Source organism: Flavobacterium agrisoli (assembly GCF_016522065.1).
In the GTDB taxonomy this organism is placed as follows: Bacteria; Bacteroidota; Bacteroidia; order Flavobacteriales; family Flavobacteriaceae; genus Flavobacterium; species Flavobacterium agrisoli.
Genome location: NZ_JAEHFV010000001.1, coordinates 1,095,755 through 1,200,220, shown reverse-complemented (window position 1 = coordinate 1,200,220; position 104,466 = coordinate 1,095,755). Strand labels below are relative to the sequence as shown.

The 104,466-nt window shown below is 34.3% G+C and carries 96 protein-coding genes (1 of these 96 running past the window's edge); 43 read left to right on the top strand and 53 right to left on the bottom strand.

Annotated elements, in window-relative coordinates; translation table 11 throughout:
* The first annotated feature begins 60 nt into the window (after nucleotides 1–60).
* Nucleotides 61–189, top strand: coding sequence for a hypothetical protein (locus I5M07_RS16045; RefSeq protein WP_262894769.1), 129 nt, complete (start codon nucleotides 61–63; stop codon nucleotides 187–189).
* A 116-nt stretch (nucleotides 190–305) separates the two neighbouring features.
* Here I5M07_RS16045 and I5M07_RS05150 read toward each other — a convergent pair whose 3' ends face one another.
* Both I5M07_RS05150 and I5M07_RS05145 read right to left on the bottom strand, forming a co-directional pair.
* Nucleotides 306–713, bottom strand: coding sequence for a response regulator (locus tag I5M07_RS05150; RefSeq protein ID WP_200105121.1), 408 nt, complete (start codon nucleotides 711–713; stop codon nucleotides 306–308).
* A 17-nt stretch (nucleotides 714–730) separates the two neighbouring features.
* Complete coding sequence (locus tag I5M07_RS05145; RefSeq protein ID WP_200105120.1) at nucleotides 731–2,434, bottom strand: PAS domain-containing sensor histidine kinase; 1,704 nt, start codon at nucleotides 2,432–2,434, stop codon at nucleotides 731–733.
* Nucleotides 2,435–2,604: 170 nt separating this feature from the next.
* Here I5M07_RS05145 and typA point away from each other — a divergent pair, with 170 nt between their 5' ends.
* Complete coding sequence (gene typA / locus I5M07_RS05140) at nucleotides 2,605–4,401, top strand: translational GTPase TypA (RefSeq protein ID WP_200105119.1); 1,797 nt, start codon at nucleotides 2,605–2,607, stop codon at nucleotides 4,399–4,401.
* 79 nt (nucleotides 4,402–4,480) lie between these two features.
* Here typA and I5M07_RS05135 read toward each other — a convergent pair whose 3' ends face one another.
* Entirely contained in the window at nucleotides 4,481–8,971 is a 4,491-nt protein-coding gene (locus tag I5M07_RS05135; RefSeq protein ID WP_200105118.1) for a T9SS type B sorting domain-containing protein, read from the bottom strand.
* 220 nt (nucleotides 8,972–9,191) lie between these two features.
* Between I5M07_RS05135 and I5M07_RS05130 the strand changes: the two genes are divergently transcribed.
* The gene (locus I5M07_RS05130) at nucleotides 9,192–10,244 is read left to right on the top strand and encodes a hypothetical protein (RefSeq protein ID WP_200105117.1); all 1,053 of its coding nucleotides are present in this window, start codon (nucleotides 9,192–9,194) and stop codon (nucleotides 10,242–10,244) included.
* An 8-nt stretch (nucleotides 10,245–10,252) separates the two neighbouring features.
* The gene (locus I5M07_RS05125) at nucleotides 10,253–11,110 is read left to right on the top strand and encodes an SdiA-regulated domain-containing protein (RefSeq protein ID WP_200105116.1); all 858 of its coding nucleotides are present in this window, start codon (nucleotides 10,253–10,255) and stop codon (nucleotides 11,108–11,110) included.
* Between the two features lie 41 nt (nucleotides 11,111–11,151).
* On the opposite strand, the gene I5M07_RS05120 is transcribed toward I5M07_RS05125, so the two are convergent.
* Nucleotides 11,152–14,880, bottom strand: a complete 3,729-nt coding sequence (locus tag I5M07_RS05120) for a metallophosphoesterase (protein WP_200105115.1) — start codon at nucleotides 14,878–14,880, stop codon at nucleotides 11,152–11,154.
* A 23-nt stretch (nucleotides 14,881–14,903) separates the two neighbouring features.
* Between I5M07_RS05120 and I5M07_RS05115 the strand changes: the two genes are divergently transcribed.
* From I5M07_RS05115 to I5M07_RS05100, 4 genes are all read left to right on the top strand, one after another.
* Entirely contained in the window at nucleotides 14,904–16,091 is a 1,188-nt protein-coding gene (locus I5M07_RS05115; RefSeq protein WP_200105114.1) for a Pycsar system effector family protein, read from the top strand.
* Nucleotides 16,092–16,165: 74 nt separating this feature from the next.
* Nucleotides 16,166–16,741 carry a hypothetical protein gene (locus I5M07_RS05110; RefSeq protein ID WP_200105113.1) on the top strand — a complete coding sequence of 192 codons (576 nt, stop codon included), beginning with the start codon at nucleotides 16,166–16,168 and terminating at the stop codon, nucleotides 16,739–16,741.
* Between the two features lie 190 nt (nucleotides 16,742–16,931).
* Nucleotides 16,932–17,180: a DUF6364 family protein gene (locus tag I5M07_RS05105; protein ID WP_200105112.1), complete on the top strand. Its 249-nt coding sequence runs from the start codon at nucleotides 16,932–16,934 to the stop codon at nucleotides 17,178–17,180.
* Nucleotides 17,177–17,590, top strand: coding sequence for a type II toxin-antitoxin system VapC family toxin (locus I5M07_RS05100; protein WP_200105111.1), 414 nt, complete (start codon nucleotides 17,177–17,179; stop codon nucleotides 17,588–17,590). Before I5M07_RS05105 ends, I5M07_RS05100 begins: the two co-directional genes overlap by 4 nt.
* Before the next feature lie 110 nt (nucleotides 17,591–17,700).
* Here I5M07_RS05100 and I5M07_RS05095 read toward each other — a convergent pair whose 3' ends face one another.
* The 10 genes from I5M07_RS05095 to I5M07_RS05050 all read right to left on the bottom strand — a co-directional run bounded on the left by I5M07_RS05095 (nucleotide 17,701) and on the right by I5M07_RS05050 (nucleotide 26,124).
* Nucleotides 17,701–20,067 (bottom strand): GAF domain-containing protein, encoded by a 2,367-nt coding sequence (locus tag I5M07_RS05095; RefSeq protein WP_200105110.1) that lies wholly within the window; start codon nucleotides 20,065–20,067, stop codon nucleotides 17,701–17,703.
* Between the two features lie 161 nt (nucleotides 20,068–20,228).
* Nucleotides 20,229–21,287, bottom strand: a complete 1,059-nt coding sequence (locus I5M07_RS05090; RefSeq protein ID WP_200105109.1) for a nucleoid-associated protein — start codon at nucleotides 21,285–21,287, stop codon at nucleotides 20,229–20,231.
* A gap of 45 nt (nucleotides 21,288–21,332) precedes the next feature.
* A complete protein-coding gene (locus I5M07_RS05085; RefSeq protein WP_200105108.1) occupies nucleotides 21,333–21,692 on the bottom strand; it encodes a four helix bundle protein in 360 nt (119 codons plus the stop codon).
* Between the two features lie 110 nt (nucleotides 21,693–21,802).
* Nucleotides 21,803–22,345 (bottom strand): IS1096 element passenger TnpR family protein, encoded by a 543-nt coding sequence (locus tag I5M07_RS05080; RefSeq protein ID WP_200105107.1) that lies wholly within the window; start codon nucleotides 22,343–22,345, stop codon nucleotides 21,803–21,805.
* Between the two features lie 105 nt (nucleotides 22,346–22,450).
* Nucleotides 22,451–23,050, bottom strand: a complete 600-nt coding sequence (locus I5M07_RS05075; RefSeq protein ID WP_200105106.1) for an HPP family protein — start codon at nucleotides 23,048–23,050, stop codon at nucleotides 22,451–22,453.
* A 6-nt stretch (nucleotides 23,051–23,056) separates the two neighbouring features.
* Complete coding sequence (locus I5M07_RS05070) at nucleotides 23,057–24,337, bottom strand: chloride channel protein (protein ID WP_200105155.1); 1,281 nt, start codon at nucleotides 24,335–24,337, stop codon at nucleotides 23,057–23,059.
* Between the two features lie 112 nt (nucleotides 24,338–24,449).
* Nucleotides 24,450–24,839: an SMU1112c/YaeR family gloxylase I-like metalloprotein gene (gloA2, locus tag I5M07_RS05065; protein ID WP_200105105.1), complete on the bottom strand. Its 390-nt coding sequence runs from the start codon at nucleotides 24,837–24,839 to the stop codon at nucleotides 24,450–24,452.
* Nucleotide 24,840: 1 nt separating this feature from the next.
* Nucleotides 24,841–25,101 (bottom strand): hypothetical protein, encoded by a 261-nt coding sequence (locus tag I5M07_RS05060; RefSeq protein WP_200105104.1) that lies wholly within the window; start codon nucleotides 25,099–25,101, stop codon nucleotides 24,841–24,843.
* Between the two features lie 3 nt (nucleotides 25,102–25,104).
* Entirely contained in the window at nucleotides 25,105–25,662 is a 558-nt protein-coding gene (locus I5M07_RS05055) for a sugar O-acetyltransferase (protein WP_200105103.1), read from the bottom strand.
* Between the two features lie 3 nt (nucleotides 25,663–25,665).
* On the bottom strand, nucleotides 25,666–26,124 hold the full coding sequence (locus tag I5M07_RS05050) for a YciI family protein (protein WP_200105102.1): 459 nt from the start codon (nucleotides 26,122–26,124) through the stop codon (nucleotides 25,666–25,668).
* Between the two features lie 125 nt (nucleotides 26,125–26,249).
* Between I5M07_RS05050 and I5M07_RS05045 the strand changes: the two genes are divergently transcribed.
* The 13 genes from I5M07_RS05045 to I5M07_RS04985 all read left to right on the top strand — a co-directional run bounded on the left by I5M07_RS05045 (nucleotide 26,250) and on the right by I5M07_RS04985 (nucleotide 42,390).
* A complete protein-coding gene (locus tag I5M07_RS05045) occupies nucleotides 26,250–28,409 on the top strand; it encodes a TonB-dependent receptor (RefSeq protein ID WP_200105154.1) in 2,160 nt (719 codons plus the stop codon).
* A gap of 343 nt (nucleotides 28,410–28,752) precedes the next feature.
* Nucleotides 28,753–29,376, top strand: coding sequence for a hypothetical protein (locus I5M07_RS05040; protein ID WP_200105101.1), 624 nt, complete (start codon nucleotides 28,753–28,755; stop codon nucleotides 29,374–29,376).
* A 19-nt stretch (nucleotides 29,377–29,395) separates the two neighbouring features.
* Nucleotides 29,396–30,757 carry a histidine kinase gene (locus tag I5M07_RS05035; protein ID WP_200105100.1) on the top strand — a complete coding sequence of 454 codons (1,362 nt, stop codon included), beginning with the start codon at nucleotides 29,396–29,398 and terminating at the stop codon, nucleotides 30,755–30,757.
* Nucleotide 30,758: 1 nt separating this feature from the next.
* On the top strand, nucleotides 30,759–31,061 hold the full coding sequence (locus I5M07_RS05030) for a 2TM domain-containing protein (RefSeq protein WP_200105099.1): 303 nt from the start codon (nucleotides 30,759–30,761) through the stop codon (nucleotides 31,059–31,061).
* A gap of 4 nt (nucleotides 31,062–31,065) precedes the next feature.
* Nucleotides 31,066–31,830 (top strand): LytR/AlgR family response regulator transcription factor, encoded by a 765-nt coding sequence (locus tag I5M07_RS05025; protein ID WP_200105153.1) that lies wholly within the window; start codon nucleotides 31,066–31,068, stop codon nucleotides 31,828–31,830.
* A 226-nt stretch (nucleotides 31,831–32,056) separates the two neighbouring features.
* Nucleotides 32,057–32,536 (top strand): TlpA family protein disulfide reductase, encoded by a 480-nt coding sequence (locus I5M07_RS05020; protein ID WP_200105098.1) that lies wholly within the window; start codon nucleotides 32,057–32,059, stop codon nucleotides 32,534–32,536.
* A 13-nt stretch (nucleotides 32,537–32,549) separates the two neighbouring features.
* Nucleotides 32,550–33,155 (top strand): thioredoxin family protein, encoded by a 606-nt coding sequence (locus I5M07_RS05015; protein ID WP_200105097.1) that lies wholly within the window; start codon nucleotides 32,550–32,552, stop codon nucleotides 33,153–33,155.
* Nucleotides 33,156–33,316: 161 nt separating this feature from the next.
* Nucleotides 33,317–33,901: an RNA polymerase sigma-70 factor gene (locus tag I5M07_RS05010; protein WP_200105096.1), complete on the top strand. Its 585-nt coding sequence runs from the start codon at nucleotides 33,317–33,319 to the stop codon at nucleotides 33,899–33,901.
* A gap of 93 nt (nucleotides 33,902–33,994) precedes the next feature.
* Nucleotides 33,995–34,930, top strand: a complete 936-nt coding sequence (locus I5M07_RS05005) for a FecR family protein (protein ID WP_200105095.1) — start codon at nucleotides 33,995–33,997, stop codon at nucleotides 34,928–34,930.
* Between the two features lie 81 nt (nucleotides 34,931–35,011).
* Entirely contained in the window at nucleotides 35,012–38,455 is a 3,444-nt protein-coding gene (locus I5M07_RS05000; RefSeq protein ID WP_200105094.1) for a SusC/RagA family TonB-linked outer membrane protein, read from the top strand.
* A gap of 12 nt (nucleotides 38,456–38,467) precedes the next feature.
* Nucleotides 38,468–39,904: a SusD/RagB family nutrient-binding outer membrane lipoprotein gene (locus I5M07_RS04995; protein WP_200105093.1), complete on the top strand. Its 1,437-nt coding sequence runs from the start codon at nucleotides 38,468–38,470 to the stop codon at nucleotides 39,902–39,904.
* A 15-nt stretch (nucleotides 39,905–39,919) separates the two neighbouring features.
* Nucleotides 39,920–41,488, top strand: a complete 1,569-nt coding sequence (locus I5M07_RS04990) for a calcineurin-like phosphoesterase C-terminal domain-containing protein (protein ID WP_394369038.1) — start codon at nucleotides 39,920–39,922, stop codon at nucleotides 41,486–41,488.
* 2 nt (nucleotides 41,489–41,490) lie between these two features.
* On the top strand, nucleotides 41,491–42,390 hold the full coding sequence (locus I5M07_RS04985) for a glycerophosphodiester phosphodiesterase family protein (RefSeq protein ID WP_200105092.1): 900 nt from the start codon (nucleotides 41,491–41,493) through the stop codon (nucleotides 42,388–42,390).
* A gap of 152 nt (nucleotides 42,391–42,542) precedes the next feature.
* On the opposite strand, the gene I5M07_RS04980 is transcribed toward I5M07_RS04985, so the two are convergent.
* Nucleotides 42,543–42,959, bottom strand: a complete 417-nt coding sequence (locus I5M07_RS04980) for a T9SS type A sorting domain-containing protein (protein ID WP_200105091.1) — start codon at nucleotides 42,957–42,959, stop codon at nucleotides 42,543–42,545.
* Nucleotides 42,960–43,261: 302 nt separating this feature from the next.
* Entirely contained in the window at nucleotides 43,262–43,672 is a 411-nt protein-coding gene (locus I5M07_RS04975; protein WP_200105090.1) for a DUF3244 domain-containing protein, read from the bottom strand.
* Between the two features lie 441 nt (nucleotides 43,673–44,113).
* Here I5M07_RS04975 and I5M07_RS04970 point away from each other — a divergent pair, with 441 nt between their 5' ends.
* The gene (locus I5M07_RS04970; protein ID WP_200105089.1) at nucleotides 44,114–44,983 is read left to right on the top strand and encodes an AraC family transcriptional regulator; all 870 of its coding nucleotides are present in this window, start codon (nucleotides 44,114–44,116) and stop codon (nucleotides 44,981–44,983) included.
* A 72-nt stretch (nucleotides 44,984–45,055) separates the two neighbouring features.
* Nucleotides 45,056–45,580 carry a hypothetical protein gene (locus I5M07_RS04965; RefSeq protein ID WP_200105088.1) on the top strand — a complete coding sequence of 175 codons (525 nt, stop codon included), beginning with the start codon at nucleotides 45,056–45,058 and terminating at the stop codon, nucleotides 45,578–45,580.
* A gap of 39 nt (nucleotides 45,581–45,619) precedes the next feature.
* On the opposite strand, the gene I5M07_RS04960 is transcribed toward I5M07_RS04965, so the two are convergent.
* The 19 genes from I5M07_RS04960 to I5M07_RS04870 all read right to left on the bottom strand — a co-directional run bounded on the left by I5M07_RS04960 (nucleotide 45,620) and on the right by I5M07_RS04870 (nucleotide 61,712).
* Nucleotides 45,620–46,063, bottom strand: coding sequence for a hypothetical protein (locus tag I5M07_RS04960; RefSeq protein WP_200105087.1), 444 nt, complete (start codon nucleotides 46,061–46,063; stop codon nucleotides 45,620–45,622).
* A gap of 166 nt (nucleotides 46,064–46,229) precedes the next feature.
* On the bottom strand, nucleotides 46,230–46,835 hold the full coding sequence (locus tag I5M07_RS04955) for a GNAT family N-acetyltransferase (RefSeq protein ID WP_200105086.1): 606 nt from the start codon (nucleotides 46,833–46,835) through the stop codon (nucleotides 46,230–46,232).
* 18 nt (nucleotides 46,836–46,853) lie between these two features.
* A complete protein-coding gene (locus I5M07_RS04950; RefSeq protein ID WP_200105085.1) occupies nucleotides 46,854–47,219 on the bottom strand; it encodes a hypothetical protein in 366 nt (121 codons plus the stop codon).
* Nucleotides 47,220–47,316: 97 nt separating this feature from the next.
* Complete coding sequence (locus I5M07_RS04945; RefSeq protein ID WP_200105084.1) at nucleotides 47,317–48,495, bottom strand: AIR synthase related protein; 1,179 nt, start codon at nucleotides 48,493–48,495, stop codon at nucleotides 47,317–47,319.
* A gap of 148 nt (nucleotides 48,496–48,643) precedes the next feature.
* Entirely contained in the window at nucleotides 48,644–50,137 is a 1,494-nt protein-coding gene (locus I5M07_RS04940) for a carboxypeptidase regulatory-like domain-containing protein (protein WP_200105083.1), read from the bottom strand.
* A 31-nt stretch (nucleotides 50,138–50,168) separates the two neighbouring features.
* Nucleotides 50,169–51,539, bottom strand: a complete 1,371-nt coding sequence (locus I5M07_RS04935; RefSeq protein WP_200105082.1) for a CsgG/HfaB family protein — start codon at nucleotides 51,537–51,539, stop codon at nucleotides 50,169–50,171.
* Between the two features lies 1 nt (nucleotide 51,540).
* Nucleotides 51,541–51,948, bottom strand: a complete 408-nt coding sequence (locus I5M07_RS04930) for a curli production assembly/transport component CsgF (protein WP_200105081.1) — start codon at nucleotides 51,946–51,948, stop codon at nucleotides 51,541–51,543.
* A gap of 15 nt (nucleotides 51,949–51,963) precedes the next feature.
* Nucleotides 51,964–52,263, bottom strand: coding sequence for a CsgE family curli-type amyloid fiber assembly protein (locus I5M07_RS04925; RefSeq protein ID WP_200105080.1), 300 nt, complete (start codon nucleotides 52,261–52,263; stop codon nucleotides 51,964–51,966).
* 29 nt (nucleotides 52,264–52,292) lie between these two features.
* Complete coding sequence (gene csgH, locus I5M07_RS04920; RefSeq protein WP_200105079.1) at nucleotides 52,293–52,709, bottom strand: curli-like amyloid fiber formation chaperone CsgH; 417 nt, start codon at nucleotides 52,707–52,709, stop codon at nucleotides 52,293–52,295.
* 12 nt (nucleotides 52,710–52,721) lie between these two features.
* On the bottom strand, nucleotides 52,722–53,252 hold the full coding sequence (locus tag I5M07_RS04915; RefSeq protein ID WP_200105078.1) for a hypothetical protein: 531 nt from the start codon (nucleotides 53,250–53,252) through the stop codon (nucleotides 52,722–52,724).
* Nucleotides 53,253–53,331: 79 nt separating this feature from the next.
* A complete protein-coding gene (locus I5M07_RS04910; protein WP_200105077.1) occupies nucleotides 53,332–54,237 on the bottom strand; it encodes a hypothetical protein in 906 nt (301 codons plus the stop codon).
* 398 nt (nucleotides 54,238–54,635) lie between these two features.
* Entirely contained in the window at nucleotides 54,636–55,805 is a 1,170-nt protein-coding gene (locus tag I5M07_RS04905; protein ID WP_200105076.1) for a peptidylprolyl isomerase, read from the bottom strand.
* A gap of 28 nt (nucleotides 55,806–55,833) precedes the next feature.
* Nucleotides 55,834–56,964 (bottom strand): peptidylprolyl isomerase, encoded by a 1,131-nt coding sequence (locus I5M07_RS04900; protein ID WP_200105075.1) that lies wholly within the window; start codon nucleotides 56,962–56,964, stop codon nucleotides 55,834–55,836.
* A gap of 17 nt (nucleotides 56,965–56,981) precedes the next feature.
* The gene (gene gldI / locus I5M07_RS04895) at nucleotides 56,982–57,629 is read right to left on the bottom strand and encodes a gliding motility-associated peptidyl-prolyl isomerase GldI (RefSeq protein ID WP_200105074.1); all 648 of its coding nucleotides are present in this window, start codon (nucleotides 57,627–57,629) and stop codon (nucleotides 56,982–56,984) included.
* On the bottom strand, nucleotides 57,630–58,637 hold the full coding sequence (locus I5M07_RS04890) for a DHH family phosphoesterase (protein WP_200105073.1): 1,008 nt from the start codon (nucleotides 58,635–58,637) through the stop codon (nucleotides 57,630–57,632). It abuts the gene before it with no gap.
* Nucleotides 58,638–58,704: 67 nt separating this feature from the next.
* A complete protein-coding gene (locus tag I5M07_RS04885; protein ID WP_200105151.1) occupies nucleotides 58,705–59,958 on the bottom strand; it encodes a voltage-gated chloride channel family protein in 1,254 nt (417 codons plus the stop codon).
* Between the two features lie 31 nt (nucleotides 59,959–59,989).
* On the bottom strand, nucleotides 59,990–60,373 hold the full coding sequence (locus I5M07_RS04880; RefSeq protein WP_200105072.1) for a RidA family protein: 384 nt from the start codon (nucleotides 60,371–60,373) through the stop codon (nucleotides 59,990–59,992).
* A gap of 138 nt (nucleotides 60,374–60,511) precedes the next feature.
* Nucleotides 60,512–60,814, bottom strand: coding sequence for a chaperone modulator CbpM (locus I5M07_RS04875; protein WP_200105071.1), 303 nt, complete (start codon nucleotides 60,812–60,814; stop codon nucleotides 60,512–60,514).
* Nucleotides 60,807–61,712 (bottom strand): DnaJ C-terminal domain-containing protein, encoded by a 906-nt coding sequence (locus tag I5M07_RS04870; protein ID WP_200105070.1) that lies wholly within the window; start codon nucleotides 61,710–61,712, stop codon nucleotides 60,807–60,809. The genes I5M07_RS04875 and I5M07_RS04870 overlap by 8 nt, the downstream gene beginning before the upstream one ends.
* Nucleotides 61,713–62,021: 309 nt before the next feature.
* Between I5M07_RS04870 and I5M07_RS04865 the strand changes: the two genes are divergently transcribed.
* The 13 genes from I5M07_RS04865 (at nucleotide 62,022) to I5M07_RS04805 (ending at nucleotide 77,976) form a co-directional block, all read left to right on the top strand.
* Complete coding sequence (locus tag I5M07_RS04865) at nucleotides 62,022–62,756, top strand: hypothetical protein (RefSeq protein ID WP_200105069.1); 735 nt, start codon at nucleotides 62,022–62,024, stop codon at nucleotides 62,754–62,756.
* A gap of 115 nt (nucleotides 62,757–62,871) precedes the next feature.
* Nucleotides 62,872–64,401 carry a glutamine-hydrolyzing GMP synthase gene (guaA, locus tag I5M07_RS04860; protein WP_200105068.1) on the top strand — a complete coding sequence of 510 codons (1,530 nt, stop codon included), beginning with the start codon at nucleotides 62,872–62,874 and terminating at the stop codon, nucleotides 64,399–64,401.
* 62 nt (nucleotides 64,402–64,463) lie between these two features.
* Nucleotides 64,464–66,368, top strand: coding sequence for a LysM peptidoglycan-binding domain-containing protein (locus I5M07_RS04855; protein ID WP_200105067.1), 1,905 nt, complete (start codon nucleotides 64,464–64,466; stop codon nucleotides 66,366–66,368).
* Between the two features lie 92 nt (nucleotides 66,369–66,460).
* The gene (locus I5M07_RS04850) at nucleotides 66,461–68,419 is read left to right on the top strand and encodes a LysM peptidoglycan-binding domain-containing protein (protein WP_200105066.1); all 1,959 of its coding nucleotides are present in this window, start codon (nucleotides 66,461–66,463) and stop codon (nucleotides 68,417–68,419) included.
* Nucleotides 68,419–68,820, top strand: a complete 402-nt coding sequence (locus I5M07_RS04845) for an OsmC family protein (protein WP_200105065.1) — start codon at nucleotides 68,419–68,421, stop codon at nucleotides 68,818–68,820. Before I5M07_RS04850 ends, I5M07_RS04845 begins: the two co-directional genes overlap by 1 nt.
* A 15-nt stretch (nucleotides 68,821–68,835) precedes the next feature.
* On the top strand, nucleotides 68,836–69,078 hold the full coding sequence (locus I5M07_RS04840; protein WP_262894771.1) for a DUF3820 family protein: 243 nt from the start codon (nucleotides 68,836–68,838) through the stop codon (nucleotides 69,076–69,078).
* Between the two features lie 171 nt (nucleotides 69,079–69,249).
* The gene (locus I5M07_RS04835; RefSeq protein WP_200105063.1) at nucleotides 69,250–70,863 is read left to right on the top strand and encodes a CTP synthase; all 1,614 of its coding nucleotides are present in this window, start codon (nucleotides 69,250–69,252) and stop codon (nucleotides 70,861–70,863) included.
* A 53-nt stretch (nucleotides 70,864–70,916) separates the two neighbouring features.
* Nucleotides 70,917–72,821, top strand: a complete 1,905-nt coding sequence (gene yidC / locus I5M07_RS04830) for a membrane protein insertase YidC (protein ID WP_200105062.1) — start codon at nucleotides 70,917–70,919, stop codon at nucleotides 72,819–72,821.
* A gap of 91 nt (nucleotides 72,822–72,912) precedes the next feature.
* Nucleotides 72,913–73,659, top strand: coding sequence for a toxin-antitoxin system YwqK family antitoxin (locus tag I5M07_RS04825; RefSeq protein WP_200105061.1), 747 nt, complete (start codon nucleotides 72,913–72,915; stop codon nucleotides 73,657–73,659).
* A gap of 68 nt (nucleotides 73,660–73,727) precedes the next feature.
* Nucleotides 73,728–74,915, top strand: a complete 1,188-nt coding sequence (mnmA, locus tag I5M07_RS04820) for a tRNA 2-thiouridine(34) synthase MnmA (protein WP_200105060.1) — start codon at nucleotides 73,728–73,730, stop codon at nucleotides 74,913–74,915.
* A gap of 78 nt (nucleotides 74,916–74,993) precedes the next feature.
* Complete coding sequence (locus I5M07_RS04815) at nucleotides 74,994–76,610, top strand: S8 family serine peptidase (RefSeq protein WP_200105059.1); 1,617 nt, start codon at nucleotides 74,994–74,996, stop codon at nucleotides 76,608–76,610.
* A gap of 6 nt (nucleotides 76,611–76,616) precedes the next feature.
* Entirely contained in the window at nucleotides 76,617–77,561 is a 945-nt protein-coding gene (locus tag I5M07_RS04810; RefSeq protein WP_200105058.1) for an NAD(P)H-dependent flavin oxidoreductase, read from the top strand.
* 4 nt (nucleotides 77,562–77,565) lie between these two features.
* The gene (locus tag I5M07_RS04805; RefSeq protein WP_200105057.1) at nucleotides 77,566–77,976 is read left to right on the top strand and encodes a hypothetical protein; all 411 of its coding nucleotides are present in this window, start codon (nucleotides 77,566–77,568) and stop codon (nucleotides 77,974–77,976) included.
* Nucleotides 77,977–77,989: 13 nt separating this feature from the next.
* Here I5M07_RS04805 and I5M07_RS04800 read toward each other — a convergent pair whose 3' ends face one another.
* Both I5M07_RS04800 and I5M07_RS04795 read right to left on the bottom strand, forming a co-directional pair.
* A complete protein-coding gene (locus I5M07_RS04800; RefSeq protein ID WP_200105056.1) occupies nucleotides 77,990–78,928 on the bottom strand; it encodes an endonuclease/exonuclease/phosphatase family protein in 939 nt (312 codons plus the stop codon).
* Nucleotides 78,929–78,964: 36 nt separating this feature from the next.
* Nucleotides 78,965–79,399 (bottom strand): DUF4268 domain-containing protein, encoded by a 435-nt coding sequence (locus tag I5M07_RS04795; RefSeq protein WP_200105055.1) that lies wholly within the window; start codon nucleotides 79,397–79,399, stop codon nucleotides 78,965–78,967.
* A gap of 89 nt (nucleotides 79,400–79,488) precedes the next feature.
* Between I5M07_RS04795 and I5M07_RS04790 the strand changes: the two genes are divergently transcribed.
* Nucleotides 79,489–80,136, top strand: a complete 648-nt coding sequence (locus I5M07_RS04790; protein ID WP_200105054.1) for an NUDIX hydrolase — start codon at nucleotides 79,489–79,491, stop codon at nucleotides 80,134–80,136.
* A gap of 93 nt (nucleotides 80,137–80,229) precedes the next feature.
* Nucleotides 80,230–81,048, top strand: coding sequence for a lysophospholipid acyltransferase family protein (locus I5M07_RS04785; protein WP_200105053.1), 819 nt, complete (start codon nucleotides 80,230–80,232; stop codon nucleotides 81,046–81,048).
* Here I5M07_RS04785 and I5M07_RS04780 read toward each other — a convergent pair.
* The 3 genes from I5M07_RS04780 to I5M07_RS04770 all read right to left on the bottom strand — a co-directional run bounded on the left by I5M07_RS04780 (nucleotide 81,045) and on the right by I5M07_RS04770 (nucleotide 83,307).
* Nucleotides 81,045–81,677, bottom strand: a complete 633-nt coding sequence (locus I5M07_RS04780) for a hypothetical protein (protein WP_200105052.1) — start codon at nucleotides 81,675–81,677, stop codon at nucleotides 81,045–81,047. The genes I5M07_RS04785 and I5M07_RS04780 overlap by 4 nt on opposite strands.
* Nucleotides 81,678–81,683: 6 nt before the next feature.
* Nucleotides 81,684–82,178 (bottom strand): RNA polymerase sigma factor, encoded by a 495-nt coding sequence (locus tag I5M07_RS04775; RefSeq protein ID WP_200105051.1) that lies wholly within the window; start codon nucleotides 82,176–82,178, stop codon nucleotides 81,684–81,686.
* Nucleotides 82,179–82,245: 67 nt separating this feature from the next.
* On the bottom strand, nucleotides 82,246–83,307 hold the full coding sequence (locus I5M07_RS04770) for a DUF3810 domain-containing protein (protein ID WP_200105050.1): 1,062 nt from the start codon (nucleotides 83,305–83,307) through the stop codon (nucleotides 82,246–82,248).
* Nucleotides 83,308–83,415: 108 nt separating this feature from the next.
* Here I5M07_RS04770 and I5M07_RS04765 point away from each other — a divergent pair, with 108 nt between their 5' ends.
* Nucleotides 83,416–84,876, top strand: coding sequence for an aminoacyl-histidine dipeptidase (locus tag I5M07_RS04765; RefSeq protein ID WP_200105049.1), 1,461 nt, complete (start codon nucleotides 83,416–83,418; stop codon nucleotides 84,874–84,876).
* A gap of 36 nt (nucleotides 84,877–84,912) precedes the next feature.
* On the opposite strand, the gene I5M07_RS04760 is transcribed toward I5M07_RS04765, so the two are convergent.
* The 5 genes from I5M07_RS04760 to I5M07_RS04740 all read right to left on the bottom strand — a co-directional run bounded on the left by I5M07_RS04760 (nucleotide 84,913) and on the right by I5M07_RS04740 (nucleotide 91,312).
* Entirely contained in the window at nucleotides 84,913–86,187 is a 1,275-nt protein-coding gene (locus I5M07_RS04760; RefSeq protein WP_200105048.1) for a porin, read from the bottom strand.
* A gap of 136 nt (nucleotides 86,188–86,323) precedes the next feature.
* Entirely contained in the window at nucleotides 86,324–87,670 is a 1,347-nt protein-coding gene (locus tag I5M07_RS04755) for a DUF389 domain-containing protein (RefSeq protein ID WP_200105047.1), read from the bottom strand.
* Between the two features lie 165 nt (nucleotides 87,671–87,835).
* Nucleotides 87,836–88,603, bottom strand: coding sequence for a carboxypeptidase-like regulatory domain-containing protein (locus tag I5M07_RS04750; RefSeq protein WP_200105046.1), 768 nt, complete (start codon nucleotides 88,601–88,603; stop codon nucleotides 87,836–87,838).
* Between the two features lie 88 nt (nucleotides 88,604–88,691).
* On the bottom strand, nucleotides 88,692–90,539 hold the full coding sequence (locus I5M07_RS04745) for a DEAD/DEAH box helicase (RefSeq protein WP_200105045.1): 1,848 nt from the start codon (nucleotides 90,537–90,539) through the stop codon (nucleotides 88,692–88,694).
* A 194-nt stretch (nucleotides 90,540–90,733) separates the two neighbouring features.
* Nucleotides 90,734–91,312, bottom strand: coding sequence for a non-canonical purine NTP diphosphatase (locus I5M07_RS04740; RefSeq protein ID WP_200105044.1), 579 nt, complete (start codon nucleotides 91,310–91,312; stop codon nucleotides 90,734–90,736).
* An 84-nt stretch (nucleotides 91,313–91,396) separates the two neighbouring features.
* On the opposite strand from I5M07_RS04740, the gene I5M07_RS04735 reads away from it, so the two are divergent.
* Complete coding sequence (locus I5M07_RS04735; RefSeq protein WP_200105043.1) at nucleotides 91,397–93,175, top strand: ABC transporter ATP-binding protein; 1,779 nt, start codon at nucleotides 91,397–91,399, stop codon at nucleotides 93,173–93,175.
* A gap of 79 nt (nucleotides 93,176–93,254) precedes the next feature.
* Nucleotides 93,255–93,701 carry a YhcH/YjgK/YiaL family protein gene (locus I5M07_RS04730; protein ID WP_200105042.1) on the top strand — a complete coding sequence of 149 codons (447 nt, stop codon included), beginning with the start codon at nucleotides 93,255–93,257 and terminating at the stop codon, nucleotides 93,699–93,701.
* Between the two features lie 65 nt (nucleotides 93,702–93,766).
* Here I5M07_RS04730 and I5M07_RS04725 read toward each other — a convergent pair whose 3' ends face one another.
* Together I5M07_RS04725 and I5M07_RS04720 are read right to left on the bottom strand one after the other, a co-directional pair.
* Nucleotides 93,767–95,278, bottom strand: coding sequence for an FMN-binding glutamate synthase family protein (locus I5M07_RS04725; protein WP_200105041.1), 1,512 nt, complete (start codon nucleotides 95,276–95,278; stop codon nucleotides 93,767–93,769).
* Between the two features lie 27 nt (nucleotides 95,279–95,305).
* Complete coding sequence (locus I5M07_RS04720) at nucleotides 95,306–96,094, bottom strand: NYN domain-containing protein (RefSeq protein ID WP_200105040.1); 789 nt, start codon at nucleotides 96,092–96,094, stop codon at nucleotides 95,306–95,308.
* Between the two features lie 259 nt (nucleotides 96,095–96,353).
* On the opposite strand from I5M07_RS04720, the gene I5M07_RS04715 reads away from it, so the two are divergent.
* Together I5M07_RS04715 and I5M07_RS04710 are read left to right on the top strand one after the other, a co-directional pair.
* Nucleotides 96,354–97,613 carry an aminotransferase class I/II-fold pyridoxal phosphate-dependent enzyme gene (locus I5M07_RS04715; RefSeq protein ID WP_200105039.1) on the top strand — a complete coding sequence of 420 codons (1,260 nt, stop codon included), beginning with the start codon at nucleotides 96,354–96,356 and terminating at the stop codon, nucleotides 97,611–97,613.
* A 122-nt stretch (nucleotides 97,614–97,735) separates the two neighbouring features.
* Nucleotides 97,736–98,212, top strand: a complete 477-nt coding sequence (locus I5M07_RS04710; protein WP_200105038.1) for a hypothetical protein — start codon at nucleotides 97,736–97,738, stop codon at nucleotides 98,210–98,212.
* A gap of 73 nt (nucleotides 98,213–98,285) precedes the next feature.
* Here the strand turns inward: I5M07_RS04710 and I5M07_RS04705 are convergent, their stop codons facing one another.
* From I5M07_RS04705 to I5M07_RS04680, 6 genes are all read right to left on the bottom strand, one after another.
* Complete coding sequence (locus I5M07_RS04705) at nucleotides 98,286–98,705, bottom strand: nucleoside-diphosphate kinase (protein ID WP_200105037.1); 420 nt, start codon at nucleotides 98,703–98,705, stop codon at nucleotides 98,286–98,288.
* 100 nt (nucleotides 98,706–98,805) lie between these two features.
* On the bottom strand, nucleotides 98,806–100,077 hold the full coding sequence (locus I5M07_RS04700) for an acyltransferase family protein (RefSeq protein WP_200105036.1): 1,272 nt from the start codon (nucleotides 100,075–100,077) through the stop codon (nucleotides 98,806–98,808).
* A 105-nt stretch (nucleotides 100,078–100,182) separates the two neighbouring features.
* Nucleotides 100,183–101,772 (bottom strand): bacillithiol biosynthesis cysteine-adding enzyme BshC, encoded by a 1,590-nt coding sequence (gene bshC, locus I5M07_RS04695; protein ID WP_200105035.1) that lies wholly within the window; start codon nucleotides 101,770–101,772, stop codon nucleotides 100,183–100,185.
* 106 nt (nucleotides 101,773–101,878) lie between these two features.
* Nucleotides 101,879–103,216: a DUF4302 domain-containing protein gene (locus tag I5M07_RS04690; protein ID WP_200105034.1), complete on the bottom strand. Its 1,338-nt coding sequence runs from the start codon at nucleotides 103,214–103,216 to the stop codon at nucleotides 101,879–101,881.
* A 15-nt stretch (nucleotides 103,217–103,231) separates the two neighbouring features.
* A complete protein-coding gene (locus tag I5M07_RS04685) occupies nucleotides 103,232–104,092 on the bottom strand; it encodes a substrate import-associated zinc metallohydrolase lipoprotein (protein ID WP_200105033.1) in 861 nt (286 codons plus the stop codon).
* Between the two features lie 20 nt (nucleotides 104,093–104,112).
* Nucleotides 104,113–104,466, bottom strand: the final stretch of a protein-coding gene (locus I5M07_RS04680) for a RagB/SusD family nutrient uptake outer membrane protein (protein WP_200105032.1). 1,125 nt of this gene lie beyond the right edge of the window; 354 of the gene's 1,479 nt are visible here — the last part of the coding sequence; its start codon lies off the right edge, out of view; its stop codon occupies nucleotides 104,113–104,115.

The following is a 104,466-nucleotide window of genomic DNA, read 5'->3' as shown; positions in this document are numbered from 1 at the left end:
TATGTCGTCGCCTTTCTTTAATCTGAAATCATTTCAGATTCTTCTAAAACCCTGTTTCGTATGAAACAGGGTTTTTTATTGGTCTCAGATTCGGGTTTAAAACCTGCAATTTATTGCAGCACTTTAGTAATGCGAAAAAAGGGGATCAATCCTAAAAGTTGGGGAGGAATAGAAGATTTCCTAACTTAGCCATCAAATAAATACTCTTTGGAAAATTACATAGAACTCTTAAAACTTATCCTTCCTGAATTAATCGTAGAATATTTGGATCAAGAACAAAACTTGGGAATTATTTCAGGAACTTGTTACAATGTTTTGAGTTTTGTGTCTAAGTAGCTTAAAATTTCTGTTGTAATGGGTTTTGATAGAAATTCAATTACGTTAGGGTATTTTTTTGACTTGCTGATGTCTTCAGGGTCAATTGTTGAGGAAAGTACTATTATTGGGATTGTACTAAAAACCTTGTAATTGACTAGGCTAAATTGCTCTAGGAATTCCCAGCCATTCATAACAGGCATATTCAAATCTAAGAAAATTAGGTTTGGCATTTTATTATGAGTTGAATCAGTTAGGTAATTATCAAAAAGTGACAATGCTTCTTGCCCATTTTGAGCGGTAATAACCGTGTTAGAAAAATTAAATTTTGCAATAACTTTTTTGCATAACATTAACGCTATGGGATCATCATCAATGCATAATATGGTTTCAAACATCTTAATTTAAAATTGTTTTATAGCGTAATTGTAAATTCGGTACCAACATTTACTTCGCTGTTAATTGTAATTGTCCCACCCATTGTCTCTACTTGTGATTTTACAAGATATAAACCAAGTCCTTTGCTGTCAGGAAAATTATGAAATCTTTGGTATAAACCAAATATTTTATCTTGGTTGGTGCTTAAATCAATTCCTATTCCGTTATCTTTAAAATGAATAATTGTCTTATCGTTTTCTCTTATGGCTGTAATTTCAATTTCCAATGGTGTTTCTTCCTTTTTGTATTTAATGGAATTGGTGACTAAATTTAGTATAATGCTCTCTAAATACGATTTATTGGTTTTAAGAGTTAAATAGGAATCAAACTCAAGGTTGATTAAAGTTTTACTTTTTTGAATTTGAAAATTTAATTGGGATAAAACATTTGAAAAGGCATCTTTTAAAACAATTGTTTCTTTTTGAACTGAAGGGTTGTCTTTAATGACAATTACCTTGACCAAATCATTAATGGTTTCGCTTAAAAGCTGTGTTGACTTTTTAAATCCGTCTAAAATTTCCGAAAGTTCATTATCTGTAATTTCAATATCATCGATTAAATTTAATAAACCGGTTAAATTGGATAATGGTGCTCTTAAATTATGCGAAGTGATATAAGAAAATTGCTTTAAATCTTTGTTGTTTTGAGTCAATTCACGGATAAGTTGTTCTTTTTCTTTTTCGGCTTTTTTAACTTCTGTAATATCACGTTGTATAGAAACCCAGTGCGATAATTTCTTTTCGTTATCAAAAATTGGAATCATTGAAAATTGTACCCAATAAATATCACCATTTTTTTTGTAACTAAGCAACTCAGTAAAACATTCTCTTTGGTTTTTTATTTCACCGATTAACCTTTTAACCTCTTTTTCATCTGTTTGTGGTCCTTTAAAAAGAATTGGAGATTTTCCTAAAATATCCTTAGCTTCATAACCCGTCATGGTGGTAAATGCCGGATTAATGTAAATGATGGTCAAAAAAGGATTGTTTTTATCTCCCGGTTTGGTGATAACTACGGCATCTTTGGCTTGTGTGATGACGGTTTCTAACAATTTTAAACGCTGCTCTTCCTCTTTTTGATTGGTAATGTCTTGTAAAGCACCAATCATTCGTATGGCTTTTCCGTTTTTATCTTTTAATAAAAAACCTCTGTCCAATACATATTTGTAGGTTCCATCAGCACATCTAAAACGGTATTGATCCTGCCATTTTTCTGTTTTTTGCTCTAAAAATGCATATAATTTGACAGACATTTTAATACTATCTTCGGGATGGATATTATTAAACCACCATTTGGACGAGTTGCCTACGTCTGTTTTTTTATATCCAAAAACGTTATGAATACCTTTATTCCAAATAATTGTATCTTCTTGTATTTTCCAATCCCAAATAGTATCGCTGGTTGCTTTTGCTACTATATTGTATTTTTCGTTCGATTCGTTAATTTGCTGATTGATTTTTTTTAAATCATTAAGATTATTTTTATTGATTTGTTCGTTTTTAACCAAGATGTATTTGAACAAAAAACCAATTAAAACAATAAACGTAAGGTCTTTTAAAAAGCTAAAATGAAGGTAATCTAAATCAGAATAATTAGATACTAGGAATTTGTGGCAAACAATGGCCAAGAACAATGAAATAACTAGATATACTAAAATAATTTGAGTAGTTTTATTTTTCATTACCCAAATATAAATAATTAACTTAATAATTTAATATTTAAATTTTTCCTATTTCAAGCCCAACATTGTCCTAAGTTTTTATATTGAAATAGTTACCTGATTGTAAACTATTTTAGAATCGTTTTTTTTATCAAAATAAAGTGTACCTTTGCAGCCATTAAAAAGAACAGATGGAATCTATTAGAAACATTGCTATTATTGCTCACGTCGATCACGGTAAAACCACTTTGGTTGATAAAATTATGTATCACTGTCAGTTATTTCGTGAAAACGAAAACACAGGTGATTTGATCCTTGATAATAACGACTTAGAACGTGAAAGAGGTATTACCATTACTTCAAAAAATGTATCCGTATCATACAAAGGAACAAAAATCAATATTATTGATACTCCTGGACACGCCGATTTTGGTGGAGAAGTAGAACGTGTTTTGAACATGGCTGATGGTGTTTGTCTTTTAGTAGATGCCTTTGAAGGTCCGATGCCACAAACGCGTTTTGTATTGCAAAAAGCAATTGATTTGGGGTTAAAGCCTTGTGTGGTTATTAATAAAGTAGACAAAGAGAACTGTACTCCTGAGGAAGTTCATGAAAAAGTATTCGATTTAATGTTCGAATTAGGTGCTACTGAAGAACAATTGGATTTCCCAACGGTTTACGGTTCAGCTAAAAATAACTGGATGTCTGATGATTGGAAAAATCAAACCGAAAACATCGAGCCATTATTGGACATGGTTATTGCTAATGTTCCAGCACCTAAAGTTTCGGAAGGTACTCCACAAATGTTGATTACCTCTTTAGATTTTTCCTCTTTTACAGGACGTATCGCTATCGGTCGTTTAGAAAGAGGTGTTTTAAAAGAAGGAATGCCAATTTCTTTAGTAAAAAGAGATGGAAAAGTAATCAAATCTAGAATAAAAGAATTACATACTTTTGAAGGTTTAGGTCGTAGAAAAGTTGAAGAAGTTGTTGCGGGAGATATTTGTGCTATTGTAGGAGTTGAAGGTTTCGAAATTGGAGATACTATTGCTGATTTTGAAAATCCTGAGGCTTTACAAACCATTGCAATTGATGAGCCAACAATGAGTATGTTGTTTACCATTAACGATTCGCCATTCTTTGGTAAAGAAGGTAAATTTGTAACTTCCCGCCATATTAGAGATAGATTGACAAAAGAGCTTGAAAAAAACTTAGCCATGAAAGTGGGCGAAACGGATTCTGCTGATAAATTTATGGTTTTTGGACGTGGTGTATTACACTTGTCTGTTCTTATTGAAACCATGAGAAGAGAAGGGTACGAACTTCAAATTGGTCAGCCACAAGTTATCATCAAAGAAGTTGATGGTGTTAAATGTGAGCCAATTGAAGAATTAACGATTGACTTGCCAGAAAATTTATCTGGACGTGCTGTAGAATTTGTTTCTGTTCGTAAGGGAGAAATGCTTTCTATGGAAGGTAAAGGAGATCGTATGATTGTTAAATTTAATATTCCGTCTCGTGGAATTATTGGTTTACGAAATCAATTGTTAACAGCAACAGCGGGTGAAGCGATTATGTCGCACCGTTTTATTGGATATGAGCCTTATAAAGGTGAAATTCCAGGACGTAACAACGGTTCTTTGATTTCTATGGAAAACGGTAAAGCAATTCCATATTCTATCGATAAATTACAAGATCGTGGTAAATTCTTTGTAGATCCGAACGAAGATATTTACGAAGGTCAAGTTATTGGAGAAAATACACGTAGTGATGATATGACAGTTAACGTTACGAAAACCAAAAAACTTTCTAACGTTCGTTCATCAGGAGCTGATGATAAAGCACGAATTATTCCTGCTATCAAATTTTCTTTAGAAGAAGCTTTAGAGTACATTCAAAAAGATGAATATGTTGAAGTTACTCCGAAATCACTTCGTTTGAGAAAAATCTATTTGTCTGAAACAGACAGAAAAAGATATAAAATTTAATAGTACGATTTCAATATCAAAAATCCCAAATTTCTCCCGAAAGTTTCGTGAGGAGTTTGGGATTCTTTTTTGGAATTGCTTATCGCTTTAAGCTAAAATGACCTTTCAAATTGCGTCCATCTTCTAGCGTGATGGTGTACCAATAGTCATCAGCAGGCATTGGGTTTCCTAAAAAGGTACCATCCCAACCTTGGTTAGAGGCTAAAATTTGTTTCAGTAATTTGCCATAACGATCGTAAATGAAAATTTTCGTAGCATTGCTTTTATTTTCGATTATTCCTTTAATGTTCCAATAATCATTAAATCCATCATTGTTTGGAGTGAAATATTTTGGAATTCCGAGAACCGCAATGGTTTGATGAATAGCTCCACAGCCATTTTTATCATTTACATACAATTCATGAATACCTGGCGGGACATTTTCAAACGTATTTGAGTCTTGAAACGGACCGTTTGGTAAATCAATGCTATATTGGTAATCACCTTGTCCAGAAACATTCGCAGTTACGGAATTCGAATCGGATAAATCGGATATTGTAACCGAATTTAAAAGGGCAATGTCAGAAGCCGTTACAATAATATTTCTAGTTCTATCGCAACCTTTTGCCGTAGTAACTACAACCGAATAAACACCTTCTTCGTTTACTTCTAAAGTGTAATTATTTTCATTTGGTAAAATGTGGCCATCTTTTGACCAGATAAAGGTATAATTTTCAATAGGAGAATTGTCGATAATACCGGCATTTAGGGTTTTAAAAAACTCAGGCAGATTCGAACAAACTAATTCGTCGTTACTCGAATCATCATTGGTATTAATGTTGGGTTTTGGATTTACTTGTAGTTTTAAATACGTTCCTAATCCAAAGCAAGAATTATCTAAATTACTATCAATTCGAACCCAGATAAGCTGTTGATTGGGTATTGTATTTCTGTAATTTGTAGGGTTTGCAATGTAGTTTGTTTCGGCTAAAGCATCTGTTTCGTTTGTGTAAAATGTAATCGAATAGTTAGAAGAAGCAGAAGGTAAAAGATTAAAAATGTCATTTGAAATTTCGGTTAGGTCAAATGAGGCAATTCCGTCGTAATCATTTTCATTAGCATTCACGAAATCATCGCAATTTTCTAGTGTTTTTTGAAATGAGGAGGGGATTTGAGTAGTAGAGACAATTAATTGTAATTCGGCAATGCTGATACACCCATTCGTGTTTTCGACTCTTGACCAAACGCTAGTGTTGCCCGTTGTAAATGCAATCGGATTGGTGATTTTTTGGTTATTATCGTTTGAAATAGCTCCTGCTCCGGAAGTAAAATAAGTGAAAACTTCATCTGTATAATGAGCAGAGATGGCATTGTTTTTTTCGGTTAAATTAAAAGTAGTAATACCATCTGTATCATCGTCGCATTGTATAATGGTAATTGGAGAAGTTAAAATGGGTAAGGTTAAGATATTTAGTGTTGCTGTGCTGGAAACAACCTCACAAATAGTATTATTTTTATGTATAATAACTCGGTATTGATAGGTTATGGAGGCTGTATTGGCTTTTATTTGAAGTGATTTAGTTTGTGCGCCCGAATAGACGTCACCATCCAAAAGATTGGTCCAAAATACGCCTCCATCTGTTGAAAATTGCCATTGAAAAGTATCCGCATTAGAGTCGATTGTTAGAACAGCCGTTTGCAATTCGCATACTGTTTGGCTTTGAGGTTGGAGTGTTATAATAACAGGATTAGCACTTTTGTAATTGATGTTTGGCGTTGTATAACCATCTGCTCTACTCGTTACGAGTCCGTATGCATTTACGGTTGTAGGGATTGGGCCTACAATTCCGTCAGAATCAGAATCGGTAAAACCCGCCTCGATAACATCATTGCAACCATCATTATCACTGTCTAATTCGGTAAAATTCAATTTTCCATCCGAATCAGATTCTAAAATAACATAATGTAAAATTCCACTGTCAGGATTGTTTTCTAAAATATCTGCTAAACCATTCAAACCAACGACTAATCCTTCGATAATTCCGTTATTGTTACTATCAGGTCCATTACTACCCGATTCTTCCAAATCGTAAATTCCGTCATTATCACTATCCAAATCCAAATAATTAGGAATTCCATCTAAATCGGTATCCAGTAAATTGGTTGTAGTTTCAAAAACATCATCAAGTCCGTTTTTGTTAGCATCTTGATTAGATAAGGCAATCGGAGTGGACTGATTTTCGATTACATCAGGAATTCCATCGTTGTCCGAATCCAAATCCAATTGATCCGGAACACCATCGCCATCGCTATCTTTAGGAATACAAGTGGCTATCAGTTTAAAAGATGCGTTATTGCCGAGCTCATCCAGTAAATTTTTATGGGTAATTTTGAAAGATTTGGTTTGATAAGATTGAAATGAAAATGTTCCAGTTCCAGCAGGAAGGGGTACATTTCCGTTAAGTCGAAATCTGATTTCAAAAGAAGAAAATTCGGTTACACCGCTTTCATAAATTCCATCATAATTGGTATCAATTAGTAGTTGCCCTGTAGGATTTAAAACCGTCACGGTCTTGTCAATATCGGAATTAATACGATATTCTGAGTTGGGATTTAATAAATCGGTTGTGTTTGCAGAACTTACATATTCTAGTTTCAGATTTATAGGATGTCTAAAAAGGGTTTCATACGAAACAAAAGCTCCCTTTCCGGCTTCAATTTGGGTAACAAAACTGCCGTCTGAATTTCCAACAAATGGGGTCGGAGTGGGAGCAGTAGAAGTCGAAATTATTCCGCTAAAATCATTCGTATAATTTCCCGATGAGATTGAACCATTATTTGGATTTGAAGTATTAACCGCTTTATCTCCATACGATTCGGTGCAATTGGGAATTCCGTCGTTATCATAATCGATATCGATGTTGTCATTTGCTGCATCATTATCGTTGTTAATTGGACAGTCGCAAACCGGAATTTTATCTGAATATTGATCGCTCAAGCAGCCCGAAATACTTCCAATTACGTGATAAAATCCAGGCACAGTTGGACTGTAATTGTTGTTGGTTGCTCCTACAATTAACTGATCATCTTTGTACCATTGAAAAGTGTCATACGAAGATAAAGTGTTGATTTTTAAATTGACATTCGGAATACAAGCCGAATTTGTTAGCGTAATTTTACTGGTTACAATTTCTGGTTTCAAGTCAAAACCCGAATAATAACCGCCATAAGTTGCCGCTCCATTGGTTCCAAAATACGAAACATACACTTGTTTGGTAGAGTTTACGGCTATATTACCATACAAGTTTGAGATCGTGTAGCGCACAAAAGCATCATTTCCAATAATCGGAATGGGAGTTGTGGTAATCAAATTATCATTAAGCGAAACAGTTGCTCCTTTTTCGGTTACAATATTTAAAACACCCGAAAACGAAGTGTAGCCGATAGATTGTATTTCGGGAATATTGTCAACCGTATTAGGTGTTGAACAATTGAGCGGCGGTACAAAAAACATGTTTTGATTGGCAGGTCTTTGTGTACTTGTTTCGTCGGAACCTCCTATACTTTGGTAGGCAAAAACATTTTGACTTGCTTTAACGTATAAATTACCATTATTAAATTGACTTCCATCTAGCGCTATATGTTCCCCTGCATTAAGTGTGGTTATAGGGGTTGTATTTTCATTTATAAAAATTTCAGTTTGGTTGGTGTGAGCGACTAACAAAACGCGTTCTAATTCGTCGGTGCCAACTCCTTTAACAAAGATGTATTCTTTTCCAGTTTTTTCTAATGGAACAATTTGATCAAAACCAACGTCTCTTCCTATTGGGCCACTTGTTCCGTTTTGATTTCCAATTTCGGTGCTGTTGCTTCCCCCAAAAGAACCCGAATTCACCACGATAGGTTTATCCGAAGTTACCAATGCTCCAATCATTTTAGAACTATTCGAGATACCATTATCAGTTAAATAATTTTGCAGGGCCATTACGTAACTTTCATTTTTATTCAGGGTAATCACAATATCTCCTGTTACGGGTTGTCTGTTTAAAATTTGGGTTCCTGAAGGTAAATTAGAAATGGTAACTTTAGTTGCATTTTCGGTAGCTAAAATCGATGCGAAATTTAGTAAAGTCTGGTCGTACAACGGATTTAACATTGCTCCCAATCTAAAAGTGGTTCCAAGCGCGCTATTTCCTTTCGAAACCAATCCTCCAGCATGATTGTATGTTCTAATACCTAACCCCGCATTTACTCGAACACTTACATAAATCAAATCTTCCGATTCAATTACATATCCTTTGTTTGCAATAATTCCGGTATTATTGTCAGGAGTAAACAATTGCGTGTTTTCACCATTTCCAATTTCATAAGAATAGGGCGAAGTCCTGCTTACGGTGCCATTAATTACTGCACCTCCGTTGGCAATAATTTTAAAATTTACATTCTCGGGACTGGGTGTCGAAATGTATAAATAATGATCGCCAGCAATTATATTTCCCGAAACCAAAGGTGGAATATAATGGGTTTTACTAAACTGAGCAAGGCAGCTAATTGAAAGGAAAAATATAAAGAAGTGTACTTTTTTTATCATTTTATACAAATGTGTTGCCGTTACCAATCTCTTTTTACTCTGTAAAGCATTTAAATTGCGTTCCTTTTGTTTTAAAAATAATTTTTAGCATTCAAAAAACCTAAATTTTTGTTTTATAAAAGATTACACGCCTAACAAATATACTATAAAACTTTGTTGGCTGGTAATGTTGCTTTTATTAAAGCGTAAAGCCGTAAATTTGTGGCAAATTATATGCAGAATGAGTGAAAATTTAATGTTTTATAAAAAACCGTCGTATCCTATAAATGATGCTTTGGCCGAATATCTAGACCGTTACGAACGAACTTCGAAAGTTTCGATGTTTTACGATGATTTGTTGCGCTTTTCGGGCTCTATCAATGTGTATGATAAAAACAACAAAGACACACTTTGGATTAGGGTTTATTATAGTGAATTTGACAGAAATGAAATCGACTTAAATTTGAAGAAAATTTATTCACTTTTGCATTCGGATGGAAATAGCGAAATTATTCAATACCTCAATGTAGATGCTATCGACTACTGTACTTTTGGTAACTCGAAGCCGTTTCGGGTAAAAGTGAGAAATATTTTAAACGATAACTACGTGCATTTTTACATCAAAAAGGCCGATGCTTCACGTATTTATGGACTCGAATTTGAAGAAATTTTGTCGCCAGATAAAATTAACTTTTTGGTTTATAAAGATACTTTAATTGAGGAACACATTATCGGAATTCCGGGTGATGTTTTCATGGAAACACTTTTGCAAAATTGTACCGAAATGGAAAAATCGCAAATAGCCAAAGAGTTTGTTAAGTTTAACGAACGTTGTATGATTCGGCTTTTGGGCGATATGCGCGCTTATAATTACGTTATTGTCCCGATACACGATTTTGATCAAGTGGTGTATAAAATTAGAGCGATCGACTTTGATCAGCAATGTTACGAAGGAAATTTTAAAGTATATCGGCCGCAGTTTTTTAAAGAAAATGCGCCCATGATTAATTTAATTAAAGAGAAATTAGAAGAACGTTCTATTTTTCAATATAAAGATGAAGAACGTGCCATTATGGCCAAACGAATTCATTCGGCCGAAAACCGAATTCGTAAATTACTTCAAATTATGAGGCACGATACGATTTCATCTCAAGAAAACCTGAACCAGTTGAAAATGGAATTGTATCGCTATACCAACGATGTAAATTTTAAAAATGCCCAATCAATGGGAAATATTATGGGAGCTGCTTTTGCATTTATTACCCGTAATTTTAAAAATACAAATGTGTTATAAAAATTGCTATGAAAAATATTTTGTACCTATTGGCTGCATTGGTCCTGTTATCTTGCCAAAAAGATTCGTCTGAGTTAAAAACGAAATTTTCGTTGCCTAAAAAACTCAAAGAAGTTTCTGGAATTACGTATGATGCGCAAAATAAATTGCTTTGGACTTTGGAAGATAGCGGCAATGCGAATGCTATTTATGCGTTAACTTCGGAGGGAAAAATGCTGCAAAAGTTGCCTGTTGAAAATGCAAAAAATGTAGATTGGGAAGATATTACACAAGACCAAAACGGGAATATTTATATAGGCGATTTTGGAAATAACGACAATACCCGAACCGATTTGTGTATTTATAAAATTGATAAAAATGAATTGAATAAAGAAAAAGCAACTTCTGTTTATAAAATTTCATTTTCGTATGCTGATCAAACCGAATTTCCTCCTAAAAAAACAAAAATGGTATACGATGTAGAGGGGTTTTTCGAATTTCAAAATTACTTTTATTTGTTTACCAAAAACCGAAGCAAAAATTTTGATGGCACATCGTTAGTATACAAAATTACGAATAAAGCGGGGCATCAAAAAGCAAAATTGATGGGCAGTTTTAAAACCTGTTCTAATTACAATCATTGCGCCATAACCAGCGCAGCCATTAGCCCGAATCAAAAAAAAGTGGCGTTGTTATGTCATGATAAAATTATTCTTTTTCAGGATTTTATCCAAGATTCTTTTTTAGATGGAAATCGAAAAGACATTGATTTAAAACATTTTTCCCAAAAAGAAGCAATCGTTTTCAAAGACAACCAAACCGTTTTAATTGCCGATGAAAAAACCAATAAAATAGGAGGTAAGGTTTATGAATTTAGTTTGAAGTAGCTTATAAAACCTTTGCAACTTTGCATCTTAGCAACCTTCTCCTAAAAACTAAAACCAACTCCAAAAGAAAACCGTCCTCTTTCATGAGGCGCCTGAAAATAAGTAGCTCGAGCCGTTAAAAAATTAATAGCATTCAGCCACAATCCGCCACCATAATCATGATGCCAAGTGTTGGATGCTACGCCATCAAGCCAAACTTTTCCGTAATCAAAACCTCCTAAAAGTCCATACGAAAGCGGAATTATACTTTTGCGTATTTTGCCGATATTCCAACGTAAATCGGTACTTTGAGCGTAATAACTGTTTCCTAAAAAGCGTTCGTTTCGGTATCCTCTCAAATCAAAATCACCACCTAAAGTGGCACCTTGGTAAAACTCATAATTGTCGTTAAAAATAGTTTTGGCTTTAAAATTGGTAGCAAAAACTAATTTTCCGTTCGCATCCAATTTGTGCGCAAAACCTAAATTACCTTCTAAAGCAGGAAAATTACGTTTGTTATCATCGAGATTACTTATCCAACTTCCCGCAATCGAAAAATTAATTCCCATAGTTGGCATGGTTAAAATATCGGCATTTATAAAACTGTATTTTACTTTAACGCCTCCAAATAACTGATTTAAAAACACGGCTGGGTTTACAATTCCGGGAAGGTTTACATATCTATTTTCGGTGTGTTCTACTTCGTATTGTTCAAATTTTGGCTGAATACTAATTTCGCTTCCAAAACGGCCAATTTTTTTAAATGCGGGCGCAATTTTTATTTTTTGAATTCGCACTCGATTATAATTCATTCCAAATTGGTCATCGTTATTTTGCGTATCATTTCCGTATCCAAAAAAGTTAATGGTAAAATTCGGGGTTGTAAATTGCGCTTCTACATCAATTCCCCATTTTCCGAGTACTTCTGGGAAATAACCGTTGTAATTTAATTCGACTCCTTCGGTTGCAAAATAATAATGTCCTTTTAAAACATGTTTTTGAGTAAACGGATTTTGTTTGTATTGGTTAACGGTGTAACTCGAAGTGAAACCAAGTTTAAAGCCATCATCGGGATTATAACCCATTGTTGGAACTCCGGAAACCACATTGTATTTTGGTTTTTCGTAATTGTACCAATTCAATGTATAATCGTCACTGAGTTTGGTAGTGGTTTTAGAATCAACATCAAAAGTATTTTTCTTCGATTTAAAATCGTAAATTTTTACTTTTTTACCATTCGAAACCAAATACGAATCGTTGTTTTGTCCACCAATCAAACGAATTTTAATATTCGATTTTTCTTTTCCCATAACTTCATAAACATCATCATCATCCAAACCATAAACCCACAAATTTTTGGTTGCAGGATTTCGGTATTCTTTGGCGTATAAAAATTCCTCTCCCTCTTTTTTCAATCGATAAACACGCACTTCAAGCGTATTTTTGGATTTGTGATGGATTACAAACTTGTCTTTTTTATTAGTACCCACCACCAAAACAGTATGTTGTAAAACAGCATAATATTCGGCAGCATATTTTTCTAAATCATCTCTGCGTTGTTTTAAATTTTGTTTGATTGTTTGCAAGGTTTTGTCCTGAACTTCTTTAGGTATATTGGCAAATGCCGTTTCTATATCTTGATCCGATAAATGGGTTTTTATGTAAGCGGCTTGTTTAATCCAATCTTCTTTTGTAGCTGTTTTTAAAAAGGCCAAATCAAGCGGATATGGTTCGCGATTGAGCCATTTGATGTTGTCAATTTCCTTATCAAAACTGCGCATGTGTCTAATGGCCGGAATATTCATGATGATTAAAAAAGCAGCGCCGTCAAATTTAGGAAAGGCTTGGTCGCGGTCTCTCGGAATTGGAGTATAAACCACTTTGTCCTCTTTTTTATATTCTGCCCAACGCCATTGGTCGTCGTGCCTATCCCAATCGCCAATAAGCATGTCAAACAAACGCGCCTTGATGTATTCGGTTTGGTCAACACTGTATTTTTCGTCTTTTTGAAGGTTTTTCATCATGTCGATTGTACTAATAATATCGCTAGGAGGTGTTTTACCAAATGTTTTAACTTCCTTCTGATTATCGGCTACACGTTCTTCAACCAAATACAATTCATCCCCAAAATTAGAATTGTATTGCCCCAATTTATTTTGTTTCGGAATGTAGTATAAAAACGGATTGGTATGCGCTACTCCAATTTTTTCGGCCATATCTCCAATGGCAAATGGCGCATAAGGATAGGCGGTGGTGTAAAAATCGAACAAAAAACCTTCGGTGTAGGTATCAGCAAAATCGTCTACGATGTATTGGTCTTTGAATGCGACCGATTGCAAAAATTGAGTTGCACTTTTTTTCATGGCACGCATCACAAATTCGCGGCCTTGTTGGTCTTCTATTCGAAGTGATTTGGATTGATGTCCTCCGCCTTCGCGAGTTGGAGTTACCCCTCCAAAAAGTGTATCCAAAGTGGCTGTCTTGGCTTCAACCGGAACACTGTAATAAGTACGGTAATGTTTTCCAAATAAAAATTTATGAAGGAAACTTTTTTTCGTCATTTTAGTCGAATAAATCGAAGCTGTTGTGTTTGGCGGAAAGTTAGAGTTGTATTTTGTGGTAGTAATAGTGTCTTGGGGTTGAATAATTGTTTTTTCAAAAAGCAATTTTTCGGAATTGTTTTCATTTCCATAAAAAGACACTTTTACCACTCCATTTTCATAGATATTTAGGGCAGCATAACCATTTCTACCATACGAAAAATCGTGTTTTCCAACTGCTTTTGCGGCTTCGGATTTAGAACCGGCACCACTAATAATTTGGGTGATGTTTTCTTTTTGAATAAATTGTAAATTGTGATCGTGTCCCGAAACCACAATGATGTTTTTTTGTCCTTCAATAAGCGTTTTGATGCGTTTAGAAAAAATAGTGTATTGTTTGTTTTGCAAATCTTGCGGACTGGCGCCACTTGTAGCACGAAGAAAATTAATTAGTGAGCCAATAACCGGTAACGGAAATTTATTTTCAAAAGGAAATAACTGTTTTTCTGCCGAAAATTGTCCGCCGTGCGTACCGTTTGTCATCAAAGGATGGTGGATGGCCAAAACAACGGTTTTGTCTTGGTTTTTATTTAAAAGACTTTCAAATTCTGCAAAAAAATCTTCTCGCGTTTTTATTTCGCAATCGTCATTTATTGTAGGATGTTTGTCCCAATCTTCTAAAAACCATTCGCTATCAATGGTTATTAAAGTTAGGTTATCATTGAGTTTTTGATCGTCGATAGCGCACCCTTTTAGAGGTGAAAATGATTTTTTATCATCTAAATAATTCGTTACAAAATCCGATTGCAATTCCAAACCTTTCAAACCACTGTACCAATCGTGATTACCCGGAATAAAAACGGTATTTCCTTTAAAACCTTTGGTAAGTAGTAATTGATTGGTGAGTTTTACTTGCGATAAGGAATCTTTTTTATGAGTAAATCCAAGGGGATAAATATTATCGCCTAAAAAAAGTAAAGTCGAGTTTTTAGAAGCTTTCTCTAAACGTTCGAGCAAAAGCGAAAGTGTTTTTTGAGATTGCGGTTCGTCAGCATTTCCAGCGTCTCCTACTAAATAAAAGGTATGCGCAATTTTTGCAGAATCAACATTGTTTATATTGGTGGTTTCTTTTGCTTTTTTGCCAAATTGTTCCTGATGTGTAGCGCAAGAAGTCAGTAAGAGGCTAAAAAGCAGTAAATAGAGATTTGCTTTAATTTTAGTTTCAAAATGTATATCCGAAAACAATTTCATAATTTAGTAGAATAAAATAGTTTATGAGTCTAGTAGAAAAATCCCGAGATTTCGTTAGTTGTTTACTCAAAGATAAACTTTCCAATTCATATTCGTATCATAATTTTCAGCATACAGCTGCGGTTGTAGAAGCTGTTGCAGAAATTAGCGAGCACGAAAAAGTGAGCGCGGCCGATAAAGAAATTCTTTTGGTTGCGGCTTGGTTTCACGACACGGGTTACACCGTAAATTTTGAAAATCACGAAAACGAAAGTGTAAAAATTGCCACTGATTTTTTAAAAGATAATAAGCAAAATGAGAATTTCATCGGGCAAGTTTCGAAACTGATTTTGGCTACAGACAAATTTTACAAACCTCAAAATCAGCTTGAAAAAATTATTCGCGATGCCGATTACATCCATTTAATTTCGGACAAGTATTTTTCGAGTTGCGAATCGCTGCGAAAAGAATGGGAAAATATCGAAAACCTTTCGTTTTCTAATCTAGATTGGAATAAAGAAAACATCGATTTTTTGGCCAACAAACACCAATTTTATACCGATTATGCACAAAAAGTTTGGCAGCCTTTAAAAGAAAAAAACATGGAAAAGGTAAAGGAGAAAATAAAAAAATTGGCACAAGAAAGCGAATTGGAAACTCCCACAAAGCCCAAAAAGAAAAAGAAAAAGGTTGAAAAACCCGATCGAGGCGTTGATACCGTTTTTCGGGTTACATTGGGCAATCACACTCGTTTAAGCGGAATTGCCGATAGCAAAGCCAATATTTTACTGTCGGTAAATGCTATTATCATTTCGATTGCGCTATCAACGATTATTCCAAAATTAGACAGTCCGAAAAATGCGCATTTGGTTATTCCGACTTTTATCATGTTGATTTCGAGTGTGATTACCATTATTTTTGCGATTTTGTCTACGCGACCTAAAGTTACCAAAGGTTTTTTTAGCCGAGAGGATATTGATGACAAAAAAGTAAACTTGCTTTTTTTTGGAAATTTCTACAAAATGCCCATCGAAGAATACGAATGGGCGATGAATGAAATGCTCAGAGACCGCGATTACCTATACGGAAATATGATTAAAGACCTTTATTATCTGGGCATCGTCCTCGAAAAAAAATACCGTTTGCTCCGCATTGCCTACAATCTTTTTATGATAGGGATTATCATTTCGGTTATTGCCTTTGTTTTTGCTTTTGTGTCGGTTAGTGTTTAGATAGCGGTAATTATCAGCATGAAAGGAGAAAATTCAATAATGCGACAAAAAAAAATAACTTACAAAATTAACGAATGCAGAATCTAAAAAAATATATAAAAATCATAATTATAGTTGCATTTATTATAATCATTAGTAAAATAGATTTTGGAATTATAAACGGATATTTTAAATCGGATATTGAATTTTATCAAACTAATCTAAATTATTATAACAAGTATATTGCTTCTATTTTTGTTTTCTTATCTTTTCTCTTTCTATATTTTAAAAACAGAAATAAGCCTAAGTCAAAAGATCTAAATTTAATTTCGCCAGAATATTTAAAATTTTCACCCATAATAATATTTATCGCATTAGTTATTTATTCGGATTTTGACAAAACAGCAACAAATTGTTCTCTAATTATTAATAAACTAAAACAATTAAGCTCAGCCACAAGAGAATTCAAAATTGATTCTTATGATGAAAAGAATAAGCAATTGAGATTAGCTGTAGAAAAAGAACTAGAATCTGGAGTATTTACAGAAGAATTGGAATTCTATAAAATGGAGGAAGTTGTTTATAAAAATTTGGTAGACAAAGAAAATATTAAATTGAAATTTAAAATCGGATTATTAAAAATACCTTTTGAACCAGAATATGAAAAATAACTACTGCCAACAGCCGGTTACAATAGATTTGCTGATTTAGTGGAATTATCAGTTTTTAGCATATTTTCATTTAGCAGTAACAATTCAGTTTCAAAACCCGTAAACCGCATGAGATTGTGTATTAAAATTAATTGTTTATGAATCATTACGTTCTAATTTTATATATTTGTACGTATAAATAATTAAGGATATGGATACTAAACTCACATTAAAGCTTGATCAAGAAATAATAGAAAAAGCGAAACAGTATGCGTCTGAAAAAAAAATAAGTTTGTCTCGACTTATAGAAAATTATCTTAATTCATTGACTTCTGAAAACAGAGCAGACGACTTACAAATTTCGCCATTTGTAAAAAGCCTTTCATCAGGAATTAAAATTCCAGCTGATTATGATTATAAAAAAGATCGTGCCGATTATTTAGAACAAAAATACAAATGAGCAGAATTTTTTTAGACACCAACGTACTATTAGATTTATTAGGAGAAAGAGTTCCTTTTTTTGAAGCTATTGCTAAAGTGGCTACCTTGGCAGATCAAAAAAAACTAACGCTAATTGTTTCTCCTCTTTCCTTTACAACAATAGATTACGTTTTGAATAAATATGAATCTTCTGAAACGGTTTTGAATAAATTTCGAAAGTTTAAAATAATCTGTGAGATTTGTAACGTTAACGAAGAAATAATAGACAAAGCATTGAATTCGAATTTCAAAGATTTTGAAGATGCAGTTCAATATTTTACTGCTTTACTCGCTAACTGTTCCCTGATTATTACCAGAAATGGAAAAGATTTTAAGAATGCTACAATTCCGATTATGACTGCAGAAGAGTTTTTAAGTAGCATTTCGTAAAGTAATAACTTGAACTAAACGGTTAAAACTATTCACGAACTACCAAATGTAGTGCTTAAGTTCGCAACATAACTTCTCTGAAAAACACTCCTTTTGGTTAGTCAAAAAATTTAATTCAATTCATTAAGTAAATCTTGATAACTGATTTTTTCTCTTGACTTTTTTTGAGTGTTTTTAACTTTTACTCGAATTCCTTTAAGTCCAGAAACACCCTGTAAGTCTTCAATTTCAAATTGCTCAATTTCGGGTTCTAAGATATTTTTAAACTGCAGGTATTTGATGTATTTTAAATACTCGCTTTCTTCTTGTGAGTGCGAATAAACAATGGTTATTTTTTCTTTTTCGGTAATGCGCTCTAACGTGCCTTTGATGTGGGCTTTGTCGATGCGTTTTTTTACAATTTCATATCTTGCATTGTAAGTTCCATCGACGTCAAATCGTTTTTCATCCATTCGAAAACGAATCGAAATAGGCGAACTAAAAGCCAAAATCAACGAGGTAACATCCAATTCATAAGGCAAAGAAGTTTTTAAATAATGGTGTTCCAATTCCATTTCGCACAGTGTTTGTAATTGCCATAATCGCAAATTGTGCAAATACAAAATATCAAAAGGCTTACTAGGCGTGATAGAAGCGCCAATGTATAAATTATGTTCTACGCCGTCTGTTTTAAAACGTTCGTAATAGTGCGGATAAATTTGTTGGGCTTCTACTTGCTTTTGGTCTAAAATATTGGCTAATTTTTTATTGATAATTGCCATTGCATTGTCAAACTTTTTGCGCTCGTGGTAAAACATGCCCGATTTTTCATCTAAATTTTCAAAATACAATGCCTCGCGTTTTTTGGTTTCGGGACTGCTTTTAGGATTTTTTAATAGCGGATGAATTTCGGTTTCAATGTAGCGCTGAATTTGTTGCTCGGTGTCCGCTCTTAAGGGTTCGTTAAGTTGCTCAAGCTGCGATTGCAATTCGAATTTTCGCTGTTCTAAAAGCATTAATTTGCTGATTTCATTTTCGGTAGAAACAATATCCAATAACATCGACAGTTGTTTTTTTAAATCTTCTTTTACCGTTTTATTTCTGAAATTAGAAGAGCTTTTTACATCAATTTGACCGTAAAGAGGATAGACTTCTTTAAAAATAATTTCTTTTAAAATGTAATCTTTGGTGTGGTTTAAGGTATCAAAATATTTCTCAGATTCTTGTTTGAATTTCCAATACACACTCGGGTGAATCGTGGTATACTCGCGTTGTATAATGGCTTCAATTTGGTGCTGTTTGTCGGTATTGTAACGTTCTATAGTATCTACCAAATAAGGTAAAATCAAATCTAATTTGGTAGCGTTAACCGAATTTAATTCACGAGCTTTTTCCGAAACCAATTCAATGATTCCAAGTAATTTATCGTCTTTTAAAATTGGGGCAAAAACACAACTTTTAATATTTTGATGCAGTAAATGTTGTCCCATTATTTCAGATCCTGGCAAAAGTGCAAATTGCTCCACATTTGAAATAACAAAAGGTTCGCTGTTTTCGAGTAAGTTGTTAAACGAGCAACCAAAAAAAGGATTTCCACAATCGATTTGCTCGGTATCCGACATTATAAAACTCTTAATATCATTTTTATATTGTTTAGGACGAATGAATTTTTTTTCTTCTGAATTGTAAATGACAAAGCCAAAATGCAGGTTTTCAATTTTGAATATCGATTTAAAAATATTCTCAATTTCTACAGTCGAACTGATTTTTTTTATATCCGATTTAATCAAGTTTGTTTTTAAAATCGAAATGGCATTTTCGGTCGTGGCATCAAATAAAGTGATAATGCCAAAACCTTTCAAAATCCAACTTCCTTCCGGAAATTTTTCTTTCCATAAATCAATGGCATTATAATTATCAATCAACAAATCAATGTCTTCTTGTGTTAAGGAAACGGCTTTTTCGGTCGGAATAATTTCCATGAAATCGGCATTGTACAAAATGCGATAATGATAAATGACACCGTTTTTATCAGGAATATCATAAAAAAAAGGCTTGTTGAAATCGATGTTTTGTTTGTAATAGGCTTTTAAAATCAAACAACAATTGTTGATGTAAAATTGATGCGCATCGAAATTCCGAATGGACATATCAAAGTCGGATCCGGCATTGGCCAGAATATTTTTAAATCGTTCGGTATAATTGAACGTAAAATTTTGAAAGGGAATGGTAACGGCTTTTATCTCGTTATGCGTTAAAGCAGTCGGAAATAAATCGGCTAATAAATGCTGAATGATGAGTTCGTATTTTTTAATGTCAGCATAATCGGTTATACCGTTTTTTAACTGCGGAATGGCCTCGATTTCTTTTAAAATTGCCTTTGCATAATCGGCACGATACATAGTGTCGGTTGTTGCAATTTGCTCTAAAATTTCGATTAATTTATGAAAAGAAATAATCGTTTGAAACGGACTTTCTTTGTAGATATGATAATTCATAAGCCGAAGAATTAAAGTGTAAAATTACTCATAAACCGCGTTTAATTGTGTTTTTTTAATGAAAATCTGCTTGGAATGTGTATTTAAATAAAAAATCCTCAACAGCTTGTTGAGGATTTTTAGTGTAAAAGTAAATTGAAAATATAACTAATACGGTATTGTTAGCTTTTTTGTTCTTTATTAAAGTAAACCAAATAGTAATACATTTGTTTTTCTTCGTCCCAGCCTTTTTCAACAAATTTTTCGGCACTTTCCGGGTTGATGAAATCCATTTTAATTTGAATGTTAGTATCCAAATTGATTACATTTTTAATGGATTTTCGAGCATCCGAAACAGCGGCATTGGCAATAGGAAATGAGGTAATGTCTTCGATGCTGTATTTTTCGCCTTTGTCTACTTTATAATTTTTAAACTCCGGAATCAAATCGGGGTTGTCTAAGACTTCGTTCAAAAAGGCGGTTTCTTCAAACTCATCGTTTTTGGCAAAATAATTTACCGAGCGGTTCATAAACATTACTTCTTCCTTTTTATCTTCGGCCGGAAGTACTACATCTTTGGCAAAATTCTGGCAGAATTTCAAGTATTTTTTAGTGATGAAATTTTCGTCTTCAAAAGCATCAACACTCAAAAAATGTTCCAACCAATAACGGGCATCGTAACGGTTACTATCAACCGTTAAAATTTTGTAACCTTCTTCTTTTTTATAGTTGAAAATCAAACAGCCTTTATCCAATTTGCTCAAGTTGATTCCTTGTTGCAAAATCATTTCTAAATTGCTGCCTTTTTCTTCAAATTGTAAAAAATCCGCTTGTAATTCACTTTTAAAAATCCCAATTGCATCTACCACATTATTATCAATGCTTAAATTGGTCAAATAAGTCACATAAACCTCTCCATTTTTAATGTGCGGATGATTGGATTGCTCGTATAAATGTTTGGTTATTTTTTTAGAAACTTCGTGCAAATTGCTTGGATTTTCAAAAACTTCCGATGCAAATTTGTACATGTCGTTGTAATCCAAATCAACCTCATGCGCAAACTGATAATAGTTTTCTTCTTTTTCTCTAAAAGGCTTAAAAAAATACTCTTTAATTAAAGGTGCAATTTCGTCGTTTAAATTAAAAGTTTGTTCCGATAAAAAAATCGCTTCGTTGCGACTTTTGTTTCCCACCCTGTGAATAGCTAGGGTTTCGATGTGCGTGTTGAAAAGGTTGATCATTTTTTTGAGTTGCTGAGTTTCTAAGTTGCTAAGCTTCTAAGTTTTCTAGTTTTCTTCTTTTATTTTTTTAGTGAAGGAAACTATCATTCTTTCGACCTCTCGACTATCCTCATATAAGTTGTTAAATTGTTCGTTGTTTATGTATGAAATGTTTTTGGCAATTTCGAGTTGGGTTTGCATTTCAAACAAAGAACCAATTGAAATATTCAAAAAACGTAAAAAATCTTTATTTGTTTCTCTACCAAAACCTTCGGCAATGTTACTCGGAATTGAAATGGAGCTTCTTCTAAGTTGTGAAGTTAATCCAAATATTTCTTCTTTCGGAAAATGTTTTGTCTCTTGATAAATTTTGGTGACTAAAGTCATTGACTTTTGCCAAATTAAAAGTTTCCTAAATGTGCTCATTTAAAGTTTAATTAGAATTTGAATATTCCTCAAAAGTAAGATAAAACTTAATTAAAATAAATCTAAAAAAACTTAGCAACTTAGTAACTCAAAATCTTAGTAGCTTCTTCTTAATTCCAATTCTCCTCAAATCCGTAATCTTCGAAGCTATCGTCTCCGGTAAACATGTCGAGGTCGTCTTCGTCTAAATCGTCCTCAAATTCGCCATAAATATCATTGTGCATGTCATCGGCTTCGAAGTTTTTTTCGGTGGCTTCGGCAGGCATTTCTCCGTGCGAAAATAAAGTTTCTGGATACGTATTTCCAACAATTTGATCTTCTATAGCGGCTAATTCCACCAAAAAAGTCCACATGTTTATAAAATCGTAAACATAAATGATTTTGGTGTTATCCTCGTGCAAAATATCTTCAAGAGTATAATCGCTCATAATGCGTTGTTCTCCGGGAATATCGCCTGTGTCAAAAAGCGGGATTTCGTCTTCTTGATTCCACGTATCATCGCAAGTGTAAAACGAAGCTACGTCCATTCCATCAAACCCAAATGCATTAAAAATAGCATTGTGTAAATCTTCTAAAGTATCTTCTTTTAATATTGCAATATCTCTGAAAATATCTTCTTCGGCGTCTAAGATTACTCTGAATTTGTAAACCATAATCGTTGTTTTTATAATGTTCAAAGGTACATTTAATCCGTTTTAATACCAATTACATTAAATTTTTTTATTCAAAAAAAACGTTTTTGTTTGATAGTGAGTTTACTACTGTTTGGTTAATCGTTTTCTAATTTTATGGTAGTATTTGTGGTAAGTACTGTGGCTTGGATATTGTCGGCTCGGCGTCATGTTGTTAAAAATTAATGCCGTTACAAACAAGATAAAAACGCCAACCAAAGTAGGCGATACGAGGTACCAATATCCCAACGATTTGATTTTTTCGCTTCCGATAATAGCAATTAAAGCCGTGGCACCACCAGGAGGGTGTAGTGTTTTGGTGATTTGCATGAACACGATGGATAAAGAAACCGCAAGTGGAGCCGCAATCCAAACCGTATTCGGAATTAGATAATTTACGCTAACACCAATAAAGGCCGAAATTAAATGACCACCAATTAAATTTCGGGGTTGCGAGAAAGGACTCTGAATAATGCCGTAAACCAACACACTCGAAGCGCCGAACGAACCAATTAAGTACACGGCATCATTGCCCGAAAAATGTTTGGTTTGGATGTAGGATAAAATGCCAATTCCGACAAACGAGCCTAAAAACGACCAAAATTGTTCTTTAAAATCAATTAAAGTTTCTTTATACAAAATGTAGCGGGTTTTACGATACCCGCGCTTTATTTTTTGTGTCGCCATTGCTTTTTAATTGGAAAGATTTGGACTAAAAGTATAAACCGTTTTAGGGTAAATGCGTTTGGCGGTGTACTTGGATATCAAACAAACCACCAAAATCGGAACAAATAAGGTGTAGTTATTTGTTAATCCGCAAACTAAAAATATAGCCGTAAAAGGAGCGTGGATACTGGCACTTAAAACAGCAGCCATGCCAATAACCATAAAGTTTAAAGGAATGATGTTGGCATGAAAAAAGGTGTTTAAAAACAAGGACAGCAACAATCCTAAAAAGGCTCCAATAAACAAACTAGGGGCAAAAACACCTCCATCGCCACCTGAGGCTAAAGTGATGGAGGTCACAATTGGTTTCAGAATTAAAATGCCGATAAAAGTGATGGCCAAAGTTAGCGTAAGAGTACTATTGGCTTGAGTGTTTACAATAGATTGAATGGCGTGATAGCCTTCGCCGTATAATTGCGGAAATACAAAAAGCGAAATGCTCAAAACCAAAGAACCTAATAAAATTTTATAATAATGAACTTCGATTTTAGCAAATCTGGATTTGAAAAACAGCACGCAACGCGTTAAATAAACCGAGTTGATTCCGGCTAAAATTCCCAAAAGAATAAAATACGGAATGGCTCTTAGATGCCAAGTAGTGATAGACACAGCAAATAAAGGCTCTTCGTTCAAAATGGCCAACAAGCCATAAGCAAGGCTCACCGCAACCAGATTAGAAATGATAAAAGCGCGTGTTACTTTATTTGAAATTACTTCGTAGGCAAATAATAATCCCGCTATAGGACTGCTAAACAAAGCGGTTATACCGGCAGCAACGCCAGCACAAATTAATTCGGTTTTGTATTGGCGAAAAACATTTTCTTTTTCATGTGCTACCGAGCCAATAGTGGCTGTTGCTACAACTGTAGAAACTTCAATGCCGGTTGAACCACCAAAAATAACAGTCAATAAACCATTAATAGTGTGCGACGGAATTTTATAAGAAGGTAAGTTTTTTGATTTGGATTGTGTGCTTTCAAAGACTTCTTTGATGCCTTTGTTTTCTTTTTTCTTAAACATATAAAGGCGTAAGAAATAAATCACAGATAATCCGAAAACCGGAAAAAGTACGTATAACCAAGGATTTACAGTTGCCTGATGGAAAAAGATTTCTTCGTAATATTCGGTTGCTTTTTTTAGTGTTAATCCTAATAAAGCAGATAAAAATCCAATTAAAATAGAAACAATTACTAGTTTTTTGAATTTGATTAATTGATGATTTTTTTTGATTTGCGCCGTTTTATTCATCATGTAGTTATTTATTTGCACCTCTCACAATGCGGATGCAAATTTACGTATTAGAATTCGGATAACGGGTTTTAAAAACAGTATTTTAACTTTTTACAAAAAAATCAATATTTTACTTTTCGTAAAATTCAATAGGTAGATCATCAGGATCGGCGATGAAGGTAAATCGTTTTTGAGTAAATTCATCTATACGAATGGGTTCGGAATTGATGTTGTTTTCTTTTAAAAACGAAACGGTTACATCTAAATTATCAACCTCAAAAGCCAAATGGCGCAATCCCATTGCTTCGGGTCGAGAAACTCGTTTGGGAGGATTTGTGAATGAAAATAATTCGATGATATAATTGTCATTTAAAGCCAAATCTAATTTATATGAATCACGTTCTTCGCGATACACTTCTCGAATGATTTTTAGACCTAAAACGGAAGTGTAAAACTCTTTCGATTTATCGTAATCACTGCAAATAATAGCAATATGGTGAACTTTATTTAGTGATAGCATTTTATTGTAGATAAGTCATATCGGGCAAATTAGCGTCTGGATTTTGAGCCAAAGTTTCCGAATGTAATTGAGTAATTAACTGCTTGGTTTGTTGAAGATCGTTTACTTCAAAAAGAAATACTACTTCATTTTCATTGTCGGCATTTTGCCATAATTGTTTTAAAAACATGCCTTTACTGGCGTGAAATTCTTTGTCGTTTTCTAAAACTTCTTTGATGGAGAGCAATGGTACATTTTTAAGTTTTGCTAAAAGATGTGGCATATTTTATTGATTTAATTTTCGAATTACTTTTGCCGGATTTCCAACCGCCAATGAATTATCCGGAATGTCTTTAGTTACTACAGAACCAGCACCAATCACACAACCTTTTCCAATGGTAACACCCGGACAAAGAACGGTATTTCCGCCAATCCAACAATCGTCCCCAACGGTTACTGGCAGTGCATTTTCGAGTGTCTTTCGCAATTCGGCATCGAGTGGGTGCGAAGCGGTGTAAATTTGAACATTGGGTGCTATAAAAACATTGTTCCCTAGCGTAACAGGAGCACAATCGAGTACGACACAATTAACGTTAAAATACACGTTTTCGCCGCAAAAAATATTATAGCCATAATCGCAATGAAAAGGGGGTTCTATGTACAGGTTTTTGCCCGCATTCGGAATCAATTCGGACACGATTTCTTTTGCTTTTTTGGTTACTCGGTATTCGGTTATATTCAGGCTATGTAAAAGGTTTTTTGCTCTCCTCCGACCTTTTACCAATTCGGGATCAAAAGCATTGTAATACTCGCCCGAAATCATTTTTTCTTTTTCGGTTTTCATAATTTAAAATTTAGTTTTAGCAATTTTAGGGTGAATTTTGGTTACCTCTTGTAATGCCGCACTCGAGACCCATGGGATTAATTCAATATCTATTAAATGTGCTTTTATTGCGGGGTCGTTGACAACAAGAGCTTCGGCTTCTGCAATGGTTTCCACATTAAAAATGAAAATTCCCATATAATTTTTTTCATTTGGCATAAAAGAACCCGTGATAATCAATTTTTTATCTTGGGCTAATTTGTAGATAGTTGCCATATGTCCTTTAAATAATTTTTGTGATTCATCTTTAGAAGCAGCGGTGTAGTTTCCAGCTTTTAAAAGACAAAATACGTAATTTTTCATTCCGTCCTCATCGGCATGTAAGGATTTTGCTAACGCTTCATCGTAGCTGTTTTTTTGTTCTTGTGAATAAATAGGTACTGTAAAAATCAAAAGCAGAGCAAGCAAAATGGAATTTTTCATTGAGATAAAAGTTAGTAATGAAAACTAAAATTACGCAATTCATCCTAAAAATTCGGCAGTTCGGTAGCTTATTATTTGTAATGATTTTGATTGGAAATACTTTTGAATCATTAAAATCAAAAACCATGAAAGCCAGCATTATATTTTGTTTATTCTTAGTCTGTGCCGTTACTATTGCGCAAAATACTATTTCCGGAAAAGTGACCAATACCAAAGGGAATCCTATTCAAGGCGCTAATGTTTTTATTGAAGGCACTTACGATGGGGCAACAAGCGACGAAAATGGTCAGTTTTTGTTTGAAACTGATAAAACGGACTCGGTTATTTTGGTTGTCAGTTTTTTAGAATTGGAAACCTTAAAAACCGAAATTGATCCGAAGAATTGCAAAAACCAAGTTTTCAAACTCCGGGATAATATCAATTCGTTAGATGCTGTCGTGATAACCGCTGGCGTTTTAGAATCGGGCGATAAAGCACGGGTTTCGGTTTTAAAACCTTTGGATATTGTTACTACAGCTGGTTCTGCCGGAAATATAGTGGCCGCTCTGCAAACTTTGCCCGGAACACAAACCGTTGGCGAAGACGGGCGTTTGTTTGTTCGTGGTGGTGAGGCTAGCGAAACCCAAACTTTTGTAGATGGTATTCGGGTGGCGCAACCGTACGGCGCAACCACGAACAATGTGCCGACTCGCAGTCGATTTTCGCCTTTTTTATTTAGCGGAATTGCTTTCTCGACTGGCGGTTATTCGGCCGAATACGGCGAGGCTTTATCGAGCGTTTTGCTCTTGAATACGCAAGATGAGGAAGATCATGAAAAAACGGATATTTCGTTCATGACAGTAGGTTTAGGTGTGGGAAACACGCAAAAATGGGGAAAAAGTTCGTTGAGTATGAATCTTTCCTATATCAATTTAGCGCCCTATCAAGCGGTGGTTCCGCAAAATGTAGTATGGAATAATCCGTATCAATCTTTGGGAGGAGAAGCAGTTTACCGATATAAATTCAATAATGGAATTTTTAAATTATATGCTGCTTTTGATTCGGAGCAATTCGATTTAAATCAGCAAAATATCAATTTCGAAAATCCAATCCGTACCGATATGAATAATAATAATTTTTATTTGAATTCGTCTTACAAAGGAAGTTTCGGAACTGGTTGGCAGCTCACTTCTGGATTGAGTTACGGATTAAGTAAAAACAAATTAAAATACGATGTTGCCGATTTGAATACCGACGAAAATGCAGCACAATTGAAGTTAAAGTTGCGAAAGAATTTTTCTAATTATTTCAAATTGTCTTTTGGAACTGATTATTTTATTACAGAATTTGATGAGAATTATTATGACAATAGGGCAATTGACGTCACTAATGGCTATAATTCCAATATTTTTGCGGCCTATACAGAAGCCGAGTTGTTGTTTTCAAAAAAATTAGCTTTTAAGACAGGTTTACGCTATTCGAATACTAGTTTGCTTCATGAAAACAGAATTGCTCCAAGAGCTTCTATTGCTTATAAAGTTTCAAAAAACAGTCAGTTTTCTTTTGCTTATGGCGATTTTTCGCAAACTCCGATTTCCAATTATATTAAATATTCCAAATTTCATCAGTTTGAAAGCGAGAAAGCCAAGCATTACATTTTGAATTATCAGTTTACCAAACCGGGGCAAATTTTAAGAGCTGATTTGTATTATAAAGATTATCGAAATTTGGTACAATACGATACTCCGGAAATTCAGTATAATTCGGTTTTTAATAATAATGGTTCGGGTTATGCCAAAGGATTTGAATTGTATTGGAGAGATAGTAATTTGTACAAAAATTTAGAATATTGGGTTTCCTATTCTTATATCGATTCGGAACGGCAGTACAAGAATTTTCCAACAAGGGCAACGCCTAGTTTTATTGCAAATCATTCGTTATCTGTAGTAGCTAAATATTTTATCACCGACTGGAAATCGCAAATTGGGTTTACCAATAGTTTTAGTTCCGGGCGACCTTTTAACGATCCTAACCAATCACAATTTATGAACGGAAAAACCAAATCATACAATAGTTTGAGTTTTAATTGGGCCTATTTGCTCACTACACAAAAGATTTTGTACTTCTCGGTTTCTAATATTTTGGGAACGCAAAATGTGTTTGGATACGATTATGCTAGAAACGCAGACTCAAATGGTGTGTATCAACGTCAAGCTATTATTCCCACTGCAGATCGTTTCTTTTTTGTAGGCTTCTTTTGGACAATTAGTGATAATAAAAAGGAGAATCAGTTGAAGAATTTGTAGCGAAAGCCGCTAAGTTTCTAAGTCGCTAAGTATCTAAGCGGAAAAAAACTCAGAAACTTTGCATCTTAGTTCCTTAGAAACTCAAAAAAACACTTCATCCTCATTATTCAACAATTCAGTAGGATTAAATTTTATAACCCCGGGAACAGCAATACTTTTGGAGGGTAATTAAGAAGAAGGTGCAAAGTACCAGAGATGCAAAGGGACAAAGGCTAAAAGAAATGAAAAGCTACTTCTTTGAGATATTCCTAAAACCTCTGAACCTTTGTCACTTTGTTCCTTTGAACCTTAAAATAAAAAGTTTCATTTATCAAATCAATTAACAAATAAAAAACTAAAAATCATGACAAAAATTATCACTTCATTAGCCTTTTTTATTTGCAGTTTGTTAACTGCTCAAAGTCAGTACGAAAACGGAATGCAAAAAGCACTGGGACTTTGGAAAGACGGAAAAACAACTGAAGCTTCGGCTCTTTTTGAACGAATTGCTTCGGCCGAGCCCAATCATTGGCAGCCCAATTATTATGTGGCTTTTATCAATACTATTTCGGCTTTTAGTGTCAAAGACAAAACGCAAATTGAATTGCTTTTGACCAAATCACAAAATGCTTTGGATGCCGAGTTTCTTAAAAATGATAAAAATGCCGAGTTGTATGCACTTCAAGCACTAATTTATACGGCATGGGTAGTGGCTGACCCGATGACCAACGGAATGAAATATTCGGCAAAAGTCATGGAGGCTTATGCAAAAGGAAAGGCAATCGACCCGAATAATCCGCGAATTGTGTTTGGCGAAGCCGATTATCAACTGGGAGGAGCTAAATGGACAGGAGTTGATACCAAGCCACTTTGTGCTCAAGTGGACAAAGCAATTGAACTTTTTGCTACTTTTAAACCTCAAACGGCTTTTGATCCTAATTGGGGATTGGATAGGGCTTTGGAAGCACAAAAAAATTGTAAAAAATAAACCGAATTAGTTAAAAATAATGAAAGAATATAAAAGTTCATTTGCCGATTTAAAAAGTGGAACAGTCGTTTGTTTTAAAATTTCGATGGTTTTTGCTGTATTGTTTTCGGCCTTTTTAGGCGAAGATTTAACAGTCAGAAATGTGTTGGTTACTTTTTTTATCAGCTGTATGTATTCTTTCGGATTGGGATTTGGAAATGGTTTTATCAATGTTTTTCTGGATCGAAAATGGGATTGGCTCGAACAAACTAATTTACGGGTGTATTTTGGGATCATTTGCACGATTTTATATACTGTTCCGGTTGTTTTAGGTATCAATTATTTGGTTTTTGTGGTGTTGCAAGACGTGACTTTGGCTGTGTTTTTTGGGGCTAGAATGATTTGGGTGCATTTGTTTTATATTATTTTGTCGTTAGGTGTTTCGACTTTTTTGCAAGCCCGAAGTTTTATGATTAAATGGAAACAAGCTTCTAAAATCGAAATTACCCAACAAAAAATCATTGCCGGAACTGCCAATGCCAAATTTGAAAGTTTAAAGAACCAAATCGATCCGCATTTTCTTTTCAATAGTTTAAATGTATTGAGTTCTTTAATCGAGGAAAATCCTGATAATGCACAACGTTTTACCACTTCTTTATCTAAAATTTACCGCTATGTTTTAGAGCAAAAAGACAAAGAGTTGGTTTCGGTAGAAGAGGAGCTAAAGTTTGCCAAAACGTATATGAATTTGCTCAAAATGCGATTCGAAAACAGCTTGTCTTTTTCGCTTCCTGATTTTGAAAATAGTAATGCTGAAGCGAAAGTAGTGCCGCTGTCGTTGCAACTTTTACTCGAAAACACGATTAAGCACAATGTAGTGAGCGAGCAAAAACCCTTACATATTCGCATTTTTGAGCAAGATAATTATTTAATTGTTGAGAATGATTTGCAAAAGAAGAAGGTTTTGCAGGAACGACAAGGCGTTGGTTTGCAAAATATAGCCAATCGATATGCTTTAATTACCAATCGCAAAGTGATTATCGATGAAAACGAACAAAAATTTAGTGTCAAAATTCCCATTTTAACCAAACAAGTTTCTGTTATGGATACTTTTTCAAGATATGCCGAAGACGCAACCTATTTTCGAGCCAAAAAACGAGTGAAAGAATTAAAGGAGTTTTATACCCATTTAACCGTGTATTGTTGTTGCATTCCGATTGTAATTGTAACCAATTTGTTGGTAGTGCCAAGCTTTCATTGGTTTTGGTTTACTGTATTTGGTTGGGGATTTGGTTTGTCGATGCATGCTTTTAAAACATTTGGATACGGCAGTACTTGGGAAGAACGAAAAATAAAAGAATTGATGAATAAAGAGGATGAACAATTTACAAATTGGAAATAAAATGGAAAATAGTTTTGAAAATGAAAAATACGACAGAGCCAAAAAAAAGGTAGAAGAAATCAAAGGGTTTTATGGTAATTTGATTTCTTATGTGGCCGTCAATGGTTTTTTGGTTTTTTTAAACCTACGCACTTCGCCCGAATATTTATGGTCATTGTGGCCTATAATGGGGTGGGGAGTTGGTTTGTTGATTCACGGATTGAAGGTTTTTGATGTGATGCCTTTTTTTGGAAAAGAATGGGAAGAGAAAAAAATCAACGAATTGATGCAGAAAGAAAAAGAAAATCAAAATAAATGGCAATAGCATGATGAACGTACTCATTATTGAAGATGAAAAACCCGCTGCGAGATTATTGCAACGCAAACTCGAAAAGTTAAATGTATCAGTCACTCAGTTATTGCATTCGGTTGAAGAATCGGTTACATGGTTTTCTCAGAATCCACAACCTGATTTGATTTTTTTAGATATCCAATTGTCGGATGGTCTTTCGTTTGAAATTTTTGAGAAAGTCAGTATCCAGAGCGCCATCATTTTTACAACCGCTTATGACGAATATGCTTTGAAGGCTTTCAAATTAAATTCGATTGATTATTTGTTAAAACCCATTGATGAGGAAGAGTTGGAAGAGGCTATTTTGAAATATAAAAAATGGCAACCTATAACCCCTATTTCCCATTCGTACGCAGCCGATTTTGAAGTGATAAAAAAGTTGCTTTTTAATCCGTTTGAGAAACCATTTAAAGAACGCTTTACCATCAAAATTGGATCGCAATTAAAGGTGATTTCCATTTCCGAAATTGAATGTTTTTTTAGTGAAAACAAAGGAACCTATATTCATACTTTTGACAATCGAAATTACCTGCTGGATGCCACTTTGGAAATGGTAGAACAAGAACTCAATCCGAAGGAATTTTTCAGAATTAGTCGTAAGTTTATCGTATCCTTAAAAGCCATAAAAGAGATCACAATGTACAGTAATTCAAGGCTCAAAATTTTGCTTCCAACCTACAAAGCAGAGGAGGTGATTGTAAGTAGGGAGAAAGTTTCTGATTTTAAAACTTGGATTGGATGATCTTAAATTATAAGTTCAAGTTTTGGCTTTTAAAATACTGGAAATTAATTTTTTAATAAATCAATATAGATTTTATTTATAATGCTTTTTTTGATAAATTGATCTGTTTTTTCAAACTTTTTTCCTGAAAAAAGGTACTTTTGTTTTTGTACTAATGTTTTGTTAATGCTAATTTTTAAACGGGATAATCATTGTAAATTACAACGAAATTATAAATAAAAATCAGATGATGAAACCCTTATTTTTAGTTGTTTTTTTGACCTTGTTTTCTTCAAAGATTATGGCGCAAGAAGTAGCTGTTTTTGATAATTATGCCAATCTTGAAAAAGCAATTTTGAGCGAAAAAAACACCACTTATGTCGTTAATTTTTGGGCTACTTGGTGTGCGCCTTGCGTAAAAGAATTGCCTTATTTTGAACAGCTAAATTTGGAGAATAAAAAGGTAAAAGTGGTACTTGTAAGTTTGGATTTTAAAGACCAATATGAAGCGAAATTAATACCATTTGTTAAGCGCAAAAACTTGCAATCTCAAGTAGTTTTGTTAACCGATAAAGATTATAATAATTGGTTGCCAATGGTCAATAACGAATGGAGTGGGGCAATTCCGGCGACCTTAATTTTGCATCAAAATCAGAAAATTTTTGTAGAAAAAAGTTTTGAAAATTTTTCCGATCTAAACGAATTTGTAACAAAGAATATTAATTAAACCATCATATAAAATGAAAAAAGTATCCTTATTTATAGCGGTGATCGCTGTTTTTTTCTTCTCTTCTTTTGCGGTAAATGTTCCTGTACCGTATAAAATTGGAGACAAAGCCACCGATTTTAAATTGAAATCAGTTGACGGGAAAATGTATTCTATGGCCGATTACAAGAATGCCAAAGGTTTTATTATCGTTTTTACCTGTAATCACTGTCCGTTTGCCAAGAAATACGAAGACCGTATTAATGATTTGGCTAAAAAATACAAACCACAAGGCTATATTCTTTTAGCAATTAACCCAAACGACCCAATTGCTCAACCTGATGACAATTACGAAGCAATGCAAGTGAGAGCGAAAGAAAAAGCATTTGCTTTTCCTTATTTAGTAGATGAAGGTCAAAAAATATATCCACAATACGGAGCTACCAAAACACCACACGTTTTCTTGCTGGATAAAAATCGAATTGTAAAATACATTGGCGCTATTGATGATAATGTAGATAGTGCAGCAGATGTAAAAGAAAAATACCTTGAAAATGCCATTGCAGCCTTAGAAAACGGTAAAAACCCTTCGCCCGAAACAACAAAAGCTATTGGTTGTTCTATAAAAACGAAGAAATAAAATAAATAACGAATTTTAAATTTAGAAAAGGGATGAAACAAATTGTTTTATTCCTTTTTTTTGTTTTAAGTATGTACAGTATTAAATGCTTAACAGAAACTTAAACTCCTTTTCTAGGCATTCAGCGCTACATTTTTTTCATTTGTCAATACTACTTGATTATGAAAAAACGATTGATAGGATATAGCGATAAGGAGTTACAAGCACTTGCAGGAAATGGCAACCAAATGGCTTTTGAGGTTATATTTGACCGTTATTGGAAACCTCTGTATCGCTATGCTTACTCCATTTATCAGGATGAAGAAGTTTGTGAGGATATTGTGCAAGAACTTTTTATTGATTTGTGGAACAAAATGCCTTCGGCTACCATATTACATTTGGAATCGTATTTATTAAAAGCGATAAAATACAAGGTAATTAACCATATTCGTAGTTTAAAATTTACTCAAGAGCATCTTGATATTTTAGAAACCATCTCCATTCCTTCCAAAACTATGGATGATATTGAATATAAAGATTTTGAAAAAACAGTAATAAATCATATTAACAAACTTTCGCCCAAGTGCAAAGAAGTCTTTATATTAAGTCGATTTGAATACTATTCTAATACCGAAATAGCAATCAAATTAAATATATCATTATTAACTGTCGAAAAGCACATTAGTAATGCCTTGAAATACCTTCGAAATAATTTCGATGACTATCAACTTTCGGCTTTTGTTATCGGAATGTTTTTTTATTGTTAGCTACCCTTGGTTTCTTTTAAGGAACCGTTAAATCAATAAAACAGACTACTTGTTACCCTGAAAAAATGTGACTTACAGGTAAAAGCAAGTATTTTGAAAAAAGAACAATTTTTAGATTTAGCAAATAAGTATGCTGAAGGAACCGCTACTGCAGAAGAAATTTTAGCTGTTGAAAACTATTTGAATTCACTCCAACAATCCGAAAAAACAATTCCAAATTCGTTTTTGCAGAAAAAAAGAAATCGTATTTGGAAAAAAATACAGAAGTCGACCCACAAAACTTCCACTTCCAAACAAAAAATTTGGTCTAGTCTTTATAAAGCGGCCGCTCTTTTGGTTGTAATGTTGGGTATAACCTATGTGTATCAAACTCATTTTTTAAAAGAAAACTTCATTACCCATGCTACAGTAAGAGGTGAAAAAAAGCAAATTATACTTACCGATGGTAGTATCGTAGTTTTAAATTCGAATAGTTCGGTTGTAGTTCCTGAAAAATTTGGCAATCAAAGAATGGTTCGATTAAAAGGAGAAGCTTATTTTAAAGTTACCCGAAACCCTAGTAAGCCTTTTATAATCAATACAAAGGATGTAAAAGTACAAGTGCTAGGAACTTCGTTTAATATTAACGCTTATAATCATAATCATACAAAAGTGAGTGTTTTAACGGGTAAAGTAAAAGTAAGTGCTCCGAATGGTGAAAATGTGGTGTTGATTAAAAACAATCAAGTTGATTTTATACCTGCTAATGGCTTTGTTTTAACAAAAGAAAATAGTAAAGAAGGGATTGCCTGGACAACGAATTGTATAGTACTAAAGAAAAATTCCTTAGCGCAAACCGCTCGAATTTTAGAAAATTGGTATGATGTGACCATTCAATTTCAGGATAAAACCATTGAAGAGCTTACTATATCTGGAAAATTTAAAGAACCCAAGCTGGATAACATCCTTCAAAGTATAGCCTTGCTAAAAGAATTACAAATAGAATACATAACCCCAAAACAGATTATTATAAGAAGAAAACCAAATTAATTTAATTAAAACAAAACCGCTTCTGCTGGAACAGAAGCGGAGAAAAACAGACTACAAAAACAAATTTATAGCCTTACTGTAATGAATACTAAACTACAATTTTTTTTAAATCAATACGTATCTAATTACGTTTTTTTGCTGCTTGCTTTTCTGTTCATAAGCAATGTATTTGCAAAGCCTATAAGCGATCAAGTATTAAATGAAAAGCAAATTTCGCTAAATCTGAATAATGCTTCTATAACAGAAGTACTTAGCGCAATCGAACAAAAAACGCAATTTACTTTTATTTTTGATGATAAAATATCAGGATTTTCGAAGCGTTTTTCAATTCATACTGTCAACGAATCGGTTGAAAGCATATTAAATAAAATAAGCCAACAATCGGGTTTTGAGTTTAAAAGAATTAATTCAACTATTACGGTTATCAAACCCGATCAAAAACCCCAGCTGGTAAAAGGTAAAGTTTTGGATGCTGGCGGTATGTCTTTGCCAGGTGCCTCAGTGACCGAAAAAGGTACTTCTAATACGGTTACAACCGATTTCGACGGTAATTTTACTATTACGGTTTCTAATTCGGCCAGATTGGTAATCTCATTTATCGGATTTGAAGATCAAGAAGTAGCTTTATCCAAATCACCAATAGTCATTCAATTAAAAGAACAAACTAATATGTTGAATGATGTAGTGGTTACGGCGTTAGGAATAAAAAGAGAAGAAAAACGTTTGGGTTTTGCGCAACAAACCATAAAAGCTGATGAGCTCGAAAAAACGACTCCTAATAATTGGTCATCGGCTTTAAAAGGAAAAGTTGCGGGTTTAAATATTACTTCTTCCGGTTCAGGACCCATTAATTCGCAATCTATTATTTTAAGGGGAAATCGTTCTATCGATATTAATGATAACCAAGCATTGATTGTGGTAGATGGTGTTCCGATGCAATCTCAAATGACTACGTCGGGCTCCTCTACGGCTTATATGGGAGACGATTCTCCGATCGATTACGGTAACGGAATATCTGATTTGAATGTAGACGATATCCAGAGTGTAACAGTGCTGAAAGGAGCTGGAGCAACGGCTTTGTATGGTAGCCGCGCTGCTAATGGTGCTTTAATTATTACAACAAAATCAGGTAAAAAAAGCAAAGGGCTTGGTGTTACGGTAACTTCTGGTGCAACTTTTGACGTGATACAACGTTGGCCAGATTATCAATATCAATACGGACAAGGAACTGGAAAAGGATTCAATAAAGAAGGTGAATTGTACTATTCGTATGGTGCTTCTGAAGATGGTGCTAGTACTAGCGGTACAAGTAGTGCTTATGGGCCTGCATTTAACAATCAATATTATTACCAATATGACCCTATTTTACAAGGACAAGGAGCAGAACGAACTTTATGGCAACCCTATAAAGACAATCGCAAAGATTTTTGGAATACGGGTGTAACACTTAATAATAACATATCACTTCAAGGTGGAGATAAAAACGGGTCAATTAGAGCTTCTTTCGGTAATCAAAAAAACAATTGGATTATGCCGAATACTGGTTTTGACAGGTATACGGCGGCCGTAAATGCTAATTATCAAATTTCGAATCGCATAAAAGTTGGAACATCAATCAATTATAATAACAGAGCTAGTGATAACTTGCCTTCTACCGGATACAACAATGGTTCGATAGCTTATTTTATGATATTCCAAAATCCGAATGTTGATTTAAATTGGTATAAGCCTATTTGGATGAACGGTTTAGAAAACATAGATCAAATTAACCCCTATAGTTCTTATATCGATAATCCGTACTTAATTGCATACGAGGCGACTAATCCGCTAGAAAGTAGTCAAGTGGTAGGAAATCTTTTTGCGAATATTGATTTGGGAAATCATTTGGATTTGATGGTTCGAACTTCTTTAAATACCTACAATCAAAACAGGCAACAGCGTCGACCATATAGTATCAATAGATACGCAAAAGGTTTTTTTAAAACGCAAGACGTATACATGCAAGAAATCAATAATGATTTTTTGCTCTCCTATAAAAATGATTTTAGCCAAAGTTTCAGTTTTTCGGGTTCCTTAGGAGGAAACAGCAGATCTCAAAAATACCGAAAAATGGAAGCAGAAGTGGAAGGTTTAGTCGTTCCCGATGTTTATAAACTTACCAATGGAGTAACTACTCCTTTGGTTCGGAAAGATGATAGTAATAAAGAGGTAAACAGTTTGTATGGTTTGATTTCGTTAGCGTACAAGGATTATATTTTTGTTGATGTGACAGGACGAAACGATTGGTCGAGTACCTTACCACTAGAAAATAATTCATTTTTCTATCCATCGGTAAATACCAGTATTGTTTTTTCCGAAATGTTCAATATGCCCGAAACTATTGATTATTTAAAATACCGTTTTTCTTTTGCTAAAGTGGGTAATGATACCGATCCGTACAGAACTAGTAAATACTACGGTCAATCTGATTTTCCTAGTTCGGCAGTAACAGATAATACACTTTTTAACGATAGTTTTCAGCCCGAAATTACAACAAGTTTTGAAACTGGTTTTGAACTTTATATGTTCAACAAACGATTAACACTTGATGCTACGGTATACGAAAGTAATACTAAAAACCAAATTATTACAGTGCCCTTAGATTATAGTACAGGTTATTCTAGCAGAATTACAAATGCTGGTAATGTTCGAAATAGAGGAGTAGAAATTATATTAGGGGCCACCATAATTGATAACCCTGGTTTTAAATGGAAATCAACTTTAAATTGGTCTCGTAATTGGAATAAAATTTTAGAACTAGCCGATGGAGCCGATGATCAATTTGTAATTGGAGAAGGTGGTACAGCATCCTTAATTGGTAAAGTAGGCGGTACAACCACTGCTATGTATGGTTACGGATTTGTGCGCGATCCCCAAGGAAATATTGTTTATGATGAAGCGGGATTACCAGCTTATCCAGATGATATTCAGTATATAGGTGATGCTAGTCCCGACTGGAAAGCTGGTTTTACAAACTCTTTTTCTATAGGTAATTTTACTGCCAGTGTAACCCTTGACGGACAATATGGAGGTGTGATTTATTCGCAAACGCATCATAAAATGATGGAGCAAGGTAAACTAGAAGGTACATTAATGGGGCGTGAAGAAGGTTATATTATAGGCGATGGTGTGGTTTTAAATGCTGATGGTAGCTATTCGGAAAATACTACAAAAGTTACACTTCCAGATTATTATACCCGATATTATAGAAGGGCTAATATTGAATCCAATTCTTTCGATGCTTCTTACTTAAAACTCCGTGAGCTAAGTTTTGCTTATGAATTTCCTAAAAAGTGGCTTCGAAATACAGGTTTGCAAGCAGTACAATTTGCTGTTTTTGGAAGAGATTTAGCCGTTATATCTGATTTTCCTATTTATGATCCTGAAACAGCTGCTCTGAATGGTAATACCATTTTGCCTGGAATAGAAATGGGACAAATGCCCTCTCCAGCCAATTATGGATTTAATTTAAAATTCAACTTTTAAAGTAATACAACAATGAAAAAACTACAAATTATAGTAATCCTTTTAACTCTTGTATTATTGAATACGAATTGTACAGGGGATTTTGAAGAATTAAACGAGAATCCTAATTTGATTGCAGAAATTAGTCCCGGTACGTTACTAAATCCTATTTTGTATGGTATGGCAAGTCATCATGCGCAACGTAGTACCGATGTAACTTTTAATTTGATGCAGGTTTCGTTGCCTTTTCCTAGTATTTCTGGGGGTTTACACCGATACGATGTTAGTCCGAATATCGGTAATTCTACATGGAATACGTCCTATAAATGGCTGGCCGGTGTTCGCGAAATGCGTATTGCAGCCGAAAAAGCACAAGACACCAATTACGAAGCCGTTGCGCTAACATTAAATGCATGGATATATGCCAATTTAACTGATGTATTTGGGCCGGTTCCGATGACCAATGCTGTAAAAGGAGAAGAAGGTTTGTTGTATCCTTCATACGATTCGCAAGAGTTTATTTACGAAACTATTTTAGCTGATTTAGAAAGAGCCAATAGTTTGTACAATACCCAAACAGGTATGATTTATGCTAGCGATATCCTTTTTCAAAATGATGTAACAAAATGGAGAAAATTTACCAATTCGCTACACATGCGTTTGTTATTGCGCATTTCTAACAGAACAGAAACCAATGCTTTACAAAAATTGGTGGCAATGGTGCAAAATCCGACACTTTACCCAGTTTTTGCCTCAACTGCCGAATCAGCAATCTTGCAAGTAACCGGAATTGGAGCCAATGTTTCGCCTTGGGGGAGACCACAAGATTTTAATAATGGTATTAGAATGGCTTCTTTTTTTATTGATAATTTAAATGCATTAAATGATCCGAGGAGGGCTATAATAGCCACTACAGCAACCGATTTTAACGGGGTTAATTTGGGTTATAAAGGAATTCCGAGTGCTTATACGGGTTCCGATTCGCAATTTCAATACAATGCTTCCAGTTTAAATCGAAATCAAGCAGTAGCACCCATGAAAATTATGATTTTAACGTATGCTGAGGTAGAATTTATAAAAGCAGAATTAGCCCAAAGAGGTTTTATTGCTGATGCTGAAACGCATTATAAAAACGGTATTAATGCGGCAATGGATCAACTAGGCGTTGTACTACCAACAGATTATTTTTCGAATTCAGCTGTTGCTTATGATGGTAGTTTAGAGAAGATTATGTTGCAAAAATACTATGCATTGTATTTTACCGATTACCAACAATGGTTTGAATACCGCAGAACAGGTTTACCCAAATTACCTACAACAACTGCTATGTTAAATAATGCCCAAATGCCAGCTCGTTTTACCTATCCTACCGACCAGCAATTGTACAATCCAGTAAATTATAAAGAGGCTGTTCAATTACTTGGAAGCGATGATATTAATACCAAAGTTTGGTGGGACACTATTGATTAATAATTAAATAAAAAAATGATGTTTAAAAAATATTATATTGTAAGTATGTTGTTTCTTTCAACTTACTTATCCGCACAAACGGTTTCGGGCTATGTTTATGACGATGTTAATCGCAACGGTAAAAAAGAAAGTAAAGAAAAACCAATTGCTAACGTAGCCGTAACCAATGGTGCCGAAGTGGTGCTTACCGATAAAAACGGAAAATATTCATTACCCATCTCTAATGATGCTATCATTGCTGTTATTAAACCATCGGGTTATGCTATTCCTTTAAATTCAGATAATTTACCGCAATTTTTTTACAATTATAAACCAGAAGGTTCTCCGAAATTTAAATTTTCAGGAGTTGCTCCCACAGGAAAATTGCCGAAATTGTTGAATTTTGGATTGTATCAAACCAATGAACCAGATGAGTTTACGGCTTTGGTTTTTGGAGACCCACAGCCTTATACGTTAGAGGAGGTTGACTATTTTTACAGAGGTGTGGTTGCTGAGGTTGAAGGAATTAAAAATGTTCCATTTGGCTTAAGTTTGGGCGATTTAGTAGGTAATGATTTAAGTTTATTTAATCCGTACATACAAGCAGTAAAGAAAACTGGAATTCCTTGGTATAATTTATTAGGAAACCACGATCTTAATTTTGATGCTACCGAAGATAAATTGGCCGACGAAACTTATGAAGCGCATTTTGGACCAGCTAATTATGCTTTTAATTTTGGCAAGGTACATTTTATAGTTTTAGATGATGTTTTGTATCCCGACCCACGAGATCAAAAAGGATATTGGGGTGGTTTTCGGGAAGACCAACTGCAATTTATAGAAAACGATTTAAAATTTGTACCTAAAGACCACTTGATTGTTTTAGCTTTTCATATTCCATTAAGCGAGCCAGATGAGGATGCTTTTAGAGATGAGGATCGTAATAAATTGTTTAAAATTTTACAAGATTTTCCTAATACGTTGTCTCTGTCTGCTCATACGCACATACAACGTCAAGATTTTTTTGGTAAAAAAGAAGGTTGGTTACAAGAAAAACCACATCACCATTATAATGTAGGAACCACATCGGGTGATTGGTATTCGGGTAAATTAGATGAAAAAGGCATTCCAATTTCGGTAATGAGAGATGGAACTCAAAAAGGGTATGCATTTATTCATTTTAATGGAAATCAATATAATGTATCCTATAAAGTAGCAGGTAAGCCCAAAGAACATCAGATGGAACTATTTGCGCCCAAAGTGGTAGCCAAAGTCAAACGTACCAAAGCGGGTGTCTTTGCTAATTTTTTTATGGGGAAAGAAGGTGATCAAGTTCAATACCGAATTGATGGTGGAGTTTGGAAAGACATGGAATTTGTAAAAGAACAAGATCCTTCGTATGTAGCTTTGGTATACGAGTGGGATACTACAGAACAACTAATGCCAGGAAGAAGATCATCAGATCCTATTATCAGCACGCATGTATGGAGAGGAAACCTTCCGGCTAATTTGGACTTAGGGGTACATACAATAGAAATTCAGGCTACAGATATGTTTGGTAACCAGCATAAAGCGACTAAAACCTACAAAATTGATTCGCTTTAATTATGAAACATTTTCAAATATATTTAATTGTTTTGGGAGTTGTTTTAACTGCTTGTAAATCAAATAAAAGCCTGAATACGGTTTCTGGAATTGAAGTACAAGGTCATAGAGGCGATCGCGGTAATTTTCCAGAAAACAGCATCCCTGCTTTTATAAGTGCTGTTGAAAAAGGAGTCGATGTAATTGAATTAGATGTGGTAATAAGTGCCGATAAAAAAGTGGTTGTTTCGCATGAGCCCTATATGTCTTCGGTATATGTAACTGCTCCAAATGGAAAACCAATATCAAAAAAACAGGAACATTTGTTTAATTTACATACCATGAATTACGATAGCATTTCTAAATTTGATATTGGTTCAAGAGGAAATCCTAATTTTTTAAAGCAAAGCAGAATTAAAACATACAAACCTTTGTTGGCTGAAGTAATAGATACTGTCGAAAAGTATATTAAAAACAATCACCATAAACCTGTTCGGTATAATATCGAAATAAAATCCGATAAGAAAGAATATGGTATTAGTCAGCCACAACCAGAAGAATTCGTTGATTTAGTTATGGCTCTTTTAAAAGCTAAAGACGTTTTGCATAAAATTAATATTCAGTCTTTTGATCCCATGCCATTAAACATTCTTCGGAAAAAATATCCGTCCGTTACAATAGCCTTATTAACTAGTAAACCCAATATTGAAAAAAATTTAGCACAATTGGATTTTACCCCCGAAATTTATAGTCCGCACTATAAATTAGTTACTAATGCTTTTTGTGATTCATTAAGATTAAAAAAAATAAAAATCATTCCTTGGACCATTAATGATGACATTGATATTCAAGATATGATAGAAAAACATGTTGACGGTATCATAACCGACTATCCGGAACGTGTTATTAGTAAAATGAAATAAAAAAGAGTTGCTTTTAGATAATAAAAGCAACTCTTTTTTTTAACTAAATTTAATTTTAGAATTCAATCCATAAAAAAAGCAGCCCTAACCACAGGCTGCTTTTTCAAATCAAACTTTACTAACTATTTAACCAAAACCTCAATTAAATAACACTATCGTGAGGCAACTGTAGTGATATTTGAATTGAAATTATCTTTATATACTTCCGAAATAGCTGCTTGTGACAAGTATGTTGCGTTATCTGCCACAGTAATTTCGTGAATTACTTTTTTGTTTTCGTTTTCAATTTCTAAAACATAACCTCCAGCAGGAAATTCTTTAAAATTGAATGTTCTTAATATACCTTCTTCAGTACCTTTTGCATTTTCGCTGTAAATTAAATTACCTTCTTTGTCATAAATAGAAAGTTTGGCTTGTTTCACTCTGTTTAATGAAAAAGTTACCTGACTTCCTTCTTTTTTAATTACATGAAGTTTAAAATCAATACTACCATTCCCATCTACTGCATACGAATTTACTCCTGTAAATAATAATGCGCATACTAAACTTAATTTTAAAATCGTTTTCATAGCTTTTCTTTTTAAATTAATTTCTTAGTTCTAATTCGCTGAGGTAAAATTACCTCAAGGGAGGTTAAAATAGTACAACGATTTTTTCTTATTTATATGCTAAATTCTCAATAAAGAAAACGTTTTAGTTGATTTCTTGAATTATTGTCGGTGTATTTTAAAATACCATGAAAATAATTTAATGTTTTGTTAATGTAGCTTAAGTTGGTTTTTATCAATTATATAAAAAAAGCGACTCTAAAATGAGCCGCTTCCATCGTATAAATGCTACTAACTATATTAGTATAAAAAATGCTTTTTGTTTATCTAGAAGCAACGTTTGAATTACTTTCGTTAATATTGTTTTTGTAAATTTCAGTTACAGCATTACGAGATAAAGAAGCCGAAGATGAAGTTACCGTAATTTCATGAATTACTTTTTTATCATTGTTTTCAATTTCTAAAAAGTATTTTCCTGCTGGAAATTCTTCTAAACTAAAAGTTTTTAAAATTCCTTCGCTAGATCCTACTGAATTTTCAGAATAAACTAAAGTACCGTCTTTTTCATAAATAGATACTTTCGCTTTTTTTACATGATTAAGACAAAAGCTAATTTTGTTTTTATCGTTTTTAATAACATGAAGTTTAAAATCTCCATTTCCACCCTCTGCATAAGTAGTTACTCCTGTAAATAATAATGCACACACTAAACTTAATTTTAAAATCGTTTTCATAGCCTTAGTTTTTTTTATAATTATTTGTTCTAATTCGCTGAGGTAAAATTAGAACAAACTACTCGCTAAGAATGTTTCGTATTTTTCTAATTTGTGTGCTAAATTCTCAATAAAGAAAACGATGTAGTTGAAATAATGCACAATTGTATGCTGTTTTGATAAAAATATTAAAGATTGTTTAATGCTGAATTAAGGTTGAGCTTACGTTTTTTTAACGTTTATAAGCTAAAATTAAAGCTTTTTTTTAAATGTTCCTTTTTGAAACTTTTTTAAAAATAGCATTCTTTTTTTTATTCCTATAAAAAATACAGTAATATGTTTTTTTAGGCCTATTTTTTTAATTATTTGATAAATTCTTAAAATTGAAAACGTTATAGGTTAAAATGAATGACAATTGTAGCTGATTTTGTTAATTTTGTAAAGAATTTTAAAAGAATTGTCATGAGGACAACAGCTCCTACTTTAGAAATTATCAATCACTCTTTTGGAAACTCATTTTCGTATTCGAAACAAGAAGGTAACGCTAATTTGAAACCTAATAATTGGCATTATCACCCCGAAATTGAATTGCTCTATATTAATGAAGGTTCTGGAAAAAGACAAATTGGTAGCCATGTTTCCGATTTTGAAAATGGCGATTTAGTCTTAATAGGAAGCAATTTGCCGCATTGTGGACTCGGAAATGTGGATTCTTCAAAAGTAGCATCTTCTACCATTCATATCAAACATGATTTTTTAGGCAATGAGTTTTTTGACAAACCCGAAATGAAAAATTGCCACAATCTTTTTAAACAAGCCAAATCTGGATTGGTGTTTACCGGAGAAACCAAAATAAGTGTTGGAAAAAAAATTGAAGCTATGGAAAATCAATCGCCTTTTCAAAGATTGATTTCATTATTGACTATTTTAAATGAATTGGAATTTTCGAATGAATTTGAATTGTTAAACGCCGATAGTTTTTCGTTACAAATGCAAGTGCAAGACAACGATCGAATTGATGTGGTTTTCAATTTTATTAAAGATAACTTTCAAGAACCCATTTCTTTAGAAGAAATTTCTGGAATGGTAAGCATGACGGAGCCATCTTTTTGCCGCTTTTTTAAAAAAATCACTAACAAAACCTTTACCAATTTTGTAAACGAATACCGTTTGGCCCATGCTTCTAAATTATTGGCCGAAAAGTCAATAAGTATAAACGAAGTTTGTTATGAAAGTGGTTTCAATAATTTTAGTCATTTTAGCAAACTTTTTAAAGCCTATACAGGTAAAAGCGCCATGCAATACCGTCAAGAATTGAAAATGGTGATTTAATTTTAGTCGATTTTCTTTTTTTGGTTCAGTTTTTGAAATACCTTTATATATGAACCATAAAAATGTAATACGATGAAAAAGATACTTACTCTTTTAGCAATAGTTGGATTTATTGCTTTTACAAGTTGCGAAGGTCCAGAAGGACCTCCAGGAATGCCTGGACAAGACGGACTTATTGCCGAAGTTTTTGAAGTTAACGGGGTAACTTTTGACAATGCAAATTCCTACAGTGTTTTCGCCGATTTGAATCCTGCCATTTATTCGGGCGATGTTATTTTAATTTATAGATTAAAAGGTGTAGAAAATGGCCGAGATGTATGGTCGCCAATACCCGAATCCTATTACTACGATGATGGTACGCTCTATTTTAGTTATAAATTAGATTTTACACAAACCGATATTAACCTATTTTTAGAAGGTTTTAATCTAAATACAGTTCCAAATGATTTAAGAGTAAACCAAACGTTCCGAATTGTAATTGTTCCAGGAGATGATGGAATTAACGCTAAAAAGGTTTCGAAACCCGATTATTCGGATTATTACCAGGTCATTCAAAAATACAATATTGATGACAGTAAGGTTAAAAAATTAAATTAAGCTATAAAAAAAGGAAATCGTGAGATTTCCTTTTTTTTATTATTTCTTCGGATTGAATTTCCAATCAAACTCATCTTTGTTGTTGATGATGGCTCCTAATTCAAATTTTACAACTTCATTAAATTCGGTTTGCAAAATAAACCAGTTTTCTTCGTTAAAATAATTTTCAAATGTGTCAAATTCTTCTTGTGTAAACTTGGTAATTTGTTTTGTAGCCAAATCTTTTTTTACATCGGTAATATTTCGACCAATTAATTTAAAACCAAAAACGTCCAAAGCCTCACTTGAAGCCACAATATATCCCAATTTTAAATCTTCTTCTTGGTAAAATGTCAAACGCATTTTGTGTTTATTGTATACAAAAATAACGTTGTCGTCCTCGTCTTTATAATTTTTATCGGGTTTTCCTAAAACATTCGAAACATCGTTTTGTTTCATGCCAAACACCAACGGATCAATTCCAAATTTTAAATTTATTTTCATATACCTGTTTTTAAATGTAAATTTCGTAAAGTTTTTAAACTTATATCAGTTTTTACGAAGTAGTTTTTGTGCGTGACCACAAGGGTCGGGCTTTACGCTACAATCTTTTTGTTTAAAAAAAACAAAAAGGATTTTCGCTGCAATCCCTCACGCATTTTGCAATGTTCTATTTAGTTTGTAATTTCTGTTTAAGATTTTCTTTTACAGTACCCAACCATTCCTCACGCAAAATACTTAATACAATCGAGTCACGTCTTGAGGTGCCTTCTCCTGTAGGCATGTTGCTTCGCAAGACGCCTTCAACCGTGCAACCAATACTTTTCATGGCAGCAATACTGCGTTCGTTGTTGTTATCGGCACGAAATTCCACTCGTTCCATGTTTAGGATTTCAAATGCAAACTGTAATAACAAAAATTTACAATGTTTATTTAGGCCTGTACCTCGAAAGTCTTTTCCATACCAAGTATAACCCAATTGCAAAGTTTGATTATGAAATTGAATATCATAAAAACGCGTGCTTCCTGCATATTTTTGTTGTTTTTTGTCAAAAACAATAAATGGAAATTGTGTTTGCAATTGTTTGGCATGCAAAGCCAATTTGATATAATGGATTAGATTTTCTTTACCATCGGCTTTAATCTGCGAATATTTCCAAGTTTCGGGTTCATTTTCAGAAATGGATAATAAATGTGCTACATCGGTTTCAAGTAGCGGACGTAATTGTACAAACTCATCTTCCAAGATGATATTTTGCTCAAAAAAAGTGTTCATTCGAGTTATAAAACCATTTTAATTTTCGTCTTCGTACATTTCGTCATATCGGGCTGGAATTTGCGGGTCGTACAATGCACATTTAAATTCTTCCAATGTATTCACTAAAGTATCCATCGTTTTCCCTTCTGTTCCGTAACAATCAATTTTGATGCTTTGCGGAGTAGCAATTACCTGAAAAGCGCCTTTTCCGTTGGGATTTTGCCAACTGTTTTCGTCTACTTTTTCCCATTTTGAAAAAACAGAAGCAATTCGATTAAAAATAACGGTTACCGGTAGTTCTTCTAATCCGTCGATGTTTTTTTCATCCAATAAGGCTTCATAAACTTCTTGATGATTCAAATAAACATCGTCAAGGTATTTCCAAAAAACCAATTCGTACATGACCATTAAATTTAAAGGTGAATAAAATATTGAAAAGAGGTTTTTCTTTAGAAATTAACGGTTGGAACGCAGATAACGGGATTAGCTCCTAACCAAATTAATATTCAAAAACGCCGTATTCGCTTGTAATGGTTAATTTTTTATGTGTTGCTGTTTCTACGCGACCCACAATTTGAGCATCAACATTAAACGATTTTGAAATGTTTATAATGTCTTGCGCTATATTTTCGGGAACATAAATTTCCATGCGATGTCCACAGTTAAAGACTTGGTACATTTCTTTCCAATCAGTTTTAGATTGTTCCTGAATTAATTGAAACAAAGGAGGAACTGGAAATAAATTGTCTTTTATGATGTGTAAATTTTCAACAAAATGTAAAATTTTAGTTTGTGCACCTCCGCTGCAATGCACCATTCCGTGGATGTCATTAGGTGTATAGTTATCTAAAATTTTCTTGATAATAGGCGCATAGGTCCTGGTTGGCGATAAAACCAATTTTCCAGCATCAATAGGGCTGTTTGCTACGGCATCGGTTAATTGTACTTGACCAGAATAAATCAAGTCTTCGGGAACAGCCGCATCAAAACTTTCGGGGTATTTTTTGGCTAAATAATTACCAAAAACATCATGTCGAGCCGAAGTTAAACCATTACTTCCCATTCCGCCGTTATAACTTTTTTCGTAAGAAGCTTGTCCGAAAGAAGCCAATCCTACAATAACATCACCTGCTTTAATGTTTGCATTGTCAATTACGTTGCTTTTTTTCATTCGAGCAGTAACCGTAGAATCTACAATAATAGTACGCACTAAATCGCCTACATCGGCAGTTTCTCCTCCAGTTGAGTGAATTTTAACCCCAAAAGAGTCTAATTCGTTAATAAGTTCTTCTGTTCCGTTAATAATGGCCGAAATTACTTCACCTGGAATTAAGTTTTTATTGCGCCCAATAGTTGATGAAAGCAAAATATTATCTGTAGCACCTACACACAATAAATCGTCAATGTTCATGATTAAAGCATCTTGAGCAATGCCTTTCCATACCGAAATATCTCCGGTTTCTTTCCAGTACATATAAGCTAAAGAAGATTTTGTTCCAGCACCATCGGCATGCATAATCAAACAATAATCCTCATCTTGGGTTAAATAATCAGGAACAATTTTACAAAAAGCTTGTGGAAATAAACCTTTGTCAATATTTTTTATGGCGTTATGTACGTCTTCTTTGGATGCTGAAACTCCGCGTTGTGCGTACCTTTTGCTTGTATCTGAACTCATAAAATTTGTGTATGTTGCTTTGTGATGCAAAGATAAGCAGTTTTTTTAATTAGGGGTTGTAATAAGCATAGGGAATAAAAAAATTCCAAAGGAAATAGTATTTTCTTTGGACTTTTTAGTTAATTGGTTAGTGGTAAAGATTGTTTTGTTATTCCCAATCAGGCATATCGTTTCCGGAAAAAAGAATAGTTCTAGAATCCGTTTTTCCAATAGTTGTTTTTACAACATTTTGAATAGATAAACCATCATTAGATGTATTTACAAAAATGAGTTCTGCTTCGCTTGGCGAATAGCGTACGTCTAAATCATTGGTTCCCGATGGTTTTTCAGTTATAATTTGATAAGAAGTTAAAGTGGCAAAATTGTATTCATAAATGCGGGCATCAAGCTGTCTGTACATTGGGTTTTCGTAACCTGATACATCACGTGTGTAAACTAATTTTTGTCCGGTAACCGAAAAATTCAAACCGCCAAATGCGCCACTTTGCCCAGAAATAACTTGATTGGTTATTACTCCGGTTGTGTTAATGATATAAATTTCGACATTATAACCGTTGATATCGTTGACTTTTAGTACAATTTTTGTTCCATCAGCGCTCCAATCACATTCCGAAATAAATTTTCCATTGGGCGTTTGAAAAACTTTTCGAAGACCACTACCATTACTGTTTATTTCATATAATTTATCAAAATTGGGGTAAATGAGTTTATCACCCGATTGATTCCATGAAAAACCAATATAGTTAGAATTAAATCCCGCTATAGGCACCGCATTTGTAATTTGAGTTTTACTTGTTCCATCTGCATTCATCATAAAAATATGATTTTGTGCTCCCACAGATTGAATAAATGCTATTTTATTCGATAAATTGTTTTTGCGTGGGCGCCAACTATTCTTTTCAGTACTTGTAATTTGAAATGTTTTTTGCGTATCATCTCCCGCATAAATAACATTATTATCTCCTATTTTTTTGACCATCAGGTAACGTGTATTTGGGAATGACATGGTTGAAAAAGTAAAAACAGAACTTAAAACGGCTGTACTTTTATCATCTGTAACGGCTACTTGCCAAAAATATTTAACGCCATAAGATAAATTGGTCAGTTCTAGTTCTTTTTCGGTTAAATCAGAAAAAATGGTAATGTCATTATTAGCGCTATTTCTAACCGTAACGGTAAATTTTAAAACATCATTGTTGGCGTCGGTAGCTTCCCAAGATAATTTAGTGGTAATACTTTGATTAAGGGCGTTGTCTAAAGGAGATACAGCTGTTGGAATTGTTGGAGCTGTATTTGGCCCTGTGTTTTTAGACATTTCAAAAACCACCTCGCTAGCTAAGCCTTCGTTAACTGTTACAGATTCAAATTTGGTTAAATAGTCGTCTTTTTGAGCTTGTAAGGAATATTCGCCTACCTTAATATTACTAATTGTGAAATTTCCGTTTTCGTCTGAAAAAACAGTACTAGAAGTAGGACTTGAAAAAATCTTTACATTTGCTAAGGGTTCGAATGTGTCACTAGAAACTACTTTTCCTGTTACGGTACCGAAAACAGTATCGCTTCCGTCAATTTTTTCTTCACTGCATCCAGAAAAGACAGCGATAAAACTAAAAAACAGTATGGCATATATTAGATGTTTCATTAGATTGTTTTTTTAATTGATTTAGGGATAATTAAAACAGTTTACTTCTTTTTTTTCCTAAATAAAAGGTGAGTCCTAATCCGAATTTATAATAATAGTCGTCTCTAACTCCAGTTTCGATATAATCGATATTATCCGAAAAATTGATGTTGTATTCGCCAAAAAGTTTAAGACCAATCCTATTGGATAATAAATATTCTAAACCAGCTCCAAATTGTACTTTACCGTGTGTGTTTTCAAATTTTCGGGTAAAACCATATCCACCACCGCCATAAACAAAAGGTGAAAAATTATCTCTAGGAAGTAATAACCATTCCATATTTAAGTCGGTTGTAATATAGCCTACATCCAAATTATTTTTATTGGCTAACTTTAATACATTGGTTGAAGCCGATAAATTAATGCTTTCCGAAAGAAAATATTTTAAAGCACCTCTACCAAAAGGTCGGGCAAGCGGATTGGCATAATCTCCATCCATTAAGGTAGTACCTCCTGTAATTTCAATACCAAATTTGGTTCTTTTTGGGTCTAAAACTCGGCCGTACATGGAAGACTTATCAGCTAGCTCTTTCTCTTTGTCGTAGGCTTGAATTTTAGCATCTACTATTTCTTTAGCGTCCGTTGATTGAAGAATCCCTTCTTTTAAACCTTCCAAAACCAAAGATTCAACTCCTTTTTCTATGGCTTCTGTTACCGCCATGTGAATAGGCTCGTTGGTTGTATAACCTGTTTCAATTTCTAAAAGTCGTTTAAAATTGACATAGCGAAATAAACTTTCGTCAATAGCTTGCGATAATATGGTTTTGGATATGTAAACTGATTTTAGAATTTTTCCGTTTGAAGTAGAAACCATTCGTAAATATATCGTAACACGATCTTGTCGGTATTTTACCGAAGCACCAGCACCAAAATAACGAGCACCAAAGCCTCCAGTAATAATATTTGAGTCGTAGGAAACAATGCCTCCTTCTAATAAAACACCTGCATACAAAAGTGGAGAAATTTGTGGCGCATTGGGGTCGGCATCTTTGACATATTCTTGGCGAGTTGAACGAATTAAGTTTCTTTCTTGTAATAAGTTTCCAATATTTTCTCGTTCAATCGGAATAAACCAATTGGAATCTTCCAGAGCTTTAATTAATATAGATGTTGCTCCCTGTGTAACAGCTGTGCTAAAGCTGCTTCCGTTTTCTAAGGGTTTGTATTGTCCGGTTTGGTCTCTAAATTTATAAACCCCAACTACCACTTTATCTTTGGGTTTTGGAAGGTCTTTTAATAAAGATGTGGCGGGGGTTCCTTCGCCAATTACAGCCCGTTCTACTCCTGTAGGTTGGTTGTAATAAGCGCCACAACTAGATAAAAATAAAAGTAGAAATAATGAAATGTAGGTAGAAATTTTCATGCTATTTTTTTGGAATTATGATTTGGGTTTGCTCTCCTGTGGCTGTGTCTAAAATATTTACAGACAAACCATCGGAAGAGGGGTAAACATCAACAGCATAAGTTCCAAAAGTATAAGAGCCTTCAGATAAGCCATCGGTTCCAAATTGTTGCCGATACAATTGACTCGAAATTTGGCTTAACAATTGCGAATTAAGACTTTCTTTAAAACGTTCTAAGTCTGTTTTTTCTTTAGTTGTTTCAGTGGTTTTGTCTTTTAGTTTGTTTTGATTTTCGGCACTACTCATCAACCATTGATAGTTAAAAGTGTCTCCACCAAAAGCAGGATTTACTGGTTTGTAAACTAATGCTTGTGCTTGAAGTGCAGATACTCCAAAAAACAGAATTAGTGTGGTGTATAAAAATTTCATAATAAAAAAATAAAATTAATATTGAGTGAAATATTTGCTTTCCTTTTCTTTTTCCTTCAAATAATAATAAGTTGCATTGATGGCTTCGTCTGAAACCGCTTCTAGAAATTCGTCATCAGGCCGGGTCAAAAACTCATACACTGTTTCATTTTCAATGGTGATGGTGATTTTGGTATTTCGAGCAAAGCTATATTCTTCGGTAATCACTATTATTTGTGCAGCATTTATTCCGATATCATTGTATTTGTAATAATACTTATCGTAAAAATCTTTCCCCATTCGTGTTTTGGTATCGTCAGAGATGATACCTCTCATGACAAAACTTTGATCAGGATTGACTGCTTTTAAATCCTCTTTTTTTTTTCATTTTCATCCCCTCCAAATACCAGACGGTCTTTGCTGATAATTTGTTGGTTTTCATCATAAAAAAGTAACAGTACAATTACTTCATCATTTTCGGAAAGGTTAATTTGAGAAGTTGATAGCTTTTTTTTCTCCAAAGGTTGTAATGTAAACAGACCTTCTTGCGAATTATTGGATTGATTCTTACTCGATTTGTTATTTTTTATTATGGATAATTTATACGAAGCACTTTTGGTAATCTGCGTTTTATTTTCGGCTGTACCGGTTAACTCTAAATTTCCTTCAATAGTTTGTACTTCAATTTTGGCTTTTACTTCGTCTTGAACCACTTGAGCTTGGGTTGTTAAAAGACAAAAAAATAGTAGTACTAGAAGACCGTATTTTTCTAAAAGCCTCATTTCATTCTGTTTTTATTTATTAATTAAAATTACTTTGGCTCCGTTTGTATTTTGTGTAATTTTCATGTCCTCCGAAATCGAATTGGTGCCAAAATTCTCGATTTTTTGATTGTCCCCTTTTTGAATCATTTCCATATTTACATCGCGGTGAGTATACAAGGTAAAATCGGTTATTTTATTGTTATTGCCTTGCTGAACAATGTTTTGTGTAATTGATTTAGCATTTTTTACCAAAAGGAAATCATTATTATTACCTAATTGGGTTGTTGCCACTTTGGTAGTTTTCGCTTTAAGAATAGCAGTTGCCGTATTAAAATCGCCTATTTGCTGTATGAGTACACCTTGCTGCAATTGTTGATTTAATTGTTTTTGTTCGGATTTAGCCATCTTTGAAACAATACTTAAAGATGAATTTTTAGAATCAAAAACAGCTGAACTGTAATTTTTAAATTCAGGATTTTCTTCTTTGTTGGATTGAGCATGTAAAGCAGTAGCCCAAATAGATAACCCCAAAAAAACGATATGGAATTTATAAGTTTTCATTTTTGCTGGAATTAAAGTTTTTAAAAAGAGATAGCCAGTTAGGACTATCTCTTTTTTATTTTCAATACTAATATTGTGATTAGTTTGATTGAGTTACGTTAGAAGTGTTAGAATTTCCTTTTTGAAATACTAAACTAGCTTGATTGTTACCTGTTTGCGTTAAATTAGAAGTATTATACTTTCCAATTTGCCCCATGTTGTCTATATGAGATGTTCCTGTTTGTGAACTCCAAGCTTTATTATGATTTCCATATTGTAAATGAACAGATTTATTCCCTTCTCCCTCAGAAGCAGTTCCAGAATTTTGAATTTGAGTTGATTCATTGTTGGTTCCTCCTTGACTAGCATAAGCAACATTGTAGTTACCTTTTTGATTTTGTGTCGCTGTGTTGCTTTCATGTGGAGTAACTAAGGCATCCGTAGGAGTTCCACTATTGCTAGTTACAGCATCTATAAAACCTTGTTGATCAACTGTAAAATTAGTTTTTACTGATGCTAAAGTTGGAGCTGTTTGGTCATATGCTGTTGCAGATGGACTTCCTGAGCCTGCAGCTCCAGTTGGTCTCCAGTTACCAGCGGTTCCTTGGTCAATTACGGCAGTATTGTTGTTTCCTGTTTGAGTTTGATAAGCATTATCATTACCCTTTGTAGCGTTTGGAGCTCCTGCGACTTGATCTTGCCAAATTACAGCAGAATTAGAATTACCAATTTGTTTTTGATCCGCTAAATTGCTAAAATTATTTTGTGATACCCAAGATCTATTCAATTCTCCTTTTTGTTTTATTGTTGATTCATTCCAAGAAGAGCTAATAGAAGTGTTTGGTAATACACCTTGACGTACAACAGCGGCATTTTGCATACCATCTTGGGTAACACTAGATTGTTGATGATCACCTAATTGATAGGTATCTTGACTGTTTTCTTGAGCAAATCCTATTGCTCCTACAAATAGCATCGCTGAGACGCTTAAAACTACTTTTTTCATAATAAATATATTTAATTGGTTATTAATACAACTTATCATGTAGGTAGTGAGTGGATTTGGGAATCCTGTAATTTTTTGTGAAATTTTTTATCTTTAATTCATTTTTGTCCTATCATTTATTTCATTTTCACAAGTCAAATTTAGATAACTTTTTTCGAACGTACCAAGTAAAAACACCTGTTTTATTCAGAAAAAGGTGATTTTTCGATGAACTGCTGCACAATCCCGACGAACTACTTATCTGACAAAATTTAGTGTTAAAAAAAATAAACATTTAAGAACTTTTATTTCATTTTTATAACATGAAATAGAGTGCAATAAAAAAATCAGGTCGTTTTGGAATTTCCAAAACGACCTGATTATGCCTTAAAACGGATTTGATTTTTTAAAATTGAATATTAACTTTTAGGAGCTGGTTGTTCTTTATAAACTTCAATTTCAAAAATTAAAGTGGCATTTGGCGGAATTACTCCACCAGCGCCTCGTTCGCCATAAGCTAAATTAGAAGGGATGTAAAAAATACCTTTATCACCGTAATTTAGTAAGCTTAAAGCCTCGGTAAACCCAGGAATCATGCCATCTTGACGACCAACAGGAAAGGGAAACGCACTGTACCCGCCTTGTGCGGCACGGTTGTTATCGTGTTTGCCATACGCAGTTGCAATCTCTTCTTTACTGCTATCAAACAGCGATCCGTCTTCAAAATAACCGGCATAATGAAAATAAAGTGTGCTACCCTCTGCAGGTTTTTCGCCACTTCCTTTCGACGTTATTTTATACATTAATCCAGTTGGAGTAGTAGTAGCTGTTTTTTTGCTTTCAGATAATTCGGTTGCTTTTGCCGTAATAACGGGAGCGTATTTTAATTTATATTCTTTTTCTTTCTCCAAAGCTAAAGCGGCTGCTTGTTTTTTCTTTTCTTCTGCTAACAAAGCTTCTTTTTTTTCATCTTCCGCTTTGTTCTCATAATAGGTGGTAAATATTTTTTTAGCATCGAATTTTTTAGCGTCGCTTCCTTTTCGCGTAATCGTTACTTTGGTGATGACATCATCCATTAAAATTTGGTTGACAACATCCATTCCTTCGGTAACATGTCCAAAAATAGTGTGTTTGTCATTTAACCAAGGGGTATCTTTATGAGTTATAAAAAACTGACTTCCGTTGGTTTTAGGACCCGAATTGGCCATCGCTAAAATACCTCCTTTATCAAATCTTAATGCGTCGTTGAATTCATCTTTGAACGAATATCCAGGACCACCAGAACCATTTCCTAGCGGATCACCACCTTGAATCATAAAATCGGCAATAACACGGTGAAATTTTAATCCGTCATAAAAAGGTTTTCCTTTTAAATCAGAAGTGGTTACATACGGATTGTTACCTTCTACTAAAGTTATAAAATTGGCAACGGTAATAGGACTTTTTTGGTATTCAAGTTGAAGTAGAATCGTCCCTTTATTAGTTGTTATGGTTGCAAAAAGTCCATCTGTATTAACTTTCTTTTTGTTGGTTTGAGCTTGAAGCGACAATGTAGTAATCAAGCTTAAAAGTATGATTTTGAGTTTCATGCTTTTTGTTTTAGTTGAATTTTAAATGTTATTGTTGAGGTGCTTTTTCTAATAATTCAATTTCGAAAATGATATTAGCATTTGGTGGAATAACGCCATTTCCGGCACCCGTAACACCGTAGGCTAAATGAGTAGGGATAAATAAAACGGCTTTGTCACCAAACGAAAGTTGTTCGATTCCTTCAATAAACCCAGGAATCATTCCGTCTTTTCTGCCTGCTTGAAATGGAATTGGGTTGTATTGTCCGGCTGCTGCTCTCGCAGGGTCTAATTTCCCAAATTGTTCGGCAACACTTGCCATACTGGTATCAAAAAGAGTTGCATCTTCTAAAAATCCAGCATAATCAATAAATAATTGTTGTCCTGTACTTGGTTTTTTGCCAGTTCCTTTTTTAATAATGGTATACTGTAAACCTGTTTTGGTTTTGGTTGATTTTGCTTTGGTTTCTGCTAAAAAATTTAATTTTGAGTCAATAACAGCTTTGTATTTAGCCGTGTATTCTGCTTTATTTTTAGCTTCTAAATCTTGTTGCGCTTTTAAAGCTTTTGATTCTTCCTTAAAATAATCACCAAATACTTTTACAGCATCAAATTTTTTAGCGGCTTCTCCGTTTCGAATAATAGTAACAGAGATTAATAAATCATCTTGGTTGATTTTGTTTACCACTTCCATTCCGTTTTCTACAACATGACCAAAAACAGTGTGTTTTCCTTGAAGCCAAGGTGTTGGTACGTGGGTAATAAAAAATTGAGAGCTATTGGTTGCCGGTCCGTTATTGGCCATGGCGAGAACTCCAGGGTTAGAAAAATCCAAATCGGTGATTTCATCTTTAAATTTGTAACCCGCATCACCAGATCCTGTTCCAAGTGGGTCACCCGTTTGAATCATAAAATCGGGAATAACACGATGAAATTTTAAACCGTTAAAAAAAGGTTTGTTTTTAAGTTCCGGATGTGTTACAAATTCATTTTTACCTTCGGCAAGTGTCACAAAATTGGCTACTGTTATAGGCGCTTTTTTATAATCTAGCGCTACAATAATATTTCCTTTACTGGTTTCGATGTCGGCATACAAACCATCGGGCAAATTGCTGTGTTTGTCTTTACAGGAATAAAAGGCAGTAACTAATAATAGTAAAATTGCAATCTTTTTTTTCATTTTTAAAATATTGAAAGTTAATTTAGGGTGTCGTTTACAGGAGCTTCGGTGGCTACAGGAGCTGTTGTTGTAGCTTGTGTTTTTGGTTGTCCTGTGTATTTTTTATACGTGTTTTCAGAAACAAAATTGGTTAAAGTTACCGTGCAAATAATGGGTTGGTTTACGCCAATTTTTTTATTATCACCATGATAACCGTAGGCAATGTGCGAAGGAAAAAGGAAGTTTATTTTTTCTTTTTTATGCATTAATTTTATTCCGTCTCGCAGTCCCATCATGATTTCTTCTTTGTCTACATAATAAGTTTGCGGACGCAATTCCAATTCCGAATAAATGATTTCGCCTTTTAGATTTTTTATTTCGTAAGTAAAAAAAGCAACATCTCCTTTTTTTGGAGTAAGCGTATCGGTTGTGTTTTGGATATCATAATAATACCAATAGCCTTTTTTAGAAGCGATATAATCAATTTTTGGATTTTTTTTGATAATTGCCTTTATTTGATCTTCTTCGGTAGCGACTAATTTCTTATTTCGTTCTACCGATTGTTTCATAAAACTACCCGACGCTCTAGAAATGGGTTTTCGAGCTCCTTCTTCTTTCTGGCAACTTCCCGAAAGAAAACTTACAAGCAGTACTAAAAAGCTTATTTTGTAATAATTAAATGCCATTTATTGTATATTAAGATTGGATAATAACGCTTCAAATTTAGTTATAGTGTCTTCCATAGAAAGTGTGGATTTTCCTCCAGCTGCATTTTGATGTCCACCACCGTTAAAGTGCATTCTAGCAAATTCGTTTACATCAAAACTGCCTTGTGAACGGAATGAAATTTTGATAATTTTTTCGTCTTTATTTTCGATAAAGATAGCGGTAAAATGAATTCCTTTCATGCTTAAACCGTAATTTACAATTCCTTCAGTATCACCTTTTTCGTAATCAAAAGCATCTAATTCTGTCTGTGTTAAGGTAGTATAAGAGGTTTTGTAATTGCGAAAAACTTTCATGTTTTGCAAAGCCCGACCTAATAACTGCAATCGACTAAATGAATTGTTATCGAAAAGCAAAATTGGAATTTGAGTATTCTCAACGCCTAAATCAATTAATTCGGCAATAATGCGATGGGTATTTCCTGTTGTTCCTGGAAATCGGAAAGAACCCGAATCGGTTAAAATTCCAGTGTAAATGCAGGTAGCTATGGTTTTGTCTAAGGCAAATTTTTGATCCATAAAAACGATAAAATTGTAAATCATTTCGCAGGTAGAACCAAAAGAAGTATCCGAATAAGTATAAGCCGCATAATCATCCGGTTTCTGATGGTGATCGATCATAATAAAAGGCGCATTCATTTGGGCCAAAGTATGTTCCATTTCGCCTGTACGATGCAAAGCATTAAAATCGAGCGTGAAAATTAAATCGGATTCTTTTAAAATTTCGGTACACAAAGAAGTTTCGTTTTCGAAAATTTTTAAGGTTTCAGAACCTGGAAGCCAAGCTAAAAAATTAGGAAATTCATTAGGAGCTATAACGGTTGGTTCGTGATTGAATTTTTTTAAAAAATGGTATAAGGCTAATGTAGAACCCATTGCATCGCCATCTGGACCTCGATGTGGAATTATGGCAATTTTTTTTGGAGTTGCTAAAAGCGCTTTAATAGCTTGGATGTCTTCTGTTTTCATGTGTGCGAATTTACATTTTTTTGTGGTAAACCTGAAAACATTTGCAAGATTAACATCCTTTTAGAAATTACAGGTTTTTTAAATTTCGAATCCTTAATTTTTGGTAAAAAGTATATTTTGGTCCCAACACAATTTGCGATTGATAAATACCGACTGTTCCCGAGGCAAAATATGCAATAACACACGCAATACCAACATATAACGCGCAAGAAATACCAAACAATTCAATACCCATGATAGTGCAGGCAATTGGAGTATGGGTGGCACCCGAAAAAACGGCCACAAATCCCATTCCAGCCAAAAGTGCAATAGGTAAAGGAATAACAACGGATAAAGCGCTTCCTAAAGTGGCACCAACAAAAAACAGAGGAGTAACTTCGCCGCCTTTAAATCCTGCTCCTAAAGTGAAACTGGTAAATAGAATTTTTAATAAGAAATCAGGCCAATCACTTGTAGTTTTAAAAGCTGTTACAATTGTGGGAACTCCTAAACCTTCGAATTTTTCAAAATTAAAATTTAAAAATACCAGTGCTAAAATGAAGCCGCCAAGTAAAGGTCTAAAAGGAGGGAAGTTGATTTTTTTGAAAAGGGAATTCCAAAAATGAGTACCTCTAGAAAACAACATTGCGGCCAAGCCAAATAGTATTGCGGCTGCAACGGAATAGCCCGTGAGGGATAAACTTAAAGGAGGAACAAAAGGAATTTGATAATGGGTATGCGCAACTTGCCACATTTCGACAGTATAATAGGCCGCATACGCAGTAATAAAACTAAGTGGAATAGTCTTGTAATTAATTTTACTGAAATAAACCACTTCAACTGCAAAAATAGCCCCTGTTAGAGGTGTGCCAAAAACTGAGGCAAAACCAGCACTAATTCCTAAAATAAGAAGTGTTTTCCTGTCGGAAATGCTGAGTTTAAAAAAACATTGAAATTGATCGGCAATGGCACCTCCCATTTGTACCGCAGTTCCTTCTCTTCCGGCTGAGCCACCAAATAAATGCGTTATAATTGTTCCAAAAAGTACCAATGGCGCCATTTTAAATGGAATTGTTTTTTGTGGCTGATGGTATTCTTCCAATAAAAGATTATTTCCTTTAACTACTTCTTTTCCCCAATAAAAATAGCTTAAGCCTACTAAAAATCCACCGAAAGGTAGCAGCCATATTATCCAATGGTGCGCGATACGAAAATCAGTAGCCCATTGCAAGGCAACTAAAAAAAACGCCGATGCTGAACCAGATAAAAAACCAATCAATAAACAGATAACGAGCCATTTGCAGAATAATAAAAAATGACGTTGTATTGCGGTTGTTTTTATCAAGATCAGAATCGGTGTTTGGTATTAAAAATTAGTGAACTACAGCTGTAAATTCAATTTCAACTATATAATCAGGAGAAACTAATTCGTTGATTCCGTAAAATCCTGTAGTGGGTTTGATATCTTTAAAAAATTGAGCATGTGCTTTTGCTACGTCTTCAAAAGTCTTGACATCGGTAGTAAAAATTCGAGTACGAATTACATCTTTCATGCCTACATTCAAATCTTCTAGAACTTTTTCTACTCGTTCCAAAATGTTTAAAGTTTGTGCATAAGCATCATCGGCTTTTACTTTATCGCCGTCAACTATAGCAACAGTTCCCGAAACTTCGATAATATTGCCAATGCGTACGGCACGACAATATCCCATTTTGTCTTCCCACGGAGATCCCGTTAAGATGTTTTCTCTTTTCATTTTTTGGTTATATTTTGTGTGTTTTTTATGAAAAGTAATAGCGTTTATTGTACTTTTCAAGGTTAAATTAACTGGGCGCAATTTAGGAAAAAATGTAATCTTAGCAGTTTAAAATAAAAAGAGATTGCAGCGTATTTGTTACGAATTTTCGTTTTCGTATAAGCGAAGTTTATTGTGACTTCGAATTAAATCATGTTGAAGGCAGTCAATTTTTTCGAGCAAATTGGCAATCACGTCAATTCCTTCGAAGTTTACTTGTAAATCATAATGAAGTCGCATCATTTTTTCAATATGAGGCAATTGCTCGTGAAGTAAAAATTCTTCATTTTCTTCCGAAACAATTTCAATTAATCCGTAATTGTTTAATTCGGTTATAAAATTTTGCTCTATATCGTGCAAAACACAAAATTGTTTGATGAGTATTAAGTTAGAATTAGCCATTTTTTTTCAATTTTGAAAGTTTTTGAATTGCTTTTTTTTCTTCTGCGCTTAGGTTTTTAGGCAACTTAATTTGATAAGTAATGTACAGGTCGCCAAATTCATTTTCTTGTTTGTACTTCGGAAAACCTTTGCCTTTTAGCTTTACTTTGGTATTGTTTTGCGTGCTTTCGGCAACCTTTACTTTTACAGCGCCATCAAAAGTAGGTACCTGAATTTCGCCTCCTAACAAAGCTGTATACAAATCCAAATCAACATTGGCGTACAAATTGGCTCCTTCTCGTTTAAATTGCGAGTCGTTAGGAATAGAGAAGGTAATGTATAAATCGCCATTTGGTCCACCATTTGCTCCTGGACCGCCATGATTCGGAATTTTAATTACTTGACCGTTTTCTACTCCAGCCGGAATTGTAATTCGAATGTTTTTGTCATTGACCGTTAAACTTTGTTTGTGTGTGGTATAAGCCGATTTTAAATCCAATTGCAACTCGGCATTGTAATCTTGTCCTCTAAATTTTGCTTGAGTACGTTTGCCTGCACTACCGTACATAGAACTGAAAAGATCCGAAAAATCGGCTTCCGAAAAATCAGAATAAGATTTTGAGGATTGCGAAGATTGCCTACTTTCTGAACGTTGTTGATTGGGATTGTAGCCTGCTTTTTCAAATTCTTCGGCATGTTTCCAGTCTTTACCATATTGATCGTATTTTTTTCGGTTATCTGGATTACTCAAAACCTCGTTGGCTTCGTTAATTTCCTGAAATTTACGTTGCGCTTCCTGATCATTCGGATTCAAATCGGGGTGGTATTTTCGTGCTAATTTTCGATAGGCTTTTTTGATTTCGGCTTCCGTGGCCGATTGTGTTATTCCTAAAATCGTATAATAATTAAGATCTGCCATGTTTATTAATTTTAAATAAATGCGATACTCTCAAAGTTATGTAAATTCTTTAAATTCAAGAAGTTTTGTAAAATGTTTTTGGTGTGCTTTTAAAAAAAGAAACTTAAAATGAGATTTCTAAAAAATGGATTTTTGCTTTAATTTGATATGGAAACCCGATTTTGTAAAATATTTAATTTTGTTTTAAGGATTTTTTTGGAATGTTTTTTGTTGATTTACTTTTTGAATTAAAAAAGAGAGGTTTTAGTGACCCAAATTATTTAAATAGTAATTTTGATTTTTAAAATACTTTTCAAAAATAGCTCCCAAATGAAGCAGATTTTACTACTGATATTTATTTTTTTTATTGGATTTACAGCTTTTGCTCAGTTTGAATCGAATACTAAATTTAAGCCCATTCCCCCAGCCAATATGGGAATTAAAACGAATAAAACAGTACCAAAAGCGCCCGAAGAAACGCCCAGTTTTGCTCCCGAAGTGCCTAGTATCAAAGCTCCAAATGTATATGATAGTAAAAGTATAATTTCCAATCAAAAGCCTTCCAATTCGAAATATAAGATTGGTGAAGAAAAAAACAACTTTACCATGTCGGTCGAAAATGATTTTGCCAATCCGGGTGATAAATACGTGCCTAAAATGGAAAATGATTTGGATAAAGCCTTACGAAGTGAAGGTTTAAAAGGAGAAAGAGGTATTTTGGTGAAACGCAATATTGATTTTGGTGAAATAAAAACCAAATCGAAATTTTTTATTGTCAAACTTCGCGATTTTGGTGCCATTGACGGCGATTTGGTAAAAGTCTCTTCCAATTCGAGAGTTTTGGTAGCACAACTTTTTCTGGAAAGTAACTTTAGAGAAATCAAAATTAATTTGGATAACGGTTTTAATAAACTCGATTTTGAGGCCTTAAACATAGGAACTCTTGGAGGAAATACGGCCGAAATTCGAATTTATGACGATCAAAATACATTAATGACCAATGATTATTGGGATAATTTAGCCGCCGGTTTCAAGGCTACAATTATGGTTATTAAAGAAGAATAATTAAAAATATGAATTATTTATAATCGTAATTTATTGATTTTTAGCAGTTTGATTAAAAAAGCATTTTTTTGACAACTCTGTTTTTCAATTCAAAATATAAAAAGTATTTTTGCGCATGCAACACAATGTACTTATTTTAGATTTCGGATCGCAATACACTCAGCTTATTGCGCGTAGAGTTCGCGAATTAAACATATTCTGCGAAATTTTCCCTTACAATCATATTCCAGATGATTTATCGAGCTATAAAGCCGTAATTTTAGGAGGTAGTCCTTTTTCTGTTCGATCAGAGGATGCGCCACACCCTGATTTATCGCAAATACGTGGCAAACTTCCTTTGTTGGCGGTTTGTTATGGTGCACAATATTTAGCCCATTTTAGTGGTGGCGAAGTTGCGGCTTCAAACACACGAGAATATGGTAGAGCTAATTTGTCTTTTATAAAAGAAGAGGAAGTTTTTTTTGATGGTGTTCCCGCTAACAGCCAAGTATGGATGAGTCATAGCGACAGCATCAAAGCTTTACCAACTAACGGAATAAAATTAGCGAGCACTCATGATGTAGAATTTGCTGCTTATAAAATTGAAGGTGAAACAACGTATGCCATTCAATACCATCCTGAAGTTTTTCACTCAACTGATGGAATAAAAATGTTAGAAAACTTTTTGGTAAAAATTGCCGAAGTTCCTCAAAACTTTACACCAAATGCTTTCGTAGAAGAAATTGTTTCCGAAATGAAAGAGAAAATCGGTAATGATAAAGTAGTTTTAGGTCTTTCAGGAGGTGTAGATTCAACTGTAGCGGCAGTTTTATTAAACAAAGCTATTGGTCAAAACCTATACTGTATTTTTGTAAATAACGGTTTGTTGCGTAAAAACGAGTTCGAAAGTGTATTGGATCAATACAAAGGGATGGGATTAAACGTAAAAGGAGTTGATGCTGGAGAACGTTTCTTGTCAGAATTGACAGGAGTGAGCGATCCAGAAACGAAACGTAAAATCATCGGTAGAGTATTTATCGAGGTTTTTGATGATGAATCACATTTGTTAACTGATGTAAAATGGTTAGCACAAGGAACTATTTATCCTGATGTTATCGAGTCAGTTTCTGTTAAAGGACCATCGGCAACTATTAAATCGCACCATAATGTAGGAGGTTTGCCAGATTATATGAAATTAAAAATTGTGGAGCCTTTGCGTATGCTTTTCAAAGATGAAGTACGTAGAGTAGGAGCAACTTTAGGAATTGATCCAGAATTATTAGGAAGACACCCTTTTCCAGGTCCTGGATTGTCTATTCGTATTTTAGGAGATATTACTCCTGAGAAAGTAAGAATCTTACAAGATGTTGATAAAGTATTTATTGATGGATTAAAATCTTGGGGATTGTATGACAAAGTTTGGCAAGCCGGAGCCATTTTATTACCCGTAAACAGTGTAGGGGTAATGGGAGATGAGCGTACTTACGAAAAAGTGGTAGCACTTAGAGCGGTTGAGTCGACCGATGGTATGACGGCTGATTGGGTACATTTGCCTTACGAGTTTTTAATGAAAATTTCGAATGATATCATCAATAAAGTGAGAGGTGTGAACAGAGTGGTATATGATATCAGCTCAAAACCACCCGCAACAATTGAATGGGAATAGTACTATTTTTAAAATTTAGGCGTTACATTTGTAACGCCTAAATTTTTTAAAACCTACTATTTATGACTCAAAAATTAACTATTTTGTTTGTTTTTTTGTTGACTTTTAACAGATTATCTGCTCAGGATTCAATAATAGAACATAAGATTACAAAAGGTGAAACGGCTTACTTTATAGCCCAAAAATACCAAGTCTCCTTAGAAGATATCTACAAATTAAATCCAAACTCTCAAAATGGACTAGTAGATAATCAAATTTTAAAAATTCCTCTTTCTGTAAAGTCAAACGCAACTTCTCAATCTGCTTTACGACAACATACCGTTGCTTCAAAAGAAACACTATTTGGTTTGTCCCAACAATACCATGTTTCGGTAACCGATTTGCAAAATGCCAATCAAGAATTATTAGCAAACGGTTTGCAAATAGGTCAACTATTAACCATACCAAATTCAAATTTTGAACCTTCCGATAAAGAAAATCAAAATAATAAGAATTTGAAATCGCATTTAGTGACACCCAAAGAATCGCTGTTTAGCATTGCCCGATTGTATAATGTTTCGGTTCAGGATTTAGAAAATACCAATAAAAGTAAGCTGGAAAGTGGTTTGCAAATTGGACAAACTATTTTAATTCCGAACAAAAAGAAAACACTCGATGGACGTTTTCGTGTGATTAATAACGAAACCATTTTTCATACCGTAGCTCCTCAAGAGACCAAATACGCAATTGCTAAGAAATACGGAATTTCTATCGAACAATTGGAAATTCAAAACCCCGAAATTGTAACTAATTTGGTAGAAGGGAATAAATTGGCAATTAATATAAATCAAATAAAACCAACTAGCGATAATGAAGAATTAATGTTGGTTTTGGCCGAAAAACAAGTGTTAACCGAGCGTTCTAAAATTAAAACGGCACAACTCGAAGATATGAAAGATCGTTTGGTGGTTCAAAAAGAAATGAATCAAAAAGTGATTAAAATTAACGAGTTAAATCTCGATTTGAAAGCCATTGGCGGGAACGCCTCGGTCGAAAAATTACGTTTGGTTTTAGAGGCTAATAAAAATGTTCAAATGGTATTGATGGCAAAATTAGATTCGTTAATTGCGAGCATGAACGAGGATTTAACCGAATTAAAAAAAATGCCGATTTTAAATCTGGAAGAGTCAAAACAACTCGAAAAAGAATCCTATCAAAGTATTCGAAAAACCAATGAATTGTCGCAGGATTTGAAAAAAGAATTGGCCGAAAATCGAAAAACCTATTCTGATTTAATGAATAAAGTGGAGAAAATTGCCGTTGCAGAAAATCAGGAATATAAAAAGAAAGTTCGCGAAAATGAAAAAAACAAAACCAATGAAACACTGATGCAGCGTCTTTCGTTTGAAGAAATCAAACAATTTAAAATAGACAACCAACAAAACGATGCAAAAAACCAATTGTTATTAGCTAAGTTGGATTCTATTGACACTCAAAAGCAAATTGAAGTCAAACGGCACATTAGCAAAGCATCGTTTTATAGTGCCGAAGCCAGAACTTTTGACGATAAATTGGCTTTGGTGAAATTGAAAAAATACCAAGAAAAAGCACTTAGTACGCAGCAAAATGCCGATTTTGAAAACGATATAACAAAAGAAGAAATTGCGCAATATTTAAAAGAAAATTCGCTTAAAAAGCAAACAGAACTAAAAATAGAAACGTTCGATAATTTAAAAGAAGTGGCAGATGGTTATTATTTGGTTTTGGGCGTTTTTTCCGAAGCCAAAGAAAGAGATGCCTTTATTATGAAATTAATTGATGCGGGCGAATTCAATTCGAGTTTCTTTTTTAATGTAAATAGTTTAAATTATTATGTATATTGTCAAACATATCCAAGTTTAGAGGAAACACTTTACAAATTAAAAAGAAACGAAACCAAAACATTTTTTGAAAATGCTTTCGTTAGCAAAGTGGCTTTATACAAGTAATAACAAACAATTAACAAAATGATTTTACGGTTTTTTAAATAGAAACTGTACTTTAGTTGGTCATTTTTAAAAATAAAATTTTGAAGTTTTTTATGAGATATTTATCAATTTTATGTGTAGCTAGCTTGATGTTTTCTTGTGTTGCTTTTGCTCAAAGCGGTACGGTTAAACATACGGTTGCTAAAGACGAAACCATCAACCAGATTGCGCAAAAATACCAAGTTACTCCTTATGATATTTACCAGCTTAATCCGGATGTAAAAACCGGTTTAAAACCAGGATTGGTATTGTTAATTCCAAAAAAATCTTCAAAAAATGCTACTGTTACTGCAACTAAATCGGCTGTAAATTCGAATGTAAAAACGCATTTGGTTCAGCCCAAAGAAACTTTATACGGAATTGAAAAAAAGTACAATATTAGTGATGAAGCGCTTAAAAAAGCCAATCCGTTTTTGGTAACCGATGGTTTGCAAATTGGGCAAACTTTGGTGATTTCTAATGGAGTTTCTACTGCAAAAGAAGCAACTAAAAAAGAAAAAAAAGAGAGTAAAGAAGCCTATGTGTACCACGACGTGCAACCCAAAGAAACGAAGTACTCGATTGCAAAAAAATACAATATTTCGATAGAAGAATTGGAAAAGAAAAATCCTGAAATTATCCAGAATTTACCAATCGGTTTTCGGTTAACTATTAAAGGGAGTCCGCCAAAACAATATTCAAATCCAGTTGTAACCACATCGGAAACTCCTGTAAAAAGCACGGCTCCTAAACAAGATTTAATGGATTATCAAGTAAAACCTAAAGAGACTTTGTACAGTTTGTCTAAAAGTTTTGGACTTACACAAGAGGAATTGGTATCCTTAAATCCTATTTTATCAAATGGGGTGCAAGAAGGAATGATTTTGAAAGTGCCAGTACAATCTACTCCCGTGATTACGAGTGATTTTCCTAAAAATACTACGGTACTTTCTGCTAAAGTTAATTCAAATGAGCGAAAAAAAATGGCTTTGTTGTTGCCTTTTAATGTTTCGGTTTTAGAAAATGATACCGAAAATTCAATTCAGGAGCGACTTAAAAGGGATAAATTTTTAAACATGACACTCGATTTTTATTCGGGTGCTTTAATGGCAATTGATTCGGCTAAAGTATTGGGATTGCCTATAGATGTTGCTATTTACGATTCGCAAGAAAATAAAAATGGATCCAATGTGTCGCAGATTTTGCAAAAAAATAATTTACAAACTGCCGATGCTATCATTGGTCCTTTTTACCAAAGTAATGCCGAAACGGCCGCTAATTATCTGAGATTGTATAATGTTCCGGTAATTTCGCCATTATCAAAAGACCGAGCCAATCCAATTTCAAATTTGTATCAAAGTGTGCCTACCAATGATATGGTGAAGAATACCATGTTTGAGTACATGCGTAAAAAGAATGGCAATATTATTGCGGTTGTCGATCCAAAAAAAGAATCTACCATTCAATATATCAAACAAAACCAACTAGGTGTAGCTTTTGCTAGTTTTTCGAGTACGGGCGCTTTAGACGGTGCTAGTATTACCAATTTGTTGGTTCCTGGTAAAATGAATTATGTGGTGATGGAAACTGCCAATACTTGGATGGTGAAAACCACTATTAAAACGTTGGTAGAAGCAATGAAAAGTTACCAAGTGCAGTTGGTTGTTTTGGAGCCAAATGCTACCTTAGAATCGGATGAAATTAATTTCTCTAATTTGGTAAAACTCCATTTAATGTATCCATCTGTAAACCGAGAAAATGATACAGAGGCGGCTCGATTGTTTAAAAAAGAGTACAAAAAAGACAATAATATTTTGCCAAACACCTTTGCAACTAGAGGTTTTGATGTGACTTTTGATACCATGATGCGTTTGGTTCAAGGACAAACATATCAAGAAACCACCAAAACGGTAACCACAGAACAAGTAGATAATAAATTTCAGTTTTATACAAAAGAAGATGGAGGCCACGCCAACCGAGGGGTTTACATTTTGTATTATGATGATGATTTAACAATAAAAGAAGCAAATTAATGACATCAAAAGTAACTTATTTGGGTGATTTACGAACATCATCCATTCATACGCAATCAGGAAATGAAATTATTTCAGATGCTCCTTTGGATAATAATGGTAAAGGAGAAGCTTTTTCACCAACAGATACGGTTGCCAATGCCTTGGCGAGCTGTATGATGACTATCATGGGAATCAAAGCGCGCGATTTGAATGTTGATTTTAAAAATTCGACTGCCGAAGTAACCAAAATTATGAATGCTGAACCAAGACGGATTGGCGCCATCGAAATTGTTTTTGAAATGGTTGGGGTTAGTGATGAAAAAAACAGAACAATTTTAGAACGCGCTGCCATGACCTGTCCGGTATTTTTAAGTTTAAACGAGGCTATCGAAAAACGAATTACATTTAATTGGAACTAAAATTTGAATTTCGATTTGGATCTTTTAAAACAACAAAAACAGCTACTTAAACTAGCACATACTAAAATGCCCTTCGGAAAATACGAAGGGTATTTTTTAATAGATATACCCGAATATTATATTGTTTGGTACCGCAATAAAGGTTTTCCAAAAGGAGAATTAGGCGAGCAATTAGCTTTGATTTACGAACTTAAATTGAACGGTTTGGAAGACTTAATCCGGAATATAAAACACAAGTATCCCAAACCGTCAAAATAGAATAGTTTTATAAAAAGACCTATTTAACGACAATTCTTGCAAATAAAAAAATCTAGGCATCGTTCTGTTTAAAAAAATGCAAATTATCTCATTCTGTAATAGGATAACTATCTAATAAAATTTGTACTTTTGCCACGTTTTTTTACACAACTACTTACAAATAACTACAGAATGAATCAAACGAAATATATTTTTGTTACAGGAGGTGTAACTTCTTCGTTAGGAAAAGGAATTATTGCTGCATCTTTAGCAAAATTGTTACAAGGAAGAGGTTATCGCACTACTATTCAGAAATTTGATCCGTATATTAATGTTGATCCGGGAACCTTGAATCCGTACGAACATGGTGAATGTTATGTGACCGATGATGGCGCCGAAACCGATTTGGATTTAGGTCATTACGAGCGTTTTTTGAATGTGCCAACATCACAAGCCAACAACGTAACTACGGGCCGAATTTATCTTTCTGTAATTGAAAAAGAACGTAGGGGTGAATTCTTAGGGAAAACAGTTCAAGTAGTTCCGCACATCACCAACGAAATTAAAGATAGAATTCAAATTTTAGGAAAATCGGGCGATTTTGATATTGTTATTACCGAAATTGGGGGAACAGTGGGTGATATTGAGTCGCTTCCGTATATTGAGTCGGTTCGTCAATTGGTTTGGGAATTGGGCGAAAATAACGGAATTGTCATTCATTTGACATTAGTGCCGTATTTGGCTGCAGCGGGTGAATTAAAAACAAAACCCACTCAACATTCTGTTAAAACGTTGATGGAAAGCGGAATCAAAGCAGATATTTTGGTTTGTCGTACCGAGCATGAATTGTCTTCGGATTTGAAACAAAAATTAGCGTTATTTTGTAATGTAAGTAAAGATGCTGTTATTCAGTCGATTGACGCGTCTACTATCTATGAAGTGCCTAATTTAATGCTTGAAGAAGGATTAGATGTGGTGGCTTTGAATAAATTAAATCTCCCTAAAAAAGCAGCTCCAGATTTAAAAACCTGGAATACTTTCTTGAAAAGATTAAAAAATCCAAAACATACTATTAATATCGGATTGGTAGGAAAGTATGTCGAAATGCAAGATTGTTACAAGTCTATTTTAGAGGCTTTTATACATGCAGGAGCTAGCAACGAAACCAAAGTAAATGTAATTTCGATTCATTCAGAACACTTAGATCCCGAAAATGTAGCCGATAAATTAGGAAACCTTGACGGTGTTTTAGTGGCTCCAGGTTTTGGTGAAAGAGGAATTGAAGGGAAAATTGCGGCCGTTCGTTATGTTCGCGAAAATAACATTCCATTTTTCGGAATTTGTTTGGGAATGCAAATGTCTGTTATTGAATATGCCCGTACTGTTTTGGGTTATGCCGATGCGAATTCAACCGAAATGAACGAAAAGACAACGCGTCCGGTAGTGAATTTGATGGAGGAGCAAAAAAATGTAACCGATAAAGGCGGAACCATGCGTTTAGGTGCTTGGAAATGCGAAATTAAAGAAGGTACTTTAGCGCACCGTATTTACGGGCAAACGACTATTTCGGAGCGTCACAGACACCGTTACGAATTTAACAGTCAATATGCAGACGAATTGGAAAAAGCAGGATTAATTGCTTCCGGAATCAATCCCGATACCAAATTAGTCGAAATTGTAGAGTTGGCTAATCATCCGTTTTTTATTGGAGTGCAATACCATCCCGAATACAAAAGTACGGTAGCCAATCCGCATCCGCTTTTTGTAAACTTTGTTGCGGCGGCTGTACAATATCACAAAAAATAAAAAAGCACCTCAATCAAGTGCTGTTTACTTAATAGAACTTTTTAAAAAATAGAATGGAACAAAAGAAATTTGATATAAATTCGTTTATAGGTTTTGTCTTGATTTTTGGAATTTTGATATGGATCATGTATCAAAATAGACCTTCGGAAACCGAATTGGCAGCCGAAAAAGCCAAAAAAGAGCAATTAGCAAAACAAACTGAAAATAAAAATGCAGCGGTAAAAACTGTTGCAACTTCAACTAGCGCAAGTACGCCGGGCGATTCGTTGCAATTAGCACAGTTGCAAAAAAGTTTAGGTGCCTTTGCTTACTCGGCTACTTTGCCATCAGCAAAAGCAGGTTTTACCACAATCGAAAATGATTTGGTTGTTTTGAAAATTGCCAATAAAGGAGGTTACATTGCCGAAGCGACGCTAAAAAACTACAAACGTTTTGAGAAAAATTCGAATGAATTGGTTTCTTTAATCAAAAACAACAATTCGGATTTGAACATTCAATTAAATACAGCCGATAATCGTATTTTAAATACCAAAGATTTGTTTTTTGAACCTACTTTGACAAAAAACGGAGAGGATCAAATTTTGACTATGCGTTTAAAGTCAAACGAAAATGCCTTTTTAGAATACCGTTATGTATTGCATCCCAACAATTATATGATTGATTTTGATGTGCGTTCGCAAGGTTTAAATAAAATTATAAATACTAGCAAACCATTAGATTTAGAGTGGGATTTAAAATCATATTCTAACGAAAAAAGTATTTCGTATGAAAACCGTTATGCCGAAATTTATTTTGAATACGAAGACGGTAAGATTGATTATGCAGGCGTTGGTGAACACGGTGAGGAAACACCAGAAAAAGTGAGCTTTGTAGCCTATAAACAACATTTTTTCAGTTCTATTTTACTTACTAATAAACCTTTTGAAACTTCTAAATTAGAGTCCACAAGTTTGGTAAACGATGAAAAAGTAGATACCACTTTTACCAAACAGTTTACTGCAAACATGCCACTTGCTTTTTCGAATGGGGAGTTGGATTATAAAATGAATTGGTATTTTGGTCCTACCGATTACAAAACCCTAAAACAATACGACAAAAACCTTCAAAAAATTGTACCATTAGGATGGGGTATTTTTGGATGGATCAATAAATTTATTTTCATCCCGATTTTCGGATTTATCAGTTCGTATCTTTCTTTGGGTATTGCTATTATTGTTTTTACCATTTTGATCAAATTGGCCATGTCGCCGATTACCTATAAATCGTATGTTTCTCAAGCAAAAATGAAGGTGCTTCGACCAGAAATTGCCGAGATTAATGAAAAGTACAAAGGCGATGCGATGAAAAAACAGCAAGAAACAATGAAGCTGTATAACAAAGCAGGTGTGAATCCGATGGCGGGTTGTATTCCGGCTTTAATTCAGATGCCATTTTTATATGCTGCATTCCAATTTTTTCCTTCTGCGATGCAGTTGCGTCAAAAAGGATTCTTATGGGCAGACGATTTATCTTCGTTTGATGCTGTAGTAAAATTGCCCTTTACGATTCCGGTTTACGGCGATCACATTAGTTTATTTCCAATTCTAGCGGCTATTGCTATTTTCTTTTATATGAAAATGACCACTGGCGATCAGCAAATGGCAGCGCCACAGCAAGAAGGAATGCCCGATATGGCTAAAATGATGAAAATCATGATTTACATTTCGCCTATCATGATGCTGTTGTTCTTTAATAATTACGGTTCTGGATTGAGTTTGTATTATTTTATTTCGAATTTAATTACCATCGGTATCATGTATGTAATCAAATACAAGATTGTAGATAGCGATAAAATTCATGCTCAAATTCAGGAGAATAAAAAGAAAGAACCTAAAAAGCAAAGTAAATTTCAACAACGTTTGCAAGAAGTGATGGAGCAACAAGAAGCTGCCAAATCTTCTACTAAAAAGAAAAAATAATTTGATAAAAAATCTCGATTCGTTCGAGATTTTTTTATGTAGATATACTTTTGTAAACCAATTTTCGTTATCTAAAAAAATAGAATCAGCTATGTTTCAAAAAAAAATGATGTTGTTTGTATTGGGGTTAACTTGTATGATAAGTTGGTCTCAAAATGAATTGAATAGAGTAGATGCTAAAGGTTTAAAAGAAGGACTTTGGCGCGGTACGTATGAGGTTTCTAAAAGACCGCGTTACGAAGGCGTATTTTCGCACGGAAAAGAAACTGGGGTTTTTAAATATTTTGACGATACTAAAAAAGGCGATGTAATTGCCACAAGAGACTTTAGCGCTAATGATGGTTCGGCTTACGTGATTTTTTACGACCAATCTAAAAATAAAGTCAGCGAAGGCAAAGTGGTCAACAAACTTTTTGAAGGACCTTGGGTTTATTACCACCACGCTTCCTCTACTATAATGAGTAAAGAAACGTATGTAAAAGGAAAATTAGAAGGAACTCGCGTAGTGTTTTATCCCGACGGAAAAATTGCAGAGGAACAAAATTATAAAGCAGGTTTAAAAGATGGTCTTTATAAAAAATATGCCGAAAATGGTATTGTTTTAGAAGAATCTAATTTTAAAGGCGATGTGTATCATGGTGATGCTATTTTTAGAGATGGCATCGGAAATATCGCTTCTAAAGGAACGTTTTTAAACGGGAAAAAGGCTGGAATTTGGGAGTTTTATGAAAAAGGAAAATTGGCTAAAGAAGTAAATATGAGCGATCCCAAAGCAATCAGTCAATCGTTTACCAAATCAAAAGTTTCGCCCGAACAACAGCAAAAACCAAAGAAATAGGCTTCAAATAGGCTCTCTGCTAAATGTTTTGTACCTTTGCACTCGAATTAAAAAACGAAAAATTGAAGATGAAACGAGTTGTAGTTGGTTTATCAGGAGGTGTTGATTCAAGTGTTGCTGCCTATCTTTTACAGCAGCAAGGTTACGAGGTTATTGGGCTTTTTATGAAAAACTGGCACGATGATTCGGTTACCATTTCCAACGAATGCCCTTGGCTCGAAGACAGTAATGATGCTTTGTTGGTTGCTGAAAAGTTAGGAATTCCTTTCCAAACAGTTGATTTAAGCGAAGAATATAAAGAAAAAATCGTTGATTATATGTTCAACGAATACGAGCAAGGACGCACACCAAACCCCGATGTGCTTTGTAATCGCGAAATAAAATTTGATGTTTTCTTAAAAATAGCCCTGGATTTGGGTGCCGATTATGTGGCTACGGGTCATTATTGTCAAAAAAACGAAATCGAAGTAGCTGGACAAACTATGTATCAATTACTAGCGGGTGCCGACGTAAATAAAGACCAATCGTATTTTTTATGCCAATTATCGCAAGAACAATTGTCAAAAGCTTTATTTCCTATTGGTGCTTTAACCAAACCCGAAGTACGCGAAATTGCCGCTCAAATGGATTTGGTTACAGCAGATAAAAAAGACTCTCAAGGTCTGTGTTTTATTGGTAAAGTCCGTTTACCCGAGTTTTTACAACAAAAATTACAGCCCAAAGAAGGTACGATCATTCAGATAGATAAAAACGACCCTATTTACAATACATTCGAACCGGCTGGAATTTCTTTTGAAGAAGAGTTGGCTATAGAGGCCGAAAAATTTCCTTATACACCCAATATGGGTAAAGTCGTGGGCAGTCACCAAGGTGCGCATTATTTTACGGTTGGTCAACGAAAAGGCTTACATGTTGGTGGTACTGTAGAACCTTTATTTGTTATTGCGACCAATGTCGAAACCAATACTATTTATACTGGTTTAGGAAGTCAGCATCCCGGATTATTCAAAAAATCGTTGTTTGTTAAAAACGATGAAGTACATTGGATACGTACCGATTTGCGTTTGAAAAATGGAGAAACCCGAGAAGTGATGGCTCGCATCCGATACCGTCAACCCTTACAAAAAGCAACTTTGTATCAGTTTGAAGAAGGAATGTATGTTCGATTTGAAGAACCTCAATCAGCTATTACCGAAGGACAGTTTGTAGCTTGGTACGAAGGGAAGGAGTTATTAGGTTCGGGCGTGATTTCGTAATTGTTTTGATAAGATTAAAGAAATGGAATACAATAAAAGTTATTTTTGTTATTCCATTTTTCTTTTAAAGCAATTCTTATGAAACTATTTTACCTGATTTGTTTTGTTTTACTGTCTTTTTCGGCCATTGGTCAAGAAGACGCTTGGGTATATTTAAATGATAAACCCAATGCACAAACCTTTTTAAATCAGCCGTTAACCATGCTTTCCCAAAAAGCATTGGATCGACGACATGCTCAAAAAATACCTTTGGATATTTCGGATGCACCGGTGGATGCCCATTATCTTTCAGAAATAAAAAAAGCAACAGGAATAACTTTTATTTCCCAATCTAAATGGTTGAATGCGATACATATTCAAGGATCAGTTTCGGATATTATGGCATTGAAAAACCTTATTTTTGTCGAAAAAATTGATTTTGCGGATAAAGCGCTCAATATTACATCGAATAAAAAAAACACCACAGCTAAAGTATCCAAAACCACTTTAAATAAATCGGCCGTCGTTTTCAATTATGGAAATGCTTCGAATCAAGTTCAAATGTTGAACATTCCTATTTTACACGAAAATAATTATACCGGTGCCGGAATTACAATTGCCCTGATTGATGCCGGTTATTTGGGAGTTAATTCGGCTCTTCCTTTCGCTCGATTGCGAAATAACAATCAGCTATTGGGTGGTTACGATTTTTTTGGTCGTTCGACTAATTTCTACACCAAATCAGAACACGGTACAGAAGCGCTTTCAACAATAGGCGGTTATATAGACGGCAGTTTTGTGGGAACTGCACCCGATGCTTCTTTTTATCTTTTTATAACGGAAGATAATGCATATGAAGGCCCAAAAGAGGAGTCGCTTTGGGTAGAAGCTGCCGAAAAAGCAGATAGTTTGGGTGTGGCTATTATCAGTACTTCTTTGGGTTATTTTGATGATTATAGCAATGCAAGATACAGTCATACCTATGCCGATATGGATGGGAATACAACCTTTGTTACAAGAGGAGCCGAAAAAGCATTCTCTAAAGGGATTTTTGTAGTAGCTTCTGCTGGAAATTCCGGCAATGCTACTGAAAAACATATTGGAGCACCAGCCGATGGTTCACATGTTTTTTCGGTGGGAGCTGTTACTGCAACCGAGTCGAAAGCGGGGTTTAGCTCAATTGGGCCAACGGCTGATAATCGAATTAAGCCCGATGTAATGGCGCAAGGGCAAGCCGTTTCGGTAATAAATCAGTCGGGAAATATAGTGGCTGTGAATGGTACTTCCTTTTCCTGTCCGATTATCGCGGGTTCTGTTGCTTGTTTGTGGCAAGCTTTTCCCGAAAAAACAAACCAAGAAATTTGGAATATGGTGGTGTCTTCTTCCGATCGATTTACGGTACCCGATATGCAATATGGTTACGGAATTCCCGATTTTTCAGTGGCTGCTCAATCAAAGTTGATGGTAGCTGATTTTGATAAGACTCCTTTTTATCTGTATCCTAATCCTGCCAAAAGTGAAATTATTTTTCAATTACCATCTGAAGAGACAAGCGCAAAAGTAAGTGTGTATTCGGTTTTAGGGCAATTGCTTTTTCAATCCGAATTATCTTCTAAAAAAAATAACATTTCATTGCAAAATTTCCCTAAAGGAATGTATTTTTATAAACTCGAGTCCAATGCATTTACTTCTTCGGGCAAGTTTATAAAAGAATAGTGGGAAATGAATCTAATAACGCAACTTTTTAAAATACAATATCCCATTATTCAAGGTGGAATGGTTTGGAATAGCGGCTACAAATTGGCTGCTGCTGTAAGCAATTCGGGTGGTTTGGGGTTGATTGGTGCAGGTTCTATGTATCCCGATGTGTTGAAAACGCATATTCAGAAATGCAAAAAAGCCACCTCCAAACCTTTTGGTGTAAACGTGCCTTTGTTGTATCCCGATATCGAGGCTATAATGAATATCTTGATTGAAGAAAATGTTGAAATTGTTTTTACTTCGGCGGGAAATCCGTCACTTTGGACACCTCTTTTAAAAGAACATCACATTAAAGTGGCACATGTAGTAAGCAGTACAAAATTTGCTTTAAAAGCGGAAAATGCAGGAGTTGATGCTATTGTTGCCGAAGGTTTTGAAGCCGGTGGGCATAATGGGAGGGAAGAAACCACTACTTTTACCCTGCTTCCGATGGTTCGAAAAGCAGTACAAATTCCGTTGATTGCAGCAGGTGGTATTGCCACAGGTCACGGTATGTTGGCGGCCATGATTTTAGGTGCCGATGGAGTTCAAATGGGAAGCCGATTTGCTGCATCGGAAGAATCGTCTGCTCATTACGATTTCAAAAATAAAATTTGTAGCGTTCAAGAAGGCGACACGCAGTTAACTTTAAAAGAACTGGCTCCAGTTCGGTTAATTAAAAATGGGTTTTACAATCAAATTCAAAATTTATATGCTAAACATGCCACTAAAGAAGAATTGCAGTATTTATTAGGAAAAGGCAGAGCAAAAAGAGGAATGTTTGAAGGCGATTTAGAGGAAGGCGAATTGGAAATAGGTCAAATTGCAGGACTTATAGATGATATTCAACCTGTTTCAGAAATTTTCAACGACATTTTAACCGATTTTGAGTCAGCTAAAAAAACACTAAACTCCCTTGATTTTTAATTCTATGACATTTAAAATCCATATCATTTTCACCTTTTTTTGCTTTTTATGTTTTCATAAAACTACCGCTCAAACCTATAAATTTCGGACTTCGGGTATGAGTGTTTTGGATAAAAAGGACAACAACAAGTGGGGCAAATGGTCGGATTTGGAATTGTTAAACGTACCCATTGAATTGGATACCGATAAACACCGAATTGTCGTGTACACGCAAATGGTGCAGTGGTTTGAAATTTCGGATTATATTGCCACAGAAGAAAACGAAACCGATATTGTGTATTCTTTTATTTGTATTGATAATGTAGGGACTCCTTGTAAACTCTCTATTATTACCCGAAAACTACAAGGCAACCGAAAACAACTTTATGTGAATTACGACAAAAGAATTATCGTATATAATATTTTTAATATGTGATATTCTGCAATTTTTATTTTAGCTTGATTGTGAGCTTATCGATTTTTTTTATGGTTTCAATTTTGTCTATAAGTTCAAATTTTTCATCCGTAAATTCTGTTTGTAAATCTAATTTTTCTGCCAGTTTTTTAATAGAACTTAATTCTTCTGCATATTTAACCTTTATATCTTCACTAAGTGAATTTAAATTTCGATTAGTAAAGTTTGTAAAAGTGTTTTGGATAGAAATTTGAGAGGATAACTCTGAAATTTCTAAAACTAATGGAACATGATCACTTTTATCAATCCAATTTTCAGGATTTCCAAATTTTAAATTGTATCCATTTTTAATTAAGTTATGTGAGGCAAAAACATAATCTATATGATATGATTTTTCAAGATTCCTATACATAAAAAATGTTTTTAAACTTTCTTGCCCGTGTATCTCATTATACTGTTTGTGGTATAAACTTTCAATGTTGTAATTGTTTAAAAAATTCACCACATCGGTATGATTTCCAATTCGTTCTTTTTCATCCCAGATTTGATTACTGTTGAAATCTCCGACAATGATTATATTGTTTGCTAAGTTAGTCTGATAATAGTTAACAGCATTCCACACTTGTCCAATGTATCTTGCAATGGGATTTTTTTTATTATCCATTGCCCAAACTGCAAAAAGTAAAAATGAATTTATTCCATTTGAAACTTCTAAAGGAATTACATATCGGAATTCAGGATTAAATTCTTTTAAAATTTTAAACTTATAATTTGTAAATGAAAAGATTCCTATTCCTTTTTTTCCTGCATCTCCATACCAAATAAAGTCATTAGGAGTTGGAGTGAGTTTTCCAAATTGAAGTTTTTGTTCCTCCTCGCATTCTGGAATAATTAAAATATCAGGTTTTAGCTCAAAAATCTTAATGTTTTTAAGTCTAAATGCACCTTGACAATTCCATTCAATAATTCTCATTCTTTTTTTGCAATACTTTTTTATTATGATAAAAGCTTATTCCACATCCTTTATAAACTCGTCATATTCCAAATAAAACAATTCCAATGCGTTCATTTTTTCGTAAAAGAAATCAAAAATGGCATCCCAATTATTTCGGTTACTAAATCCAAGTCCAGTTTTTTCGGTCCAAATTCGACTGATGGTTTTACCACTTTCTAAAGTGAAGTTTTTTTCAAAAACCAAATCCGAAATAAACTCTTCTTCTAAAATAGTTTTTAAGGCTTCTAGCTTTTCAAAATAGGCCAAACGTTTGTCTTCGTTGCGGTGCTCAATATCAATTAAAACTTGTATTTTTTTATTTTCTACATAAAATTTAAATGAAAAATCTTTAATTTTCGTGTCATATAAAATCCATTTTCGCGGATATTTTTCGGCAAAGGCCACCCAAAATTCTCTTTTAATTTGCTGTGCTTCTTGTTTACTGTACATGGCTAGCGGCTTTGGTTTCAGGAAAGTTGTAGAAAACTATTTTCTGAAGTATATTTATGTTTTATTTTAAGCAAAAATAAGGTTTGCAGATGGTTTTTCAAGAATTTTTAAAATATGTTCCTCATTTTTCGCAGTTGCCGTTACCTGCAGCTGAAGCTCATTTGAAAATGGCTCCCGAAGAACGAATTCAACTCTTGAAAAACCTCAATATTGAGGCTAAAAAACCTAGAATTGCAGCAGTAATGATGCTTTTGTATCCCAAAAATGACCAAACACACATTGTTTTGATTGTTCGTAATTCGTATAACGGGGTTCATTCTTCTCAAATTGCTTTTCCAGGTGGCAAATACGAACTCGATGATTTGGATTTTGCCTATACTGCTTTGCGAGAAACACACGAAGAAATTGGTGTTTTGCCCGAAAAAATTAAAGTGATACGACCGTTTACGCCCATGTACATTCCACCAAGTAATTTTCAGGTGCATCCCTTTTTAGGAATAAGCGAACAGGAACTCTATTTTTTTCCTGATCCTAAAGAAGTAGCCGATATTATCGAATGGCCTTTGGAACAATTTTTAGATGACGCAAATTTAGTAGAAACTAAAATGACTACTTCGTATGCTTCAAACATTACGGTACCCGCATTTCAAATTGAAAATCAGTTTGTTTGGGGCGCCACGGCTATGATTTTGAGTGAGTTAAAAGAGGTTTTGAAAACGGTTTTGAATACAAAATAAAATGAAGTGGCTTGCCTTATGTATTGCAGGTTTTAGTGAAAAAAGAATAATTTTGTATGTTTGCCGCCAACTTATAAATAAACAATAGGAATTATGGGATTGTTTAAACGAAATCCTTTTGGTCATATTTATTTCATCAAAAAATGGTTAATTCGGATTTTTGGTGCGGCAACGCATAAGCGCTACCGAGGGTTTAATGAATTGCAGATTGAGGGTTCGGAAATTATTAAAAATTTGCCCGAAACCAATGTGCTTTTTATTTCGAATCATCAAACCTATTTTGCCGATGTGGTGGCTATGTTCCATGTTTTTAATGCGAGTTTGAGCGGCAGAGTAGATAATATTAAAAACATTGGGTATTTGTGGCAACCCAAAATGAATATTTATTATGTTGCCGCCAAAGAAACGATGAAAGCCGGTTTGTTACCTCGAATTATGGCGTATGTAGGCGCTATTACCGTGGAACGAACTTGGCGAGAAAAAGGCAAAGATGTTACCGAAAAAAGAGAAGTAAATCCTAACGATACCGAAAACATTAAAATAGCTTTAGAGGATGGATGGGTTATTACTTTTCCGCAAGGAACTACAAAATCGTTCAAACCGGTTCGTAAAGGAACGGCTCATATTATCAAGCAACATAAACCGATAGTAGTGCCTATTGTAATTGATGGTTTTCGTCGATCGTTTGATAAAAAAGGTTTGCGATTGAAAAAGAAAGGAATTCTACAATCGTTTATCATTAAAGAACCTTTGGTAATTGATTACGAAAACGAAACCATCGAAGATATTGTGGAAAAAGTTGAATACGCTATCGAGCAACACCCTTCATTTTTAAAAGTAATTCCTGCCGAATTGCTAAAAGAGCAAGAAGAATTAAACAAAATGCGTGAATGGGATTATAAAGAATCTTAAAAATCGATTTTCTTTAATTCCTTGTAATTGGCAAACAATCTTCGCAACAATCGGCCGTAAATGAGGCGGTAAATTCCCCATAAGATACCCATTAAACCAGCAATTACCACTACCAAAATAGCTATTGAAATCAAAGTAACTTTGGGTTGTGTAGCAAAACTTTCATTAAAATTATCCCATTTCGGATTGCTGGTAAAGGCAATAAAAACCCCTACAAAACTACCCAATAACAACATTCCTAAATTGTACCAAACATATAATTGTACAATTTTTCGGGTTTTGAGTATGGATTGCATAAGCAATTTGGTAGAGGATGAAGTGGATATGGTGCGGTAGTTTTTATAAAACAAATAGATGAAAACCAAAATAATAGAATAGTTTAACACATCAAAAAGATGCAAATACCAGACTATATCTGCTCGATTATTTTCTTCTAAATAGGTGTCGGTATCAAATAGCAAACTAATGCCTATCCAAAATACAAATTCGATAAGACTGATGATAAAAATCCATTGCACTATCGAAGACGATTTTTGGTGCAACATTTTATAAATATCAATTTCCGATAATTGGTTAAACGCGTTTTCGTTCTTTTTCCAATCTTTTTTTAATAAATCCAGTTCTTTCATAGTTTCTTACGGATTTAATATTTTTTTAAGTTTCCCTTTTATTCGATTCATTTTCACTCTGGCATTTACTTCACTTATTCCTAATGTTTCGGATATTTCGTGGTAATCTTTGTCTTCTAAATACATAAAAATCAAGGCTTTTTCGATGTCGTTTAACTGATGAACCGCTTGGTACATTAATTTAAGTTGCTCTTCTTCTTCGTAATTGTAATCGACATCTTTGATAAAATGTTGTTGCCCTTCGTAGGTAACGGTATTTACACTGCGTTTTGTTTTGCGGTAAAGTGTAATGGCCGTGTTTAAAGCAACGCGATAAGCCCAAGTCGAAAATTTACTTTCGCCTCTAAATTTTGGAAAAGCTTTCCAAAGCTGAATGGTAATTTCTTGAAACAAATCTTTATGCGCATCTTCATTATCAGTATACAATCGACAAATTTTGTGGATTATATTCTGATTTTCTTGTAATTGCGTTACAAAAGATTGCTCCAGATTTTTATTCATAATGGGTTAGTAGGGAAAATGGCCTTTTTGTTACAACTAAATGTTCTGCCAAAGACTATTTTGAATGTTATAAAGGTTGTGTCTTGTAATAATTCACCATCAAATCTACGAATTTGCTGTAACTATCGAGTCCGTCTTTTTGTTGGTTGATTTTTAAAAAGTTGTCGTAAAAATATTTAAAACCAGTTTCAATGGGTGTTTCATATTGTGCCCAAAAATCCTCACTTTCTTGGTAGTTTTTTAAAATGCCCGGATGTACTTTTTTGATGATTTTTTTGAATAAAACCTCGTTTTGATAATGCAAAATACCCAAGCAATAGCGCAAGGCATAACTATAACCCGAGTACTGAAAATATAAATTTTGATTACGCGTAGTGGCTAAAAAACTGATAAAATTGCATTCGCTTTCACTGGCATAGCCCATTTGATGGGCCATTTCGTGGCAACTGGTAAAAGGCAAATTATAGTCGGGCATTAAGCCATTTATTTCCGCTTCGTTGGTAAAAGGATTCAGATAACCTCCAAATCCCATATAGGTGAGGGGTAGGGAAAACAAGGAATTTTTGATGCTGGTATTCGAATAAGTAAAAAACGGATATTGTTGTGACAAGCGGTTGTATCCATTTTGAGTAAGCAAAAAAGTTTCGTTTTTTGAAAACGGAAAAGTTACTGCCAGCTTCTTGTTTTGGGTTATTTTATAATGAATACTGTTTGTTTTAGAGATTAATTTTTCGGTAAAAAGGACTAAATCTTTTTCAGAATATTCGCGTTGAATGTGCATTTTTTCGAATAAGGGAACTCGAAAATAATTGCAAGCCCATAAAAAATAAAACAAAAAGTAAACTACCGAAATGGCGCTCAGCATTTGTAAAATATAATTTTTCCAGTTTGATTTCCAATTCTTTCTACTTTTCCAAAGCCATCTTATGATTAAAAGAAAAACTAAAAAGTAGAGACAATCACCAACTGAAAAAGGAATCCAACCCAAAATAAATCTTGAAAATTTTGCAATTTTAGGGTAAAGAGTTGTACTATAATGTTTTTCGACTGCGTCCGAAAAAAAAGGGAGTAGCTGTAAAAATAAGATTTGACATAATAAAAATAACGGGAGTATGAATTTCTTTTTCACTATCGACTTTTGTTTTTGTAAAGATAAATACAATATTATTTTGTATCGAAATCGGAATTAAACTTTGTAACTTTGAAGCTACAATTTGTTAAACTTCAAACTAATTATATGAGTCAAGAAATTAGAAATTTAGAACCTAAAGGACTTTGGAATAAATTTGCCGATTTGAATGCCGTACCAAGAGCTTCCAAAAAAGAAGAACGTGTGATTGAATTCATGAAAAAATTCGGTGAAAATTTAGGTTTAGAAACTTTCGAAGATGAAATTAGAAATGTAATTATTCGAAAACCGGCCACAAAAGGCATGGAAAATCGTAAAACCATTGTAATGCAAGGTCATTTGGATATGGTTCACCAAAAAAATGCTGACACCAATTTTGATTTTGATACACAAGGAATAGACATGTATGTAGATGGAGATTGGGTTCGCGCCAAAGGAACTACTTTAGGCGCCGATAATGGGCTAGGAGTGGCTACGATTATGGCAGTTTTAGAGAGTACCAATTTAGCTCACCCTGCTATCGAGGCCTTGTTTACCATAGATGAAGAAACGGGAATGACAGGCGCTATGGGTTTAAAAGGCGGAATTTTAAAAGGTGAGATTCTATTAAATTTAGATACGGAAGAAGACGACGAAATTGATATTGGTTGTGCGGGTGGTATTGATGTGACTGCAACTCGATCGTATCATGTTGAAGAAGTACCTGAAGGATCTGTTGGTTACGCCATAAAAGTAAAAGGTTTAAAAGGCGGGCACTCCGGTATGGATATTCATAAAGGTTTGGGAAATGCTAATAAAATCATGAATCGTTTGTTATTTGATGGTTTTGAAAATTTCGGACTGCAGGTTGCCGAAATTAATGGAGGAGGCTTGCGTAATGCTATTCCGAGAGAAAGTGTGGCGACCGTTATTATTTCGGAAATGTTTGATGAGGCTTATTTGTTTGATATGCAGGAAATTATTAATGATATTAAGCAAGAGTTTAAAACGACCGAACCAAATTTAACCATCGAGATTACCAAAACCGCTTTGCCTAAAAACGTTATGGATTTAGGGGTGCAAGAAGGTCTAATTCGTGCTTTGTATGCAGCTCAAAACGGCGTATATCGAATGAGTGCCGATATGGAAAATTTAGTTGAAACTTCAAATAATATTGCGCGTGTGAGTGTTCAAAATGGCGAAATCGAAATTAAATGCTTGACCCGTTCTTCGGTTGAATCTTCTAAAATGGATTTAGCCAATGCGTTGCGTTCGACTTTTGAATTAATTGGTTGCGAAGTAGAACTTTCGGGTTCTTACCCAGGATGGACACCAAATGTTAATTCCGAAATTTTAGAGGTTTTAAAAGCGATTTATACCAAACAAAATGGAGAAGAGCCCAAAGTGGTAGCTTGTCATGCAGGTTTAGAATGCGGAATTTTAGGAACTCATTATCCCGATATGGATATGATTTCATTCGGCCCGACTATCCATGGAGCACACTCTCCCGATGAACGTGCTAGTATAAAGTCGGCACAAAAATATTGGAAATTTGTTCTTGAAATTTTAGAAAATATACCCGTAAAATAATCAAAAAAGGGCTGCATTACATCGTGCAGCCCTTTTTTAATAAATCCATTGCAATCGAAATTGCAAACTGTTGGTTACTCCAGTTATGCCGTCTTTTTCTAAATTACTAATTCCGTACACCATTCCTGCTTTCCAATATTGTGTTGCCCACCAGTTGAGTCCCAAATCATAGCGGTTGTTAAGTCCACCGTGTATGTTTTTCGATTCTAAATCGTTTTGACCAACCCGTGCAAATAACTCCCAAGCACCATATTTTCCGGTAGGTTTTATACGTCTTGCATAAGCAGCTCTTTGGTCGTATGGTCGTTGCTCACCACTCACCACATAACTTCCTGTAACATAATACCCGCTAAATTGTTCTGTTCCAAAATCGATTGTCGAAGTCCAGTTGTGCACATATTCCATTAATACCGAGAAGTTGTCTAAACTCCAAAGTTGTTCCATGCTTAGGTTAAATTGACTTGAAGCATTTAGGTTTCCAGTATCTACATAATTGGTGGTAATGTTTGATTCATTTCGACCTTTCAGTCTAATAACATCGCTTGGTGCATTTACATAACGCATTCCAACGGCCATGTGCATGAATTGTTTGCCTTCGTTTTGCCACTTGGGTAAACCTGTAATACGGGCGGTAATGGTGGTGTTAGAATCAGAAAAATTGGTATCGTTTCCAATCCAATCTTTATACAAACCAGCCGAGGCAGTAAGGCGGTTGTTTAAAAAAAAGTGATGGTAAATAAATCCAATATTTCGACTGTTAAAAAACGGACTAAGCAACCTTTCAAAATGAGGTAAGTTGGCGGCATCTCCCACCATTTCATACACAAACGTTTCTTTTATTTTTCCGAAAGTAATGTCACTGTTTGTAGATAATGGCACGACGAATTTTAAATCGGTTATACCAAAATTGGGGTCTTCTGGAGCCCTATCAAAACCTTTGTACTCCACGCTAATTAAATATTTCCACGGGTTTTTGAAATTAATTTGACCGCTCACCATAACACGTGCACTGCGAATATCAAATCGGCTTTCCTGACTGCCTACTTGATTTTTACTGTCTGCATTTTGGATGTTTTGATTGTAATCTAAAATGGGAGCAAAACCTAATTTAGAAGTAAACCATTTGGTATGAAATCGGGACCATCTCATTCCTTTGTGTGTGGCATCTGGAATAAAATAGGTTTTAGTGGTATCTGCAAATATTTGCGTTTGCGATTCATCAACTAAGTCGGTGTGTTGCGCCTGAATTTTGCTACTTAAAAAAAATACTCCCAGCAACAGTACAATTTTAAAGGGACTTTTAGTTTTCATAATTTTAAAGATGAAATTATTAAGTTTTAGTTCCTCCTACAATTGCTGTTTTCAAATTGATTTGTTACAAAATTGTAGTCTTAAAAATATGTAAATATAAATACTGTTGTTTTAATTTAATACGTTTTAACTGATATTATTTTGTTTTCAGGGTTTTTATTTTCGAAACTGGCGCAATGGGTTGCTTGTAGACTTCAATTGAGTCTTTTTCTAGCCTAATTTTTAGCCATTTTTTTAATTTCAGTGTTTTTTCATCGTCCAAAGGTTCGTTGCTTTGATACAAAACAATTGGGATAATTTTTTCCTTTTTATTTTTATCTAAAACAGTATAATTTCCGATAGAAAAAGAGGTGATATGCGGGAAAATAACTTCAGATTCTTTAATTAATTGCGCATTATTGAATTGGTAACTAGCTAATCGTGCCCGTAATTGGTTGATGATGATGTCTTTTTTATCAGCTAAATCTCGACTCGAATTGATTTTTTTCAAAATGTCATTTCCAATATGAAAAGTATCTTGTTTGATAACCAAACGCGTATTGTTTAAATCGTAATCGGCTAATTTTTTATTGAGTTCACGTACTTCGGCATAGTTGAATTTTTTCGATAAAAAGGCCAATTCAATTCTTTTTGGAGAGGCGTTGTATTCAATGTTTTTATAAATAACCGGAATGTCTTTGTTGGTAAATTCGGTTTTGATAAATTTTTCCGTTTTATTGGTATATGATTTTTGAATAAATAAAACATAAGCAAAATAAACACTTGGTACGATCATCAATAAAATTAAGGCTGTAATACCGTATTTAACTTGTTTTTTTCGGGTTTCATTTAATTGTTCTTTTTGCGGATATTTTAAATATTTTACAATGATGAAAGTGGCAATACAAATAAAAACGCAGTTAATAGAATACAAATACATGGCGCCCAAAAAGTAACTCATGTTGCCTAAAGCCAAACCATAACCGGCTGTACACAAAGGTGGCATCAAAGCCGTGGCAATAGCAACTCCAGGAATAGGATTGCCTTTTTCGACTCTGGTAAAAGCAATTACGCCCACTAATCCTCCAAAAAACGCAATTAAAATATCGTAAATATTAGGTGCAGTACGGGCTAATAATTCTGATTCGGCATCTTTGAAGGGACTTATAAAAAAGTACAAGGTAGAAATTGTCAAACTAACAAAGGTGGCAATTAATAAGTTTTTAATGGATTTTTTTAATAATTCCGAATCGTACATGCCTAATCCAAATCCGGCGCCCACAATAGGTCCCATTAGGGGAGAAATAAGCATCGCACCAATAATTACTGCTGTTGAATTGACATTGAGCCCAACGGAAGCAATCAGAATGGCGCAGGCTAATATCCAAAGATTTGAGCCTCGAAAGGAAACCGCACTGGTAACGTTTTTAATAACGGCTTTTTTGTTTTCTTCACCTTTGTGTAAATCAACAAAATTTAAAACTTTATTTATTTCTTCTCTCATAAATGAATTGAATAATACCTACAGAAGGGGTTGCTATTAGTAGGAAAATAAGTTACTAAATTATGTATTTATTTCTTGATAAAGCAATATTGAGTAGTGATTTAAAAATAAAAAAGCCTTTAATTCTGTTCGAAATTAAAGGCTTGATAAAATGTTGTACTATTTTTAATTCTTTTTTAAAACTTTGTATTCTTCGTAGCAGCCACTTATGGCGTCCATAATTTGTAAATCGTTTGCATTTTGAATAAAAGATTCTGAATAATTGCAACGTTGTAAAATTTCGGCAATTTCGCTTTTATCAATGCCTAATAAAACCGAAATGGTTTCTCTGTCGTATTTGGTTTCGAGTAAATTCCGAACCGTATCGTCCTTTTTCATTTCCTTTAAACGCTTGAGTTCTTTGGGTTTTTTTCCGAAAAAATTATAAAGCATATCGGCAGGATTGAAAATAGAACCTAAAACTTTACCAAATGCTCCTGGTGCATTTTGACCTGCTTCATAGCCTTGCGTTAAACCCGAAATGCTATAGGTGTAGTTTTGTTTGGTTGGAATTAATTTGGAATCGACTTCTAAATAGCCCGTAAGTTTAAACGGATTGATGACTACTTCTTCAAGAGCAATAGCTTTTTCGGTAAGTTGAATGCGAGTTACTTTGTTTTTAATCCAGTCATTTGTAACTCTTATTTTTAACGATTGGTATCCTAATAACGAAAGGTGTAAGGTGTCGCTGGGTTGAACATCAATTTCAAAATATCCTTTTGCATCGGTTTGAGCTCCGCGTACTTTATTAATATTGATGATGTTTACGTTGGGAATTGGAAGTTTAGTTTCGTCACTAATAACATAACCGGAAACGTGTTGGTCGTGGGTGGTGTCTTGGGCGAAACTAATTTGGGTAAAGGCTAATAAAAAGAAAACTACAAAATATTTCATACATCGATTTAAGGCTTTAAAAGTAGTAAATCGACTTTAAATAAATTGTAGTTTTCGAATATTATTATAAGAAAATTAACAGAGGAGTTTAGTCTCTTCTCGTTCTTCTTGGTCTAGGTGAATCACTGAAACTATCTGAGCGTCTTGATGATCTTGGAGCGCTTTCGTTTCTTGAAAATCCGCCCTCTCTTCTAGGAGCAGCAGATCGTTCACGGCTACCACGATCGCTTCTTGGAGCACCTTCGCGTCTTGAAGAAAAACCACCTTCACGTCTTCCGGCATCTCTTCTTCCGCCACGGTTGTTGTGATCACGTCTTCCGCCACCATCATTTTTAGAAATTTCAACGTTAATACGACGTCCTTCTAATTGAACATTGTTTAAAACCTCCATTACTTTATCAGTATGTTCGGCATCTGTATTAAAGAAAGAGAAACCTTCTTTTACATCTACTTTAAATACGTCATCGCGACCTAAATCTAATGTTTCTTTTAAATAATCTTTCAAAGACATCCAATCAAAATTGTCTCTTGAACCGATGTTTACAAAGTAACGAACAGCTCCAGTGGTGTTTGCTTCTCTAGCTCCACCCTCTCTTTCTCTACGATCCGAAGATTGTGAAGATAAGTCTCTGTTCTTTTTGTAATACGAAATGAATCGATTAAATTCAACCGAAACCATTTTTTTGATTAATTCTTCTTTCGATAAACCTTCTAAAACTTCATTAATAGCCGGTAAATAGTTGTCAATTTCGTGATCAACTTCGGTATCTTTTATTTTGTTGGCTAAGTGCAATAATTGAATTTCGCAGATTTCGATTCCAGATGGAATTGTTTTTTCTTCAAATTTTTGTTTGATGATTCTTTCGATAGCCGAAATTTTGCGTAATTCACTTTTAGTTACAATTACAATCGAAGTTCCTAATTTTCCAGCACGACCGGTACGACCCGAACGGTGGTTATAGGTTTCAACTTCATCAGGTAATTGGTAGTTTACTACGTGTGTAACGTTGTCAACATCAATTCCACGAGCTGCAACATCGGTTGCAACTAACATTTGGATTTGTCTTCCACGGAACGATTTCATTACCCCGTCGCGTTGTGCTTGCGATAAATCACCATGTAAAGCAGCAGCGCTGTATCCATCTTCGATTAATTTTTCGGCAACGGCCTGAGTATCTCTTTTAGTACGACAGAAAACCACCGAGAAAATATCTGGATTTGCATCGGCCAAACGTTTCAAAGCTTCGTAACGATCACGCGCATTTACTAAATAAAATTCGTGAGAAACGGTAGCTGAACCCGAGTTTTTAGTTCCTACTGTAATTTCTACAGGTTCGCTCATGAATTGTTTTGCAATTCGGGCAACCTCTTGTGGCATCGTTGCAGAGAACAACCATGTGCTTTTTTCGTCGGGTGTATCTGATAAAATAGAGCAGATATCATCATAAAATCCCATGTTCAACATTTCGTCGGCTTCATCTAACACACAGTAATCTATGTTTTTGATGTTTACCAAACCTCTGTTAATCATGTCTTGCATACGACCAGGGGTAGCTACAATAATTTGAGCTCCTCTTTTTATTTCTCTTGCTTGTTCTGTTATACTAGCTCCTCCGTAAACTGCTACCACATTAATACCTTTTTCGTATTTGGAGTAGTTTTTAAGTTCGTTGGTAATCTGTAAACAAAGTTCGCGTGTTGGCGATAAAACTAATGCTTGTGTATTTCTGTTGTCGGCATCAATTTTTTGGATTAGCGGAAAACCGAAAGCTGCCGTTTTCCCTGTCCCTGTCTGAGCCAACGCAACCATATCTGTGTCTTTTTCCAATAATAGGGGAATCGCCTTTTCCTGTACGTCTGACGGATTTTCAAATCCTAGATCTAAAATCGCCTTCAGTAACGATTCATTCAATCCTAATTGTTCAAATTTATTCATATGTGTTTTTAAAATAGGGTGCAAAATTACTGTTAATATTCCATATAAACTAATGCAACTTTAAGAATTATAGAATTATTGTGATTTGATTTTCAAATAGTTATGCTTTGTATGGGTTGGTAACTAAAGAATTTATACTAAAAAAACGTCAGGAATTGTAAAATAATGAATTAAAAATGTTGTATTTTAAACATTTAGAGCGTGGAGTTCAGATACTGAATGAGTTGCTTCGTGGCCTTTGCCCGATGACTGATAGTGTTTTTGGTTTCTAGAGGTAATTCAGCAAAAGTTTGGGTATGCCCTTCTGGCTGAAAAACGGGGTCGTAGCCAAAGCCATTTGTGCCTCTTTTTTCTAACATAATTTCCCCTTTGGCTATGCCGGTAAAAAGTTGTTGCTCGTTGTTGTAATTTAAGACAATTACTGTTTTAAATTGTGCTTTTCTATTGGCTTCGTTCAATAAAGCATCTAATAATTTAGCCATATTGTCTTGGTCGTTTTTTTGCTCACCTGCATAACGAGCCGAATAAACGCCGGGCGCACCATTCAATTGCTCCACTTCTAAACCGGTATCATCAGCAAAACACGCATAGCCGTATTTTTCGGTTACATAATTCGCTTTTAATATTGCATTGCCTTCAATAGTAGCTGCTGTTTCGGGAATTTCCTCGGTACAGCCAATTTCTTCTAAACTCAGAATTTGAATGCTTTCTGGGAGCATTTTCTGAATTTCTTTTATTTTATTTTGGTTATTGGATGCAAAAACGAGTTTCATAAGCGTTTACTTTTAGGTTTAGGAGTTCTTAGTAATACAAATTTAGAATTCTTATATTTGATATGCAGCCAAACTTAAAAATAAATGCAGTTATCTGTTCTCTATAAAAAAATCACGCCATTTGTAAAACCGTACAAAAAAATGGTAATGGCTACTTTATTGCTCACTTTTTTAGGTTCATTTGCGGCTCAGGTAAATGCTTTAATTTTAAAATTTACCGTTGATTCAATTAGCAATTTGATGGTGGCGCACGAACCCTTATCCAAAGGATTTCATTTGTTAGGTATTATCAGCATTGTCTTGCTTTCAAAAGAATTGGTTTATTCGATAGTGCAATTTGGTCAAAAATTTTATGGCGAAAAACTCCGAATTTTTATTACGCGAGATATTTCCCAAACTATTGTTGATAAAATTTTGAGTTATCGAATGGAATTTTATACCTCAAGCGAAAATGAAAGCGGTAAACTACAAACTCGGATCGATTTAGGTATTAGTAGTTTAACACGGTTGGTTCAGAATTTTTTTATTGATATTCTGCCTTTATTTGCTAATGCTTTTGTGGCTTTAATTTTAATGTTTTATGCCAATGTATATGTCGGTTTGGTGAGTTTGTGTATTATTCCGATTTATTTTTATGTAAGTCAATTACAGGCGAGTAAGTTAAGCGGTTTTAGGCGAAGAATGCGCAAATACCGTGAAACGAAGAACAACGGTATTATTAGTTTGATTGAGTCTATTTCGGTAATTAAATCGTTTGTTCGTGAGCCAATGGAAGCAAAGCGTCATCAAGATATTCAATTTGAAATGACCGAAAATCAACTCGCAACCCGAAAAACCAGTTTTATTTTCGAAAGCGTAAAAGGGTTTATTGAACAAATAGGCGTAGTCATTATCATTATTTTAACGGCCTATTTTGTACTCAATAATACCATGACTATTGGAGCGATTATGTTTCATATCATGCTTTTTAACAATGTTTCCTCACCAATTCGTCAATTGCACCGAATTTATGATGAAGTAAACGACGCGCTCATATATTCCGAAGGTTTTTTCGATATTTTAGAAGCCGACAACGAAAAGGAAAATACGGGCAGTTATATTCCCGAAAAAGTGGTGGGATTGATTGAAGTCAAGCATGTCGATTTTAGTTATCCAAACGGAACACAAGCGCTGTGGAATATCAATTTCACTATAAAGCCAAACGAAACCAGCGCTTTAGTTGGACTTAGTGGTGCCGGAAAAAGCACCATTATTAATTTGTTAGATAAATTTTACATGCCTTCTGCAGGTCATATTTATTTGGATGGTGTTGATTTACAGGAATACGATACGGCTTTTCTCCGAAAAAATATTGGTTTGGTATTGCAAAAAAACCACATTTTTAAAGGAACGGTTGCAGAAAATATTTTATACGGAAATCCTTCAGCTTCGCGATCGGAGGTTATTGAGGCAGCAAAGCAAGCCTACATTCATGAGCAAATTATACAATTGCCTGCTGGGTATGAGTCGGATGCGCATTTGCTTTCCGGAGGTCAACAGCAACGAATAGCCATTGCTCGTTTGTTTCTAAAAAATCCGCCTATTATTTTTCTGGATGAGCCAACGGCAAGTTTGGATGCAGTTGCTACCGAACAGATTAAAAAATCTTTAGATGCTATTAAAAAAGACAGAACTGTTATCATTATTTCGCATAGTATTTCGCAAATTATTGATGCCTCAAATATTATCGTTTTGGAAAAAGGGAAATGCGTAGAAAAAGGCACTCACGATCAATTGTATGACAATAAAGGCATTTATTATGATATTTTTACAGCAATGGCAAATAGTTTGAATATTGATAAAATTACACAAACTTTGGAGTAATGAATTATCTTTTCAAATGAAAATTAAATAGTATTTTAGCCCTCTAAAAGAAACAATTTTACATTAAATAAATAAAACTATGATAATCGATTTTATAGAAAATTCGGCACGTTATGAAGGTTTGCATCCTTCTTTTAAAATAGCGTTTGATCGTTTAAAGCAACAAGACAAAGCTGCTTTAGATGGTTGGGTAGATGAAGAAAATGGCGTAAAAATGTTTGGTTTTAAGGGAGAATCCAAAACCAAAGAGAAAGCCTTAGAAACGTTTGAATGTCATGATAAAAATATTGATATTCAATTTTGTATCAGCGGGAAAGAAGGGTTTTTATGGAAACCAAGAGCCAATTGTTCAATAGCTAATGGCGATTATAATACGGAAAAAGATGTTCGTTTTTTTAATGATGCTCCCGATACGTATTTTGAATTGCAAGCCAATCAATTCGTGATTTTCTTTCCAGAAGATGTTCACGCTCCTATGATTGGAGATGCTGAGCTGAATAAAATTGTAGTGAAAGTATTGATTTAGTTGTAGAACCAAATTGTATAAAAAAGCCTTTTAAAATGTATTTGTTTTAAAAGGCTTTTTTGTTTTTAATGCGTTTTAGTTACTTTGGATAGATTATCTGGGAAATACAAATCGGATAATTGTGCAAATTCATCCCCTCGCATAAATATCGAAATGTCTACATCGGCAAAACTTTTCTTTCCGGCCGCCGCTAGTAATTCGTTAGCTGCGTGCAGTGTGTTTTTATGAAAATGATAAACCCGTTCGGACTTGTCGGTGATCACCAAACCTTTCATCAACATTTTATCTTGAGTGGCCACACCTGTTGGACATTGGTTGTTATGACAGCGTAAAGCTTGGATACAACCTAATGAAAACATAAATCCACGTGCCGAATTGCACATGTCTGCTCCCAAAGCAATGGCATGTAAAATTGAATAACCCGAAATAATTTTTCCGCTTCCGATAATTCTAATTTTATCGCGAATATTCAAATCGATTAAAGTTTTATTGACGAATATTAAAGCGGGCTCAAAAGGCATTCCTACACCATCCGAGAATTCCAAAGGAGCCGCTCCCGTTCCTCCTTCGGCGCCATCCACGGTGATAAAATCGGGGTAGCAATTTTCATTAATCATTTCGTTGCAAATGTCTTCAAATTCGGCAGTATTTCCGATACACAATTTAAAACCAATGGGTTTTCCGTTTGATAATTCGCGCAATTGTTTTATAAAATGAATTAAACCTTTAGCGTTTGAAAAAGCGGTATGCCAAGGCGGAGATAAAATTAAGGTATGGGGTTCAACTCCTCTTATTTTGGCAATTTGTTCAGTGTTTTTAGCTGCAGGAAGCACACCGCCATGTCCTGGTTTTGCGCCTTGCGACAATTTAATTTCAATCATTTTTACTTGAGCAAAATTGGCTTTTTCTCTGAATTTTTCCGGATCAAAATTGCCTTCTGGAGTTCGGCACCCAAAATAACCAGTACCAATCTGCCAAGTAATGTCCCCTCCTTGCAAATGAAATTCAGTTAAACCGCCTTCGCCTGTATTTTGATAAAAATTTCCTTTATGCGCACCAATATTTAAGGATTTAACCGCATTTTCGCTAAGCGAGCCAAAACTCATAGCCGAAATATTAAAAAGGGAAGCCGAATACGGCTGTTTACAATCGGCACCACCAACGAGTACTCTTGGCAATTCTTCGTTTACTTGAGCCGGAAAAATAGAATGTTTAATACCTTCGTAATTGGCAACGTTGAGGTTGTTTTGTGTTCCGAAAGGCGTATTAGAATCAATGTTCTTGGCTCTTTGATATACCAAAGATCGCTGGTTGCGCGAAAATGGTTTCCCGTCTGTAGAACGCTCTATGAAATATTGCTGAATTTCGGGTGCAATCATTTCAAACAAATACCGAAAATAACCCAAAACAGGAAAATTTCGTAAAATAGCATGTTTGTGTTGTAAGGTATTGTAAATGCCTACTACCAATAAAATAGGAAGCGCAATAAGTAATAAAAACCCAACTTTAAAATAGTAATATACAAATGCCGTAATTATAAAAAGGAGTATTCCGTAGATGAAAAACTTTTTTCTCATGGTAACAATAAACTTTTTGTGTCAATTTTAATTAAAACGAAGGCGTACATACACATGTTTAATGCCTTTTTTATCCGATTCTCTTTCGTCAATTTCCAGAATATCAGTAAGCGATTTTAGCATGGGAGTTAGTTTAGAAAATCCGTAATTACGAGGATCAAATTCGGGTTTTTTCTTCACAATTAAATTGCCCACATCGCCCAGAAAAGCCCAACCATCATCGTCTTCAATATCTTCAATAGTAGCTTCAATTAATTCGATAGTATCTAAATCAATTTTATTTAAGGGTTTTATAACCGGTTTTTCAACCACTTTTTTCGAATCGATTTTAGCATCCGAAGGCGAGGGCTTTGGTTTCTTTTTTTGTTTGGCACCTTCTAAAACTTCAATGTAAATAAAACGATCGCAGGCTACAATAAAAGCGCTTGGTGTTTTCTTTTCTCCAATTCCGATTACTTTCATACCCGATTCGCGTAATCGAATGGCTAATTTGGTAAAATCGCTATCGCTCGAAACAATGCAAAAACCATCTAATTTACCCGAATAAAGTAAATCCATGGCATCAATTATTAAAGCCGAATCGGATGAGTTTTTACCCGTTGTGTAACTGTATTGTTGAATAGGAGTGATGGCGTGCTCCAATAAAACGCCTTTCCAACCATTGGCATTGGGTTTGGTCCAATCGGCATAAATTCGTTTGGTGGTTGGTGTTCCAAATTTGGTGATTTCTTCCATCATTCCTTTTACATTGCTGTAAGGAACATTGTCTGCATCAATAAGTACAGCCAATTTAAGTTCTTTATTATTTTGTGACATATTTGTTAGTAGCGCTATAATTTTTATATTTTACTTTTAAAAGTACTAAAAAAATAACATTTGAACAGATTAACTTTAAATTATCAGCAACTACTTCTTTTTGAATTTGCTTTTTGTAGAAAAGAATTTGAATGAAATGGCGCTATTTTTTGTGTTAAAAGCTTGCTAGATTGTTATTGTAGGTTAAAATATTATGAAACGAACGAATTAATTTTTACTTTTGCCCGCTGTTAAAATACAACAAAAACACCACGTAATTATGGTAAAAGATTTATTCGAAAGAATTCAAAACAATAAAGGGCCATTAGGTAAATGGGCTTCACAAGCAGAGGGTTACTATGTTTTTCCTAAATTAGAAGGAGAGTTAGGCCCACGTATGGAATTTCACGGAAAGAAAATTTTGAACTGGTCAATTAACGATTATTTAGGATTGGCTAACCATCCTGAAGTTCGTAAAGCCGATACCGAAGCTGCCATTCAATTTGGTGCTGCTTACCCAATGGGAGCCCGTATGATGTCGGGACATACTACTTACCACGAACAATTAGAAAAAGAATTGGCCGAATTTGTAATGAAAGAATCGGCTTATTTATTGAATTTTGGTTACCAAGGAATGGTGTCTATTATTGATGCTTTGGTTTCTAAAAACGATATTATTGTTTATGATGTAGATTCGCACGCTTGTATTATTGATGGGGTTCGTTTGCACATGGGAAAACGTTTTACATACAAACACAATGATTTGGAAAGTATGGAAAAAAACCTGCAACGCGCTACCAAAATGGCCGAAGAAACTGGAGGCGGAATCTTATTCATTACTGAAGGGGTTTTTGGAATGCGCGGGCAACAAGGAAAATTAAAAGAAATTGTAGCGATGAAAGAAAAGTACAATTTCCGTTTATTGGTTGATGATGCGCACGGTTTTGGTACTTTGGGTAAAACAGGTGCTGGAGCTGGAGAGGAGCAAGGTTGTCAGGACGGAATTGATGTGTATTTTTCTACTTTTGCTAAATCAATGGCTAATATTGGTGCTTTCGTGGCTGCAGATAAAGACGTTATTGATTATTTAAAATACAACCTTCGTTCGCAAATGTTTGCTAAAGCGTTGCCAATGATTCAAACTATTGGTTCGTTAAAACGTTTGGAATTGTTGAAAAAATCATCTGAAATTAAAGATAAACTTTGGGAGAACGTAAATGCTTTACAAAACGGTTTGCGTGAAAAAGGATTTAATATTGGCGATACCAATACCTGTATTACTCCCGTTTATTTAGAAGGAAGTATTCCCGAAGCGATGGTAATGGTAAATGATTTGAGAGAAAACTACGGAATTTTCCTTTCGATTGTGGTTTATCCTGTGATTCCTAAAGGAATTATCTTATTACGTATGATTCCAACTGCTTCACACACTTTACAAGATATCGAAGAAACTTTGACTGCTTTTGAAGCTATTCGCGAGAAGTTGATAAACGGTACTTACAAACAAATTGCCGAAAAAACAACGGTTGATGTTTCGTAATCGCTAAAAATACCTTTCACAGCTTGTGTGGAAATTATATAAAAAAATCCAGTCTTCTTACGACTGGATTTTTTCGTTTTCAGATAACTTTACTTTACTAATAACCACTAAAACGTTACGTTATGAAAACAATATATTTACTCAGCAATATCATTTTATTTGCCATAATCGTTTCTTCTTGTAAAAAAGACGAAAAAGATAATTTAGTAGTGCCGCCTACTGCAGTAGAGGCTCCTATGGAAACGAAAAAGATTGAATGTTATCAAGCCGTTGTAGAGCAAGATACTATACTATTGACCTTAGATGTTAACAGTGTAAACGATTTTAATGGTGAACTTACTTATTCCTATTATCAGAAAGATAAAAGTTTCGGAACCTTGTTAGGAAACGTTAGAGGCGATACCATTTTTGCCGATTATACATTTCAGTCTGAAGGAAAAACATCGGTGAGGGAAATGGCTTTTCTGAAAAAAGACCCCACCACGTATGTCGAAGGTTACGGTGATATTATAGAAACCAACGAAAAGACTGTTTTTAAAGACAAAAAAGCCATTAAGTTTGATGGCAATATCATTTATAAAAAGATCAATTGTAATTAATACAAAAGACCGTTCTCTCTTCAGAAAACGGTCTTTTTATTTTGATTTTGAATGTAAAAGTATATTTTTTCGATTAAAACTGTTCTCTACCTGCAAAGTGAAAAGCACCTTCGATAGCTGCATTTTCGTCGCTATCTGAACCGTGAACCGCATTTTCTCCCAAAGAAGTAGCATATAATTTACGAATAGTTCCTTCTGCAGCCTCCGCAGGATTAGTAGCACCAATTAAAGTTCTAAAATCGCTTACTGCATTGTCTTTCTCCAAAATTGCCGCCACGATTGGACCGCGAGACATGAATTCAACTAATTCACCATAAAAAGGTCTTTCAGCATGAACAGCATAAAATGCTTTCGCATCGGCTACTGTCATTTGCGTTAATTTTAAAGAAACAATTTTGAAACCTGCTTTTGTAATCATTGCCAAGATATTGCCGATGTGTCCATTTGCAACCGCATCAGGTTTAATCATTGTGAACGTTCTATTTGTTGCCATTTGTGTATGTATTTTTAAATTTTAAACAAAAATAGACTTTTTTTATAAAATCATTTTAGTAAAATAGCAATAATAAAAGGTTAAATGTAAAAATTTGAAACTATACTTTGATAAACCATTTGTTTTGATATAAAATCCATAAAACGAGCGTCCAAAATACTGCATAAACGATTGCCGAAGCCAAGGAAGCATTCAGTGGGTTTTTAAAATAAGGCACAATTCCGAATTCGTAATAATAGCCATAAAGTGTTATATTTTCGGATTTGTTGTTTGGGTTGGCAATCAAAATTATTGACAAAGCTTGCGGAATTATTTGTGAAGCAAAAAAAACAATCATGGGATTTACGCCCCAAACTAAAAAAGGTTTGAGGCCTCTTTTGAAATTTTTAATATCAATTAGCGCATATAATAAAGATAAAATTAAGGTTGCTAATCCAGCCGTGTATAGCACATAGCTGCTCGTCCAAAGGGATTTGTTGATAGGGAAAACCGTGTTCCAACATAATCCTATGGCTATTAAACCAATCCCGATTCCGATTAATTGCTTCAAAATACGACCTTGGGTTTCTCTAACTTGTAAAAGTTGCCCAATTAAAAGTCCCAATATTCCGGTTCCGACTGCAGGCAGCGTACTTAAAATGCCTTCGGGATCCCAAGTTTTCGTGGCATGATAAACGTGTTTTTGAAGTAAAATATGGTCTAGATACGATGCCAAATTTGTGCCTATATTAAGATTGGGTGCGCCAATTCCGGGAATTGGGATTAAGGTCATCATGGCCCAGTAACCTAATAAAATGGAAGATAAGGTAATGATTTGGTATTTTAAACTGGTTTTTAAATAGAGTAGGGCTACCATAAAATAAACAATAGCAATGCGTTGTAATACTCCAGGAATACGTACTTCCTCGTAAGCGGGAAAATCGCCATAAGCCAAAATAAAATAGATAGTCAGAATTCCGAAAGCGAGGGCCGTTTTGGTTTTAGAAGCAAAATTTCCCATAAGGGCATAGCCAATCGCAATGGTGATTAATAACCGAATGAGTAACAATGGGATTCCGTCCAAACCAAAAAACGAAATTTTGCCGAAAAAATTGAAAAACAAACCCAAACCAAACATGCGAACGGAACGAACAAGTATTTTGTTGAATATGGTTTTATTGTACTGTTTTTCGGGCATGGCAAACGGAATGGCAACGCCCATAATGAATATAAAAAACGGAAAAACCAAATCGGTTGGTGTACAACCGTACCAATTAGCGTGTAATAATGGCGGATAAACATGCGACCAATCGCCGGGATTGTTCACGATTGTCATTAACATAATTGTAAGTCCACGAAAGACATCTAGCGAAATTAAGCGTTCTCTTACCATTTGATTCGGGTAAAAATGAATAAATAATTTTAAAAATCGCTATTTGGTTTAAAACGTTTTGTCTTAGGATGAGGTGGTTATTTGTATCCCAAAAACAAAACGGTATTATATGGTGATGATAGAAAAGTGATTCTCTAACGGTTGCAATTTATGAATTAAAATAGAAACTAACTCATTTCCTTTTTCTAAATAAAATTCGGAGAAATTGGCTTGACGTTCTTGTAAACTTTGGTTCGGAAATAACTCGTTTTGCAATTCGGTTACCCGTTCCAATTGGTCGTGTAATTTTCTTTTTTGTGCTTTTAACAATCGTTTTTCTAATTTTTCGAGTCCTTTTGTTTGCTTGATTTCTTGTGCTTTTACCGCACCCAAAAAGGAAGAGTCTGTTTGTTGTGCAATCTGAAATAGGTATTCAAATTGTTGCTGTAAGGATTCTTTTTGAGTTGTTAAATCAATTGGAAATTCGGAAATGCGATGTGTAATTTTGTTTTCTAAATCCGTTTGTTTAGCAAATAAATCGGCCCAGTTTAAATGGAGTTTATCTGCTTTTTTAGTTTGTTTTTCGGTTGCCAAAAGTACCGAATTGCGAACCAAAAGAATCGGAAAAGGCACTTTTACCGCATCAAAAAATGATTTTAATTCGAGCCAATAAGCAATTTCACCTCCGCCACCAATATAACTTAAATTGGGTAAAATCACTTCTTGGTATAGCGGACGCATAATCACGTTTGGACTGAATTTTTCGGGGTGTTTTTCTACTAAATCGAAAATTTCATCTTTCGAAAATTCCATTTTAGTATTGTTTATTTTGTATACATTTTGCTCAAAAACAATTCGTTCGCGTAAATTGTCTTCGATATAGAATAAATTGATTTCTCTTGGGTTTACTTGTACCGAATAATTTTCGAGTACTTTGGTTGTTTCGTTAACTTTTTCAAAAGCGATTTGCTGTGTAAGCTCTTCTTTGATATACGGAATAAATTGTCGTTTTAATTCGGCCGAATCAGCATCGAGTATCACCAACCCATACGAACCGAATAATTCATTGGCCAAATATCGGGTAGCATCGGCCAGATTATTGTGTTTTAAATAGCTGTTTTCGAACAATGATTTAAGGTAAGCAGCATTGTTGCTAGCGCCTAATTCTTTTGCATATATTTCAAAAAAATCGTCTAATCCTTCTGTAGAAAGGCGTCCAACAGGTCCAGTACTTTTGGTGTTCCATCGGAATTTTTTTCCTTTAAAATTAAAATAATTGATCTCTTCAAAATCATGATCTTCGGTCGCCATCCAATATACTGGAACAAAATTATAGGCCGGATATGCTGCTTTCAGTTGGTTGGTTAAATTTAGTGTTGAAATAATTTTGTATAAAAAATACAGAGGTCCCGAAAACAAATTGAGTTGGTGACCGGTGGTGACAGTAAAAGTAGTATTGGCTTTTAACGAATCAATATTTTGTTGGGTAAAATGCGAAATAGAAAGTTGACTGTATTGTTTTTGCAAAACAGTTACCAAAAGGGAACGATGATTTTGATTAAAAGCGACTTCTTTTTCGGCTATTTGTTCTTTGAAGTTTTCTAAGGTAGGAAACCGATTGTAGAGGTCTTTTAGATGGGTTTTTTGGTCTAAATAATCAGTAATTAAGTTGGAAAAATATCCTGAATTTTGATAGCTGATACAGTCGGTAGGCATAAAAATTATTTTAATGCTAAAATAACAAAAATTATGACTGACTTTTGTTAAAATAAAAAGGTTGCCTTTTGACGGGCAACCTCTCTACTAAAATCAAAAAATTTAATTAGAGTGCATACGTTGTCATTCTAAAATTACTTGCAGCACTTGTAAATGTCCAGATAACATTACTATAAGTTATCTTAAATGATTCTTTTTTAACATACAAACCGCTTGGGTTGGTAAGTTGGTCGTCTAACTCTTTCAAGAAAGCCACATTAGCAGCGGATTGTGTCCAGCCAACATTGGTTAAAATAATGGTTTTATTGGCAGCATCTTCTTTAGTGGTTACTAAATGCGATATGGTTGCTTTTCCTCCGTTAAATAAATACTGTATATAAGTACCATTTGTAGCATTGTTAAATACAATTTGAATACGAGCTAAGGACTGAGTAGCCGGTAAAGTTGCATTTACTTTATTTACAAGGTCTTTGAACATTTTGGAATTGCTTGGTGCAGTATATAAGTTGGCAGAAATATAACCATAAACACTTTGTGGGTTACCTGGTAATAATGCTTTATAGTCATCCGTGATTACTAAAGGTTTAGTCGAATATTTAATAGTAGCACTTACACCGTTTGTTCCTGTAGCTGTAAAACTACCATCAAGATCATTGTATACGAAATTGGATAACTTTTGACCTCCAACTTCTACTGCAGGACTAATAATGATTCCGTTTGGAGCATAACCCACTCCCATTTCATAGGTAAATGAATAACCCGATTCAATTGAATTAGCCTCTGCGAAACGAGTTACTTCGGAAAAAGTAAAATCAAATTGATGTGTTGTCGTACCGTCGGTTGTTTCGAGTAACCGGAAAAGCGGACGAGAATCGCTTCCTACTACATTTTTAATCATATCGATGTTTTTAGGCAAATCGGTCCAATCTTGAGGGGTTGCTTTTACAAAACGCAATTCGTGATTGTTTCGGTTGGTTTTAAAAACAATATCGCCATTTTCCTCTCCGTAATATAAAAATTGGAAATCGCCTAAATACCCTTTGCTTCGTAAGGCAGCGATTGGATAATTATCGGATTCGGACAAAAGATGGATTCGGTTTTTAGTAGTAAACACCAAACTTACGGTACTTCCTAATTGAATTTGATATTCGCTGTTGTACACTTTGGTATCGGCATCAAAATCAGAGGCCATTTGAACGGTACCATCCGAAGCAAATTTAAATAAGTGTGTGTAGCCACCTAAAACACTGTCATATGTAAAATAAACAGCTTTCCAACCGTTTTCAGAAGAAAGTAACAAATCATTTAATTCTTTTTTTTGCGCATTCAAACGCTCGGTTGGTGTTTCCTCAAACAGCTGCTCCGCATCGGTATTGCTACAGGCCGCAAGTAGTAAAACTATAAAACCGGCAAGTAAAAACTGGATAATATTTTTAGCTTTCATAATTAGAAAATTTAATTAATTATTTATAACAGCATTTGTGTTTTTCTCGGCTTCATCACGTAAGGCATAAAAGTCCATATCAAAAGCATCTTTAAAGTATTTTACCACTATCGCTTCTTTAGCTTTTAGTGCCGCCAAAGCTGTTGGACTTTTTATTCCTGCTAAAAAGGCAGCGTATTCTGCTTTGGAGCTAATTAAGATCATAGAGGCTGTTTCGGCAAAATCTTCGTTAATGTTAGATCGTGCATAACTGGTTATGAAACCCAATTCGTTTGACGATGCAATGGTATAATTGTACCAATCGGCAGTATACCCAACAGGCGTGATAACCGACCATGATTTTTCGTCAAAAGGTTTGTTTTGATTTAAAATATGAATGTACTCGTGCTGAATGGTGTGTATAAATTGTTTGATATTGTTTCTGTTTGTTTTGTCAATATAATCCGTCTCAAACAAGGTAACACGTTGACCACCTTCGGCAATTCCTAAGGTTTTAGTTCCTACACTATTTAAGTTAACACCACCTACTAATACAATTTCACGAGGTGCAATTATTTTGACAAAATTGGTTCCTCCGATTGTTTTATAACTGTCCAACCAGATTTTTTTAACAATTTCTAATGCGGGTTGTACTTTGTTAACTGCTGGTGGATATAAAAAACGGCTTACATCAACAGTGTTTTGGTTCCATTTGTATTGTACATTAATATTGTAGGGATTTAAGTAATTATCGCCAATCCAATTGTCTAACGTTGTTTTGGAAGGCTGATTAAAGTCGAGCTGACTTTCGGTAGGTTGTTCTTCGTGCGAGCAAGAACTTAGAGCCGCTAGTGTTAAAAACAAAAAGGCTATTTTATTGTATTTTAATGCTTTCATAATCGTTCAAATTTTACAAATTATCTTGGATTTAATTCAATACCAGTAGTAGAAGCATGAAGTGGTATTTGTAAGGCTCTACGGTTGTCATCTTTGGCTAAAACATTTGTAGGTTTGTTGTAGCTTTCATGATTGACCACGATGTTAAAACGTTTTACATCAAACCATCTCATTCCTTCGTGAATAAAATCCCTACGTCTTGCTTCGGCAATCGCTTTTATGTAAGACGTTTGAACGGGTGTCATGTTGTAAAAAGGAGTATATTCATCCGCAATGACCGGATATTTGGCTACTACTTTCGCTTCAGTTAATTTATCGGTTGTTGGATTGTAACCAACTGCTCGGGTTGATAAAAAGTATTCTAATTCCTGTGT

Bases quoted from the DNA above. Each gene is read 5' to 3' on its own strand.
- I5M07_RS16045 (WP_262894769.1), top strand. From the start codon at position 61: ATGAAACAGGGTTTTTTATTGGTCTCAGATTCGGGTTTAAAACCTGCA.
- I5M07_RS05150 (WP_200105121.1), bottom strand. From the start codon at position 713: ATGTTTGAAACCATATTATGCATTGATGATGATCCCATAGCGTTAATG.
- I5M07_RS05145 (WP_200105120.1), bottom strand. From the start codon at position 2,434: ATGAAAAATAAAACTACTCAAATTATTTTAGTATATCTAGTTATTTCA.
- typA (WP_200105119.1), top strand. From the start codon at position 2,605: ATGGAATCTATTAGAAACATTGCTATTATTGCTCACGTCGATCACGGT.
- I5M07_RS05135 (WP_200105118.1), bottom strand. From the start codon at position 8,971: ATGATAAAAAAAGTACACTTCTTTATATTTTTCCTTTCAATTAGCTGC.
- I5M07_RS05130 (WP_200105117.1), top strand. From the start codon at position 9,192: ATGAGTGAAAATTTAATGTTTTATAAAAAACCGTCGTATCCTATAAAT.
- I5M07_RS05125 (WP_200105116.1), top strand. From the start codon at position 10,253: ATGAAAAATATTTTGTACCTATTGGCTGCATTGGTCCTGTTATCTTGC.
- I5M07_RS05120 (WP_200105115.1), bottom strand. From the start codon at position 14,880: ATGAAATTGTTTTCGGATATACATTTTGAAACTAAAATTAAAGCAAAT.
- I5M07_RS05115 (WP_200105114.1), top strand. From the start codon at position 14,904: ATGAGTCTAGTAGAAAAATCCCGAGATTTCGTTAGTTGTTTACTCAAA.
- I5M07_RS05110 (WP_200105113.1), top strand. From the start codon at position 16,166: ATGCAGAATCTAAAAAAATATATAAAAATCATAATTATAGTTGCATTT.
- I5M07_RS05105 (WP_200105112.1), top strand. From the start codon at position 16,932: ATGGATACTAAACTCACATTAAAGCTTGATCAAGAAATAATAGAAAAA.
- I5M07_RS05100 (WP_200105111.1), top strand. From the start codon at position 17,177: ATGAGCAGAATTTTTTTAGACACCAACGTACTATTAGATTTATTAGGA.
- I5M07_RS05095 (WP_200105110.1), bottom strand. From the start codon at position 20,067: ATGAATTATCATATCTACAAAGAAAGTCCGTTTCAAACGATTATTTCT.
- I5M07_RS05090 (WP_200105109.1), bottom strand. From the start codon at position 21,287: ATGATCAACCTTTTCAACACGCACATCGAAACCCTAGCTATTCACAGG.
- I5M07_RS05085 (WP_200105108.1), bottom strand. From the start codon at position 21,692: ATGAGCACATTTAGGAAACTTTTAATTTGGCAAAAGTCAATGACTTTA.
- I5M07_RS05080 (WP_200105107.1), bottom strand. From the start codon at position 22,345: ATGGTTTACAAATTCAGAGTAATCTTAGACGCCGAAGAAGATATTTTC.
- I5M07_RS05075 (WP_200105106.1), bottom strand. From the start codon at position 23,050: ATGGCGACACAAAAAATAAAGCGCGGGTATCGTAAAACCCGCTACATT.
- I5M07_RS05070 (WP_200105155.1), bottom strand. From the start codon at position 24,337: ATGAATAAAACGGCGCAAATCAAAAAAAATCATCAATTAATCAAATTC.
- gloA2 (WP_200105105.1), bottom strand. From the start codon at position 24,839: ATGCTATCACTAAATAAAGTTCACCATATTGCTATTATTTGCAGTGAT.
- I5M07_RS05060 (WP_200105104.1), bottom strand. From the start codon at position 25,101: ATGCCACATCTTTTAGCAAAACTTAAAAATGTACCATTGCTCTCCATC.
- I5M07_RS05055 (WP_200105103.1), bottom strand. From the start codon at position 25,662: ATGAAAACCGAAAAAGAAAAAATGATTTCGGGCGAGTATTACAATGCT.
- I5M07_RS05050 (WP_200105102.1), bottom strand. From the start codon at position 26,124: ATGAAAAATTCCATTTTGCTTGCTCTGCTTTTGATTTTTACAGTACCT.
- I5M07_RS05045 (WP_200105154.1), top strand. From the start codon at position 26,250: ATGAAAGCCAGCATTATATTTTGTTTATTCTTAGTCTGTGCCGTTACT.
- I5M07_RS05040 (WP_200105101.1), top strand. From the start codon at position 28,753: ATGACAAAAATTATCACTTCATTAGCCTTTTTTATTTGCAGTTTGTTA.
- I5M07_RS05035 (WP_200105100.1), top strand. From the start codon at position 29,396: ATGAAAGAATATAAAAGTTCATTTGCCGATTTAAAAAGTGGAACAGTC.
- I5M07_RS05030 (WP_200105099.1), top strand. From the start codon at position 30,759: ATGGAAAATAGTTTTGAAAATGAAAAATACGACAGAGCCAAAAAAAAG.
- I5M07_RS05025 (WP_200105153.1), top strand. From the start codon at position 31,066: ATGAACGTACTCATTATTGAAGATGAAAAACCCGCTGCGAGATTATTG.
- I5M07_RS05020 (WP_200105098.1), top strand. From the start codon at position 32,057: ATGATGAAACCCTTATTTTTAGTTGTTTTTTTGACCTTGTTTTCTTCA.
- I5M07_RS05015 (WP_200105097.1), top strand. From the start codon at position 32,550: ATGAAAAAAGTATCCTTATTTATAGCGGTGATCGCTGTTTTTTTCTTC.
- I5M07_RS05010 (WP_200105096.1), top strand. From the start codon at position 33,317: ATGAAAAAACGATTGATAGGATATAGCGATAAGGAGTTACAAGCACTT.
- I5M07_RS05000 (WP_200105094.1), top strand. From the start codon at position 35,012: ATGAATACTAAACTACAATTTTTTTTAAATCAATACGTATCTAATTAC.
- I5M07_RS04995 (WP_200105093.1), top strand. From the start codon at position 38,468: ATGAAAAAACTACAAATTATAGTAATCCTTTTAACTCTTGTATTATTG.
- I5M07_RS04990 (WP_394369038.1), top strand. From the start codon at position 39,920: ATGATGTTTAAAAAATATTATATTGTAAGTATGTTGTTTCTTTCAACT.
- I5M07_RS04985 (WP_200105092.1), top strand. From the start codon at position 41,491: ATGAAACATTTTCAAATATATTTAATTGTTTTGGGAGTTGTTTTAACT.
- I5M07_RS04980 (WP_200105091.1), bottom strand. From the start codon at position 42,959: ATGAAAACGATTTTAAAATTAAGTTTAGTATGCGCATTATTATTTACA.
- I5M07_RS04975 (WP_200105090.1), bottom strand. From the start codon at position 43,672: ATGAAAACGATTTTAAAATTAAGTTTAGTGTGTGCATTATTATTTACA.
- I5M07_RS04970 (WP_200105089.1), top strand. From the start codon at position 44,114: ATGAGGACAACAGCTCCTACTTTAGAAATTATCAATCACTCTTTTGGA.
- I5M07_RS04965 (WP_200105088.1), top strand. From the start codon at position 45,056: ATGAAAAAGATACTTACTCTTTTAGCAATAGTTGGATTTATTGCTTTT.
- I5M07_RS04960 (WP_200105087.1), bottom strand. From the start codon at position 46,063: ATGAAAATAAATTTAAAATTTGGAATTGATCCGTTGGTGTTTGGCATG.
- I5M07_RS04955 (WP_200105086.1), bottom strand. From the start codon at position 46,835: ATGAACACTTTTTTTGAGCAAAATATCATCTTGGAAGATGAGTTTGTA.
- I5M07_RS04950 (WP_200105085.1), bottom strand. From the start codon at position 47,219: ATGTACGAATTGGTTTTTTGGAAATACCTTGACGATGTTTATTTGAAT.
- I5M07_RS04945 (WP_200105084.1), bottom strand. From the start codon at position 48,495: ATGAGTTCAGATACAAGCAAAAGGTACGCACAACGCGGAGTTTCAGCA.
- I5M07_RS04940 (WP_200105083.1), bottom strand. From the start codon at position 50,137: ATGAAACATCTAATATATGCCATACTGTTTTTTAGTTTTATCGCTGTC.
- I5M07_RS04935 (WP_200105082.1), bottom strand. From the start codon at position 51,539: ATGAAAATTTCTACCTACATTTCATTATTTCTACTTTTATTTTTATCT.
- I5M07_RS04930 (WP_200105081.1), bottom strand. From the start codon at position 51,948: ATGAAATTTTTATACACCACACTAATTCTGTTTTTTGGAGTATCTGCA.
- I5M07_RS04925 (WP_200105080.1), bottom strand. From the start codon at position 52,263: ATGAGAGGTATCATCTCTGACGATACCAAAACACGAATGGGGAAAGAT.
- csgH (WP_200105079.1), bottom strand. From the start codon at position 52,709: ATGAGGCTTTTAGAAAAATACGGTCTTCTAGTACTACTATTTTTTTGT.
- I5M07_RS04915 (WP_200105078.1), bottom strand. From the start codon at position 53,252: ATGAAAACTTATAAATTCCATATCGTTTTTTTGGGGTTATCTATTTGG.
- I5M07_RS04910 (WP_200105077.1), bottom strand. From the start codon at position 54,237: ATGAAAAAAGTAGTTTTAAGCGTCTCAGCGATGCTATTTGTAGGAGCA.
- I5M07_RS04905 (WP_200105076.1), bottom strand. From the start codon at position 55,805: ATGAAACTCAAAATCATACTTTTAAGCTTGATTACTACATTGTCGCTT.
- I5M07_RS04900 (WP_200105075.1), bottom strand. From the start codon at position 56,964: ATGAAAAAAAAGATTGCAATTTTACTATTATTAGTTACTGCCTTTTAT.
- gldI (WP_200105074.1), bottom strand. From the start codon at position 57,629: ATGGCATTTAATTATTACAAAATAAGCTTTTTAGTACTGCTTGTAAGT.
- I5M07_RS04890 (WP_200105073.1), bottom strand. From the start codon at position 58,637: ATGAAAACAGAAGACATCCAAGCTATTAAAGCGCTTTTAGCAACTCCA.
- I5M07_RS04880 (WP_200105072.1), bottom strand. From the start codon at position 60,373: ATGAAAAGAGAAAACATCTTAACGGGATCTCCGTGGGAAGACAAAATG.
- I5M07_RS04875 (WP_200105071.1), bottom strand. From the start codon at position 60,814: ATGGCTAATTCTAACTTAATACTCATCAAACAATTTTGTGTTTTGCAC.
- I5M07_RS04870 (WP_200105070.1), bottom strand. From the start codon at position 61,712: ATGGCAGATCTTAATTATTATACGATTTTAGGAATAACACAATCGGCC.
- I5M07_RS04865 (WP_200105069.1), top strand. From the start codon at position 62,022: ATGAAGCAGATTTTACTACTGATATTTATTTTTTTTATTGGATTTACA.
- guaA (WP_200105068.1), top strand. From the start codon at position 62,872: ATGCAACACAATGTACTTATTTTAGATTTCGGATCGCAATACACTCAG.
- I5M07_RS04855 (WP_200105067.1), top strand. From the start codon at position 64,464: ATGACTCAAAAATTAACTATTTTGTTTGTTTTTTTGTTGACTTTTAAC.
- I5M07_RS04850 (WP_200105066.1), top strand. From the start codon at position 66,461: ATGAGATATTTATCAATTTTATGTGTAGCTAGCTTGATGTTTTCTTGT.
- I5M07_RS04845 (WP_200105065.1), top strand. From the start codon at position 68,419: ATGACATCAAAAGTAACTTATTTGGGTGATTTACGAACATCATCCATT.
- I5M07_RS04835 (WP_200105063.1), top strand. From the start codon at position 69,250: ATGAATCAAACGAAATATATTTTTGTTACAGGAGGTGTAACTTCTTCG.
- yidC (WP_200105062.1), top strand. From the start codon at position 70,917: ATGGAACAAAAGAAATTTGATATAAATTCGTTTATAGGTTTTGTCTTG.
- I5M07_RS04825 (WP_200105061.1), top strand. From the start codon at position 72,913: ATGTTTCAAAAAAAAATGATGTTGTTTGTATTGGGGTTAACTTGTATG.
- mnmA (WP_200105060.1), top strand. From the start codon at position 73,728: ATGAAACGAGTTGTAGTTGGTTTATCAGGAGGTGTTGATTCAAGTGTT.
- I5M07_RS04815 (WP_200105059.1), top strand. From the start codon at position 74,994: ATGAAACTATTTTACCTGATTTGTTTTGTTTTACTGTCTTTTTCGGCC.
- I5M07_RS04810 (WP_200105058.1), top strand. From the start codon at position 76,617: ATGAATCTAATAACGCAACTTTTTAAAATACAATATCCCATTATTCAA.
- I5M07_RS04805 (WP_200105057.1), top strand. From the start codon at position 77,566: ATGACATTTAAAATCCATATCATTTTCACCTTTTTTTGCTTTTTATGT.
- I5M07_RS04800 (WP_200105056.1), bottom strand. From the start codon at position 78,928: ATGAGAATTATTGAATGGAATTGTCAAGGTGCATTTAGACTTAAAAAC.
- I5M07_RS04795 (WP_200105055.1), bottom strand. From the start codon at position 79,399: ATGTACAGTAAACAAGAAGCACAGCAAATTAAAAGAGAATTTTGGGTG.
- I5M07_RS04790 (WP_200105054.1), top strand. From the start codon at position 79,489: ATGGTTTTTCAAGAATTTTTAAAATATGTTCCTCATTTTTCGCAGTTG.
- I5M07_RS04785 (WP_200105053.1), top strand. From the start codon at position 80,230: ATGGGATTGTTTAAACGAAATCCTTTTGGTCATATTTATTTCATCAAA.
- I5M07_RS04780 (WP_200105052.1), bottom strand. From the start codon at position 81,677: ATGAAAGAACTGGATTTATTAAAAAAAGATTGGAAAAAGAACGAAAAC.
- I5M07_RS04775 (WP_200105051.1), bottom strand. From the start codon at position 82,178: ATGAATAAAAATCTGGAGCAATCTTTTGTAACGCAATTACAAGAAAAT.
- I5M07_RS04765 (WP_200105049.1), top strand. From the start codon at position 83,416: ATGAGTCAAGAAATTAGAAATTTAGAACCTAAAGGACTTTGGAATAAA.
- I5M07_RS04760 (WP_200105048.1), bottom strand. From the start codon at position 86,187: ATGAAAACTAAAAGTCCCTTTAAAATTGTACTGTTGCTGGGAGTATTT.
- I5M07_RS04755 (WP_200105047.1), bottom strand. From the start codon at position 87,670: ATGAGAGAAGAAATAAATAAAGTTTTAAATTTTGTTGATTTACACAAA.
- I5M07_RS04750 (WP_200105046.1), bottom strand. From the start codon at position 88,603: ATGAAATATTTTGTAGTTTTCTTTTTATTAGCCTTTACCCAAATTAGT.
- I5M07_RS04745 (WP_200105045.1), bottom strand. From the start codon at position 90,539: ATGAATAAATTTGAACAATTAGGATTGAATGAATCGTTACTGAAGGCG.
- I5M07_RS04740 (WP_200105044.1), bottom strand. From the start codon at position 91,312: ATGAAACTCGTTTTTGCATCCAATAACCAAAATAAAATAAAAGAAATT.
- I5M07_RS04735 (WP_200105043.1), top strand. From the start codon at position 91,397: ATGCAGTTATCTGTTCTCTATAAAAAAATCACGCCATTTGTAAAACCG.
- I5M07_RS04730 (WP_200105042.1), top strand. From the start codon at position 93,255: ATGATAATCGATTTTATAGAAAATTCGGCACGTTATGAAGGTTTGCAT.
- I5M07_RS04725 (WP_200105041.1), bottom strand. From the start codon at position 95,278: ATGAGAAAAAAGTTTTTCATCTACGGAATACTCCTTTTTATAATTACG.
- I5M07_RS04720 (WP_200105040.1), bottom strand. From the start codon at position 96,094: ATGTCACAAAATAATAAAGAACTTAAATTGGCTGTACTTATTGATGCA.
- I5M07_RS04715 (WP_200105039.1), top strand. From the start codon at position 96,354: ATGGTAAAAGATTTATTCGAAAGAATTCAAAACAATAAAGGGCCATTA.
- I5M07_RS04710 (WP_200105038.1), top strand. From the start codon at position 97,736: ATGAAAACAATATATTTACTCAGCAATATCATTTTATTTGCCATAATC.
- I5M07_RS04705 (WP_200105037.1), bottom strand. From the start codon at position 98,705: ATGGCAACAAATAGAACGTTCACAATGATTAAACCTGATGCGGTTGCA.
- I5M07_RS04700 (WP_200105036.1), bottom strand. From the start codon at position 100,077: ATGGTAAGAGAACGCTTAATTTCGCTAGATGTCTTTCGTGGACTTACA.
- bshC (WP_200105035.1), bottom strand. From the start codon at position 101,772: ATGCCTACCGACTGTATCAGCTATCAAAATTCAGGATATTTTTCCAAC.
- I5M07_RS04690 (WP_200105034.1), bottom strand. From the start codon at position 103,216: ATGAAAGCTAAAAATATTATCCAGTTTTTACTTGCCGGTTTTATAGTT.
- I5M07_RS04685 (WP_200105033.1), bottom strand. From the start codon at position 104,092: ATGAAAGCATTAAAATACAATAAAATAGCCTTTTTGTTTTTAACACTA.